Origin of the sequence: Thalassolituus pacificus, from assembly GCF_025318105.1 — a bacterium.
Classification (GTDB): domain Bacteria; phylum Pseudomonadota; class Gammaproteobacteria; order Pseudomonadales; family Oceanobacteraceae; genus Venatoribacter; species Venatoribacter pacificus.
On sequence record NZ_JAOANI010000012.1, the window covers coordinates 230,687 to 346,029 of the forward strand.

Consider the following 115,343-nt stretch of genomic DNA (forward strand, 5'->3'; position numbering starts at 1 on the left):
CTTCCTGCTTGCCTTCCAGTTTCCAGTCGTAACGATCCGGTGCACCGTTGAACATATCAAAGTTATCAGAAGTACGCAGACCGTCCGCTGCAGTGCCTGGACCGTCATAAGCAACCTGTGGCGCACGACGAACACGACGCTGACCGGCGTTATATACCCAGGCTTTACGTGGCTCTTTTACCTGGTCCAGTGTTTCGTGAACCAGCAGCACGTTACCTGCCAGACGGGCCGGAGACAGTACATCCTGCTTGAAGTAGAACAACACATTCTGATCTGAGTTAGGATCATAGTCTTTCAGCTTGTCGCGGAAGGTGAACTCATCCTGGAAACGAACCAGAGTAAAGTCACCATTCACCTGAGGAGTTACCTGACCAACCACACGGCGCACACTGCCACCGCGATAACGAACGATGTGGTTCCAGATCGCTTCCATGCCGTTCTGCGGCATAGGGAAAGGCGCACCTTCTACGTAGTTTTCCAGACCATTACCACCTTCCAGCAATTTGGTTTTGGTAGCATTTTCTTTGGTCTGGTCATAAACAGCCTGCGGGTAGGCTGATGAACGACGAGTCTGGTAAACCGGCATTTTATAAGTATCAGGATACTTCTCAAACATCGCTTTCTGACCTTCGGTCAGGTTGGCAGCGTATTGCTTGTAATTAGCACCAGTAATAACAAATTTCACCTTGTCGGCGGCATACGGATCAACCGGTTTGCCACCCGCAACGTAACCGGCCGGAGGCGTAGTAATACCACCCGTCCAGGCTGGAATCTCACCTTTGCCAGCCATTTCCGCGCCCATTGGCGTCAGTTCTTTACCAATTTTTGCCGCTTCTGCTGGAGAAACGGCGGCATTTGCTGCGCTTACCATCAGGGACAGCGCAATGGCGCCGCCCCAGGTTTTATAATGTTTTTTCAACATGGTTCATAGACCTCTGTAATTCTTGTCTGAGCCAGTAAATTAGAATGAATATTTCGCGGACAGGCTGACGTTGTCGCGATCTTTCAGTTGATTGTAGTCACCACCAGAGAAGTTGGTGTATGAAAGATCAACCGAGGTTTTATTCAGGTAAACAAAGGACACACCCAAACCCGTAGTCAGGCGGTCATCCAGGAACTGAGCACCGGGCTCAGGGCCATTACCTTTGTCATACGCAACAGAAAACGTTGGGGTTACGTTTACGCCAGCAAAAGCATTGTTATAGTCCATGGATGCACGCAGACGGATACCACCGGAAAGCTCGGTTACGTAGCCATCATCTGTACAGTTCTTGGCCTGAGCGTTGGCTGCTGTACCACCATCTAAGCAGTAGTTAGTGCTATTAATGACACCATCATTGTTACCAATGCCATATGCACCTGAGCGACCATAGCGAGCTTTGTCAGTATCTGGCAAACCATCGACATACGTCATGCCAACCTCTGAAACCAGCGCGAGGCGGTCAGCACCAAATACGCGATCAAAGAACTTGATAAACGTCATCTGTGCCTGCCACATATCGAAGTTGTCATAACCTTCTGCCAGCTCACCGTAAAGAGCATTAGCATTGCCTGCTTCAGCAGCGCGTTGCTGATACAAACGGCTAAAAGGTGCACCGTTACCCGCCAGAATCAACTCAAACGCGTTCCACTGCAGAGGCATATCAGGCTTATAGCTGATTTCACCCGAAATAGAGGCTCCACCTTCTGTACTGGTTGCGAAGCTGATACCAGAAATCTGAATATCTTCCGGATAAGCAATCTGATACTGAGGACGATAGCTATCGTAGGTTGCCGTTGGATTTACCTGAACCCCGCCATCACTTTTAGCTTTTGTATAGTTCGTCACCGAACCGTTGATGTAAGGAACACGGCTGTGAATATTCATATGGTAGAAACCAAACTCGGTATCACCCAGAGCTTCTGAATACCAACGCACCGCCAGACCATACTGACCGGAGTCTTTAGGCTGGTCATCATCCAAGCGAGGGGTAATTGGCAGTTCACGATCAGAGTTCGGAATATTGCCATCAATATCCGCCTGGTGGCCTTCGAGATAGAAAAGTTCCGACTCTGTACCGCCAAGAATGACCGGGCCACAGCCATCGGCAACAAAATCAACTGTCGAGAAGAAGGTACCGCATGGGTCTGTACGGGTTTTTTCCCACTCCAGCTGATAGAAGGCTTCCAGAGTCACATCAGCGCTCAGGCCAATCGAGGTGTACACCATATTAACTGGCAAAAGACCTTCTTTTACTTCAGCACCTGGCTTACGGAATGCAGAAGCATCCACTGGGTTAATACTGTTAATACCACCCTGAATAAAAGTACTCTCACCCCAGCTGACCACCTGACGACCTACACGCAGGTTAACCGGAGTTGATCCCAGATCCATATCTGCCCAAACATAAGCATCCATTAATTCAGCACCTTTACCGGCTGCATCTTTGGTGGCGTCGTTCAGCTGTTTAAAATCGGTATCTTCATCCATCAGAGCCGAATCGTAGTAAGCGCGAGCACGGAAAAAACCACCAAAATTCTGATAGTTAATTTCCAGATCACCGCTCCACTTAACCGCATTGGTGTAAATATCGCCCTTGCTGTAATTCAGCGTGCCATCATCGTAGTTGTACGATGAGCCCGTGCCGGTTTCACCAACAAGAGTGCCATTACCAGGCATAATCTGATCAGAATCACGCCCTTCTACACGCCAGGCAACACCGTAGCTGATTGTATTATCCAGCTGCACACCAAGGTCACCAAAATTAAATTCAACAGCGTTAGCTGAACCAACAGACAGAGCAGAAACAGCAAGCGCTAAAGGAATCTTCTTCATTGGGCGCAACCCCTTAGTTGTTATTTTCATAATATAAACTCCGCTCAGGTTCTTTTATTGTTTAACGATGGCGGTATTTGTCATAGTCAACACCTTGCCATCATTATCAAAAAACTCATTAACCTGACCAATCATTTCAGTCCCAGTAGCGTCATCCAGCTCACCGAATGAGGAATGATCACCGGCCGTAAAGCTGACTTTGCGGCGCAAATACTGAGAACCATCGCCTTCGGACTGAGTGGCCGCTGTAAAGCCAGCTGCTGATGCCAGAGGAGTTGCACCCGCTAATGGTGCCGCAGAGGTATCTGCCAGCTTGTCATTAGAGCCATCTTCACCCTGCAGGACATTATCCAAAAGCACCCGCGGAGGTGTCCCGTTATCAGCAAATGCAGCGGGAGGAACCACCAGATCTGGGGCATTAGATGCTCCGTCACCAACGATTTCAAACATCAGCACACCAGAGCCGGCAGCAGATGCATTCAGCATGCCCGCAAAATTCATAGGGTCAGCAGAGTCAATGGTTGCCTGGAAGATGTGCATAGTCAGTTCAAACAGTGAAGAACCCTGAGACAGATCCAGAGGAGTCGATGCCTGGTTACCAAGCGCTTCAAAACCGTCAACAATGGTCGGGCCGAATGCAAACGAGTTTTCAATCATCTTGGTTACGTGACCTGAACCATTTGCCAATACACCGGCTTCTACATTATTCAGGTAAATATTAGAGCTGCCATTCAAAGCGTTAGACAGTGCCAGGAAAGGCGTACCCACGATAGAACCCAGAGAATGCCCTGCGAATTTCACGGATGCATTGGTATTAATATCGGCACCCACCACAGCCGAATCACTAAAGTTCAGATACTTCAGACTGGCGTTCAGGTTGAGCAAATCCATCACCGCCTGGCGCATGTTGTCACGGGTATTCTGGAAGTTGGCAATGTTAATAAACAACGAGCCTGAACCAGAATCATCGTAGATACCATCAGCAGGACTTACATCGCCATCGGTACCTGGTGTTGCTACCAACATACTACGAGGTGTTCCTGTAGCAGACTGAGTCAGGCCGAAATGACGTTGCTGCAACAAACCATAGATCAGGTCATCAGTAGAGTTAGTTACACTGTCACCATTCATATCTGCAGGTGCAGTATATAAACCACCCAACAGGTTTTTCTCTGTAGCATCTGTAGGATCAAGACCGTGCATAGGCAGATCAATGGCAACCACAGCAGTACAGGCATCAGCTGCAACAACTTGTGCTGCAAATGGAATGGCTGCAGTACGCTTAGTGGTAATGCCATGCTGATAAATTACAGGGTCATAGCCAGAAGCACTACAGTCTTCAGTGCTGCTATAAAACACCGAAACCGGCACATCGACATAACCCAGAGGGTTGGTTTCACTAGTATGCAAACCCGTTTTTGCCAGCGGGAACAAGCGCGTTACGTTGCTCGATGGCGGAGTCACAGCTGAAGCTGGGATATTTACAGCACTTAGCAGCGCTGATAGATCCGTACCTAAGGTGTCATCGGCCTGCCAGAAACCAGCGAAAGAACGCAATGCCGTAGTAGACAGCGTTGCAAGAGAGGTTGTATCCGGTGCTGACAGATAATATGGCAGCTTAATAGAACCGTTGGAAATATTCAGGTTAGTCCCTGTAATACCCAGAGCAGTCAGAGGAACTTCTTTCACAGTGAAATCGGCAACTCGCGGCGCTGGTTGTGGCAGGGCCGCAGCCAATGCAACCGCAGCGCCAGCATTGGCCTGCCAGGCTTCTGCACCACCAAGCGCTGTAATAATTCCAGTCTTATTCTGCTCTGGCAGCGCATTGACATAACCGATAAATCCAGCAGCTGCAGCCGTAACATCGCCATTACTGCTTACCAGATTGCTTTCGATAACGTAGCGAAGATCTGCTGGCATTGTCTGATTAACAGCCGCATTGACAAGCCCCGGAGCTGCCATACCAGAAAGGACCTCAGTACCGCCGCCGGTCGTGAATGTTGTGGTATAAGCAATGTCACTGGTTTCCAGTTGCTGACCCAGGCCGCCAGTAATGCCTTTAGCCAATCCGACCCATGAGCGGATTGCACCCTGCAGTTTTGCCGCAGTAGGATCCTGTGCATCAGCGGTTGCTACTGCAAGTAAACTGAACGTGGTACTTGAGCGAACACCAACCCCTTCAGCATCTTTCAGACCATCTGTGACTACAACCAGATAACGGGTTTTAGACTTCAGAGGCTCTTTCGGCATAATGCGCAGAACATTATTTGCGTCGTCAGCTGAATCTGAATAGGTAACAACACTTGCTTCAATGGATACAGGAGCTCCAAAAGGATTAGCCGCATTGAGCGCTGGCGCGTCATTATTCAGCGGCTTACCGCCGGCAATCGGATCATTGGTGTAATTCAGCGGCACCAGAAGTACGTTGGTTAACGCCCCCGGCGTTGTCACAATAGATGTAGCGTCTAAAGCACCATCAAAGGCGACATCAATCGCTGAGACCGTAGAGAAACCATCGAGGTCACCCACGGCAGAGAAAATCGGGTTATAACCTGCACCACCAAGAGCAATATCGCCACCCGGGAACGGAATGGTACCGTCCAAACAGGTAGCCGTGTCTTCCGAGGCGCAATCGCTGTCAGCACCGGCCAGCCCCTGAATAAGCAAATCGGTGATCAGAGGGATATTGGGAAGTCCAGCTGCATTGGTAGAACTCGGGTTATAAATAACGCGGGTAATTTCTGTAGCCTGACCACCGTTACCAACCGTACCGGATGTCACCGGCGTGGTATCGACATTGTCATTGTGTGTTTCAACGCTACTGATATTACAGCCGGCGAGGCCTGCGGTCGTGGCTGCGATGGCCAGACTGAGAAGGGTCTTCTTCACCATATTGCTACCTGTCTGTTTTTTTATGGTTATTGGTGCACTTTCAGGGTTTGAGTGTGTCCATACCCCCAAAGAGATGCCCATGACTATAATCTGGCCGCCACGCACCCTCATCACTCAAAAGTATGATTCCTTGCTAATCACCCTCTCATTTTGTATCCGTACGTAACACTACCTTCGTAGCAGGCACCTGGTTGCCCCTACTTTGTCGCGATCAGCTCCCCGGATGCAGTCAGGCGGTCGCTGAATTGTTAAAAAGCGCCCCATTCCTCTAGAATGGCGGCCAATTTCAAGATATCTGACTCAGGAGCAGCACATGTCAAATCAAGATTCCGTGGTTATCGTAGCCGGCGCACGCACGCCAATGGGTGGATTCCAGGGCAGCCTGGCCAGCGTCAGCGCAACCGATCTGGGCGCACTGGCGATTGCCGAAGCCGTAAAACGTGCCGGCATTGATACCGCCGACGTGCAGGAAGTGATTATGGGTAACGTGCTGCCAGCTGGCCTGAAGCAAGGCCCGGCCCGCCAGGCAATGCGCAAAGCCGGCCTGCCGGATGCCACGGGCGCAACCACCATCAACAAGCTGTGTGGTTCAGGCATGAAAGCCACCATGATGGCGCACGATGCCATCAAAGCCGGGTCGGTAGAGATTGCCGTTGCCGGTGGTATGGAGTCCATGTCCAACGCGCCTTACGTACTCGAAGGTGTACGTACCGGTCTGCGCATGGGGGCTGGCAGCGCACCGCAGGATCATATGTTCCTGGATGGCTTACAGGATGCCGAAACCGGCCGCCTGATGGGTTCTTTTGCTCAGGATGTGGCCAATCAGAAAGGCTATACCCGCGAGCAGATGGATAACTACGCCATTATGTCTCTGACCCGCGCCAAAGATGCGATTGAAAAAGGCCTGAACAGCGCCGAAATCGTGCCGGTTACTGTAACCAGTCGTAAAGGCGAAACCGTAGTTGAGCAGGATGAGCAGCCATTCAATGCCAACATCGAAAAAATCCCGAGCCTGCGTCCGGCGTTCGCCAAAGACGGCACCATTACTGCCGCTAATGCTTCCTCTATCTCCGATGGCGCATCCGCACTGGTACTGATGAGTGAATCGGCTGCTGCCGCGAAAGGCGTGACCCCGATCGCCCGTATCGTGGCACACGCTACTCAGTCTCAGCATCCGTCTGAATTCACCATTGCTCCGGTTGGTGCCATTGAGAAGGTTCTGGCCAAAGCCGGCTGGAACAAAGACGACGTGGACCTGTTCGAGATCAACGAAGCTTTCGCCATGGTTGCGATGATGCCGGTTGATGAACTGGAACTGGATATCAACAAAGTAAACATTTATGGCGGTGCCTGCGCCCAGGGTCACCCGGTTGGTTCAACCGGCTCCCGTCTGATCGTTACTCTGATGAACGCGCTGAAAAATACCGGCGGTAAGAAAGGTGTTGCGGCACTGTGTATTGGTGGTGGTGAGGCGACAGCGGTTGCAATCGAACTGATCTGATCTCAGACCAGTAACAACCCATAAAAAAACGGGAGGCGCTGAAAAACGTCTCCCGTTTTTTTATGTCTGCAACCCGCCTAACCCTGAAGCTTTATCGAGGATGGCCGGTTTGTAACGACACAATGCCGACACAGATAGCTTCAGAAGACGATGGTTTTGTTGCCGTGCAACAACACCCGGTCTTCCAGATGGCTGCGTACACCGCGCGCCAATACCATTTTCTCCACATCTTTACCCAGACGCACCATATCTTCTACGGTGTCGTTATGGCTGATGCGGATTACGTCCTGATCAATGATCGGGCCTGCATCCAGTTCTGAAGTGACATAGTGACAGGTCGCACCAATCAGTTTTACCCCACGCTCAGCAGCCTGATGATAAGGCTTGGCGCCAACAAAAGACGGCAAAAAACTGTGATGAATATTGATCACCTGGCCGTGGTAACGCTCACACAGTTCCGGCGGAATAATTTGCATATAGCGCGCCAGCACAATGGTATCGGCTTTATGTTCTTCAACAATGGCGTTAACCCGCGCAAAGTGCTCAGCTTTATTGCCAGGCTCCACCGGTACATGGAAGAACGGAATACCATGCCACTCCACCATTGAACGCAGCGTGTCATGATTGGAAATTACACAGGGAATATCGCAGCTCAGCTCTTTGCTGTGCCAGCGGTGCAGCAAATCCACCAGGCAGTGGCTTTCTTTGCTGGCCATCAGAACGACCTTTTTCGGCACGCCGGAATCATTCACCTGCCAGTCCATATCGAACTCTTCTGCAATCGGAGCAAACTCCGCCTTGAGCACATCCAGATCAAAAGACAGCGAATCGGCACGGATACAGTGACGCATAAAAAAGCGTCCGGTAACCGGATCAGAATAATGGTTTGCCTCAACAATCCAGCCACCATGGGCGGAAAAGAACTGGCCAACTTTAGCCACAATGCCCACCCGGTCAGGGCAGGAAATCGTTAAACGGTATACTCGTTCCATAGAAATCCACTACAGACTTATAAGGTTGTCACTCTGGCCCGAAAGGCTATTGCACCTGCGCGGGGGAAGTGATCAACTGAAGCCATTAAAAACAATAATAAGTATCGGAGAGACGCCTATGTTACTCCTTAGATCCCTGATTCTCACCCTGTTTGTCGGCTTTTCAGCCCAGGCGAGCAGCAATTCTCTGGAACAGAATGTTTTCGATCTCAGTGTCGGTGTTAAAACGCTGCTGCTGCAGTACTACCATGTACAGGCAGATGAGGGGAATCAGCAACTGCTCAAAGAACTCAACAGCAACCTGAGCAGAATCGATGAGCAGCAGCAGAATGTCAGCCAACAACTGCTGAGCATCCAACTGACCGGCGATAACACTCACCCGCAGATGATCGACAGCCACTGGCAGCGCTTCCGTACCCTGATGCAGCAGAATATTCACGAAATTGAAGTGAACGACTTCCCCGAATTACAGGTCGTCGCCATGATGCGTGATGCATCCAGTGCCATGATCGGCGAACTGGAAAAGATTGGCGATGAACTGCGCGCCAGCGGAGAGTTTTCGGTATCAGGTATTGAGCGCTGGACGCGCAATCAGAAGCGCTTATTGTTGGGAATTACCGAACGGTATCTGGAACGTGCCGCTTCATCCATGGGAGCACCACTCAGCAATGGTCAGGACATCAACCTGCTCTGCCAGGAGTTCGCCCACGGTCTCGACGCTCTGGATGCTGCCACACTCAGCGTACCGGCACAGGCTTCAATGCGACGCATACGCAGCCAATGGTTATTTGTCGAAAAATCCGCAACCAATGCCGAAGCCCGGTTAGTCCCTTTTCTGGTGATGCGTTACACCAACAGTATGATTGATCAGCTGAGCCGCATCGCAGCCAGCTGATTATTTCAGCGCCAGATCAGCTCTCACTGCCGTTGAATATAAGCCGCGCTAAGGCCGCAGCTACTTTTCCAGCAACTGCCTTGGATCTGTTGCCGGGTTCTGGTTTATCTCGTTTGCAGTGCGGATACTCAGGCTTAAAATTCGGTCAGCATCCACCGGCCCCAGACACTCACATACGCCGATATAAATAAAGTTAAGTAAGCGCTTCAAATCGCTCAGCGGAGCACTGGCCACAACCAATGCATGCTTGCCATCCCCCCAAAGATTAAATGCGTACGCCAACTCCTGAGAAATGTTATGCCGCAAAGACTGCTCCATCGCGTAACGTTTTACCACCCGGACCGTATCTGAACGCAACTGGCCGAAAAGCGTTGTTAATACCGACGAATAAACATCGCTCCAATCTGGCTGCTGAAATAATTCCATCTCATCCAGACTGCCACTTTCTGCCTGAGCAGACTGATATCTCAGCATGTCATTCATCGGGTCAGGCTGCAGTTGTGCACTGCTGTCCATCAGAATGCCGATTAGCTGGCGATACAAATGGGAGCGATTCTGCGCCACCTCGGGAATATCTTTGCAATCCGACAAAAAACCGTTCAGTTCAAATTGTGATTTCTGCGCATAATGATTCTGCCAACGCCACATGGCCCGCCATAAACCATCCCCTTGCAGGGTTTCCTGAAGAACCGTAAATACTGCCCGTCTTTTTACTTCAATCGTCATTGTCATTAGCGGCTACTCATAATTCACGATGATAAGTAACGTTCTGATGAAACTCCGGGTAACCCACTTCATCATGCTCGGTAAAATCCAGCCCCTGCTGCTCATGCTGAGTGCTTGCACGTAAACCGATCAAACGATCAATCAGAAAAAACAGAATAAGCGATAACGGAAACGCCCAGAAAAACGCCGAGAAAATCCCTACCAACTGCACGGCAATCTGCGACGGATCAAACATATTATCTTTCAGGAAAAGCCCGGCCGCTAATGTTCCCCAGGCACCGGCGAAGCCATGAACAGGAATAGCACCCACTACATCATCCAGCCGACGGCGTTCCAGCCAGCCCGCACCGTAAACCGATATTGCTCCGGCAATCAGACCGGTCAGGGCAGCAAATTCCGGCGTCATCGACGCACAACCTGCGGTGATACCCACCAGGCCAGCAATACTGCCGTTAATCGTGGAGGTCAGCAGCACCGGACGTTTACTCATACGGCTGAACAGCAATGCTCCGGTTGCTCCGGCAGCCGCAGCTAATTGTGTATTCAGTACAATCAAGCCGATTTCTGCATTCGCCGCCAGCGTGCTGCCGCCATTAAAACCAAACCAGCCGAGCCATAAAATAAAACCGCCCAGCGCCACAAGGGAAAGGTTATGGCCCGGAATACTGCGCGCAGCACCACTGGTTCGGTCAAAACGCCCGGTTCGCGCGCCTAACACGATAATGCCTGCCAGTGCGCACCAGGCACCGACAGAGTGAACAACGGTCGAACCGGCAAAATCGATAAAACCTAACTTGGCCAACCAACCCGTGCCACCGTACATACCGCCCCAAACCCAACTGCCAAATACCGGATAAATAAACGCCGTAATCACGCAGGTCGCGATCAAGTACGCATCGTATTTTGTCCGCTCAGCCATCGCACCACTGCAAATAGTGACCGCCGTCGCCGCGAACATCGTTTGAAACAGCAGCACGGTGTAATCCCAGGATTCAGCTTCGACCGACGTTGTTGACGAAAGGGCAAAGTGGCTGGCACCGAAAAACCCAGTGAAATTTTCTCCGAACATCAGGCCATAACCCACCAGCCAGAAAATAAGACTGCCAAGACATACGTCCATGTAGTTTTTCATCATTACGTTGACGGCATTTTTTGCCCGCGACATACCGCTTTCCAGCAAAGCAAAACCCGCCTGCATAAAAAACACCAACGCTGCTGCCATGACCACCCATAAAGTATTGATATTCAATTCTGCGGCCGACGTAGCTGCCATCGCAGGAACACTGACACTGCTTAATGCGATCCACACAATCCATTTCATAACATTACCTGTTTGGCTGTTCAGACAAAGAGCAAACGTGCTGCCGTGTTTTTCATCCAGACTATGCGTCTGGGATATTTATCAACGCTACTTATCAACGCTATTTATCAACAGCGAGCAAAGCCTGTGCCAGAACAATGAGCGGAAAAATATACCGGCGTGAGCGCAGGGCAGAGAAAAAACCGTGACTGTGAAAATATTCCAGCACCAGAAAAGTGCAGCACAAAACCAGCACGCACCAGCTTCAGGCTGACAGAACGTTCGCTGCACTGCTATATTGCAGTTAAAGCACCTCGGAATAATTCATAGGCGCTTTAAAGGAACTCACTCTGCAACGGCCAGGAATCATGTCATTAATCGTGTTCGATATGGGTATACGGGTTGAGACGCCTCTGCGGCCGGATAAAAACCGGATAAAAGCAACCGCAGCGACCTCGGCTATTCAGCCGGTAAGAACCGGTGACTCTCAGTCTCCTGCCGAAAGACAGGCACAGCAGGTTCTGGAACACTATGCGCATCAGCAAAAGACACCCGACTCCATCGCTTTTGCCGCCGACATTATGCATACACCGGTCATGACGCTAACGCCGGATCACAGCGTACAGGATGCCTGGAATAAACTGGCGGAAAGTGGCTACCACCACCTGCCGGTGGTTGATGACGAGAATAAAGTGAATGCCATTATTTCTGACCGCGATTTAATGCACGCCCTGATGCAACAAAACAGCCGATCAACCGGCCTGCCGGATATCTGGGAAAATAACATTATGAACTATGCTGTTCACCCAGTGATCTGTGCCCTGAAAACGACTGATATACGCCAGACCAGCAACATCCTTTTTGAATACAACATCGGCGCACTGCCCGTTATCGATGATAACCACAGACTGTGCGGAATAATTACCCGCACCGATATTCTGAAATTACTCCGGCATTACGGCCCAATGGAACTCTGGGCATAATTTTTACTCCGGGGACAGGAGAAACCATGACAAAACACTATGAACTGATTCACCCTAAAACCCACCTGCGTGTTCTTTCCCGCTATGAAATACAACAACTGCGCGAAGTGGGCAGTGACGTCCACGAACTGGTAAGACGCTGCTGTTACGCCGTTCTCAGTGCTGGCAGTCAGTCGGATAATTATCTGGAACTGAAAGAAGAATTCCGTAATTTTAATATTCAGGTACAACAGGAAGACCGCGGTATTGTACTCAGCCTGAAAAATCCACCGCAGAGTGCGTTTGTCGATGGCGAAATCATTCGCGGCGTACGTGAGCAACTATTCTCCGTACTGCGCGATGTTCTCTATGCACAGGAGTCCATCCTCGAAGCACACCGCTTTGATCTGAATAACGGCGACGACATCACCAACGCCGTTTTTCACCTGCTGCGTAACGCTAACGTGCTGAAGCCAGATCGCTGGCCAAACCTGGCGATCTGCTGGGGTGGTCATTCCATTCCACGTAATGAATACCAGTACACCAAAGATGTTGGTTACCAATTAGGGTTACGCGGTCTGGATGTTGGTACCGGTTGCGGCCCCGGTGCCATGAAAGGGCCGATGAAAGGTTGCGCCATTGGTCATGCCAAGCAACACAACCGCGATGGCCGCTATATCGGCATCACCGAACCAGGCATTATCGCCACCGAAGCACCGAACCCGATTGTCAATGAACTGGTAATTCTGCCAGACATTGAAAAGCGCCTGGAAGCATTTATCCGTCTTGCCCATGGCATCGTGATTTTTCCCGGTGGGCCAGGAACAGCCGAAGAACTGCTGTATTTACTCGGCGTCCTGTCACACCCTGACAATCAGCAAATTCCGTTTCCGATTGTGATTACCGGCCCGACCGAGACTGAAGATTATCTGCGAGCCATTGACCGTTTTATCGGCACGGCTCTGGGAGCCACTGCCCAACAACGTTATCAGATTATTATTCAGGATGCAGAAGCGGTTGCACGCGCGATGAAAGCTGGGATTGCAGAAGTTGAGCAGTACCGTCAGTCAAGCAACGATGCCTACTTTTTTAACTGGGCTTTAACCATCGTGGAAGATTTTCAGCTGCCGTTTGATCCAACCCATGAAGCAATGAGCAATCTTTGCCTGAGCAAATCGCTGCCTGGCCATGAACTGGCTGCTAATCTGCGCCGCGCCTTTTCCGGTATTGTTGCCGGTAATGTGAAGGAGGTGGGAATCACCCGCGTACAGGAGCACGGTCCGTATCAGATACAGGGCGATAAAAGCATTCTGCAAGGGATGGACGTGTTGTTAACTGCCATGGTGAAACACGGGCGCATGAAGATCAGCGGCGACTATACGCCATGCTATGAAATCGTAGCCCGCTGACGATATGAAAATAAAGAAACAAAAAAGCGGCTGAACAGCAGCCGCTTTTTTTATCAGTAATAACTGAGAATATCTTTAATGCCGGTTTCTTGTTCCGATTCGACCGCTTCATGCACGGTTGTCACCGGTTTTATCACTGCATCACGTCCCAGTCTGTAGCTTTGCTCTTTTACCACAATCTGATATGCCTTATTCAGCATCAGAGCGCGCTCTGCGCCTGGCAGCAATAAATGACTGATATCCTGAGATAGCTTTGAGAACTCCTCAACTTTAGGGCTGCGGTCGGCATTGAAGAACTTGTTCAGAACTTCGTTGTTATCACGGAACTCATTACCGGTTGGATTATGTTCAAGATAATAAGCGTACTCACCATGACCATCCTCGCGCGCAGGATCGGCAACGCCCTCTAAACCTTTTTCCAGCCAGTGATACCATCCATCACGGAAGCTGCCATGATCAAACTTGCGTGCAAACGAAATAGTAGTGTCATTGGAGGAGCCAATATAACCGTGGCAACCGGTACAAAAATACGTTTCTTCGTAGGTTTGCGGCCGCAACTGCCCGGCATCATCTTCAATAAACCCCTGATACGTCCATCCCTGCGCAACCGTCAAGCCGGATTCCATATCACCTAAGGCTAACTTTGTACGGGATGGAAAATCATGACGTTCTTTAATTTCATCATCAACGATACCGCGCAACTGATAATAGTTTCTCCAGGAATTCTTTTTCGAATAGCGCACTTCTTTCATACGTCTGGCCATTTTCACTTTGCCATCCGCAACATCAAGATAGCGTACGGTATGCAGGAACTCGGTACCTTCTGGATACAAACGCGCCGCCAGGTGTACAGCACCTTGTTCCTGCAACGTTTTGGCCTGGCCCACGTAACTCATCAGACGATTTTCTTTTGGCAGCCAATCGTACGTTATGCGTTGAGCAACCGACAGAACGCCGTTTTTATCCAGATCGACGCCGTACTTATTTTCATCGACGGCAGCAATGGGAATGTCTTTTTCTTTAATAAGTGCTTCGACAATGGCGAGGTTAACAGCGTAAGTCACCGGATCGAAGATACCCTCATTGTTCTTACGGAATGCGTCAGGCAGACGAATCATGACATCATCCGTCGAGCCATTGGTCGGCATAAAGGTTCCCAGAAAAGGATAATACGCAAACACCCGCCAGCCGGTATATTCACCCGCCGGTGAAATATCAAATCCCTGCTCATTAAAAGCAAAATAGGCATCCGGAATATAGCCATCCCACTGGCCATTTTTGTTGCGATCCCACTCAGCAGGTGGGTTTGCTAATTTAGCTGACAGAATGATTCCGCCATTATCGGAGAAATAGTTATCCTCTCTGACGTAAGAAAGTATCTCCTGATCTGACACCTTACCAATGGCTTCTGTACGGTCCTTAAACAGGTTATCCCAATTATTTTTAAGGCCACTTTCCGGGAAAGCATAGGCTACCTGAACATCAATATCGTTAAGAAAATTAGGACGCTTGCTCTCCGTGTGGCAGGCATAACAAGGATTCTGGACACCCTGATCGGTTACCGGGTCGGTATAACACTGAGGTGGAATATAAGGCACAGGATTAATGGTGGCGTCACTCGTGATATCAACCAGTGTTCCGAATGAATAGCTGGACGCAACCGGATTCACTTTATTCTCTGCCGGAATATTTTCCCCACTATCTGCCTGAGGCTGTTTGGACTGATCACTTTCAGACGCGGTGAAACACCCGGACAATACCGAGGACAGCATGGCAACAATAAACAAAGGATACGTTTTCATAAATCTACCAAAAACAAAAAAGGGGCAGCCGTAGCTGCCCCTAATCTTAAGCGTCAAATATTACTGTACGTTTACAGCCGGGAAAGGCCCAACGTAACCGGTGTAAGCACGCGCTTCACCTGCGCCAGTATTTTGATTGCTATCCGATTCACCATAAGGGTGCTGAACAACAGTGGTCAGGTAAGACCAGCCATTGATGTTCGGGTACCAGTAAGGTGAAGTCGTTTCTGAACCGTAAGGCGTGGTCAGGATGCGGGTCAGCTTTTCAGTAGCAAAGTCATACGCCCAGATCGCATCGTTCTGATGGCCTGAACCGGTATCTTCACCAATAATCAGCATGTCGTAACCTGAAACATAGGTAACGTTATCCGGCTCGGAGATACCGTCGATATGACAGCTGTTCTTCGCTTCAAAACCAGCAACCTGCGGGTCAGATGCACTGACCGGACGACCAGCAACCAGACCGTACATGTTGTGTGCAACGTAGTTGGAACCGATTACTGAATCAGGGCCCAGGTCCATCTGATAAACCGCACCACACTTGTTCTGATCATCCAGCTGCATGTGGTCAGGACCACCGACATCACCAGAGGTACCAGCCAGCATAGACTTGGCAACGTTAGACATGCCTACGTACATTTTATGACGCTTGCTGTCGTAGGTAATACCTTCTTCTTTGCGGAATTCAGTCGTCGCACCCAGCATCGCCGCATAACGACGGGTTTCCAGACGTGAAGCAACTTTCTCCATGCCGGCTTTAACTTTCAGACATTCCTGACCAACACCATTGGCGCTGATGGAGGTAAAGCCTGCACTACAGGCATCTGCAACCGGCGCTTCAGATTCAAAGATATCGTTGAAGGTTACTTTCGTTTTACCGTTAGTGCCGTGAACGTAATCGCTGATTTCTGCATCGGTAGCATGACCCAGGCTGATCCAGGTCAGATCTGCTGCGCCAACACCGGTAGAATCGGTCTGATTCCACTTAGCGGCGTAGGTAGTACCTGCACTCAGGTCACCAGCGGTATCAGCAACAAACATATACAGGCCAACGTTGGTACCATCGTCGGTCATATAGGTTGTTTTGGAATCTGGCATAACGTAAGACAGCTCGAACGCCAGGCGGCCCATTGCATAGTGTTTTGCTGTGGTCACAGACGCATTTTCTGCAACAGCCACTTCAATGTTCCAACCGTAGAAGTACGGGTTCCATTCTGCTGCATCAGCAAAGTAGTCGAGCATCGGAGCTGAATAGCCGTTAGCCGCCGCTTCAACATTGGTCGGTTGCGATTTAGCATCCGGCTCATATTCTTCGGATGCCAGATGAGTGGTCCACGGAGTCACAGAACCGGCACAGTGTACCCAACCACCGTCAACACCAGACTGATCAATCTGAGTCAGATTAGTAACACTCAGCTTACCGTTGTCTTTATTCTGATCCAGTTCCAGCAGGAACATTGCACCCGGACGGTCTTCAAACTGAGAAACAGAATACAGTTTGTTGCCGATTGGCAGCAGAGAAGTAAATTCATTGGAATCGGAAATACGCGCAGAGCCGTCATCTTCTTTCAGAACCGTACCGGCTTTATCAACCAGCTGACCGAAAGCCACACCGCTGATAACATCACCGGAGCGTGCGAATACATTATATTCACCGCCATAGATTTTGCCGTTTACGATCGCCTGAGAAACGGATACTTCACGTTTTTCAGCGTCAGTGGCCGGCGCATTAACACCGACAAATTTCATAAATGCCGGGCTGCCGTTATTGCCGTCCTGACCGTTGTTGCCGTCCTGGCCGTTACATACCTGCTGAGTGCTGTCTACTTCAGCATCATCCAGCACGCCATTGCGGTTATCATCGATACCGCTTTCAACCGTAATACCACCGTTGGCACAAGTCGTGTTCGCCGCAAAAACGGTGGAACGGGTCACTGAAGATGAAGATTTTGGAGTGTCATTATTGTTATTATTGCCACCACCACACGCCGCCAGAGTGGCTGCGGAAGCAACGATCATCGCCTGAAACAGGCGCTTCTTTTGAAAAAGTTCCATAGTCATCTCTCTCTAAGACTATCCGATTAGGAGTTATTTCCTGAGGCGCTAGGCTAGTAGAGAAAAATGACAATAAGCGTGCAGTTTTATGACATATAAAAGACAGTTATATTACAGATATCAATAGCGTCGGACCTGAACCACCACCCGCCGATTAGCGGCTCGCTGCTGCTCGATGGATTGAGCAGAATCTGTTTCTTTCGGCCGGCTATCAGCAAAGCCGGATGCTTTCAGGCGCTCCTTGGCAACGCCCTGACTCATCAGGTATTTGACAACGTGGGTCGCACGGGCTGCCGACAATTCCCAGTTCGAGGGAAATTGTTCATTGGCAATCGGAATATCATCGGTATGACCTTCCACCTCAATCATGTGGGTTTCATGACTGGTATCGCGGATAATTGCAGACACTTTTTCCAGCAAGGGCATGGCGTTGGCTTTTAAATCGGCCGAACCGGAATCGTAAAGTGCCACGTTAGCGAACTCTACTTTGACTCCACGCTGATCAAGCACCACCGATAGCTGATCCTGCAGGCCATTCTGGGCAATATAATCATCCAACGCTTTTTTGATATCGGTAAAAGGGGTTGTCTGCTGACGGTCTGTCATTACCGTCGACAAACCTTCCTGTAATGCTTCAACTTTGCCCTGATCAATATCCGAAACAGACAGTATTATGACGAAAAAAGCCAGCAACAGAGTGATCGCATCAGAATAGGTCACCAGCCATGAACTGGACGAGTCATCGAAGTTTGGCCGACGACGACGCAGACCCCGGCGCTTTACAGCTTCATCCACGACAGATCTCCGGAGTTATCAGATCAGAGTGTTTCATCAGCAAACTGCAAACGGACAGAAGGTTTAAGAAAGGCATTCAGACGATCCTGAATAAACAACGCATCACGTTTCTCGGCCAATAGCACAAAGCCTTCGGTGATTAACTGGTGACGGTAATAAAGCGCCTCTTGTTTTTCCGTCACCTGATTGGCAGCCGGTTTAAAAAACAGATTGGCCAATACCACACCGTACAGTGTGGTAATCAACGCCAGCGCTAACCCCTGCCCCAATCCGGCCATATCGCCATTAAGATTATCCAGCATGATAATCAAACCGATGATCGTACCGACCATGCCAAAACCAGGCGCATAGGTTGCCATGGTATTCAGCACTTTCGATTCCAGCGTATGCCGTTGCCAGGTAGCATCCATCGCATCACTGAGCATGATGCGGATTTCATGGCTTTTATAACCGGAGCCAATCAGCTCCATCGCGTGGCCGAGAAATTCATCCTTAGCTTCTTCTTTACTCAGGCTTTGCTCCAGCGCACTGATGCCCCCCTGGCGATACAGATTTGTCCAGTCGACAAAGCGGCTGACCAGGTTGCGTAAATGTTTTTGCGACGTTGGCGTATGAAAAAAAGTGGCCATCATGCTGCGCACAGCAATCAGCACATCACCGGTGCTGTAACTGATTAATGAAGCCGCCAGGGTGCTGCCCAGAACCAGCGCCAGGCTGGAAAGACTCATAAAAATCTGATGGTGGTCGGTACTGCTGACAATCGCAAAAGCAAATAAGCCAATACCGGCACAAAAGCCAATCAGGGTACTGAATGAAAACATCATGTATTCCTTACCCCTGATGGTTCTGGGCGATAGGTGTCAGTTCTTCCATTGAAAACCGACCGGCTTTTAATACATCCCGCATTTTTTGTACAACCTGTTGTCGCCCGCTTTCTACCGTTTCCTGTGCGATGTCGGCTTCGGCTGTTTTCAGTTCAGCAATCACCGCAGCACGTAATTTGGCTGGTAATGCTGCCAGGATATGGCGTTTGAATTCTGTCGAGGTATGACACAGCGCAGCAGCCAGCACCGTCCGGTCAATATCACGCAGCTCATTGGCCAGCACCCGTTCCGGTGCACGGGCCATATCCGCAAAGGTAAAATACACCTGGCGCAGACGATAATAGGTTTCCGGTTTTTCACCTTTCAACGTTTTAAGCAAGCGGGTTTCTTCGGCACTGTTCATATTATCGAGCATACGAATCAGCACCGATAAACCATCGGCGCTGATGTTTTCAAAGGTTGGCACCGACAATGATGCATGTGCCAGACGATCAGCCACGTCGCGGAAAGCGGATACCGGCAGGGTATCAAATTGCCCGAGTTCATAGGCAACCGAGGCCTGATCCTTTTCTTTCATACGCTGAATAATATCGGCGGCCCGTTCAGCCGGAAGCTGTGACATAACCAGTGCTTTGATGCGTGTATCTTCATCTTTAATCAGATACAGCACCTGTGAGTCATTGAGCTTTTCCAGAAATGAAAACGGCGAACTGCCACCGGCATTATCCGCCAGCCCCTGTTGCAGACGCTGCTGAAACGCACTGAGCGATTGCAACAGGCTGTCGCTGTTCCAGTCGGCTTCACTGCGCTGTTGCTCCAGCTCTTGCCATTGACTGCTGCTCAGGGCCGGTATCAAACTGCGCAGCAGAGGTTTCCCCATAGACTCCAGCATGGCGGCTACTTCTGAATACTGCTGACGCTGAAAGCTCTGCTGTACCAGCTGCTGAAATAATTGTGGCTGCGATAAACCGGTGGATACCAGTTCCTGCCGGATTTCGTTTACCTGGCGCTTCAATTCGATCTGTTGATCATTTTCCTGCGGAAAAGCCAGATTTCGCGGCTCACCTGACACTGCAGACACCGCACTTACAGACGGCGCAGCAGGCACCATCCGGCGACTCAAAGCCCGCATACCTAAGGCCATCAGCAATAAAATAAGCAACAGAGAAGCCAGCCAGAACCAAAGAGCATATTCATCCCAGATACTCGCCGGGCTCGGTTTATCTGTGTCGAGACGTTTAAATTCTGTGCGTACGATATTCAGTGTATCGCCGCGCAATTCATCAAGCTGGGATTTACGCGTGATCAGATTGCGTAAAAATTCGACCTGTTCATCATTCAGCGTTCGTTCAACCACCAGAGTGATGGTCATCTTTTTAATGCTGTTACGAAATCCCAGGGTCTTTTCACGGATGGTCTGAATCTTGGTTTCTGCTTCTTGCTTGAGCTGGTCAGCATAATTCAGCACATCGGTACGCTCACGCTCGAGCTGTTGTACTTTATTTTGCAGCGCCTGAATTTCCTGCTGATTTTCCTGCAGCAAGGGCAATTCATTAACCGGCAATCCTGGCAGGACTTCCAACTCATTAGCATCAAAGGTTTTCACTGACCGTGGACGAATTTCGGTAATGGGCTGGCGAACCGGAGGCTTAGGCAACGCAGGATTCGGGGATACCGGATCACTGTCTTTTACCATGGTGCGGGTTTTTTGCAGCGTAGCCTCGACCTGAATAATAAAGCGGTTATCGCCAAGATACGATTTAATATCCCGTGCCAGCCGCGCTTCCATTTCATTTTTAAAGCGTGCTTCTTCCAGATCATCTTTTTTTACCAGCACTTCATACGACTGCTCTTCGGCAAAAACAGCGCTGGTCAGCAGACAGAATATGGCAATAAGAGTTTTCATCATCATCTCCTATTGCTGCAGCCGGTCAAGGCTGGCCTTAACCTGATCAAGACTTGGATCTAACAACAGGGCCTGCTCCCAACTGGCACGCGCTTCGGGTATCAGGCCCATTTTGTAATAGATACTGCCTTTCAGCGCATGGGCCTGAGCAGAATCTGGCAGGCTGTCCAATGCGGCATTGGTTTCGTCCAGCGCTTGCCAATATTGTTTTTTATAAAACAGTGATTGGGCATTAAGAATGTGTTTGGTGGTATTCTCTACCTGCTGATTCTTGTCTTTTTCCCGCTGCTGCGCTTCCTGATTTAATTGCGCGTGCGCAGCCTCAGCTTCTGAGTCATTAAGTGTTTCGGTAATATCTTCATTCGTTTCCGGCACAGCGTCATCTTCAGTTGTTGCCGGTTTCCCTGGTAAGTCCATGACGAACTTCACATCACTGTCACCGGCATCCAGCGTTAACAACACGTCATACCCTTCACCATAGCGGTGAATATGCATCAGACCATGTTGTTTTTTTGCCTGCTCTGCAATGTCGGATTTTGTCATCAGCTCTTCCGTGACCGCCTCAGTTTCGGATACCCAACCGGAATTTCCGTAGCCTTTAACAACCTCATTACTGCGCTGGTAACTGCACGCCGCCGGTAACAGCAGAATGGTCAGAAACAGGAGTTTCATTGATGCATTAAATTTCATCATCAGAATCGTACTCCCAGCGTCAGGTCATAGCTTGATCCACCGAATTTACCCGTTTCCTCATAACCGGATTTTTTCTCCCATTGCACATCGCTTTCCGGCAGATACGTCACACCAAAATCCATAAAGCCATCACTGAAGAATGGAAATTCGAAACCAAAGCGGAATACCAGCGAGTTCGCATCGTTAAAGAATGCCTGCCCTATACCCAAGTAAACCTTGGTATCGATTAATTTATCCATACTTGGAATGTCAGCAATAATCCGGCCTTCCAGATTAATACCGGAAACATTAAATAAGTCTTTATTGGAGAAATTGCGGAAGTATTCCACCGCCAGGGTATATTCGAGACTGTCATCCAAACTGGTGGTTTCACGCCGGCGCAAACCAAACACTGTCACGCCATTCACTTCTTCAGAATTATTGGTTACAGAATTTTTGCGGCTGCCATCAATGCCCCAGGCACCCACTGTAAATTCATAATTTGCTGAATCAAATCCTTGTTCCTCCTGCTCACGGGTGGTTTTTTTCGAATATTCCTTCAGCCACAACAGTTGGTTATTACGGCCATCCACCATGCGCAGGTTGATTGTGAACTTGTCGTCATGAACCGATGCATTCCAGAAAATAAACGCATCCGCACGAACATGCTTGGCCAGCGCGCGCAGCGCCTGGTTCGATTCTGCTGCATGGGATATTTCCAGCTTATCGGCGCGCATCGCTACCTGAGTAGTCCGGCACTCAATACACTGAATAACCTCAAAGCGTCCGCTTTCCATAATCCGGTGCATCAACTTATTTTCAATCATCAGATGCACCTGCTTAGGAATCTGACGATGCAGACGATCACCATTGTGATATAGGGCAACGCGGCGAATATTGGCATCCAGGTCGATTAACTCTTCCATCACCAGAGTTTTATCGTCGTCCAGCAGCTGCTCAAAGCCGGTATATAAAGAAGGCGCCTGAGAAGCCAGTGGCAACTCTGCTTTATTGTCGGCGCAAGCGATAGTGCTCAACAGCCATGTGCTGAGCACCATCAGCAGGGGTCTTAACAGGGTCGGGAATTTCATGCATTTTCCTTGTATCAGGAATCCTGATTTTTCTCCCCCCAGCTTAGTTCATATTTCAGAAACCGATGTTTTGACCGATACTTATACCAATTACTTAACAATAGTTAATCATAAATCCGCTATAACCAATGCCGTTATGCGCCAATTTTTTTACGATAAATACGCAAGACCCATTCAAGAATTTAACGGTTGTCGTTGTATATCAACTGAGCAATGAAGAAAGAGCGTCTTTTGACTTTTTTACGGCGGGAAACAAGCATAATTGCGGCAGAAAACCATCAAAACGTTTTCGTTCGTACAGTCGCCGTAAAGACGTCGCTGAGCGGAAATGTGCCCGTCAGCGCTGTTGAAATGCAAAGCCATCTCAGCACCTGGCTGCGATAGCTCTGCGGCAGGTTATATCGGATTACGGCGCTGAGTTTCAGTCACTTCGCGGTCGGTCTGTATTGCCAGGCGCAGATCGCGGGCTGAAATCCCCTGCACATCATGGCTCCACCACAACACCTCCAGCTTCCCCCAACTTAACGTCAGCTGTGGGTGGTGATCCTGTTGCTCGGCATGAACGGCAATACTGTTGGCCAAGTGTAACGCTGCACTGAAATCGTTCAGTTTGATACTGCGCTGCAATGCCGGAACGCCGGCTACCAGGGTTTGTGCCCAATGCGGATGCTCTGCCAGCCAGCGCTGCAGTTGCGGCTCATCAATACGGTCATCACTCATCGCCAATCTCCCTGAAGCGGAATCATCACATTAGCGGGAAAATCCGGATTTGCAGAGTCTTTTCTGCGCCAATGTCATTCACACGATGGGTTTACGACAGGCACAAAAAAAGGAGCCGAAGCTCCTTTTTTATTCATCGCGGTTTAACGCTTACCCGTCTTTGGTCAGACTTCGGTTGCGTTAATTTTGGCATACCAGGTTTGCGGACCGGTTTTGTGTACCGACTCGCCTTTGGTGTCCACCGCCACGGTTACCGGCATATCTTCTACTTCAAATTCGTAGATGGCTTCCATTCCCAGATCATCAAAGCCAACAACCTTAGCGCCTTTGATCGCCTGAGACACCAGATACGCCGCACCACCAACCGCCATCAGATACACCGCTTCGTTATCTTTAATGGCTTCAATGGCGATGTCACCACGCTCAGATTTACCAATCATGCCCAGCAGACCGGTTTTTTCCAGCACGGTACGGGTGAACTTATCCATGCGGGTGGCGGTAGTCGGGCCAGCCGGTCCAACCACTTCTTCGCGTACCGGATCAACCGGGCCCACGTAATAGATAAAGCGGCCTTTCAGATCGACCGGCAGCTCTTCACCTTTAGCGATCATATCGACCATACGCTTATGCGCCGCATCACGGCCGGTCAGCATCTTGCCGGACAGCAGGACGGTTTCACCGGTTTTCCAGTCTTTTACGTCTTCCGGAGTGATGGTATCCAGATTCACACGGCGTACGGAATCACCCACTTCCCAGGTGATCTGTGGCCAGTCTTCCACTTTCGGCGCTTTAAGAACCGCCGGGCCGGAGCCATCCAGTACAAAGTGAGTGTGACGGGTTGCTGCACAGTTCGGAATAATCGCCACCGGCTTGTTTGCCGCATGGGTTGGATAATCCATCACTTTGATGTCCAGCACGGTGGTCAGACCACCCAGACCCTGCGCACCAATGCCCAGCTTGTTCACTTTTTCGAACAGTTCCAGACGCAGTTCTTCAGCGCGGTTCTGCGCGCCACGAGCCTGCAGTTCCTGAATGTTGATTGGCTCCAGCAGCGCTTCTTTGGCCAGCAGCATGGCTTTTTCCGCCGTACCACCAATACCAATACCCAGCATACCCGGCGGACACCAGCCAGCACCCATTTTAGGCACCTGCTCCAGTACCCAATCAACGATGGAGTCAGACGGATTCAGCATAGCGAATTTGGATTTGGCTTCAGAACCGCCGCCTTTGGCTGCCACATGCACGTCCACGGTGTTACCCGGAACCAGTTTCATGTGAATAATGGCTGGCGTGTTGTCTTTGGTGTTGGCGCGTTTGCCATCCGGATCAGCCAGAACAGAGGCGCGCAGCACGTTGTCCGGATGGGTGTAAGCGCGGCGTACGCCTTCGTTACACATATCTTCAACGCTCATGTCGCCTTCGAACTTCACGTCCATACCAATGGTCAGGAACACGGTAACAATACCGGTGTCCTGACAGATCGGACGGTGGCCCATGGCACACATACGGGAGTTGATCAGAATCTGCGCCATGGCGTCTTTCGCAGCCTTGGACTCTTCGCGCTCATAAGCCGCATGCACGGCATCAATGAAGTCTTTCGGGTGATAGTACGAGATGTACTGCAGTGCATCAGCGACGCTCTGGATCAGGTCTTCTTGCTTGATCACAGTCATGACGGGTTCTCTCTCATAGGCTCGCGGGTGTAAAAACGCCCACGTCGGTGGGCGTTACAGTCGGCCTATTGTACCCCAACTACTGCCGGTCTAGAACGGCCACCACTCCTCGGCTTTAGTTCTAGGCTTGGCCTTGGCGCCGGACTCATCGGTTGTGCTGTCATCGGCAGCGCCCGGATTACCATCAAACACATGTTCCAGCATTTCATCTTCTGCCGGCGGACGAGGTTTCAGACGATCGCGGCCATGATGAATCATTTTGGTTACCGGCAATTCCGACAAGGCGATGCTGGGTGCAACCAGCTGCAAAGGGCCATCTCCCAGCGGGATTTCTTCAAGATCCGGCTGAATCGATGGCGGATCGATTTCGGAATAGCGCAGGTAATACACTTTGCCTGGCTTCACCTCTAACCTGAGCTGCGCCACGCGTTTAATGACGAATTCACCAACACCTTCCAACCCGAGCAGACCGCGGCGGATAACCACATCGTACTCACCGGGCTCCATTTCATACCAGGTGTAACCGCCCCCCTTGATATTGAACAGGCGCTCACCATCAACATTGAAGCTAGGGGTTTCCAGCTCATCCATCGACCATTGAGTCGCAGGACGGTAGACGTAGATTAATGCAGCATTTTCATAATCCCAGCGGTAACCGACGGGTTTGAAGTTCTGGCCGTCCGGCTCGGAGACATACGAGCCGAAACTGTCCCCGACAGACTGATGAATGGTACATCCGCCCAGCAGCAGTGAGAGCAGCACAGAAGAAAGACCAAGCGACACGATTCTTATCATTATTATTTTCCTGCCCGTGTTGGGTAAAAGCAGTACCTGACGACATAAGGCGCCCGCTCTGCAACGTTGTCTGCCAGAGCCTTGTGCCCGACAAAATTTACAACGCAAAACCGGCTGGCCAGTGTACATAAAAAACTCAGCTTGCTATGATGACATAATTACAAAAAATAACAAAAACAAAAGGGGTCAACACATGGAAAGATCCTGTTACATCACTGCCTGTATTCTGCTGACACTGACTGCCGCCTCCACACAGGCTGCACCGGTGAATGAATCCTATTATTCCGCTGATCTGGAAGACGCGGTTGCAGATGCCAAGCGCAATCCGGTCAACGACGAGTACGTCGGCCGCTCCTGGTATAACCGCACCACATCGAAAAGCTTCCCTCTGCCTAAACTGCTCAACACCGAAATGGATGCTGAGGTCATTGAAGGCGCAATGGGCCCGACCGCTGCCGGTGAAGCCGCCGCTCTTGAAGCTCAGCAACCCGTGCGCGATGTCGCTCAGGGTCGTAAGAGCAAGCAGGAAACGCTGGCCGAAGCCAAGAAAAAGCAGGATAAACCCGACGACGAGACCGTGGTTGAGCGATCAAAAGAAATCTATGTTCGCGAAGCCCGCTCAGAAAACAGCCGGGTCACGGATATCCGTGCAACCGTGACCATCAAGGCCAGCTACAAGCCCTGACTGTACCGGAGGTTGCCATGAAAAAAATCGTTATCGGTCTGCTGGGCATATCTGCTGCTTCCGCGCTGAGTCTGAGTGCGGTGGCAGCCAATCCACACGACGAGTATTACTCGAACGATATTTTTACTGCCATCGAAGAAGCCAGGCAGCGCACGCATCATTACGATTACAGCCATGCTCAGCGCTACAACCGCTCAACCTCACAAAGCATCCCGCTTTCACGTCTGCTGAACAAAGAAATGGCGCAGACCATTGTCGAAACACCTGACAGCATCGACGTCGACCCGCAAGCCCAGAACACAGAAAACCTGGACAGCGAAACCCTCAGCGCGCGCGACAACGAAAAACTTCCGACCATTGAAGCAGCACCACTGAGTCTGCCAACCAACGTCAGTATCGGCGCCACGACCGTTACCGTGACAGCACGCTGACAGCCAGAACTCTCTCTTCGGGCATGATCGCTTTTTGGGGTATTGCCGCTCACCAGACACAGCAAAAAACACGCACAGAAACGCATCACCCTGTAAGGCTGGTGCGGATTTTTGCGCGCAAAGGTGTCGCCAATTGCAACAAAATACGGTCGCGCTGCCAAAGCGTGCGGGCACCTGCGGTCAGCAGCGGCAGCATTGCATCCTGACACGCCAACAACGCTTCCAGAGCATCCAGCGCTGTCAGTGAATATTGCTGTGGCTGCGCAGCAAAACACTGCGCCAGCTTTTCTGCAACAGCGATCAAATTCTGCGTACCGGCGGTGGTGTTGGCATTAGCGCTGGTGTTGCTGCTTGTGTTGCCGTTGATGTCGTCATTGATGTTGAGTTCAGAAACGTCCTTCTCAGCAGAAATATTGGCCAGCAACCAGCCACTGAACGCCAGTGCCACGTGCACATCTTCCCAGTAACGGAAGGGTTTATTCAAACGCTGGTGAGCATTCTCGCAGCGATAGCCGGAAGTAATCTGTACGTCGTTAAAACGCACCGGCGTATGCGGCACATCCGGCAGAAATGGCTGCGCTTTACGAGCCGTTAATGCCTCAACACCATTCGCCCTGGCAGCAACCTGCACGCACAGCAGACCATCGTCACCGGCGGCAACCACATAGAGTAAATCAAGCCCGTTTTCTGCCAGCATGACATGGGATTTCTCACCGTTCAGGCAGCTTGTTGCAGCACTAAAACGGGTTTGCATCTGACTCAGAGAGCGCAACCCGGCTTCAGAAATACAGAACGCCGCCCAGGCATCAGCAGCAAGCGCCGGATCCAGCTGACGCATGGCGGCCTGATAGCCACAGAAAAACGCCGTCCCCGGTGTATCCGCCCGCAAACCGAGCTGCCAGGCCGTTGCAACAGACGTATGGGTAAGAAAAGACGTTGCCAGTTCGCGGCGCAACCGCACCGCGTCCCGGCTGAGCGACAGACGCGGAGCGCAAGCCCCGGTCTGCCATTGAGCACACAGCGACATTATTGCGCGCTGCCACCCAGAGCATTCTGGATACGGTCCAGACGAATCTGAATATCTTCAATCTCCAGCTTCATATCCGCCAGATTGCCACCGGCTCCGCTCTGACGCATCTTGGTCATCGCGGCTTCCAGCGACTGAATACTCTCGGTATTTTGCGCAACACGCAGTTCAGTTTCAGCCGGCATCGCCAGGACCTGCGCTTCTACTTTGGCAATTTTCTTCTTCATGTCAGCGAGGCTGGCATCCAGTTTTTTCTGCGTGGCGGCATCGCCAGCAGCGATCGCTTTCTGCTGTTTATCGGTATTGGCTTTCAGCTCTTTATCCAGACCGGCCAGCGATCCTTTTAAAGCCCCAATGGCTTTTTCATTGCTGGCGATATCCGCTTTATTGCGCTTATTCGCCACATCCCACAGCTTACGGATTTCGGTATCGTGCTCTTTGATAATAACCTTCAGAGCATCCAGCGACAGGTTGGCATTTTCACCGGTAACCGACAGCTTTTCATTCAGCACATTAATGTTGGCGGCCTGACTCTTCAGCACCGCTTCGGCATTGGCAAACTGACCCTGCAAAGTTTGCAGCTGCATAAACAAGAACGCAGCCAGCCCCCCCATACCTAAAGCAATCACCAGCGCGGCAACCGCCAGAGTTTGTTTCGGAGCCGGAGCGGTAACAGACGCTGTCGGGCCTGTTTTTGCTGCGGCAGCCCGCTGGGCTGCAATCCGGCGCGCCTGCAGTTGTTTCTGGCGCAGTGCAATATCTTCCTGTGACGGTTTCATATCCGGCATCAGCGGTTCTTTTTCTTTATCCATTTTTTGTCCCCACGAAAATATCATCATTATTATTGCGCCCAGTATAACGGCATCTGCCGTCAGTATAAATTCTGAGCGCTGTTATTATTTTCCACCGTCTTCCGCACGCATTCCGCCGGTTGCGTAACGATTGCGACACAGAAGACAGCAATCGGACAGAGACAGTCTGTTCAATACCCTTACAAACCGCATGAATAGCACCCTAAATACAGGGGTGCTATGATTCGGGCTCTAAAGAAGCTCTGTCCGGTTGAGCATTGCCATGCCCGATACTTGCAGAGCTTTGATAATCCAGCAAGACATATGCAACCCGACTCAGTAACGAATGGAGAGACACCATGGCATTTGAATTACCTGCCCTGCCGTACGCAAAAGACGCACTGGAACCGCACATTTCTGCCGAAACCCTGGATTTCCACCACGGTAAGCACCACAACACCTACGTTGTTAAGCTGAACGGCCTGATCGGCGGTACTGAGTTTGAAGGCAAAACTCTGGAAGACATCATCAAGACGTCTTCCGGTGGCGTATTCAACAACGCAGCGCAGATCTGGAACCACACGTTCTACTGGAACAGCCTGAGCCCTAACGGCGGTGGCGAACCTACTGGCGCGGTAGCAGACGCTATCAACGCAGCATTCGGTTCTTTTGCTGATTTCCAGGCCAAGTTCAACGATATGGCTGTTAACAACTTCGGTTCCAGCTGGACCTGGCTGGTGAAAAAAGCTGACGGCACTCTGGACATTGTTAACACCTCCAACGCTGCAACTCCGATCACTGAAGGCCTGACCCCACTGATCACTGTTGACCTGTGGGAACACGCTTACTACATCGACTACCGCAACGTACGTCCGGATTACCTGAAAGGTTTCTGGGCTCTGGTTAACTGGGAATTCGCTAACGCGAACTTCGCTGCTTAATCAGCCTTTGTGGTAAAAAGAAAACCGGGTTTTTACCCGGTTTTTTTATGTCTGTGACTCTGAGAAAACGGAAACACTATGAAGCTACTGCTCGCCTCCGGCTCGCCGTACCGCCGTGAATTACTGGCCCGGTTACGCATTCCCTTTGATTGCGCCAGCCCGGATATTGACGAGACACCATCGGCAGACGAATCACCACAGGATTACGTCACCCGTCTGGCACACGAAAAAGCCCGTGCATTAACCGCACAATATCCGCAACACTGGATTATCGGCAGCGATCAGACCTGTGTCTTAAACAACCAGATCTGCGGCAAGCCCGGCAACCACGACAACGCCGTAGCGCAACTGCAACGCGCCAATGGCCAGCGGGTCAGCTTTTATACCGGCCTGTGTTTGCTGAACAGCGCGAGCGGTGAATATTATTCACTGACCGAACCTTTCCATGTGCATTTCCGCAATCTGAGTCACGCGGAAATTGAGCATTACGTAGCACTGGAGCAACCATACGACTGCGCCGGCAGCTTTAAAGTAGAAGGGCTGGGGATTAATTTATTCGAAAAACTGGAAGGGCGTGATGGCAACAGTCTGATCGGTCTGCCATTGATCGGCCTGATCGATTTAATGCGCAAGGCCGGATTAAACCCACTGGAACTGGCGCAGTAATTTAAAGGGCGAAAAGTAAAAAGCCCCGAAAATCGGGGCTTTTTACCAGCAGTAACCGCAGGTGCTGTTAATCTTTCTTACGATTACCCGGTAATCCCTGGAACAGTTTTTCCAGTTCGGCGTCCACATCTTCGCGGCCTAATTTATCGGACAGGCTGAACTCCCAGATGCCGTTGTATTTATCTTCCGTCAGCTTACGGGCCACGCCGGTATTGTTAACAATGGTCGGACGCAGAAATACCATCAGGTTGCTCTTCACCTGTGTTACCGATTTCGATTTAAATAACCAGCCCAGCAGCGGAATATCACCCAGTAACGGCACTTTGCTTTCCACTTCACGGATATCATCACGAATCAGACCACCCAGTACGATGGTTTCTTCGTTCTCTGACAGAATCATGGTTTTAATCGAACGTTTGTTGGTGATCAAATCAGCACTGCCGTCGATGGTGGTTTGCGATACCGACTCGGCTGTTGCTTCCACTTCCAGACGAATCGCTTCGCCATTATGAATGTGCGGCTTAACCTTAAGCGAAATACCCACGTCTTTACGATCAATGGTGGTAAACGGATTGGTGTTGCTGCTGGAAGCGGTAGAGCCGGTACGGAACGGAACGGTCTGACCAACAATGATTTCTGCTTCCTGGTTATCCAGCGTCATGATGCTTGGCGTCGACAGCAGGTTGGTCAGGCTGTTGCTCGCCAGCGCCTGCAGAATCACACCAAAATCCACTTCGCCGTTCACTTCATGATAACCACCAATGGTCAGGCCGCTGCCCAGTGCAGATGCCGGATTACCGGTGGCAATGCCGGTGGCAATCGTACTCAGTGACGGGCCGGAATTAGAGAAGTTGGTGCCAGCGACCGGTGCATCCAGATTACCGGTTGCCCACTGCACGCCCAGCGCATCGGTGATATCGCCGGTGACTTCGACAATAGCCGATTCAATCAGGACCTGCGCACGACGGACATCCAGCGCCGCCACCAGTTCTTCCACTTCTTTCATTAATGATGGTTCAGCGCGAATAACCAGCGCATTGAGTTCTTCGTCGGCATGAATACCGGCTTTGCCTTTGGCCTGCGAGGCGTCTTTATCGGCGGCAGAAGAGGCGTCGGCGAGTAAATTTTTCAGCAGTTCGGCCAGTTTTTTCGCATCGGCATATTGCAGACGGATAACCTTGGCACTGCCGGAGAAATACGATGGCTGATCGAGTTCTTCAATTAATTTACGGACACGTTCACGCGCGCTTTTTTCGCCTTTAATAATCAGGCGATTACTGCGCTCATCGGCCACCACACGGATCGATCCGGCGGTATTTTCGTTGGCATTGGCGGCCGTACCCTGCGACACCTTAGCCGGATCGAGGCTCTGCAGCATGGTTACCACGTTGCCCACCCAGGCTTCTTTCAGCTGAATCACTTCCAGCTCTTCGCTGCCGGATTTATCCAGACGATCGATAATCTGTTCAATACGCTGAATATTGGCGGCGTGATCAGAGATAATCAGCGCATTCGCCGATTTAACCCCAGCCAGGTGACCGTATTTAGCCACCAGCGGACGCAGAATCGGTACCAGATCCAGCGCCGGAGTATTTTTAATCATGATGACTTTGGTCAGCATCTCCTGGCTGTCGACGGCAACACGCTCATCCAGATCACGGCCCTGCTGTTTCACATCATTCTGTTGCACAATCAGAATGACATCGCCGGCTGGTACAGCAACGTAACCCTGTACCTGCAATACTGATAAAAACAGTTCGTAAACGCCTTCTTGATTCATGGCTTCGCTGGAAAGCACGTTTACTTTGCCTTTTACCCGCGGATCAACCACAAAGCTCTTGCCGGTAATATCAGCGACCTGACTGATGAAGGCACCAATATCTGCTTCCTTCAGATTAATCTGCCAACTGTCCTGCGCGGCCTGTGCTCCGGCGCTGACCAACAGCATGATGACGAATGCCCACTGCTTTAACACACTAAATATCCTTTAATTAAGCTTGTGATTAACAACAAAGCGACTGTTGCCACGCTGCACTTCAATGCGCGCGTTGCCTTCACTGCTGACCTGTTGCAATAACTGTTGATCGCTTTGCGGATCACCCAGCGCCTGACCATTAACCGATAACACAATATCTCCGGGCTGCATCTGCAACGCCGTCAGCATAGAGCCCGGCTGCACACGATAGCCCTGACCGGAGCCAATCGCCTCCAGACCCATTTCACGCATCGCGCCTTCGGCATCGTTGGCAACTTCGTCGGTCACCACACTCATAAAATCACCGGGGTTACGCACCTGCTTAAAACGCTCACGCAGGGAACCGGAACGGCGGGTATCGGCACGCGGAGCCGCCACGGCTCTGGCGCTGATGCCAGCGTTGGATTCTTCATCAAATTTCAGGGTTTCCAGCTTGCCGTTGGTGTCGAGGATGACTTTGTCGTCATAGACACCGGCCAGACGCGTCCGTCCCTGCACCGCATCTCCGATGCGGTAAAATTCTCCCTGGCCGCCTTTCGGCGCAATGATGGCACTGGATGCTTCATTGCTGGTGCTGCGGGTTACACCCAGTAACTGCAGGCGCAGGCGGGTATCGGGGGCATCCACTTCTTTTGCCACCGCCTCCAGCGGTTCGGCACTGACATCACCAAACAGATGATATTGGCCCGTTCCGGCTAATGCGCCGCCCTGTGACTCGCCCCTGGCCTGCGATGGTGCCTTCAGCAGCAGCGGCTCCGGGGCAACAATCAGCCAGGTCAGATGCGCAAGCTGCCAGGATAACAGGACCGTAAGGGCTGTCTTACCCAGCACCAGCGTCCAGCGCTGCCAGCTCATTAACTCAGCCACGTTATCTGCCAAAACGTTCGTACTCCGTAAACGAAGCGCCCAAGGTTACAGAACCTTATGGGACACTTCAAAAATTACTGTTTCTTCCGTGGCTTCGGCGGGCCACTTCTGTCCTAACACATCCAGAAAGCGCCGACGGATAGCGATACCACCCCAACCATCCTGCTGCATAAAGCCCTGAATCAGCGCCTGGCCTTCGGTGGTTTCGACGTTTAATACGGCTTTTTCCGGCTCCATACCCAGCGTGCCAATCAGCATCGGCATGGTCGCACGGATGGGCTTGTTATCCACCGGGAAGCTGACCTCGCCGCCACTGTACACCAGACGGCCAGAGACATCTGCAAACTGACGGGTCTGCAGATTAACGCTGGCTAATAAGCGGTTCAGCTCAAACTCACCGGCAACCGACACCCGGTTGCGATTCAGCAGTGGCTGGATCTTATCGGCATTGAGATAGCCATCGGCACCCAGTATCTGCACTTGCTGATCAAGGCCAACGCGGACGGCGCTTTTTAAACGCACGCCATCGCCCATAACCCGCACATTGAGATCGGCATGGCCGGTCAGCAACGCCAGAGGGCTAAGCTGCCAACGGGCATCGAGACTGCCCAGATCCCGCAGTTGCGGAACAGCGAAACGCAGACGCCCATCCCACAACGTACCGGACACCTGTTCAATTTTTAACGGCAAGCGCCCGGCCTGCGGCTCAACATAGCGCCAGACAAAGTGCAGCGGGGTATTGATGACGAGAACAAAAATGAAGGTTAAAACGCCCAGCACTACAAACCAGCGGGCCGCCCAAGTGGCTTTGAACATGGTATTTGTCGTTATCCCTGAAAATATCAGCGGGTCATTCTACTCAACGGGGGCGCTAAATCTAAAGGAGCAATATGACATTACTGTAAAAAAGCCGGAGATTCTTACAGAACCTCCGGCATCGGACGTCAATTCCGGCGCTGCGACGGGGTTATTCCACCAACACGCAGCGCACCTGAACTCTTATTGCGCTAAGGCGACACCTGCGCTGCCGCTGCCATAGGTAAAGCTGGCCGACGTCATCCGCGGCTGATTATCCCGCGCTTCGATCACAAAACGGTATTCGCCCCCTGCTACCGGGTTATACCAGCGGCTTTCGTATTCCGCCATGCCGTTGTCGCTGTCATCGAGATAGCGTACTTCGATATCGTAGCCATCATCGTGCACCGGTTCGCCATTAATAATCAGCTGCTGCCACTGGTCACCGACTTTATGCTCGACACGCACCAGGCGCTGATCAAAGGCAATCTGATCCGGCCCGATGTCCTGCCACTGTACTGCGACGTAGCTTTCTTCATTTGGTTCTTCGGCACTTACCTCATGCGGAAGCTGCAGCCACTCGCGCTTGCCATTGCTGACAACAGCCTCCGGCAGGAAGTGGTTAACCTTCAGCTCATAACGCCATTCCGGTGTTAATTCCTGCACGCGGCCATCCTGCAGAAAATCCTGTGCCAGCGTACCCAGCTGCGCTGCCAGATAAGGCGTGGTGTACTGGCCATATAAGGTATGACCGCCTTCGTAATTCTGACGCGAGTATTCTTCCGGCGTGGTGGTGTAGCCAAAGTAACCGTTGGCGTTGCTGGCCACCCAGACGTATTTCACCCCCTGCCCGACCGCAGTAAAAGCGTCACTGACGGCGGTTGAAATCCGGCGACCGGATTCAGTCGTGGTTTCAAATGGCAGCGGCAGAATCACCATGTCGTTAATGCGCAGCAGCTGGAACATGACGGTATTCGGGAAGCTGTCTTTGGGCTCCAGCAGCGGCTGCAGGAAAGAGAACCCCAGATGGCGTTTGTTACCCTGACAGCCATCTTTAAAGAACCACCAGCGACGCGCCATCACATTGCCACCGTGGAAAAACGGAATCGCGCTCAGCCACGGTGTACGGCGCTCATAAGCACCCGCCGCGACGGTGTTGCCTACCGCTGCGTCATGGCAGATTTCTACGTCACCGGCTTTGGTGTGCTCACGGATATTCAGCTCGCGCGCGGCACTGGCCAGCTGAATATCGCTGCTCAGCTCTGAGCCCAGTGCTTCAAACAGACTGATGGCTTCGCCACCGATACCCTGCCCCAGTTTTTTCGCGGCCTTCCAGTCGACATCAAAATGGCTGAAGTAGTTATCACCATGTTCTTCCAGTGCCGGTGCCATATCACCCTGAGTACCGGTACTCAGCGCATGCACAACCGGCCATGAGGTTTTGTAGCGGTCGCGGATTTTCCACTCAAGATCCTTCTGCGCATAGGCAAACAGGTCAGCGTTATACACTTCAACCGGTACGCTCAGCGCCGTGGCATGTACTGAGAAACTGGAGAAGGCACCCAGCGGTTTATATTTTCCGTCATCGTCGCGCACATCCACCCGCACCATATACAGCGATGGGTTTACCGCCTCAAATTTAGCCTGTGGATCATCAAGCTCCACACCCTGTACATCGTTATTCAGCACATAAGAATCCAGGGAGCGGTTACGGTTGTAGCCGTAAATGTCTTTTTTGCCGGTGGCGATTTTAGCCGGACGACGCGATTCATAAGCCTGAATAATGCCGGCACTGATCCGGCTTGCGGCAAATTCAAGAAAGTCGGGTTCGAGCCACTGGCCGCTGGACATGTGCTTGTTATAAAAATCGTTATCAAAGAAATTCACCGGCGCCGAATGGCTGTGGGAAGCCGTAATGGCAATATCGCCTGGCTTAAGCCCGGTTTTTTCCGCTACCCGCGCCGCAACTTCGTGCTGCAATAATAACGATGCGGCGGTCAGGTCGGTCTGCACCAGCGCCACGGACTGCCCTTTACCATCATTGATGTACACCACCCGCGCTTTGATGCGGGTACGGAAGCCCTGGCCACGGTTGGCCATCACCGAATAGCCACCCATCGGCATACCTGGCGGCGGCGTAATATCGACCGATACCGCACCTGCCGTCGGCACTTTTTCTGCCGCGATGTTATGAGCGGAAGGTTGCTGAACAAAAATTTCCTGAGTAGCTGCGCAGCCCGTCAGCGAGACGAACACCAACAGCGAGAGAAGAACACGCATGAGAACGACCTTTATTGTTATTGTCTTGCAATTGTGTACTTTTGTACCACACCACTATTCAGTGGTCACTATCCAAATCCGCCAGAGTGCTGCCAATCCGCGAACAGCCTGACAGACAACACGACGAAGCGGTTGCCGCTCAGATTACTTGTTTCGTCAGCGGAACAGTGAAATCGATACATTTCTGATTTCTGTATCAATTTGTATCTATTATCATTCCGCCTTTGCGAACAGGACGTCCGGAGCCTTTATGCGTTTTACCCCTTTTATCCCCGCCCTGCTGGCTTTTACCTCGGCACTCAGCGTTGCCGCGCCGCGTGATATCTATGACAGCGACCACAACGGTCTGATTGAAATCGAAGATCTGCAGGATCTGAACGAGATCCGCAATAACACATCGGACGAGCACCCAAGTGAAATTCACGGCACCCATCTGTACGGCGCCAATGGTGGTTGCGCGGCCAGCGGCTGTAATGGCTACGAGCTGACCCGCGACCTGAATTTCGACACCAACGGCAATGGCCGCTTCGATGAAGGGGATCAGTTCTGGAATGACGGCAAAGGCTTTGAGCCGATTGGTAACTTCAACCTGAAGTTCGCCACAGAATTTCATGGCCAGGGCCACGCGTTACTCAATCTCACGATCAATCGTCCCGGCGAGTACTTCACCGGACTGTTCGGCTATCTGGAACTCGCCAGCATTCATGACCTGAAACTGACCGCTGATATTAAAGGTGGTGGTAACTCCGGGGCATTGGCAGGCTATGCCTGGAGCAGCCTGTTCCAGAAAATTCAGGCCGAAACAAAAGTAACAGCCACCGCCAGCGAAGTACAAAACTGCCAGCCATTCTGCGATGCCCGTGACAACGGCGGCCTGATCGGTTCAGGTGTAGAGCTGACCATTAACCGTATTCTGTTGAAAACCACCGTCAGCGGCGAAGAAAACAGCGGCGGACTGGTTGGATACCTCAGCGACAGCAATGTTGATGAAGCAGGCGTACAGAGCAACGTCAGCGGTGATCAAAATATCGGTGGCCTGGCTGGCAGAATGACAGCGACCTCGTCCACCAGCCCGAGCATCAGCAGTACGGTTAAACGCAGCTTTGTCGCCACCATTGCCAGCGGCCGGACCCAAATCGGTGCTCTTGCAGGCGCCATGAACAAAACTGACATCAGTGACTCCCTGGCCAGTGGTACGGTCAATCTCGACGAACAGATTTATGCCCGTGCAGGTGGCATTACAGGCTCTATGGAAGACAGCTCGCTGTTACGGATTATCAGCACCGTGCGCTTACCAGAGGACAGCGACACCACCCGCTTTATCGGCGCTCTGACTGGTGAAAGCGGTGGAATGACGCTGACTGATGTAACAGACACCCACGCCGCCCGTGATCTGGCCAAGCGTGCCGAAGGTAAAGGATACGGTTCCCTGATTCCTAACCAGAACTTCGATCTGGCTCATATCCAGTGCGCCAGCGCCGCTGATGCCTGTGATGGCCTGCGGTTCAGCGATTGGGATAAGAGTAAAAACAGTAAGAATGAAACACTGTGGGTGTTTGGCACTCAGGAACAGGCACCGGGGCTAAAACTCCCGCAAGCCATGTTAATGGATGGCAATGCTGATGGCATTATCGATCCTGCCCCTGCCGATCCTGATCCAACAGAACCAGGCAAAAAATCCGGTTCCTCCGGAGGTGCCCTGATCTGGTTACTGGCGCTGGCTGCGGTTGTCCGTCGCCGTCGCTGACAACCCACCCGACAGCACAACCCCCTTGCCCTGATAACATTCAGGGCAAGGAACGCTCTCCCCGCACCAGCTTCTCTTTTTCTGTTTTAGGCAGTTTCTTTACCCGCATTTCCGCACGCAACGCATCGCCATGTGCGCCCACCGCAGTTTGATAAACCAGGGTCAGAGGCCCGCGACCACGCAGGGCTCGGGCGGTTTTAGCGCCATTAGCACAGTGCTCGGCAAAGCGCCGTTCAACATCGGTGCTGATTCCGCAATACAACTGACCACTGGCCATACGGACCAGATACAGGTTCCAGTTAGAATCAGAATCCAGGGGCGACAGAGACACAATAATTCCTCACGGTGGCAGGCTGAATGCAGACAGGTTCAGAGCCTGAACAGACTAATTTAACAGGCCCGGATAAAAAGCCGTATCATACCGGTGCATCTGTGAATATTTCAGAGATGCTCCGACTCTCACCAAACCATCAATAAGTTGTAACACTATGCATGCTGTTTTCCGTGATCCCATCAGTGGCCTGACGCATCTGGCTGGTGCTGTTTTTGCTATTGTTGCCCTTTGCATTCTCGCCGCTCAGGCTGCCATGTACGGCGGCGTCTGGCACATGGTGTCTTTTATGATTTTTGGCGCCACACTGTTGCTGATGTTTGCCAGCAGTACGGTGTACCACCTGATACACGCCTCAGAAGACGTGATTCAGTGGCTGAAGCGTATCGACCATATGGCGATTTTTCTGCTCATTGCCGGTACCTATACGCCGATTTGTCTGGTACCACTGCACGGCAGCAGCGGCTGGTGGCTGTTTGGCGTGGTCTGGGCGCTGGCGCTGACCGGTGTGATTCTTAAACTGGTATGGATCAGCGCGCCGCGCTGGTTCTCGACGGTGATTTATGTACTGATGGGCTGGCTGGTGGTGTTTGTTTACCCGCTGCTGGATCAGATTCCTGCCGACGCACTGAAATGGATAACCTACGGTGGTCTCAGCTACACCATCGGCGCAGTGGTCTATACCACCAAATGGCCAAATCCCTGGCCAAAATGGTTTGGCTTTCACGAAATCTGGCATTTATTCGTGATCGGCGGTGGTTTCTGTCATTTCTGGGCCATCGCCTTTCATCTGGCCAAAGTACCGGTCTGACAGCATTTTTACAGCAGCGCTGCGAGACAATGAGCACCATCACCAACATTAGTAAGGCGACCCCCAAGTAACGCATGAACGATATTACCGACCCGCTGTTTATCAGCCACAGCGTCAGCATTCCCTGGTCTGACATCGACATGACCGCGATACGCGCCCAGGGCGCCGGCGGTCAGAACGTGAATAAAGTGTCCAGCGCTATTCATCTGCGTTTTAACGTTCAGGCATCCAACCTGCCGGAATTTTATAAAGAGAAACTGCTCGCCCTGAGTGATCAGCGTATGACCCAGGACGGCGTTATTATTATCAAAGCGCAGCAATACCGCACCCAGGAACAGAACCGACTGGATGCTCTGACCCGCTTACAGCAATTAATTCAGAGCGTAACCAAAGTTCAGGCCAAACGCATCGCCACCCGTCCGACGCGCTCTGCGAAAAAGAAACGGGTCGACAGTAAAACCAAACGCGGTGCGATTAAAAATATGCGCGGCAAGGTGAAGGATTTCTGAGAATTACGGATGCCTATCTGGAACTGCTCCGGCTCGGACGCTGGCTGGATAAAAAAGCCAGCGAACGCTTCACCAGCCCAGGCCGCTAGCAGGCATAAAGTTTAAGCCCGCGCTTTGCGCACCAGGTCGTAAGCGGTCTGGATTTCCTGGGTTTTTTCTTTCGCCAGCTTCATCATTTCTTCCGGTAAACCTTTGGCCACCAGTTTGTCGGGATGATGCTGATTCATCAGCCGGCGATAGGCTTTTTTCAGCTCTTCATCGGAGGCTTCCGTCTTTACGCCAAGCACGGTATAAGCATCGCGCAACTGGCTTTGTGGCTGCGCGCCCGGCCGCGACTGCTGCTGGCGCTGACCGGCACCGCGCATCGCCGCCTGTACCCGACCATTAATCCATTCAAACTGAAAAGCCCCGATATCCAGCGCGCGACAGATGCGGTCAAACAGACGCCGTTCCTCGATCGACAGGCGGCCATCGGCATAAGCTACGCTGAGCTGAATTTCGAGAAACATCTGCGCCAGTCCGGCACGCTGAGCGAACAGCTCACGCAGGCGGTTCAGGTCGGGCATTAAATCGACATCCGGGTCTTTGCCTTCGGTAAAAAACTGGATGGCATTGGTGCGTTGCGGTCCGCTTAATCCCATCTGATCCATGATATGGCTGGCGGCATCAATTTCCTGCTCGCTGACCCGGCCATCGGCCTTGGCCAGCCGTCCCATCACACGGAAAGTCGCGCGGAAGAATACCTGCTGCACCTGCGCCCTTTCGCTGCGCGGCCCGGTCGATTCAACCGCACTCTGACCCAGCAACATTTTACCCAGCGTCTGATCAAACAGATGCCCGGCAAAGGCACCCACCAGCAAACCAAAAGGGCCGCCGCTGAAAAGACCAATCACCGCACCCATTGCTTTACCAAACCAGAAATTCATAAAGCCGTCGTCCGCAGATAATCATCCAGTTCTGTCAGCCGCTGTGGCGTACCGACATCCACCCAGCGTTGACGCAGGTGAGTGCCACCCACTCGGCCGGCGTCCATCGCCCTTCGCAGTAAGGGTGCCAGTGGAAATGCCCCCGCTTCCTGAGCGTCAAACAATTGTGGCCGCAACACACTGAGACCACTGAACGTCAGACGATCATGGTGAATATTCCCGCCACTCAAAACCCTGCCATCACGCAGGGTAAAATCACCTGCGGGATTATGTTCCGGGTTATCCACCAGCCACACATGCGCCAAATCATTCGCCAGTGAAACCTGCAACGCCTGCTGGTAATCCCAGTCGGTCCAGACATCACCATTCACCAGCAAAAACGGCTCCTGCCCTGCTGCGGTTAACAGCGGCAGTGCATGTAAAATACCGCCGCCGGTTTCCAGTGCTCTGGCCTCCGGCGAATACTGAATCTGCGCACCCAAAGCCGAACCATCGCCCAGCTGTTGCTCCAGCATATGACCGAGCCAGGCGTGATTAATTACCAGTTCAGTAATACCGGCGGCCACCAGTTTTTCAATGTGGTGAACAATCAGCGGTTTACCCGCCAGCGGCAGCAGAGGCTTGGGGCAGTTATCGGTCAGCGGCGCCATCCGGGTGCCGCGACCGGCGGCGAGAATCATGGCTTTCATTCGGCGCTGCTGTCTCGACGCTGATCAGCACCTGCGCTCGGCAAAGTATCCAGCTGCGGGATAAATACATCGGCCAGCCACTGATGGAAGGCCGTGCATTCTTCATAACGGCCGCTGATATCCAGCAGGTACTTACAGGTATTGGGAATATCCGCCAGATAACCACTTTTACCGTCTCGCAGATTGAGTCGTGCAAAAATTCCGGCAGCCTTTAAGTGACGCTGCATCCCCATGAAATCAAAATCGCGCTGGAACTGATTCCATTCACCCAGATAAATCCCCTGCGGTCGTGCCTGCTCCCAGTAATACGCAGCCAGTTCATCGACCAGCGAGGTCGGCCAGCGTACATAGCAATCACGCAGCAGCGATACCAGATCGTAGGTAACAGGCCCGGCGACGGCATCCTGAAAATCAATCACACCGAGCGAACCATCCGCACGCAGCATCAGATTACGCGAGTGATAATCGCGATGTACCGCCACCACCGGCTGTGCCAGCGCATTGGCTTTTAATAAGGCAAAGGTGTCGGCCAGCAGCTGTTCTTCTGCACTGCTCAGTGTCATGCCCAGTTGCTGCACACAGAGCCAATCGCGGAACAGCGCCATTTCCTGATCCAGCAACGCTGCATCGTAAACGGGCAGATCGGTTGTCGGTAATTCCTGAATATGCAGCAACTGGTCGATGGCCTGCTGATACAGGTGCTGTACCGCTGTCGCACTGACGCCATCGGCGTGCAGGGCGGGCCACAGCATCTGGTCACCAAAGTCTTCCAGCAGCATAAAACCCTGATCAAAGTCGTGGGCCAGCACTTTGGGAACAGCAACATCATGCTTATGCCAGGCTTGCGCTATGCGCACAAAACGTGGGTTATCTTCCTTATCGGCTGGCGCATCGACAGCGATCCAGCTGTGGTTAAAACAACGCAGACGGAAGTAACGCCGGAAGCTGGCGTCGCCGGATACCATGTCCATTTCTGCGGTCACATTAAATTCAGAATGCTGGCGAATCATCGCCACCGCCCATTGAGCGAGATTGTCCCGCCGCTGATCCATGCTGGCCTCTCAGGGTTAGTCGTTCTAGAATTGGGCGCCTTGCGCGGCACCCCGGTTAATAAGTTACTGTGCGCGTTAAGATAACATACTCAATATGGATAGGCGCTACAGCCGCACATGACTCAGATTTGTCCTTACATTCAGCGCCTGGTTCCCGCATTCCTGCGCCGTACTGCCACCCTGCAGCTGCCTGGCACCCTGTTTGGCGGCGCGCTGGTCAGTGCGGTAGTGCTGCTTCCGGCCAGAGCAGAAGAGCCGTTCAGTGCAGCACCCAGCATCAATACCAGCACGCACCCACTGAGCTGGTACGACCGCACCGAGCTGAACGAAGAAGAGCAACAGGCGCTGCCAGAATTCTGCAGCGGTAATTATCGTATTCCGGCCATTACCGCGCTGGATTCTGACCGCATAGAAGCAGAAGCGGATAATTCCACGTTAAATAAAAACGGCGACACCGAAATGAGTGGTGACGTGTTGCTGCAGCAACAGGACCGCGTATTGCGTGCCGACCGTGCCAGCTGGTATCAAAGCCGCGGCTACGGTGAGTTTCATGGCAATGTGTCACTGCAGGCACCTCAGGTTGTGCTGCAGGGTGAATCGGCGAGCATCAGCCAGAACGATGGAGAAGTGCATTTTTACGATGCGGAGTATTCCGTACCGGAACGTCATTTCCGGGGTTCCGCTGGCCATATCGAAACCCTTGAAGCCGGCCAGATTAATTTAACCGACGCCACCTTTACCTTCTGTGAGCCCGGCCAGAACGACTGGGACCTGGCCGCCAGCGAGCTGCACCTCGACCAGAATAAAGGCATCGGCAGCGCCTGGCATACCCGTGTGCGCGTGGCCGAAGTACCGGTGCTGTATATTCCTTATTACCGCTTTCCCATCGGCGACCAGCGTATGACCGGTTTCCTCGATCCGAAATTCACCCTGAATGAATTCGGTCAGGCGGAAGATATTCAACTGCCGTTTTACTGGAACATCGCCGCCAACGCCGATGCCACCATTGTGCCGCATCATATTCTCGACCGCGGCATGCTGTGGGAAACCCAGCTGCGTCATAAAACCCGCTGGCTGGGTGACGGTGAGCTGAATTATGGCTATCTGAATAAGGACGCCACCGAAGGTGAAGAACGCTGGCTGGTGAATTATCAGCAGTCTGGACAGCTGGGAGCTGGCTGGCAGCACCGCTGGGTGTACAACAACATCAGCGACAAAGACTACCTCAGCGATATGAGCCCGACCGCGGCCGTCGACCGCACCACTCACCTGCCACGCCGCGGTCAAATTCTCTGGGATCAGGACAGCTGGCATTTTGATATTACTGCCGAAAGCTTTCAGACCATCGACGAAACCATCGCCCTCGGCAACCGGCCTTACCGCCGTCTGCCGCAGCTGAACCTGAGTTATCAGCCGCTGGTGATCAACGCCCTGCAGATTCAGCAACGCCTGCAGACCACGCGTTTTACCCGCGAAGACGAAGCCATTATCAACGACAGCGAACAAACCCTCAGCGGCTTTGCTGCCCTGAATGGCGACCGTCTGCTGTCCGACACCAGCATCGCTTATCCGCTGGAATGGCCATTCGGCTTTCTCCGCCCCAAAGCGGAATACCGCCAGCGTACCTATAACCTCACCAACGCCGACGACACGCTTACCGACACCGAGCTGGACGTCAGCCAGGGAACCGGCCGCTACAGCGTCGATGCCGGTCTGTTTTTTGAGCGCGAATTCAACTGGTTTGGCAGCGACTATCAGCAGACACTGGAGCCACGTCTGTTCTGGGTGAAAAGCCCGTATCTGGCCGGGCAGGATCAGATTCCTAATTTTGACAGCACCAAAACCACCGTCACCTACGCCAGCCTGTTCAACGGCGACCGTTTTACCGGTGGCGACCGTCTGGCCGACCTTGATCAGATCAGTGCGGGTCTGACCACGCGCTTTATCCGCGATGACGGTCTGGAACAATTCCGCGCCAGTGCCGGTCGTATCTGGTACAACAAAGACCGTCTGGTGCAACTGAGCGGTAGCGCCATCCCCGACGCAGATACTCAGGCCACATCCAGTACGCTGGGTGAAGTGGAGTGGAACCCGGATGAAAAGTGGTCGCTGTACCACACGCTGGAATGGGATACCTATGAAGACTTCGCCCGTCAGCGCCGTTATGGTGTGCGCTTTGAAGGGTTGAATAACCGCTTCCTGAACGTTGCCACCAATACCGTGCAAAGTTACAACAACACAACCGACAAAGTGCTGACCAGTACCAAGCAGCTGGATGCAGGCTTTTTCTGGTCGCTGACCGACCGCTGGGCACTGGTGGGACGCCAGCTGCGCGATTTGCGCACTTATGACAGTAACAGCAGTGAAAAACGCCCCGTCAGCCCGGTACTCGAGTCCCTGGCCGGCTTCGAATACCAGAACTGCTGCTGGCGGGTACAGATGCTGTACCGCGAAAGTTCACCCAAAGATACCGATGCTGATGCCGAATTCAGCACCGACAAACGCTACGGCTTTATGCTCAGCATTCAGCTCAAAGGTCTCGGCAGCTTCGGCAGTGGCACCGACGACATTATCAGTGAAGGCATAACCGGATACTCAAGACGACAATACCATGACTATTAAAACCCTCCTGCTCAGCAGCATTTTTGCTCTCGCCAGTCAGCACGCACTGGCCGCTCCGGTCCCCATTGATCAAGTGGTGGCGGTTGTCGATGACGACATTCTGATGGCCAGTGAACTGGCCGAACGCATCGATAGTGTCACCCGCCAGAATGCCGGTGGCGCACTGCCACCAGCCGATGTGCTGCGTGCTCAGGTGCTGGAGCGCATGATTCTGGAAAGCGTTCAGTTGCAGATGGCTGATCGTGGCGGTATCCGCATCAGCGACGCCCAACTGAACGAAGCGCTGGGCCGCATCGCCGCACAGAATAATATGACCCTGCCGCAATTCCAGAAAGCGATGGAAAAAGAAGGCGTGTCCTTTGCCAGCGCGCGCCAGCAAATTCTGAATGAAATGCGCATTTCCCGCGTACAGCGTTTTCAGGTGGGCGAACGCATTCAGATTACCGATCAGGACGTCGATTATTTCCTCGCCTCCGATCTGGGTAAGATGGCCTCCGCCGCGGAGTACAACCTCGGCCATATCCTGATTGCCGTCCCCTCTGAAGCCTCACCGGCCGATTTGCAGGCCGCCGAGAAAAAAGCTCAGGCACTGGTTAAGAAACTGCGCAACGGTGCCGATTTTCACCAGATGGCGATTGCCGAATCCAGCGGTCGCACGGCGCTTGATGGTGGCGATCTCGGCTGGCGTAAAGAAGCTCAGCTGCCGGGCATTTTCGCCCCGGTTGCCCCTAAGCTGCAGGTTGGCGGCATTTCTGATCCGATCAAAAGCGCCAGCGGTTATCACATCGTTAAACTGAAAGATAAGCGCGGCGGTAATACCCAACTGATTACCCAGACCAAGGCCCGTCATATTCTGATCCGCACCAACGAAGTACGCGATCAGCAACAGGCTGAAGAACTGATCAACCAGCTGTATCAGCGCCTGCAGGCCGGTGAAGATTTTGCCACTCTGGCACAGGAATTCAGCGACGATCCGGGCAGCGGTGCCAGCGGTGGTGATCTGGGTTGGGTGAATCCGGGTGATATGGTGCCGGAATTTGATACCACCATGCAGGAAACCGCGGCCGGTAAAATCAGCGCTCCATTCGAGAGCCAGTTCGGCTGGCATATCCTGCAGGTTGAAGACCGTCGTCAGACCGATGTCGGCGCCGAAAACCAGCGCAATCAGGTACGCCAGATGCTCTACAGCCGCCGTTTTGAAGAAGAACTGCCCATCTGGCTGCGTAAAATCCGCTCCGAAGCTTACGTTGATATTAAGGAGCGTCCATGACGCTGCGTCTGGCCATCACCGCCGGCGAACCCGCCGGTATCGGCCCGGATCTGTGCATTCAGATTGCGCAACAACCACACAGCTGCGAACGGGTGGTGATTGCCGATCCGGGTCTGCTGGAAGAACGGGCAAAACTGCTCGGTCTGCCACTGCGCCTGCGTGAATTTGATCCGGCCAGCCCCCCGGTTGCCAGTGGCGCCGGTGAGCTGACCGTCTGTCCGGTCAGCCTACACGCCCCGGTGCGTGCCGGACAGCTCGACAAAGCCAACAGCGCCTATGTGCTGGAAACCCTGCGCGTTGCCGTTCAGGGCGCACTGGATAAGCACTGGGCCGGAATCGTCACCGCCCCGGTGCACAAAGGCATTATCAATGACGCCGGTATCGCCTTCAGTGGTCATACCGAATACTTCCGCGATTACTGCGGTGTCGAAGAAGTGGTGATGATGCTGGCCACCAGCGATCTGCGTGTTGCATTGGTAACCACTCACTTACCGCTGCGCGCCGTCGCCGATGCCATCACCCCGGATCGCATCAAACGCGTCACCCGTATTCTGCATCACGACCTGCAAACCTTCTTTGGTGTCGCCAAACCGCGCATTCTGGTTGCCGGTCTGAATCCGCATGCCGGAGAGGATGGCCATCTTGGCCGTGAAGAGCTGGGTATTATTATTCCGACCCTCGACCAGCTGCGCGACGAAGGCATGGATCTGATTGGCCCACTGCCCGCCGATACCCTCTATACTCCCAAGCATCTGCAACAGGCGGACGCAACCCTGGCCATGTATCACGATCAGGGCCTGCCGGTGCTCAAGTTTCATGGCTTCGGCCGCGCCGCCAATATCACTCTGGGACTTCCCGTAATCCGGACTTCGGTCGATCATGGTACGGCGCTCGATCTTGCCGCTACCGGGCAAGCCGACAGCGGCAGCCTGCTGACCGCCATCGAAGTCGCACTGCAAATGGCAAACTGATATGACAAGACACAACTCCAAAGCTCAGGGTCATGCCCACAAGGCTCAGGGGCATACCCCGAAAGCCCAGGGGCATAAAGCCCGCAAACGCTTTGGCCAGAACTTTCTGCACGATAACCATGTTATCGACAAGATTGTGCGCGCAATTCATCCGCAGCATTCCGACTGCCTGGTCGAAATCGGCCCTGGTATGGGCGCCCTGACCGAACCACTGTTAGACGCCTGCGGTAAGCTCGATGTGGTTGAACTCGACCGCGATCTGATCCCGATTCTGCGTACCAAGTTTTTTAACTTTCCGGAATTCCGTATCCACGAAGGCGATGCGCTGAAGTTCGATTTCCGCCAGCTGCTGCAGCCGGGCCAGCAACTGCGGATTGTCGGTAACCTGCCGTACAACATTTCCACACCGCTGATTTTTCACTTTCTGGCGCATCACACCATCGTGCATGACATGCACTTTATGTTGCAGAAAGAAGTGGTTGATCGCCTGGCGTCCGGCCCCGGTACTTCCGACTATGGCCGCCTGGGCATCATGGCGCAGTACTACTGCAAGGTGGAGCCGCTGTTTATCGTTGGCCCGGGCTCGTTTAATCCGCCACCCAAGGTCGATTCCGCCATCGTGCGTATGAGCCCCTACGATGTACTGCCTTTCCCGGCAAAAGACACCAAAACACTGGAACGCGTGGTGCGCGAAGCCTTCAGCATGCGCCGCAAAACCCTGCGCAATACCCTGAAAAACCTGATCAGCGCCGAACAGCTGGAAGCCATTGGTATTGATACCACGCTGCGCCCGGAGCGTCTGACGCTGGAAGAATACGTGCGCATCGCCGATGCCGTTTACGAACTGCAGCAGGCTGCGCCTGATGCAAACGCTGACGACAGCGGAGAACAGGCATGAGCCTCGACGACAGCATTGTGGTCAGCGTGCAGTGCGAATATCTCGACCAGCAATCCGTGCCGGACGAGAAGCGCTTTGTCTTCGCCTACCATATCGATATTCATAACCGTGGCGAGCAGGCGGCGACGCTGCGCTCGCGCCACTGGTTTATTGCCGATGGCAACAACGATGTGCAGGAAGTCAAAGGCGAAGGTGTGGTCGGCGAACAACCGACCATCGAGCCACTGGAAAGCTACCGCTATTCTTCCGGTGCAGTGCTCGCTACCCGGGTTGGCAGCATGCGCGGTTACTATGTGATGGAAGCGAATGACGGCACTCTGTTTCATGCCACCATTCCGGTGTTTACCCTGGCGACGCCCAACGCTCTGAACTGACATTTGCCCACAACGCCTCGACGAGAAGATTGCTAGATGTCAATATACGCAATTGGTGATATTCAAGGTTGTTACGAACCTCTGCAGCGCTTGCTGGCACTGGTGCAGTTTGATCCACAACAAGATCAACTGTGGCTGGCTGGCGACCTGGTTAACCGCGGGCCGCAATCACTGGAAGTCCTGCGCTTTGCCAAAAGCCTCGGCCACCGCGCGCGCTGCGTACTGGGTAATCATGATCTGCACCTTCTGGCCATGCACTACGGTGGCCAGAGCAGTCGCAACAACGACACGCTGACACCGGTGCTCAATGCGCCTGACCGCGACGAGCTGCTCGACTGGCTGCGTTTCCAGCCTCTGGTCGTGTTGGATGAAGCGCGCAACTGGTGCATGAGCCACGCCGGGATTCCGCCCGCCTGGAGTGCACGCAAGGCACGCAAACGGGCACAGGAAGTCGAAGCGGTGCTGCAGAGTAATGACTGCAGCGCATTCTTCAGCCAGATGTATGGCAACCTGCCCGACCAGTGGCAGAAAGGACTGCAAGGGATGGAGCGTCTGCGCCTGATCGTCAATTATCTGACCCGCATGCGCTTTATCAGCCCTGAAGGGCAGCTGGATTTACTCAGCAAAGAAGGACTTGACCAGGCACCGCCGGGTTACCAGCCCTGGTTTGAAGCGGAAAACCGCGCCGCAGCAACCACCCGCCTGCTGTTTGGCCATTGGGCCGCACTGGAAGGCAAAGCGAATGGCACCAATGTTTATGCTCTGGATACCGGTTGTGTCTGGGGCGGTGAATTATCTGCCCTGCGCCTCGACGACCAGCAATGGTTCCGGGTGCCGGCACAGCCCGTATAACCACTCCCGCTGCCGGGGGCCAACTGAGGTAATACTATGAGTGCGTTTAAACACATCAACGCAGGCGACGCCAAAGCCCTGTTTGAACAAGGCAATGTCGCCATTGCCGATATCCGTGATGCGATGAGCTTCGATGCTGGCCACATCCGGGCGGCAACCCGTGTAGACAACCAAAGCCTGACACAATTTATCGCTGCCACCGACAAAGACCAGCCATTGGTCGTGTGCTGCTACCATGGCAACTCCAGCCAGGGCGCTGCACAGTTCTTCGGCGAGCAGGGCTACACCAATGTCTACAGCCTGGATGGCGGTTACGAAATGTGGAAGCTGGCATTCCCTGAATGGTGCGAACACAACGGATGACAACGGGCCACAGCACAGCTGTGGCTTCGCTCTGCACCTCCTTCTGTGTCAGCTCCGGTGCCGGTTCACTATCAACATCCTCTCGCTACAACTCCCTGCGTTTATACCCTTCCTGCAACGACAATCTCCTGTTAACTGAATTACCAATAATTTCATTTTTATTACCTTCTGCGATAAGCGGCACGCTCAATGCATAATTAAATACAGACAGATTAAGGCGTCGAAAAACAGTCACACCTTAATTCTGAACACCAGACAAAAACCTTGGCCAAAAAAATTATTTACTGGCACGGGTCAACCAAACTGAACCATACTGGTCTGAGAGAAACAGGCATTAATCAACGGAATTTTATGTAACCGAAAAATATTACAAGACTGCACAATAGCTACCGGAGAGGTGAACTATGAGCGTATTCAGCCGATACAAAGACAGGTACTCCGCCACGCAGGAAGAAGTTATGAGCCTGCAGGAGTACCTTGAATTGTGCAAACAGGACAAAAGTGTCTACGCCACCGCCGCCGAGCGAATGCTGATGGCTATCGGCGAGCCGGAATTAATCGACACAGCCAAAGACCAGCGCTTAAGCCGCATATTTTCCAACAAAGTTCTCAAACGCTACCCCGCCTTCTCTGAGTTTTATGGCATGGAGGAAGCCGTTGAAAATATTGTTTCATACTTCCGTCATGCTGCTCAGGGGCTGGAAGAACGCAAACAAATCCTCTATTTATTAGGCCCTGTTGGTGGTGGTAAATCGTCACTGGCTGAACGTCTTAAACACCTGATTGAACACATTCCGTTTTATGCCATTAAAGGCTCTCCGGTGTTTGAATCGCCTCTGGGATTATTTGACCCGGAAGAAGACGCGCAGATTCTGCAGGAAGATTACGGAATTCCCCGTCATTATCTTGGCCATGTAATGTCTCCCTGGGCTGTTAAACGCCTGCATGAGATGGGCGGAGATATCAGTAAATTCGAAGTGGTTAAACTCTACCCGTCAATCCTCGACCAGATTGGTGTTGCCAAAACGGAACCTGGCGATGAGAACAATCAGGATATTTCTGCATTGGTGGGTAAAGTGGATATCCGCAAACTGGAAGACTATTCACAGGATGACCCGGATGCTTACGCCTACTCAGGTGCACTGAACCGTGCTAACCAGGGTCTGATGGAATTTGTGGAAATGTTCAAAGCACCGATTAAAGTGCTGCATCCACTGCTGACCGCCACTCAGGAAGGTAACTACAACGGCACCGAAGGCATGGGCGCCATTCCTTACCAGGGCGTTATTCTGGCTCACTCCAATGAATCGGAGTGGCAGACCTTTAAAAACAATAAAAACAATGAGGCGTTTCTTGACCGCGTTTATATCGTCAAGGTTCCTTATTGTTTGCGCGTCAATGAAGAAGTTAAAATTTACGAAAAATTGCTATCAGGAAGCTCATTATCCAGCGCACATTGCGCACCCGATACATTAAAAATGCTTGCGCAATTTACAGTTCTTTCACGCCTTAAAGTGCCGGAGAACTCCAGCATTTATTCAAAAATGCGGATTTATAACGGCGAAAACCTGAAAGATACCGACCCAAAAGCAAAATCGCTGCAGGAATACCGCGATTCAGCCGGGGTTGATGAAGGCATGAATGGCATCTCGACGCGCTTTGCTTTCAAGATTCTGTCCAAGGTATTTAACTTTGATTCAACCGAAGTGGCCGCCAACCCGGTTCATTTACTGTATGTCATCGAACAAGCTATTGAACAGGAGCAGTTCCCGGAAGAAACCCACAACCGCTACCTGAATTTTATTAAAGAATATCTGGCGACCGAATACGTTGGTTTTATCGGCAAAGAGATTCAGACCGCTTACCTCGAATCTTATGCAGAGTACGGCCAGAATATTTTTGATCGCTACGTGACTTACGCTGACTTCTGGATACAGGATCAGGAGTACCGTGATCCGGAAACCGGCGAAATGCTTGATCGGGTTTCTATTAATGAAGAACTCGAAAAAATAGAGAAAGCAGCGGGCATCAGCAATCCGAAAGACTTCCGCAACGAGATCGTTAATTTTGTATTACGCGCACGCGCCAACAACAATGGCAACAACCCGTCCTGGCAGTCTTACGAGAAAATGCGCGCCGTGATCGAGAAAAAAATGTTCTCCAACACCGAAGATCTGTTGCCGGTTATTTCATTCTCTGCCAAATCGTCTTCTGACGATCAGAAAAAACACGATGACTTTGTTGCCCGAATGACCGAGAGAGGGTACACCGAGAAACAAGTGAGGCTGTTGTCTGAATGGTACCTGCGTGTGCGTAAGTCGCAGTAACGACCGCAACAGAAATCCTGTCGGCAGATAAGGAGTAAACCATGTCTTACATTATTGACCGTCGCCTGAACGGTAAAAACAAAAGCATGGTCAACCGGGAGCGGTTTTTACGCCGCTACCGGCAACATATCAAAGAGGCGGTATCAGAATCGATCAACCGCCGCTCCATTACCGATATGGAGCGCGGTGAACAGATCAGTATTCCGACCCGTAATACCCATGAACCCAGCATCAGTCATGGTCCCGGTGGAAAACAACATCGGGTATTCCCTGGTAATAAAGAGTTCCATACCGGCGATCAACTGGACAAACCGCAGCAAGGTGGCGGAGGCAGCGGTTCAGGGCAAGCCAGTAATCAGGGCGAAGGGGAAGACGAGTTCTCTTTTTACATTACCCGCGATGAGTTTCTGAATTATCTGTTTGATGATCTGGCACTGCCAAACATGATCAAAAAAACACTGAGCCAGTCAAAGGAATTTAAAACCCGTCGCGCCGGGTTTGTCTCAGAAGGCACGCCCAACAACCTGTCGGTTGTCCGCTCGCTGCGCAATGCTCATGCGCGCCGCATCGGCATGAGTGTAGGAAAACGTAAAAAACTGAAGGAATTACAGGCCGCATTAACCGGGCTATCGGCGAGCGGACTGGATGACAGCAGCGAAGCCTTGGCGCTTAAAGAACAGATTGCCGACCTTGAGCGCCGACTGAAAACCATTCCCTTCCTCGATGATCTGGATTTACGTTACCGCAGTCAGGTTAAAGTCCCGACACCCAGCAGTAAGGCGGTTATGTTCTGCATCATGGACGTTTCAGGCTCGATGACACAGGATATTAAAGACATCGCCAAACGGTTTTATATTCTGTTGTATTTATTTCTGCAGAAGAACTATGAGCATATTGAACTGGTATTTATCCGTCACCACACCAGCGCCCGCGAGGTCAGCGAGGAGGACTTCTTCTACTCCCGTGAAACCGGCGGAACCATTGTTTCCAGTGCATTAAAGCTGATGCAACAAATTGTTGAGGAACGTTACCAGAACAGCGACTGGAATATTTATGCAGCCCAGGCTTCAGATGGTGATAACTGGGATGATGACTCACCACTGTGCGCAAAAATTCTGGGGGATTCGCTGTTATCCATGGTGCAGTACTTTGCCTATATTGAAATCACTCCCAACCAGCATCAGGCTCTGTGGGAAGCATACACCGGCCTCAGCCGACAATTTTCCTCACGCTTTGCGATGGCCCAGATCCGTAATCCCGGCGATCTGTATCCGGTATTCCGCGAACTGTTTGCCAAGGATCGTTATCAGGAGGCTGTATGAGCGAAAAAGTCAGAGAATATCTGTCTACCGACTCCGACTGGACCTTCGAGCTGCTTGAAGTTTATGACCGTGAGATTGGTCGCATTGCCAAGCTGTATAAGCTGGATACCTATCCGAATCAGATAGAAATCATCAGTGCTGAGCAAATGATGGATGCTTATTCATCGGTGGGTATGCCCATCGGCTATAACCACTGGTCTTATGGCAAACAGTTTCTTGCCACGCAAAAAGGCTATAAGCGTGGGCAAATGGGCCTGGCTTACGAGATCGTTATCAACTCCGATCCTTGTATTGCCTATCTGATGGAAGAAAACACCATGCCGATGCAGGCTTTGGTCATTGCTCATGCCTGCTACGGCCATAACTCCTTTTTTAAAGGCAATTATTTATTCCGCACCTGGACGGATGCCAGCTCCATTATTGACTACCTGTTGTTTGCCAAAAATTATGTGCGCCATTGTGAAGAGCGTTATGGTCAGGAAGAAGTGGAACAGGTTCTGGATGCGTGCCATGCCTTACAAAACTATGGCGTCGATCGTTATCGCAGGCCCAAGCCCATTTCAGCAGCAGAAGAAAAAACGCGGCAGAAAGAACGGGAGAACATTCTGCAGCAGCAGGTTAATGATTTGTGGCGCACTCTACCCACATCGTTAAAGGCCGAAAAGAACAACCAGAAACGTCAATTCCCCAGCGAACCACAGGAGAACATTCTGTATTTTCTGGAAAAGAATGCTCCTTTACTGGCCCCCTGGCAGCGCGAGCTGATTCGTATAGTACGCAAGATATCCCAGTACTTTTATCCGCAGCGCCAGACTCAGGTCATGAATGAGGGTTGGGCAACTTTCTGGCACTACACCCTGCTCAATCATCTTTACGATGAGGGCAAAGTCACCGATGGTTTTATGATGGAGTTTCTGACATCACACACCAACGTAGTTATGCAGCCCGGTTTTGATTCACCTTACTTCAGCGGTATTAATCCCTACGCATTGGGATTCAATATGTTTCAGGATATTAAACGTATCTGTGAGAACCCAAAAGCTGAAGACCGTGAATGGTTTCCGGATATTGCCGGTTCCGATTGGCTGGAAACACTGCACTTTGCCATGAACAACTTTAAAGACGAGAGTTTTATTCAGCAGTTTCTGTCACCCAGAATGATGCGCGAATTTCATCTGTTCAGCATTTACGACGACGATGAAAAAAACAAATACCTGATCGACGCCATTCATGATGAACGCGGCTATCGGAAACTGCGGGAAATGCTGGCGCGTCAGTATGATCTTTCAGTGCGCGAACCGAATATTCAGATCTGGTCGGTTGATCTTGAAGGTGATCGCTCACTGACTCTGCGTCACACCATGCAAAACGGCACACCGCTTTCAAACGATACCCATGAAGTACTTAAACACCTGCATTTTCTTTGGGGATTTGATATTCATCTGGAAACGTATAAAGAAGAACGCATGATCAAACGCCAAAGCTGCCCCTCTACATTCATTGAGGAGTAAAAGTCCCAGTCAACCCGGCGTAAATGAGTAAGAATTCAGTTGCGCCGGTATTCCGCCCGCAGGTTCAGAAGATTACCGCTGAACATCAACACGGCACCGGCCAGCACAAACAGATCAATACTTTCCTGATAAAACAAGTAGCCCACCAGCGCAATCAGCGGTAAACGCAGAAAATCCATTGGCACCACCACGGTTGCATCCGCCAAACGAAACGCATGCGCCATGCAGAAATGCGCACTCATCGCAGTAATACCCACCAGTAAAATCCAGGGCAGAGTCTCAGGCGCAGGCGTTGTCCAGTTAAGCAGTGACGGCACCAAACCAAAGGGGAGCTGCATAAGCGTCATATAAAACAGAATGCACAGAGGTGTATCGGTTCGGGTCAGCGATTTGGTTTGGATATAAGAAAAGGCATAGCCAAGAGCACCGCCCAACACCGCAAACGCTGCGGGCTGAAGCACGCCCGCACCGGGGCGCAAAATCAGCAAAAGCCCGGCAATACCCAATACCAAAGCCTGCAAACGTGGTCCGGTCAGGCGCTCTTTTAACAGAAAAAATGCCAGCAACGCTGTCCATACCGGCGTCGTGAATTCAATCGCAATCACTTCTGCTAAGGGGATAAAAGCCAGACCATAAAACCAGCCATATTGCCCTGCGTAATGAGCAATATTCCGTAACCAGTGGGTTTTAAGCCGTTGCGTCTTTATTTGTCCCCAGCCACTGCGGCTGAGCAGAGCAGCGATCACCACAACACCGATCACGCTGCGGAAAAACAGAATCTGATAGGTAGTGAGCGAATGTGACAATTCCCGTCCGGAAATCGCCATCAACATAAATGACAGCAGCGCCCCTGACATCCACAGTGCCGCGACGAAAGCAGGATGACGATTTTGCAGCATGGATACGATCCACAGAGAACAAGGGCAGGCAGGGTAGCACGACTGACAGAAATATAAATAAGCGCAAAGGCGAAGGCTATTCGCCTTGCGCCATTAAAGCATTACCAGGCAATCACCATATCGTCGCGCTGAATCGCCAGATGCTCGGCGGTCAGTTTCATTTCTGCAACAACAAACTGCGGCTGTACCTGCTTAATGACAATCTCGGTCGCCATATCACTGAGTTCGGTACGAGGCTCAAGGTCGAGGTTATAAAAAGTACCGGTACGGTAAACCTGAAATTTATCCCCCGGGCGAATACCAGCTCCGGCGCTGGCTTCAATGTGCAGGCGGTTGCCTTTGGCTTTTACGATGCGCGCCATAAACGGCTGACAACGTAACACCTCATCGACATCATCCACCACGCCACTGAGTAATTCACGCACCTCGGCCCCATAAGGTGTTTGCCAGAAATGAGGAGAAGCAAAGGGCACCCGTTCGCGCGCCGGACGATCCCAGGCACCATGAGCCGAATAGCTGCGCTGAAACAACATGGCGCCACTGAGGCCATCATGAACAAAAACATCCATCACGAACTGGCGGTCGCGGTTGTTGCTTTCAAGACCCAATAAATCCAGCCAGCTGTCGGAGCCACGGTTGCGGCCGGAATCATTACCCGCCTCCCCCATCATCGCCAGGTCCCGCACAACGCCCGACACCACATACTGCGCCCCCAACTGGGTCGCCAGTGCGACCGATGTGGTTAAGCGCTGCTGCGCTGTTTCCATCGATGGAGCGCGCCTTGGGTCCTGATAAAGACTGGTACGGGTGGCATCCAACGCATGGATTGCACCGCGATTGTTAAGGGTATTAACCAACACTCGGGGTAAGTCCTGCTCAATGTTCTGCAGCTGTCCGAGTGTGGCCTGCTGCGGACGCGCCAGTCCGAATCCGGCCACGGCCACCGCTTTTCGGTAACGCTGGGTACTGGCCGGGCACATCGCCTGCGGGCTGACATCGGCACGGATAGCTACCTGATATAAACCGCCGGACTGATCCTCCCACAGCACTTCGATATTTTTCAGCTGCGCATGCGAACGCACCTGTACATCATCCTGTTTGACCACCCCATCGCTCATCAGCTGCGTACTGCTGACCTGAGCACCGGCGCGCAGACTGGCCTGACGCATGGCATCCTGCAATGCCTGCTCACGGGCATAAGAAACAGCACCGGTCAGCGGTGCCTCACCGGTAACTTCGACCGTCAGAGCGGCAACAGGCAGTGAACATAAAGCAATGAACATCACGCTCAGGATACGCATAAAGCCTCCTCGCCAGATTGGCTATCACTCAATAAAGTAAAAGCCGGTTTCCGGTACGCTGGCTTCACCCTGAACACGCTGACGCTGGCTGGAAGCAAAGTTACTGCTGCCGGACGGACTGCCTAATGATGCACGGCAATCAACATTGAAACGCTGGCTGTCTGACGTCTGTAAACAATTGCGGAATCCCTGGTCAATCACCATTTCCAGCAGCGTTTCAACACTGCCATCCGGCATCACATCCGACGATACAACCCGCGCACCATGCATATAGGTTTCCACATAGCTGCGGAAGCGGTCATTCTGCACAACCATATCGCGTACCGTGGTGCTGCCCTGAATAGACGTGCCATACACCCGCTCAGCCATTGAGCGGTAGGCATCCATTTTGGATGCGCGAATGGCCATCAGGCGTCGCTGGACTTCACTTTTTTTCTTGTCCGTATCCATTGCGCCATAACCGACAACCCGTAACACCATCGGCGCAATCGGGTCTATTTCCTGTTCCACCGGCTGAAAATACGCCTCAGGGTCTTCACTAAGATTACTGTCTTCAATCAGAGCGCTTGAGCACCCCTGCAACATCATGGATGCGATGGCACTGCCTGCCAGCATGAAAGGCCACTTCATAACAATCTCCCGAACAACTGAGGCGCAGGAATCTGTCCTTATTCATCGCCATAACAGCCGTCATGGTTTGCGGACAGAGATTCCCCTGTTAGGTCATCTATCGGCCGCGACGGCAAAAATTTAAACTTTTTTTATTCTGCGCGAGAAAAACCACAGGTCACGCAACTTGCGATCCGGCCAGGCATGCCACTGATACAGCGCCAAACCGGCCAGCAGCAATGCGGCACCCAATACCGAACTGGCGGCCAGGCGCTCGTCTTTCAGCCAGAAGCCCCAGAAAACGGCCAGCACCGGCGCAATCAGAGTAATCAGGGTCACGCGGGATGCAGGCAGATGCTGCAGCACCAGGTAATACAACATAAACCCCAGCAGAGAACCGAACACCACCAGATAGCCAAGCCCCAGCTGACTGGCCAAAGGCCACTCATCCGGCAGATGCAGTCCAAATAATGGCAGTGTCAGCAGGTAGACAAATGATGACAACCACAACGTACCACTGGTCTGCACCATCGGATGCAGACCCGCATTGACCTGCTTTACCCATACCGCGCTGGCGGCAAAACAAAAAACAGACATCAGCGTGCCCAAAATGCCACGCCAGGCACCGTCATCCAGTGCCAGTCGCCCGGCAACCACAAACGTCAGTCCTAACAGCGCCAGCAACAACGCCAACACCCGAACGGGCGTCAGTTCGCGTTCATTCAGCCAGAACCAGGCAAGCGCACCGGACAACATAGGGCTGAGACCATAGAGCACCGAAATCAAACCCGATGGAATATAAAGAGAGCCCCAGTAGACTGACATCATTGCACCATAGACGCCCAGACTACCGGCCAGATAACTCATTAATGCAGCACGATTCAGACGCAAAGGCTGACGCAGCAGCAAAAGAATGGGCAAAGATAACAGAGCGCTGAGCCACATTCTCAGCGTCAGAGCGGTAAAAAAATCCAATCCGTCCTGACTGAACTGGATAGCAATGGGCGTGGTGGACCAGATAAAAACCACCAGCAGATAAGCAACAACAACAGGCATAACACAGACCCCGGAGAAACCAGAACACCACCTGCAGCCCACAAAAAAGGCCGCGAAAGCGGCCTTTTAAACAGAACAGAGCGAACTGACTAAAACGACCGCCGGAAACGGGCATGCACAACCATGGCGCGGCGAATTCGCAGCGGCGCAGCCATAGTGGCAAAAGCTTGTTTCGGACAGATGACGTTTAACATTCAGATCTACTTATTCTGTTAACGAATTAACACAGATTCGGCAGGATAGACTTGCCATATTCGTTATGCAAGGGTGGCGAATACTGACTACTATAGTTGTACGATTGACGGCATTATGTGCAAAACGGACTAAGACAATAACTGACTGGGAATAATTCCCGGAAGATCGTTTTTTTTCGCACATAGCCAACCAGCATCATTCGTTTAACGATAAACAAGGAACTCGGATCATGATCAAACGTTCACTATTGGCAGTCGCCATCGCAACACTCAGCATTCAATCTGTCCAGGCTGCACCTTTCCTGCCAATGGATGCCCGTGGTCTGGCTATGGGAAGCACCGGTGTTGCCAGCGCCCAACGCGCCCACGCCCCGGCTTATAACCCTTCGCTGCTGTCACAAGCATCCGAAGACGATGATTTCGCTCTGCTGTTTCCTCAAATAGGCGTCAACCTGGCGGATGAAGGGGAACTGATCGATGAAGCAGAATTAATTTCTGACGAAATTTTCCCTGCTTTTGAAAATGCCATTGAAGGCAGCGGCTTATCCAGTGGCCTTGATGCCAACCTTGATACCCTGACGACCCGGATCTCTCAACTGGAAACCGCCATTGGAACCGGTGATGCAGCCCAGATCGCTACCGCCAACACCAACCTTAAATCCGCACTTGGTGACGTCGATGATGACCTTGTAGTCACTCAGTCATCGATTTCTGATCTGACAAAATCCCTGGACAATATCTCTGGCAGCCCACTCAGTGCGCGCCTTGGCGTAGGTGGTGCGCTGGCCATTCCAAGCAAAAAATTTGCCGCAGCCATCAGTTTTTCCGGAACAGCAAACGTATCTGCCCGGGTCAACTTTACCGACAGTGATCTGGGTTTACTGAACAGTTACGTTCCGGCGGCACAAGGCTATATTGATGCAGCCGATGATGTCTCTACAGGAATTGACGACGCCACTGCTGATAATACAATCACCCCGACAGAAGCACTGAATCTGCAAAGTGCCGTTGATAACCTGCAAACCTATGAATACACCAGCCCGAATGGCACGAGTATATTCAGCAATGGTGCACTGACCGACGACGCCAGTGATGCCAACCTGACATCAACCGCCGAAGTTGTTGCGGTCGCCATTGTCGACCTGGGCGTATCACTCTCCCGCGAATTTGATTTCTCCGGTGAAAAAGTAGCCATTGGCCTGACGCCAAAACTGCAGAAAATCACGACCTATCACTATGCCGATGAGGTGGATGGTTTTGATGAAGTCGACGAAGATGATCTGGAAGACTCCAAAGAAGACTACAGCAAAGTAAACCTGGATATCGGCGCGTCATACCGCTTCGGCTCTGAGGGCAATTGGGTAGCTGGCCTGGTAGGTAAAAACTTACTGGGTGGCGAGTTCGACTACGCCGATGTACTGGTTACACCAAAAGACTCCAATGGCAATCCGGATCCGTTGCAGCCGGCTTATACCATTGATGGAGGCTCGGTAAAACTGAACCCTCAGTTCCGCGCCGGCCTCTCCTACCAGAGCAGCTGGGTTAATGTCGCGGTGGATTTAGACCTGACCGAGAACGATCCGATTGCCTTCGAAAATCCAACCCAATACGCCGCAATCGGTGCCGAGTTTGATCTGTTCAGTACTCTGCAACTGCGTGCCGGTTATCGTACCAATATGAGCGCAAGCAATTCCGACATGGTGTCCGTTGGTTTTGGTCTGTCGCCGTTTGGCGTACACCTGGATATCGCCGCGATGGCAAACCCGAGCGATCCTGAAAAAGAAGCCGGTGTTGCGCTGGAAACCGGTTTCTATTTCTGATTCCGGCCAGACAGAACCGGCAAAGGTTCTGCTCTGATGCCTGAAAGGCTAAACTTAAAAGCCGTCACAATATTGTGGCGGCTTTTTTATTGACGGAATTTTAGTTATGCAGATTTACCTTGTCGGCGGCGCGGTACGCGACCAGCTACTGAATATTCCCTTAAAAGACCGTGATTGGGTGATGGTAGGCAGCACACCGGACGAGTTGCTGGCTCAGGGATTTCAGCAGGTCGGCGCCGACTTTCCGGTTTTTCTGCATCCGCAAAGCCACGAAGAATACGCTTTGGCCCGCACCGAGCGGAAAAGCGGCCAGGGTTATCAGGGGTTTGATTGTCGCTTCAGTCCTGACATTACCCTGGAAGAAGATTTATTACGCCGCGACCTGACCATTAATGCCATGGCACAGGATGATCAGGGCAATATTATTGACCCCTACAATGGCAAAGCCGATCTTGACCGACGTTTACTGCGCCATGTATCGCCCGCCTTTGCCGAAGATCCATTACGGGTTCTGCGCGTTGCACGCTTTGCTGCACGCTTTGCACCCTTAGGTTTCCACGTTGCCGACGAAACCATGACACTGATGCGCAATATGGTTAATGCCGGAGAACTGGATCACCTGGTTGCCGAACGGGTGTGGAATGAAACCCAGCGCGCACTGGGCGAGCAACAACCCAGCGTTTACTTCCAGGTACTGCGTGATTGCGGCGCGTTGAAAGTCTGGTTCGGTGAAATTGATGCCCTGTTTGGCATTCCACAACCGGAACAACATCACCCGGAAATTGATTGCGGTATTCACGCATTATTATCACTGATGGCTGCCGGAAAGCTCAGCCAGAGCATTGCTGTCCGCTGGGCCGCACTCACGCATGACCTGGGCAAAGCATTAACGCCACAAACCGAATGGCCACGCCATATTGCGCACGAAGCCCGTGGCAAAAAACCCTTAAAAGCGTTACATCAACGTCTGAAGGCTCCGCGCGATGCCGCCGACCTGGCGCTGCTGAGCAGCGAATTTCATACCCATATTCATCGCGCCTTCGAATTAAAAGGCAGCACGCTTAACAAGGTATTTAACCAACTCGATGCCTGGCGTAAACCTGAACGTTTTGAACAATTTTTATGGGTGTGTGAAGCCGATGCCAAAGGCCGTACCGGACTGGAAAACACACCATATCCGCAAGCCAACTATGTGCGCGCCGCATTAAAAGAAGCATTAACAATCCGAGTGCAAGACATCATAGCGCAGGGACACCAGGGTGCCGCCATAAGAGCCGCATTGGACGAAGCGCGCGACCATCATTTACAACATTGGAAAGAAACTGAAGGCCCTAAATTCCAGGCGATAACCGGAAAGAACAGTAATAGCCCGGATTAACCGCGGGCAATCGAATGCTGGCTGGCGCGTACCGGATACAACGGTTGATCGGCCAGCGCTGGCCAGTAATGCGCCAGTGGTGTGCCATCAGCTGGATCAACACCGTCGGGGAAAATATCCAGCAACGGCCGCAATACAAAAGCGAACTGCTGAATATCGGTACGCGGTAATTGCAATCCGGAAAAATCACCAGCCAGATCATCAAATAATAAGATGTCGATATCCAGTGCGCGGGATGAATATTTCACCGCATCCGGCGTGCGGCCAAAATCAAATTCCAGCTGTTTTAATGTACCAGCCAGCTCGGTCAGAGAGCAGTTGCTGTCAATTTCGACCACCAGATTAATAAAATCCGGACCATCAAAACCCAGTGCGGGTGAACGATACCAGGGCGATACGCGCAACAAAGAATAGTGTTCACTCAGGCGGGCGATTCCAGCCGCCAGATTCTGCTCGGCATTAATATTGGAACCTAAGCCAAGAAAAATCCGCGACATCAGCGATTATCTCCCGCCAGCTCATCACCGCGTTCAATATACAAACCAACCGCACGCGCCTGTGGCACCACCGCCGGTTTTTCCACCTGAATACCCAGCCAGGGCATGCCAAATTCTTTGCGCAATGCTTCAGCCAGGCGCTCCAGCAAGGACTCCAACAACTGAAAATGCTGCTCACGAACAAAGCGCTCAATAAACTCGGTAACCGCCTGATAATTTAATGCATGCATCAGATCATCGGTGGCAGCCGCCAGGCGAATATCCCAGGCCATTTCCAGATCAAAAACCAAAGGCTGACGCACTTGCTTTTCCCAGTCATAAACACCGATAACAGCATCGACTTTCAGGCCGCGAATAAAAACTCTATCCATGCTCTGCACCACGCTCTGCATTCACGTTAACAGCAACACAATCAACCGGCGTCAGACTGGTCATCGGCCAGCGTGGCACAACCGAGACCGCCAGATCAGAATGCTCTCCGGCCAGTAAGCGCTGGGTACCGGCATAAGCGATCATCGCGCCGTTATCAGTGCACAACTCCGGACGTGGATAAAAGACGGCACCACCCAAGGCCTCGGCAGTAGTACGCAATTTTTCGCGCAGGCGCTTATTAGCCCCCACACCACCGGCGATAATCAGCCGGTTAATACCCGTTTGCTGCATCGCCCGTTTGCATTTAATCGCCAGCGTATCGACCACGGCCGCTTGAAAACAGGCAGAGATATCGGCTTTATCCTGCTCCGCCAACACACCATCCACCGCACATTCAAGAATCGTCGTGCGCACGCGGGTTTTTAAACCACTGAAGCTGAAATCCAGACCAGGACGGTCGGTCATCGGACGCGGAAATTTAAAGCGTTTTTCATCACCCAGGGTCGCCAGCGCGCTGAGAGCAGGGCCACCGGGATACGGCAATCCCATCATTTTTGCGGCTTTATCGAAGGCTTCACCGGCGGCATCGTCGAGAGACTCGCCTAATAATGTGTAACGACCGATGCCATCAACCTGAACCAGCTGGGTATGACCACCGGAAACCAATAAGGCAATAAAAGGGAAAGCAGGCGGATTATCTTCCAGCATCGGCGCCAGCAGGTGGCCTTCCATGTGGTGAACACCAATGGCTGGCAGATCAAGCGCCCAGGCCAGGCTGCGGCCTAAACAAGCCCCCACCAATAAAGCACCGACCAATCCCGGCCCTGAGGTGTAAGCCACACCATCCAGTTCAGCCAGCGTCAGGCCCGCTTCGTGCAACACTTCGCGAATCAGTGGCAGCGCTTTGCGCACATGATCACGGGAAGCGAGTTCCGGCACGACACCGCCGTATTCTGCATGCAGTGCAATCTGCGAGTAAACCCGGTGTGCCAGCAAACCCTGCTTACTGTCATACAGGGCGATGCCGGTCTCATCGCAGGATGTTTCCAGACCTAAAACCCGCATAAATAATCTCTTCTCACACGATCTAACGAAGGGGCGCATGATACTGCCGCACCAGAGCTGGCGCTACCCGCAATTCCCGAACAGCCCAACAGACACTTAAAGCGCGCAGGAATGACAGGATAAACCCCACGGGTATTTAGCAAGAACCCAGCAACCACGCGCCCTGCACATTGCCTGTGGCCAATACTCAAACTACTCTTTGCAATCCGCGGACAAAGGATTTAGAATGCCCGCCCTCTAACTGGGGCCTGTGGTTTCCCCATAAACAGACTGATTTAAAACGTAGGTGATTGGATGCCAGCTGTAAAAGTTAAAGAAAACGAACCGTTTGACGTCGCACTCCGTCGCTTCAAGCGTTCTTGCGAAAAAGCAGGCGTACTGTCTGAAGTACGTCGTCGTGAGCATTACGAGAAGCCAACCTGGATCCGTAAGCGTAAAGCGGCAGCCGCTGTTAAGCGTCACTTGAAAAAAGTGCAGCGCGAACAGCGTAAAATGGTCCGTCTCTACTAAGAGCCGGATTACGGGAATAAAGGAGACCGCATGAGTACTCTGGTTGCCAGTTTTAAAGACGCTGTCAAAGCGGCAATGCGCGCCAAAGAAAAAGAGCGGCTGAATGCTCTGCGCTTAGCGCAGGCAGAATTCAAACGTGTTGAAGTCGATGAACGCATTGAAATCGACAACGAACGTGCTCTGGCCATTCTCGATAAAATGACCAAACAACGTCGTGACTCCATCGCGCAGTACGCTGCCGCCGGACGCGACGACCTGGTAGCCGTCGAACAGTATGAAATTGATGTACTGTCCGAGTTTCTGCCAGAAGCCTTGAGCGAAGAAGAGTTGGCCAAACTGGTGGCTGATGCGATTGCACAGTCCGGTGCTGCTTCAATGCAGGACATGGGCAAAGTCATGGGCATCCTGAAACCACAAGTGCAAGGTCGTGCCGATATGGCACAGATCAGTCAACTGGTGAAGTCTCAACTGGGCTGATTCTGCTCTGCAGGCAATAGAAGCGCTACCCATCCCGGTGTGTAGCGCTTTTGTCGTTTATACGGCTTAATCAAATATACGCTCAGCACAACAGGCACCGCATTTATGGCAGGCCGCATACCCCAGTCTTTTATAGATGACCTACTCGCCCGCGTCGATGTAATCGATGTGGTAGACAGCCGCGTCAAACTGAAAAAGACCGGCAAAAACTATTCTGCCTGCTGCCCTTTCCATAACGAAAAGTCGCCCTCCTTTACCGTCAGTCCCGACAAACAGTTTTATTACTGCTTTGGCTGTGGCGCATCCGGCAGTGCACTTAAATTCGTCATGGAGTTCGACGGCCTCAGCTTCCCCGACGCCGTGGAAAAGCTGGCGACACAAGCCGGCATGGAAGTACCGAAAGAACAGGTCAGCTTCGAAGCCCGCCAGGAACAGCAACACCAGCCACTGTTCGATTTAATGCAAAAAGCCGGCAGCTATTTCGAAAAAATGCTGCGCAGTCATGAGCAGCGTGGCAAAGCCGTCGACTACTTAAAAAATCGCGGTCTGTCCGGTAAAGCCGCCAAGTTTTTCGGCATCGGCTACGCCCCACCAGGCTGGGACAACCTGCAGAATTATCTTGCCGCCAATGGCGAACGCGAGCTGATAAAACAACTCATCAGCTGCGGCATGCTGATCGAAAAAGAAGACGGCCGCACCTATGACCGCTTCCGCGACCGCATTATGTTTCCCATTCGCGATGCCCGTGGCCGTTACATCGCCTTCGGTGGCCGCGTACTGAATGATGAAAAACCCAAATACCTGAACTCGCCGGAAACGCCGATTTTTCAGAAAGGCCGCGAACTTTATGGTCTGTACGAAGCGCGTAAAATCCGCCAGAAGCTGACCCGCATCGTCATTGTCGAAGGCTATATGGATGTCGTCGCGCTGGCCGAATTCGGCATTCATTACGCCGTCGCCACCCTCGGCACCGCCACCAGCGAGCACCACCTGCGACGGTTATTCAAAGTCGTACCGGAAGTCATCTTTTGTTTCGACGGCGATCAGGCCGGGCGCACCGCCGCTGCGCGGGCCATGGAAACCGTATTACCGGTACTCGAAGATGGCGTACAGGCACGCTTCCTGTTTCTTCCCGATGGCGAAGACCCTGATACCCTGGTGCGCCAGGAAGGCAAAGACGCCTTCGAGCAACGCCTGAATCAGGCCGTACATCTGCCGGAATTTCTGTTCGACCACCTGAAAGAACAGGTCGACTTCGACACCCTGGATGGCAAAGCGCGCCTGGATCAACTGGCCGCCCCGTTAATTAATAAACTGCCGAAAGGCATGTTACGCAGCCTGATGCGTAACAAACTGCGCGATGAACTCGGTGCCGACAGCGTCGCCCTCGACCGTCTTGAATCGGCGCCCTCCGCGCCCGCTGCCAGCGCGGAATTGCCCGACCACGAAGAGCCTTTGCCGGCTTATCTGGATGACGACCGCCACGAGCCGCAGCCGCCGCAACAGGATCACAGCGCCGACACGCTTGCTCCGCTGGTGCACAAAGCACTGACCGCCCTGGTCAAACAGCCATCGCTGGCGAGCGAACTGGAGTTACCCGATACCGAGCCGGAAAGTGAGTACGAGCGCCTGTTAATAGAGGTGCTGCGCAAACTGAAGCAAACACCGCAACAGAGCAGCGTGGGCTTACTGATTCAATGGATCGGCTCGCCCTATCAGGCAGAGCTGCAGCAACTGGCCGACCGACCCGACCGCCAGATGAAACCCACAGCCGCCGATATCGCCGTGGTTCTGAAACAAATGAACGCGCGCAAACTCAGTGCCGAACTGCGCACTCTGACCAGTAAATTTGAGCGCGGCGAAAAACTCAGCAGTGAAGAACAGGCGCGCAAGCGCGAGCTGCACAAACAATTGCACAGCATTAATAAAAAACGGGCGCGTATTTACGCCCGCCATTAAAAAAATCATAAACAGCCAGACCATGCGTTAAAGAAAACCGTGGCCAGGCCTTGAGATCGGGCAAACTGCCCCTATATACAAAGAACTTCTGAATCCGGCACGCCGTCGGCGTAACAACCGGTGCCCGATTCAATACATGACTGCAGCAGCGCAGCAACCAACGTGACAGAGCCAAGAGGCCAGCATCGGCACATCCGGGCATATTTTCGCCAGGCCGATTTCCCACGTTAACTGACTTTGCTGAAGATGATGAAGCAAGCAACCGCCTCCTTCGGGCACAGGCGCCGGCATCCGCAAAAACAGTGGAACCTAACGTCGCGCCTATGGCCTAAAGATCGGTTAAAAGTTATACTTCGGCGTTTTTCTTCCGCCTTAAAAAACGGAACACAGGGCTTCTATGTCAGCGAACACGCAACAATCCCGTCTTAAAGAACTTATCGCCAAAGGCAAAGAGCAGGGCTACCTGACTTATGCCCAGGTAAACGACCACCTGCCGGACGATATTGCCAATCCGGATCAGGTCGAAGACATCATCCGCATGATTAACGATATCGGTATTCCGGTATCTGAAGTTGCGCCCGATGGTGACTCGCTGTTTATGTCTGATGCCGCCGACGACGCCGCCGCTGAAGAAGCCGCCGCCGCCCTGGCCCTGGTTGAATCCGACGTAGGCCGTACCACTGACCCGGTGCGTATGTACATGCGCGAAATGGGTACCGTAGAACTGCTGACCCGCGAAGGCGAAATTGTTATCGCCAAGCGTATTGAAGAAGGCATCCGCGAAGTGATGTCGGCTCTGGCTTATTATCCCGGTGCCGCAGAAACCATTCTGAACGCCTTCCGTGAAGCCGAAGAAGATCCAAACCGCGTTGGCGATATTTTCTCCGGTTTTATCGATCCGTCCGATGTCGATCCTGAGCCAGGCCCACAGGCCGGCCCTGAAGCAGCCGCAGCTGCCGCCGAAGAAAGCGACGACAACAGCGATGACTCCGACGATGACGATGACAGCGAAGACAGCGGCATCGACATGACCGAAGTCACGCGTCGCTTCGATGAAATCCGCGATGCGCACGACGCCATGACGAAATCCCTGGCAAAAAATGGCCGAGCACACAAGAAAACCGAAGAAGCGCTGGCAAAACTGGCCGAATTATTCGCGCCGATTAAACTGACGCCAAAATACTTCGACTCTCTGGTGACCAACGCCCGCAGCTCACTCGATCTGATCCGTACTCAGGAACGCCAGATCATGGTGATGATGACGCGTAAATGCGGCATGGACCGCAAAGACTTCATCAAAGGATTCCAGGGCAACGAAATCAGCAACGACTGGATTGACAGCCTCATCGCCGCCGGTCACAGCTACTCGAAAAAACTGGACACTTACCGTCTGGAAATTTTCCGTTCGCAGAAAAAAATCCGCGCCGTTGAAGATCGCGTGGGTCTGAGCATTCCGGAAATTAAAGAAGTTAACCGTCGCGTATCCATCGGTGAAGCCCGCGCCCGTCGCGCCAAGAAAGAAATGGTTGAGGCTAACCTGCGTCTGGTAATCTCCATCGCGAAAAAGTACACCAACCGTGGTCTGCAGTTCCTCGATCTGATTCAGGAAGGCAACATCGGCCTGATGAAAGCGGTAGATAAATTCGAATACCGTCGTGGTTATAAGTTTTCCACTTACGCCACCTGGTGGATCCGTCAGGCGATTACCCGTTCGATTGCCGACCAGGCGCGCACCATCCGTATTCCGGTGCACATGATCGAAACCATCAACAAACTGAACCGCATCTCCCGTCAGATGCTGCAGGAGATGGGTCGTGAGCCAACGCCGGAAGAACTGGCCGAGCGCATGGAAATGCCGGAAGACAAAATCCGCAAAGTACTGAAAATCGCCAAAGAACCTATCTCCATGGAAACCCCAATCGGTGACGATGAAGATTCACATCTGGGCGACTTTATCGAAGATACTCACTCCGAGTCTCCACTCGATGTGGCCACCTCTGACGGCCTGACCGAAGCCACCCGCTCTGTGCTGGCCGGCCTGACCGCAAGAGAAGCCAAAGTACTGCGCATGCGTTTCGGTATCGACATGAATACCGACCACACACTGGAAGAAGTCGGCAAACAGTTCGACGTAACCCGTGAGCGTATCCGTCAGATCGAAGCCAAGGCTCTGCGCAAACTGCGTCACCCTTCACGCTCCGATCACCTGCGCAGCTTTATCGACGAGTAATCGTCCGCTGCCATAGAAAAACCCGCCACGTGCGGGTTTTTTTATGCGCCTTTTCCATGTTTTCTTACTCGCGAAGCGAAAATAACGCGGCGGAATCTGCCGGCTCTTTACTGTCCTGCCAACGCCTCCACGCCTTATCAAAGCCCCAGTTATAGAGCACGGTATAAGGCAGAATAAAGACAAAGAATGCCAGTTCCATAAAGAACGCCTGCAACAGTGTCAGATCCAGCATCCAGACCGCCAGCGGCAGACAGATCACCACCAACCCGGCCTCAAAGGCGACACCGTGCAGCAGGCGCACGCGGAAACGCCAGTGCTGCCGCTCCGTTGTCCGGTAACGGTCAATCAGGCCGTTGTAAACCATATTCCACAGCATCGCCAGCAACGACATCATCACCGTCAGAGCGCCAGTCGTAGCCACCTCAGTCTTCAGTGTCCAGGCCATTAATGGGGTAAACAGCAGAATGGCAATCGCCTCGAAACCGGTGGCGTGAATAATGCGTTCTTTGCTCAGGATGGTCTTCATGCTCTGTCGTCTGGTGAATGAACCGGATTGCTATGATCTTTCATAAAACAGATACTTAAAACATAGCTTCCATCGGTTTTATCAATACATGCGTTACTCTCCGGAATCCCTTAAAGCCTTTGTTGAGGCGGCCGCCAGCGGCTCCTTTTCCGCCGCGGCACGGCGTCTGGGCAAAAGCCAGTCAACCATCAGCATCGCCATTGCCAATCTGGAAACGGATATCGGCTTCCCACTGTTCGACCGCAGCGGCCGCCAGCCACAACTGAACGAAGCCGGGCGTCAGGTATTGGCGCAGGTGGAAGCCATTCTCGCCGCCAGTGAACAACTCGATGCCCTGGCACAGCGGCTGGCGGCCAATATTGAACCCTTGCTGTCACTGGTGATGACCGATATCTACAGCGTCGTCTTTCATGGCGAAGTGATGACCAGCTTTGCCGAACGCTTTCCCCACACCGAGCTGCGCTGTGGCCCGGCGGAAGATGCCGACGTGATCGATATGATTCAGAAGGGTCAGGTGCATATGGGCATTCTTGCCGCACAAAGTCAGTACCCCGCCGACGTTGCCACCGCCCGCCTGCCGGAAAAAGCTGAATTCGGCCTGTATGTGCACGGAGATCATCCATTAGCCCGGCTGAGCAACCCTCGTCGGCAAGATCTGGAAAATGAGCGCCAGCTGCTGATCCGCACTTACGCACCCGGCCATCAGCACAGTAGAGGTCTGGCCTGGTCAGCACCGGATTATCTGACCTTGCTGGAATTTGCCGAACGTGGTTTCGGCTGGGCAGAACTCCCCTGCACCGTCGTCAAACGCTTTGGTCAGAATCTGGTGGAGCTACCGATGAGTGGTTATCCACGCGGGGTAGAAATCGATGTTGCCTGGTCACGGCGCACGCCTCTTGGGCCTGCCGGACAATGGTTGCTGGAACAGCTACAGATTCGCCGCACTCCGCAGCGGAAGGCTGCGCGGAAAATCTGATCGCATGTAGATCAGCACGATAAAGCAACTCCGAGCACAGCACGACTACGACTAAATCCAGATTGTGACGTTGCAGCCACCCCACTATGCTGACAGCGTACTCAATGCAGTAGCACAACAATGTCTTTTATTCTCAATACTCTGACGCCCATTTTTGGCCTGATCCTGCTCGGTTTTATTCTGCGCAAAACTCACCGTCTGGGCGAAAACGCCGCTTCCGAACTGAACCGTCTGGTGGTCTGGCTGTGTCTGCCAGCGCTGCTGTTTAACCTGACGGCCAAAGCCGAACTGACCGACATCTGGCATACCGGCTTTGTACTGACCTTTACTCTGGCCACCCTCGGCACGTTTATCCTTACCCTGCTGTGGCGCTCCCACCGGGGTGCGCCACTGACGACCGCCAGCCTGGATGCACTCGGCGCTTCCTATGCGAATACCGGCTACGTTGGCATTCCGCTGTGCCTGTTTGTACTTGGCGACAACGGCCTCGCACCAGCCCTGATCGCCACTCTGATTGTCGTCAGCCTGCTATTTGCCATCGCTGTGATCTGCGTTGAAGTCAGCCTGCAGAAAGGCCAGGGCATCAGCCGGGCTATCGCTAAAGTCGGCAGCGCCCTGCTGAAAAACCCACTGGTAATTTCGCCGCTGATTGGTATTGCCTGGAACCTGCTGAATCTGGATGTGCCAGCGGTGGCCGGCGCACTGCTGACCTTACTCGGCGATGCCACCGTCCCCTGCGCCTTGATTTCCCTCGGCGCTTTCCTGGCCCATAAACAACCCGGCAGAGCGCAGGGAGCACCAGCGCTGGTCAGCATCAAACTGCTTGCCCAGCCACTGCTCGCCTGGCTTCTCGCCACTTATGTATTTGCATTGCCGCCGCTGTGGGCCAGCGCGGCGGTACTGCTCAGCGCCCTGCCGACCGGTACCGGGCCTTATATGCTGGCCGAGTTTTATCAGCAAAACGCCGCCGTGGTGTCACGCACCATTCTGCTCAGTACCCTCGGTTCGGTATTCAGTCTGTCAGTACTGCTTATCTGGCTGTAAGCCAGACGCACCACAGCCATCCGCATGCACCGGCTGCTGCCGCGACACTTTTCTTATGCAAATCAAAGCAGTGGAACTCACAGTGAGAGCTGCTTATAATGCCCTTCGCTGTTTCCGCAGCGACTTTTCTCAGTGGTTGTTTTTTATACAAAACAGCCACTGCAGCAAAAGGGCCCATAGCTCAGTTGGTTAGAGCATCCGACTCATAATCGGCAGGTCCCCAGTTCAAGTCTGGGTGGGCCCACCATTTTTCTTCCTGTCCAGATTCTGTTTTTGTGCATAAACACTCTTATTCCCGACAATAAGAGCTGTTTCCTGCTGCGTTCCACGGTTCGTCTCAAACCTCATCCGTGCGGAATTTTTACAGCCTCCGACCGGACAATAGCGTTGTTGTGTGCCGCTGGTATTGCTGGAACGTTATAGCGCTCCAGCGTTTAAAGGCTTCATGGAAACTGAGTAACTCTTTGGCTGACTCTTATTTCAAATGATCAGTAACACGCTGGGACAAGGCAACTAATGCAGCCTCCAAATCCTTATCTACCGCACCCTCTACATACTGCGGTTTGACCAGCTGCGAGGATCTAAATAAATCATGCTGGCGTAACAGCTCCCACATTTTCTCGAACAGTGCTTGGTCGGGCAATCTGTCCTTTCTAAACCAGCCTCGATAAGTCTCTGCTTTTGACTCATCTTCGTGGCCAGGCTCCGCCAGCTCCTCCGCCAGATACTCACAGAAAGGTCGGACACCCAGGCCACAGGACTGCACAACTGCTTTTAACTCATCCATTTCTGCTCTGGTTGCGCCCAGGGATATATCCGACTTTACCTGCATAATGCATCAGCCTCTTTCATCGATTCGAACAGCCATTTCTGGTGGCGTTCTTCAGATATCAGATCCCATGTTAAATCAATATCTTCCACAGCCTTAGTCACGATACAGCCGCATGTTTCCTCTTTAACTAAGTATCCGCTTCGCTCAAGAACCCGTGAGTCACCATTAATGCATAAGTTCATTAGCCGGTATTCTGCTAACGCTGGTAAACGAGCTTCATTAACAATCTCACTTGCAGCATAGCCCCCCAGCATACTGCTTAATGCCACCAATCCAGCGGATAAATATTTAATCTGCTTGTACTTCTTTCCGTAGAAACTCGTACTGCACTTAGCACAACGACTGGTTATATGCTCACCTTGAACAAAGTTGTTTTCTTCTGCGCATGATGGGCAAACGATCGTTAAGCTTTTCTTTTTCTGATCCGACATCAACTTCCCCTGTTTATATTCTGATTGTCCCAAGTTGTCCCCAGCGGTTGCCACATGATCAAAACGCGCAACTGGCACTGCCTTATTCTGGAGAGAACTGTATGACACTGAATGTTTGCACCAGCAAAAATACCGGCAACCCGCTAAAAACGTATACCTGTTATGGCAATGCTCAACAGGCTGCTGATTATGCAATGAAAACCTATAAAAACGCCATGATCCCCTACCAGTGCGATCGCTGCCATTACTGGCATCTGTGCCCTGAAGAACGTCATACCCCCAGCGAAACCTGCAGCTACTGCACCGGCAGTGACGGGAAGCCCAAGCAGCTTTATCGCACACATGAAAGTGCAAAGAAGCGTGCCGAGTGCTTCTTACGCGAGAACCAACTCAAGCTTTATGTCTATGAATGCCCTCACCAGCATGGCTGGCACCTGACCAAATCCAACGGCTTGTGAGGTGGGATATGAATAAGCACATCATATTTGTATCCGCCGACTGGGAACGTCCACAAGATGGCCGCTCTAACTTGGGTGCAGCCTCAATCGTGGCGTCATTAAAAAACGCAGGGCTTTCCTACACCCTGATCGAAGATGCCGTTAACGCAGCCGACTTTGACTACGCACAGCTGGAAGCGAGGGTGCTTACCACCATTCACGCTCTGGAAATACAGGGCATCAGCTGCCTGATTGGTATCGGTGCCTATATCTGGAACGAACCGGTCACCCAGCAACTGACAGAAGTTATTCACAACTCAACATCCGCACCAATCGTATTGGGTGGCCCACAAATATCCTATGCCGACGCAGGAACGCTCGAGGGCTTGTACCCATATGCCAATATTTTTGTCCGTGGATATGGCGAGCAGGCAATGGTTGCTCTGGCCAGAGGCGACACACCGCAAGAGCTGGGCATTCACATTGCCGGTGAGGCAGACTCTGGCAAAAAGTCTGAAACCGCGCTTGATGAGCTACCTTCTCCCTGGCTTACCGGCGTAATGACCATCGGTAAATCCATCCGCTGGGAAACCATGCGCGGTTGCCCGTTCCGTTGCAGCTTCTGTCAGCATCGGGAATCGGGGAACCGCTTCAAACTGACAGAGCAGACTCTCGATTATGAGCGCATCCGTAAAGAAGCCAGACTGTTCGCACAAGCCGGTGTTGAGCGAATCTCCATTCTCGACCCCATCTTTCACCTGGATACAAAGCGCACTGTCGACCTGCTGACCCTGTTCAAAGAAGTCGGTTTAACGGCACAACTTGCCCTGCAGTGCAGGTTTGAATCCGTAAAGGACGAATTTCTTGATGCCCTCGAAGGCCTGAACGTTGTGCTCGAATTCGGTCTGCAAACCGCTATTACCGAAGAAGGCAAAGCCATTGGCCGGCCAAACAACCTGATCATGGCCGAACGGGTAATTACCAAACTCAAAGCCCGCAATATCCCGTTTGAAGTATCCCTGATCTACGGCCTGCCAAAGCAAACTCTGGCCAGCTTCCGTGAATCCCTGAGCTGGTGCTGGAGTCAGCAGGTACGCGTCATCCGCGCCTGGCCTCTGATGATCTTGCGTGGTACACCACTGGATAAACAACGAGAAGAATTCGGACTGATCGAATCTGAAGATCAGACCATTCCCCATGTGATCGCCAGTAACAGCTTCAGCCATAGCGATTACCGTCAGATGGAAGCGCTTGCACAAGCGTCAAATCAATCGGACATCCCACCACAGAAGGAGAACAACGATGCCGTTTTTTATCGTACTTGAAGGACTGGATGGCGTAGGCAAAAGCACCATCGCCCGGCGCTATGCGCAACAATATGGATACCAGCTGATGACCACTCCGGGCAAAGAACTGCTGCCTATTCGGACAGACATTATTAACGGTCTTGGTAGCAGCGAAACAGCCAAGGCTTTGTTCTACGCGGCCACCGTACAGGCTGAGGGTGAAAAGGCATACAAGCTGACTGAGAGCGGAGAAAACATTCTGATGGACCGCTACCGTGCTTCAACCATTGCCTATGCCCAGCAGCGCGGAGTCACTCTCGATCTTTCGGCGGTGCTGAGTCAGGCACCCAGACCTCATCTGAGTATTTTACTGGTGCTCGACGAGCAGCAGCGACAGTACAGGCTGCAGCAACGCGGAACTACGGCAGAAGACCTTGAAACCCTGAGCCCTGATTTCAGAGCAGGAGTACTGACCCGGTTACAGGCTGAATGTGATGCAACACTGGACCTTACCGGTGCTACGGAAGAAGAGGCCGTCGGCTTGCTCCACGACTGCATCAACCATCAGTTGCGTATCGGTTCTGCGAGCCGCCCATAAATACACAGGTACAGAAAACTACTTTCTGCACCTGCCAGCATTAAAGTGCATAGAAAACCCCACTTTCTATGCACTTAACAACAACCTGTATAACATCCGCCAATATTCATCAGCCGCTAGGCAGAAAAAACGACACTGTCAAGAGCCTACAATTTTCCGGGAAATTAAGAGAGAGTCCCAAAGCTCCCTCTATACCGAAAAAATCTGAAAAAAATCGCATTAAAAGGACGAAATATACAGGATAAAAAGGCATAAAAAACGCTATATATTGCACTTTTTATCCTTTAACCTGTCTCCTTTTTTATACACAGAATAAGCCACTGTGCACGGTGGCCAGACTCAGGGATGATCAGAATTTTATGAACGCTTTTGCAGCAAAATCCACTCTGGCATTCATGCTTGCACTGTTGTTAAACGGCTGTGCAATGCTGTCCTCGCTTAAACCCATGCCCAGAACCGATGGTTTGTATGTTAAGAATACCGCCACTGTTATGGGGTTGCAGCGTGATGTCTATCAGTTCAGTTCGGATATTACACTTTACAAAACAACCGGCCACGACATGAGCGACGCTGAGATCCTGGCATGGACTCAACAGAGCAAGCGCAGGCCGTTTATGTACTTCAGAAATGGAAATAAATTGCATATTTATTTCCACTTTGAATCCGGCAAAGGATATTCAGAAGAAGACCTGACAGACAGCGGCGCTATTGCCGGGTCTTACTTTTATAGCATCCCGGCACAAGCAGAAAACGCAACATACAACAGTGATCAGAACAGCCTGACACTGGTTTCCAAAGCAGAGAATCCTCCGCTCAAATCTAAAATCAACGTCTTATCGGCTGTGGCGGAACCTTTATTCTCAGCCAATGTTCGAAACAAAACCCTGCTCAGCCACGGCATGATGATTCTGCGCTATGCAGATTATTACAGCCTTTACGATGCCGAAAAAAACAGCGAAGTATTAACCGCCAGCTGGATACAAAATCCGGCTGACAGCGACACTCTGATGGTGTATACCCAAACCGGGTTTGGCGTAACCGATATAAAAGGCCAGGTACTGTTGCCTTTTCAATATCGCAATATGATGTACCTTGGCAATAATCTGTACGCGGTTGAACAGGACGGTCTGTGGTCGGTTATCCGTCCGGACGGCACCATCGTTACTGCGCTGGAACCCGGCGTTACCATCGCAGGATCATTACTGGCGGGAACACTGCTTCCGCTGCGAAAACAGGGAAAAAGCCTTTATTACTCTCTCAGTGAAAAGCGTTATCTGGATATTCCACCCATCCAGACGGATAAAGTGCTGAGCTCAGACAAGTTCTTTAAGCTGCGCCTTCCCAAAGGCACACTGATAATACGCAGCAACGGCGAAAGGGCGCTGCCACTCTATGTGAAGTCGGCTTACCATGCACACGGCCTGCTGATTGCATCAGACAAAGCCGGAAAATCCGCCATTTTCGATGAACAGGGCCAAATGCTGGCAGGCCCGATTAACGGAGTCATTTCCCCGCTGTTCAGTAATGATTACAGCATCAGACCTAACCGCTCACCGCTGCTAGTGCTTGAGGTAAATCACCGTAAGGGACTTATCGATACCCGTGGCAATATTCTGATCCCTCCGGACTACAGCAGCATCCTCTACCTGGGTAACGATCATTTTCTGCTGAAATCCAGCTCTGCTACAGGCACCCGGATTTACCGGCAAGACGCCGGCATTGTTCCTCAGGATATTAGCGATGCCAATTATCTGGATGGCCGGCTTATTATCGTGAATAGCGCACTGACTGATAAATATGGTCTGTGGGATACAGAAGCAGTCTCCTGGGTTGTTAAGCCTGATCGTTTTGATCTTTTGTCAGCCGGATTAAACAGCCGCTATCTGACAACTCTGGTCAGTCAGGGTGCAAAGCAAAACTACGGCGTTATCGACCGTAACGGTAAAGAACTCCATCCCCCAGAGCTGAGCGGTTACACAGCCATCAGCGGTGATTATTTATACAACAGACAGGGTAGTCGACTTGTTTTATACACCCTGCCCGGTATGACCAAGATCGCGGAAGTGGATGGCAGCTCGGTCAGCCTTCTGGATGATGGCCGCTATTTTGTGGTGACAGATTCACTCTGATATGCAGCTATATGATGTAGCAGATTACGCCAGGAAAATACTGAAAACTATTAATGACGCCTGGTTTAAACATCAACACCCGGAAATTTTAACTGTACGGACCTTGTAAAAGAACGCCTTTATAATTCCACACAGGCCAATATTAATTGCTACATTTAACTGGCCCCAGCCACTATTAATAAAACTGTAAGTTTTCTGTAACTTATCGTTAATGCCTGAGACACATATCCTGATTAATGTTCCGCCACCCTTTGCAGAGAAGCCCTCTGCAGAGAAACCAGATCAGGAGAAAACAGTGATTCATTCTCGCAGTATTTTCATGGCTTTTACCCTGTTGGCAGTGTTGCTGACCGGTTGTGGCGCAGACGACAATTCAGACAAAAACCCATCCCCGGATGTACCGGACACCGAAGATCCTGGCAAGCCAACGGATCCAACAGACCCATCACCCGGACTGCCGGATGTCGCGGCTCCGGTCTCAGCGACAGCCCCCGATTTTATTGTGCGCCCTTATCTGCAGTCTCCGGGTACCGACACGATGTCGGTCATGTTTGAGACACAAGACTCTGCTCCTCAGGTGTGGGCTCGTCCGTTTGGCACAAAAAGTGAGTTTTTAAAAGTCACCGCCACTGCGGTATCTGCAGATGGGCTGGTTTATCGTGCACCATTAACCGGATTAACCTCCAATACTCTGTATGAATATTATGTGCTGTCCGCCAATGATGCTGACACCCAGAATGTAACTCAGGCTTTTGCTTTTAAAACCTGGCCGGCCACGACTGATAACGTCAGCGAAGCGCGTTTTATTGCCCTGAGTGACACTCAGCTGGATACCGCAAGTAACGAAGAAGTGCTGCGTAATGTGGTAAAAGACGGCTTTATGACCATCGAGTGTAATGCGGCGCAGCCAGAAACCTGTGCAGAAAATATTGCCGGTATTACCGTTTCTGGTGACGTTGTTCAGACCGGTGGCAACCGTGATAACTGGCGCAGCCAGTTCTTCGGACGCATGGCAGACATTACGCCATACGTGCCGTTAATTACCGTACCAGGCAACCATGATTACTACAGCAATGCTGAGCTGGAACTGTACCGCACCTATATGTCACCACCGGATACCGGTTCCGTTGGTTATGACAAACGTTGGTATTATCTGGACTATCTGAATTTACGTTTAATCGGACTCGACAGTTATCCGATTTCTGGTGCGCACGGCAGCTTTAATATTGAAACCCTGGCTGTCCAACGCCAATGGCTGCGTGAAACCCTGAAAGATGCCGAGCTGAATTCAAGCCAGTTTGTAATGGGTATGTTCCATCATGGTTGTCTTTCAGAAATGTGGAACGTGGGCGAAAGTATCGGCTCCTGTGAACTGGTCACTGAGCTGGAACAATTCAGTCAGCATACGGGCGCGGTTACCGGACATTTATTTGGTCATACCCATGCTTATTCCCGTGGACAATCGATGAACGTGCCGCATTTGTGGCTCAACGCGGCCAGCGCGTCGGGCTATATCGAACCGTTAAACGATGAAGAGCATCAGAAAAATCAGCTGCGCGATTACGACACGTTTGAAATCAGCCGCAGTGAGTTTGGCTACAGTGTGCTGACCTATCAGTTTGGTAGTGAACCCACGCTGACACTGGTGCGCAGAAAAGGCGGTTTTGATGGCGATACCGGCTTTGCCATCATTGATCAGGTGGTTTTCCAGCCCGGCGTTGAGAGCAATGTTCCTCACGCGGTCAGCGGAACCGGTGATGCCGACCGTAGCGCAATCACATTGGGTATTCAGGTTGCTCTGCCCGAGAATGTGCATGAAGTGCAGTGGCAGCTGTCTGAATCTGCCGACTTCTCCGCTACCGTGTTTGATGTCTGGGGTAACCATACCCGTCACACCAACCTTTATTACGCTGAAGCCGCCGCCGTTACCGGCGATAAATCCTTCGGTTTTGACGCCATTAATACCCAGCAGGATGCTGATATTTTCCAGCTGGATCTGATTGCACTCATGGAAGAACAGACTGTACGTCCCGGTGCCGATCAGTATTTCCGCTGGCATAAACGTTTCTCGTCTCAGAACACTCACACATCATCCTACGATGACTACGCCGGTCAGCCATGGCCATCGCTCAGCCTGAAACCCGGTTCAACTTACTACTGGCGCGCACGGGTAAGGAATAACGAGATGAACTGGTCGGAGTGGAGCGATAACAATCAGTTTCGTCTGAACGGTACCCGCACCGATAACCTGTTGGTGAATGGTGATGCTGAAACCGGAGATACCAGAAGCTGGATGCTCGACGCCGGTCTGATCAGCGCCATCACCGCCAGCGACAACGGTGGCTTTGCCGCCGCAGACGGCAACTATTATTTCGCTGGCCGCGGCTTTGGTCACAGCACTTCCGCTGCGTGCTGTACCGACCGTCAGTCACAGGTCGTCGACCTCAGCACTTACCATTCCGAAATAGATGCAGGCAGTGTATTTGTCGAATTTTCTGTAATGGCGACCACCTGGTCGGGTGCCGACCAACCGGAAATTCTGCTGGAGTTTCTGGATGATAGCGGCCAGGTTATTAACTGGTCAGGCGATGAGCCGCGCAGTGTATCCAGTGCCAAATCCTGGCAGCAAGTGAAGATTGAAGGGGCGGTTCCGGCCGGAACCCGCTCGGCTCGCGTTTCAATCGGCGGAGAACGCAAAGCCGGCTCCGACAATGATGTCTACTTCGATAATCTGTCGCTGAATCTGCTTTACTGAAACAGACTCCGCAATCGACGAAGTAAGTAAGCTTTTTCGTCAGGCGCTATCTACGTCAGAATCCCCGGCATAAACCGGGGATTTTGCGTTTTAAGTGCTTTATTTAAGGCACCTCAGCAATGTACTGACTCTGCACATCCACACAACACAGAAAGGCATGGCAGCCCCGGCAGTGATACCGCTGCATTTCACCTGCATCTCATCTGTAAAACCCTTACGGAATTTTTACGGCAACCCGCGCTTTGCTGTCTCGAATTTTTACAGCCTCCGGCCGGACAATAGCGTCATTGCCTGTCCGGTGAGGAGATGTGCAGCGTGTTAAGGCTTTTTCGTCCGGTTTTGTTTGTCTGTGGTCTGCTGGCCTTTGTGATAGCCGCCCTGCTGCTGGTACCGGCCCTCTATTCTTTATTCTGCGGTGACGGTGAGTACCGTGCGTTTTTTCTTGCCGCCTGTATCGTTACGTTAATTGGCTGCACGCTGGTTGTGCCGGGCCTGAACCGGCCGTTTGCCTTAAACGCGCGCCAGTTATATCTGCTGACCAGTCTGAGCTGGCTGATGCTGTCGTTTTACAGCGCCCTGCCGCTGATTCTGGCTAACCATCCGTTAAATCTGTCCGATGCGGTGTTCGAGGCGGTGTCGGGCATTACCACCACCGGTTCTACGGTGTTGTCGCAGCTTAATACACTGCCACCCTCCATTCTGCTTTGGCGTTCAATGCTGCAGTGGATCGGTGGCTTTGGTGTGATCGGTATGGCGGTGTCTATTCTGCCGTTCCTGCGCGTCGGTGGTATGCGTCTGTTCCAGACCGAATCATCCGACTGGTCGGATAAATCGCTGCCGCGTTTCCACGATCTCGCCCGCGCCCTGCTGTCCATGTACTGCGGTTTTACCCTGATGTGTGCGTTCTGTTATTGGTTGGCCGGGATGACAGCGTTTGATGCCATTAACCACGCCATGACCACGGTTTCGACCGGCGGCTATGCCACCGATGACAGTTCAATGGGGCGCTTTAACAACAGCATTCTGTGGATTTCGGTGGTATTTATGCTGCTTGGCGGCATGCCATTTACGTTGTTTATCCGCTTTATGGCGCAAAAACGTCTGGCGGCACTGCGTGATCAGCAGGTGTACGGTTTTTTACTGCTGGTATTTGCACTGGTCGGTCTGCTGACGCTGCAACTCTTGCTGACTCAGGAGCGTGATTTTTTCACCACCCTTACCCATGTGGCGTTTAATATTGTGTCGGTGATTACCACGACCGGTTATGCCTCACAGGATTACACCATGTGGGGGGTGTTCAGCGTTGGTCTGTTTTTCTTTGTTACCTTTATTGGTGGCTGCTCCGGTTCGACCAGTGGTGGCATGAAGATTTTTCGTTTTCAGTTGTCGTGGCTGTTTCTGCGCGATCAGATGAATAAACTGGTGCATCCGCGTGGCACCTTTTCTATCCGTTATAACGGTAAAACCGTCTCCGACGATATTATGGTGTCGGCGGTGGCATTCTCATTTTTATTTTTTCTGACCCTGACCATCACCAGCCTTGCCCTGGCCGCAACCGGGCTGGATTTTGTAACCTCACTGACCGGTGCAGCAACAGCCCTGACCAATGTCGGCCCCGGTTTAGGTGATATGATTGGCCCAGCGGGTAACTTTGCCCAGGTGACGGAGAGCGCAAAATGGATTCTCAGTTTTGCCATGATTCTTGGCCGCCTGGAGCTGCTTACCGTTATGGTGCTGCTGAGCCCGGTATTCTGGAGAGGTTGAAGGTATGTTGCTGAACGATAATAGCAGGTGGCGCTGGTCACACTGGTTGCTGGCTTTATTGGCACCGCTACTGGCCACGCTGGTGTGCTGGTTTTTGGCCGATTATTTACCGGCCGCCAGCCTCGCTTTATTTTATCTGGCGGCGGTACTGCTGACGGCAGTGTCTACGGCGATTCGCCCGGCCTTACTGAGTGCGGTTTTATCCTTTTTATCTTACAACTTCTTTTTTACCGCCCCGCACTTCACCCTGTTTATTCTGCACCGCGAAGACATTCTCACCGCCTCTTTGCTAATCTTAGTGGCGCTGGTTACCGGCCAACTGGCCGCGGGCTTGCGCGAAAAAGTCGATGCATTGCAGAGCAGTGAACGCTGGACCAAGCAGCAGATGATGTTGGCACAGTCCCTGGCGTCCTGTATGCAGGCTGATGAACTGATCCGTATTTTTTTACAGGAAGTGCAGGCCCTGTTCAGACCTGATTTAATTGAGAACGCCAGTGTTATTCACCTGAACACCACACCAGTAAAAGAGCGCAATCAGGTAAAAAAAGGCAGCCTGAATACCCGCTGGGAAAATGACTGCTTTCATATTGTATTGTGTGACAACAGCTACCAGCAGCACGAAATTAAACTGCCACTGAAAGCCCCGGTCACCCCCTGGCTGAAAACCCGCCTAGAAGCCATTACCGAAATCTTCCACCTCGCCTGGAGCCGGGTATTACTGGTCGAAAATCTGCAGCAGGAAACAGTGATTAAAGAGCGCGAACAATTACGCTCGGCCCTGTTGTCATCCATTTCCCACGATTTACGCACACCACTGGCCACCATGATCGGATCGGTCAGCAGCCTGTGTGATTTGCGTCCCAGCCTGAGCGAAGAGCAGCAGGACGAACTGCTGCGCAACACGCTGTCGGAAGCGCGACGACTGGACCGCTATATTCAGAAGTTACTGGATATGACCAAAATCGGTCAGGGGGAATTAAAGCTGGAGCGTGACTGGGCCGGTATCGACGATATTCTCAGCGTTTCTCTTAAACGCCTGCAACCATTACTCAACGGTCAGAATATTGTTATTCAGGTTGAACCGGAATTACCACTGCTCTACGTCCATGCCGCGCTGCTGGAACAGGCCACCTTTAATGTGCTGGAAAATGCCGTACGCTACACGCCGGCCGGTAAAAATATTCAGATTAATGCTCATGCCAGCGGCAACCGCCTGCTGATTGATATTGCCGACTCGGGGCCGGGGATTCCGCCGGAACACTGGCCGCATATTTTTGATATGTTTTTTACCCTCGCCAAGGGCGATCAGCAAACCGGCGGCACCGGCCTCGGCCTGACCATCTGCCAGGGAATTCTCGCCGCCCATGGTGGCAGCGCCGCAATTCTTTACAGCTCCGCAGAACAGGGCACCTGCTTCCGTCTGAGCTTGCCTATGGATAATGCAGTGCCTGTAAATAATACCGTGCCTGGAAATAATGCTGAGCCTATGGATAACACCAACCGGGGAACGCTATGACGCGCATTCTGATCATTGATGATGAACCTCAGATCCGCCGCTTTTTAACCATCAGTCTGGAATCACAGGGTTATCAGCTGTGCGAAGCCGATAATGGTCGCCACGGTCTGGAGCAGATTGCGCTGGAACAACCCGATCTGATTATTCTTGATCTCGGCTTGCCCGATATCGATGGCCAGCAGGTATTGCGCGAATTACGCACCTTCTGCGAAACACCGGTAATCGTATTATCGGTGCGCAACAGCGAACGGGAAAAAGTCGAAGCGCTGGATAACGGCTGCAACGACTACGTAGAAAAACCCTTTGGTGTAAAAGAATTACTGGCGCGTATCCGCGCTGTTTTGCGCAGTGCCAGCGGTAAAGAGCAGGCACCACTGGGCTATGACGATGGGCATTTAAAAGTCGATTTACCCTCGCGCACCATTACCGTGAAGGGCGAACGCATTCGCTTTTCACCACGGGAGTATGAATTACTGCTGGAATTAATTCAGCACCCCGGGCAAATACTGACGCAGCAATATCTGCTGCGCAAATACTGGGGCGAAAGCCATCTGGAAGACAGCCACTACCTGCGCATATTTATTCGCCAGATCCGCAACAAACTGGGCGATGACCCAACCAAACCGGCCTATATAGAAACCGATGCAGGGGTTGGCTATCGTTTTATTGGCGAATTAAAAAGTCTCTGAATAGCGGCACGCTGAACCTGCCGTATCAGCGCCGCCGGTACTCTTGCGGCGTCATACCGCTCCAGCGTTTAAAGGCTTCGCGGAAACTGAGTAAATCTTTAAAGCCACAAGCTACGGCAACAGAGCTTACTTTCTGTTGCTGATCATCCAGCAGCAGCATCGATTTTTTCAGTAATTCTTCATCGCTGATCTGGCGGAAGGTCAGCCCCGCTTCCTGTAATTTCCGTCTTAATGTGCGCGGCGAAAGATTTAAACCGGCGGCGACGTCATCTAATGCCAGACGTTGTTCGCTGCCCTGAATCAAGGCCCGCACCTGCCAGCCGATATCGCCCTTCTGTACCTGCAGCACCCGTTTCAGCTCTGCTTCGGCCACCAGCATCGCCTGTTGCTTAGCCGCCGGATTCGCAAGTGGCAGGGGTTGATGCATGGTATCGCGTTCAATGCGGAAGCCACTGACCGGCGCATTAAACAGCACCTTGCAGGAAAAATAGCGGCTGTATTCGGCGGTATGAGACGGTGGCGGATAATTCAGCCGCACCTCGCTGAAGCGAAAATCCGCCCCCAATAACTGAGCAATCTGCACCTGCAGACTGGCAAACAACATTTCATGGGCAAATACCGAATTGAGCGGATATTCCATACCCTCGCGTTTGCGCACCTCAATATCGTAACCACCCTCACGCATCGCGGCACTCAGGGTAAAACGGCTGCGTAACAGCACGCGCAGCTGGTTGGCCGTGGCCAGTGCATCGCCCAGAGTTTTGCTGCTGAACAACGCTGCCGACAATAATCCCCAGCGCGACAGATTCAGCGCCTGCCCCAGTGCCAGACCAAAATCCGCGCGTGCTGCAAGGCGGTACAGATTGCGGTAAATCCGGTCGAACTGCTCCGACGATACCAGCGAATCAGCCCGGCTCAGCTGTGCTTCATCCAGCCCGGTACCAAGCAGCGCCTGCGCCGGAGCAATGCCTTCACGGCGCATAAACTGCTTCAGCAGAAAAAGCTCGGCGGCCGGATAAATAGCCTGTTGTTGTAGCTGGCTCATCGTCTTTCCTGAGTGATGTGTGGGCCATAAACGGGGTCTTTCGGACAAGAACCATAGGGTTTTAGGCCATTTAACGCTTTTAAGGTAGCCTTAACAACAGGATTAGCGGCTAATGCATTCTGAACCGGCGGCCATTTGCACTGTTTTACCGCAGCCGCCGGAGTGACAGGATTATCCGCAACAGGAAACAGGTTATGAGCATAATAAAAAAATATATCCCGGACTCACCGGCATCCGGAAAAAATACGCTACAGCAGTCCGATGCGCAGCGTATTGAAACCATCCGCAGCGTTATCCGCAGCGCCGGTGACGACGCCCGCCGCCGCTACCCGATTCTGGCCAATCAGAATCTGATTGGTATGAGCATTTTTCTGTTTGCCATCAGCGGCATTCTGCTGACGGGCTTTGCGTACTGGCAGGGCATGATCAGCGCCTGGTTGTGTATTCCGACAGTCGCTTTTTTAACCTCGCTGCTGCATGAGCTGGAGCACGATTTAATTCACTGGCAGTACTTTAAAAACAATAAACTGATTCACCATCTGATGATGGCCGGTGTGTGGATTTTCCGCCCCGGTACGATTAATCCATGGATTCGCCGCCACCTGCATTTTCTGCATCATAAAACCTCAGGTACCGAGGCCGATATTGAAGAGCGTGGCATTGGCAATGGCCGCACCTTCGGACCACTGCGCTGGCTGATTATGCTGGATACCTTTGTCGGCAATTTTACCCGCGCGCTGGTCGAAGCACCGAAAGGTAAAAAGCTGTACCACGCCGCCCGTGTGCTGGCCGCCAACTTCCCTCTGCCGTGGATCACCGCTACCGTCTGGTACAGCGTACTGGGCTACCATGCGATTAATATAATCGCGCCTTATTTTGGTGTTATTCCGGCGTGGTCGGCCGAAACTCTGGCACGCTTTGAACTACTGGATACATGGGTGGTGGTATTAATTGCGCCGTTTTATCTGCGTTCATTCAGCATTAACTTTATCAGCTCAAATATGCACTACTACGGCAACGTCAATTCTGTACTGCAACAGACACAGGTATTAACCAACCCGCTGTTCTGGCCGCTGCAGTTATTCTGTTTTAATTTCGGCAGTACCCACGGCATTCACCACTTTGTGGTTGGCGAGCCCTTTTATATCCGCCAGCTGACGGCCAAAGCTGCGCATAAAGTGATGAAAGAAAATGGAGTGCCATTTAATGATCTGGCGACCTTTAAGCGCCGTAACCGTTATCAGCCAGCGGCTGGACGTGTGGTGGGTAAGCAGGTTAATGCCGGGGTCTGAATAACGTGCAACCAGCCAGGCTACCACGCAGAGCGTGGGAGCCAGGTAATAAAGAAGCCCGCTAATGCGTAATGCTGTTCACTTTCCTCGTTCCTACGCTCTGCGTGGGAATGCAACTGTGCCAGCAAGGGCTACCACGCAGAGCGTGGGAGCCAGATAATAAAAAAGCCCGCAAATGCGGGCTTCTTTATTCGGGTTGCATTCACTGATTAAACAATCAGTTCGCCACCCACTTACCTTCCTGTGCACGGTCAGAAGCATTCAGCCACACATGGCTCATCCCACCTTTAACCGCTTTCAGCGCTTCATTGGCTTTGCTGTTGGTCGGTGCGGCAAAGTGGTAGCTGCCACCCAGTTGTGAGCAAGCCTGCGCACCATCGGTCCAGCGACCGGCCCAGGCGCTGATCGCCCAGTTGCCGTTGTTGTCTTCACAGGCGAAGTGGTAGTTGCTGTTACAGTCAGCGTCATCCCAGCGGCCATTACCCCACTGCACGGCGCAATCCTGATTGCCGTTGTAGTTATTCGGCTCACCGTTATCCCATGACCAGACACCGGCCGCCATGCGCCCGTCGTTATAGGTCAGCTTGTCGAGGTTGACGATATTCACGCCGTTTTTAAATGCCTGCACCACGTCGGCACTTTCAATACGGTTCACAGCACCACCGGTAAAGAAGGCACCAATGGCACCCACGGCGGTGCGGTCTTCCCAGGTACGGCCAATGTCACCCAGCCCGGTAAAGGCGAGGTTTTTCATACCACTGTTATCAGAGCAGCCACTGTCTTTCCACAGCACAACCTGTTTACCGGCGGCACGCACCTGAGCTTTGGTCAGGTTGGATGGGATGCTCTTACAGCCATTGCTGGCGTAGATTTTTCCGTTCAGTTTGCTGTTCAGAATGTTCAGCAGTTCCTGATGATGGCCGTCGGTGTGATCTTCAAAATACAAAATGATCACTTCCTGCGGATTGTCGTTCAGCCAGTTCGCCACTTCCTGCACGCCATCGCTGACGCGACGGTCGGTAAGGCTGCAACCCACATGCAGATCGCCCCATTCGGTGCCGATACCGGAGTGACACAGCAGCAGGTCAGTACCCCACTCCCACGGCCAGCCATGAGTATGTGCGGTCCAGTGCGCATCCAGCTCAACAAAACGCGCGCCGATACGCAGCTGATCGTAGATGGAGTGCTTCTGCTGCGGGTCGATATAACGGGTCGGATCGCTGTAGACCGAGGAGTTATAGGTATTGTGCGAACCGAGCATGCTGTTATCCGCCAGCGGCGAGTTCATATCGATACTGCGCTGATGAGCCAGGGCTTTGCCTGCCCAGCTGTTCTGAAAATCGGTAATAGGGTCGCTTGGCGGGGTTGAGCTCATGGCCAGCGCACCGGCAGAAGCCAGCATACCAAGGGAAAATACGAGGGTTGTTTTCAGGGTTGTTTTCATAGCGTCACCTGTGCAGAGAACGAGCGACCTCTGCTTGCGGGAAGTCAGAGGTTATTATTATTTTTACCAGCAATATAGAACCATAGTTCTATGTTGTTGGCCTGTTTTTACAACAGACCCTCTCTGCTGTCAGCCCTCTTTCCGCAGTGACGCCGGAACTGGCCCGGATTGATCCACCACAGACCAGCTCTGGCCCGGTTTGCCCTGATTTATGCTTTCCCGTTTTCACCGCTGCGCGCCAGCCACGACTGCACATCCGGGTACGCCAGCAGGGCTTGTTTGCCCTGCGGCGTGGCAGCAATCGCCTGTAACTGTACGGCCACAGCAATGTCGGCCAGCGTTATCTGCCCGCCCACCAGCCAGTCGCGCTCATACAACAGGGCATTCAGCATCTGCAGGTGCTGATCGAGTTCCGCCAATACCTGCGCCAATGATTTACGCCCCATGCCCTGCGCTTTCAGCTGCTTCATCATAGTGGCCGGCACTATCGGCCGGGCAATGGCGGCAAACCAGGCCGGGTCGGCGGCACAGACACGTCCGGCCCAGTAGTCACGGTTTTCTTTTACGGCAAAACGCAGATACACCTCGAGGAAATACAGGCTCTCATCGGCCCAGTCTTCCCACAGATGCACCTGTGCACGCTGCTGTTCATCATCTGGTATCAGTGGCGCAACCGCCGGAAAGCGCCGCTCCAGTTCACGCACAATCAGGCTCGAATCCGCCAGACGCTCACCGCCAATATCCAGTACCGGCAACTTACCCTGCGGACTCAGGCGTTTAACCTCGCCCAGCTGTGTTCCCAGTGCGCCGATATTACGCACCTCATAATCCAGCCCTTTGAGCTGCAGCACGCGCCGGACTTTGGCGCAGAATGGGGATATTTCGTACTGGTACAGCACGGTATTGTTCATGGCTTAACCCTGGATTTTTATTGTTAGGCACTGCTTATCAGCAGTGACGGCAAAGTGCCAGCGTATGGCCGCGAATAACCAGAATTCTGCGTTTTAAAAGCAACACTGCGTTCAGGCTATTTACTGATATTAATTCGGTGGTAACCTTGGGTCACTTAGAAATTTTATAACACCTAACACAAGCAACAGGCAGGCAACCATGATCAGGCTGACCGTAAATGGTGTGGAGCACACACTGGACGTTGAGGGCGATACCCCGCTGTTATGGGTGGTACGCGATGTTCTGGGCTTAAAAGGCAGTAAGTTCGGCTGCGGCGCGGGCCTGTGTGGCGCCTGCACCATGCATCTGAATGGTCAGCCAATCCGCACCTGCATTATGCCGCTGTCGGCGGTTGCCGGGCAGAATATCACCACCATCGAAGGGCTGAGCCCGGCCAACGCCACGCCACAGCAGCTGACTCCGGTGCAGCAGGCCTGGCTGGAGCTGAACGTGCCGCAATGTGGCTACTGCCAGTCCGGACAGATCATGGCCGCCACTGCCCTGCTGGCCAGCAACCCACAGCCAACCGATGCCGATATCGACAACGCTATGAGCGGCAATATCTGCCGCTGTGGTACTTATCCGCGCATCCGCTCTGCCATCCATAAAGCAGCGGGCATGATGAGCGCTTCGGTAAACAATCCACAAGCTGCGCGCAACGGCGAACTGTTCAGCGAAGTGACGCTGCCGCAAGCGACCAATACAGAGGAGCTGAGCCATGGATAAGTCATTAAACAGTGGCCTCAGCCGCCGTTCCTTCTTAAAAGCCAGTGCCCTGTCATCCGGTGGTCTGCTGCTCAGTGTTGCCCTGCCCGGCTGTACCGCCATCGGCATGAAAAATCAGGGCATGGTCAGCGCCGGCGAATGGCAGAGCAATGCCTGGCTGCGCATCGATACCGATAACCGCATTACCTTTATCCTCGACCGCGTTGAGATGGGTCAGGGCACCTATACCGGTCTGGTCACCCTGCTGGCCGAAGAGCTGGAAGTCGACCCGGCGCTGGTACAGGTCGAGTTTGCCGGCGTCGGCAGCGCCTACGATAACCCGCTGTACAAACTGCAGATCACCGGTGGCTCCACCAGTGTGGCCAGCAGCTTTAAACGCATCCGTCTGGCCGGTGCCAGCGCGCGTGAAATGCTGAAGCAGGCCGCCGCTCAGGTCTGGGCGCTGGACAACACCAGCAGCCTGCACTGCGACAACGGTCAGGTGATTCACAGCAGCGGTAAAACCCTCAGCTACGGTGAGCTGGCGAGCATTGCCGCTACCTTCTCCGTACCGGAAGACACCGCGCTGAAATCGCCGGATGAATATCGCTATATCGGTAAATACAACAAGCGTCTGGATGCCCAGCAAAAAGTAACGGGTCAGGCCGTGTATGGTATCGACGTTGAATTGCCGGGCATGCTCTATGCCGTAATCAGCCGCGCTCCGGCCTTTGGTGGCACGGTCAAAACCCTCGACAGCAGCGCGGCCAAAGCCGCCAGCGGTGTGGTTGATGTGTTCCAACTGCAAGCCGCCGGTCGTTCCGGTGTAGCCGTTGTGGCCCGCTCTTACTGGCAGGCGCGTAAAGCGCAGCAGTTACTGCAGATCGAATGGCAGACGCCGGAGGTCGCGCCCAGCAGCGACGCTATTTTTGCTCAGTACGCCCGCGATCTGGATAACGAAGACGGCGAACAGGTACGCGACGATGGCGACTACAACGCTGCCGCCGAACAGGCCGCCAGCACCTTAAGCGCCGAGTATCAGCTGCCCTATCTGGCCCATGCCACGCTGGAGCCACAGAACTGCGTGGTTAAGGCCGATGCCGATGGCATGGAAGTCTGGGCTCCAACCCAGTCCGCCAGCATGGCGCGGGTCGCGGCCGGTAAACACAGCCGCTACAGCCTGGACGATATTGTGATTCACACCACCTGGATTGGCGGCGGTTTTGGCCGCCGTATCCTGCAGGATTACGTCGCCGAATGCGCAGTCATTGCCGACCGCCTGCAGCAGCCGGTGAAGCTGATCTGGAACCGTGAAGAAGACACCGCCCACGACTGGTATCGCCCGGCCAGCCTGCATCGTCTGCAGGCGACGATGAATGCCGACGGCAAAGCCAGTGGCTGGCAGCACCGCATTGCTCACCCGAAAGTGTTCGAGTGGTTTGTCGGCGATGCCGCCCCGGCGCAGTATCCCTTTATGCCGAAGTTTATGTTCCCGATGCTGGCCGGTGCCGGCAAGCTGGGCGAAGGCATTCTGGCGCCGAAAGACAGCTCCGGCTACGAAGGTGCCAACGATGTGCCTTACGCGCTGGACAATATCGACGTGCGCTTTATCCACAGCGAACCCGGCGTACCCGTTGGTTACTGGCGTTCGGTGGGCTTCTCGCACAATGGCTTTGTAACCGAGAGCTTTATCGACGAGCTGGCCCACCAGCAGAAGCAGGACCCGCTGAACTTCCGCCTTGAGCTGCTGGCCCGGCATCCGCGCGCGCAAAGCCTGCTGCGCCGGGTGGCGCAACTGGCCGACTGGGGCCGGCCGCTGCCGGGCTGCCATCAGGGCGTGGCGATTCATAAAAGCTTTAACACCTGGGTCGCACAGATTGCCGATGTACAGGTTGAGGGCAAAACCTTCAGCGTTAAGCGTGTGGTCTGCGCCGTCGACTGCGGTCAGGCGGTTAACCCGGATATGATCCGCGCGCAAATGGAAGGCGGCATTAACTTTGCCCTCACCGCCGCGCTGTACGGCAATATCACGCTGAAAGACGGCGCGGTACAACAGAGCAACTTCCACGATTACAGCATGCTGCGGATGCCGGAAGCGCCGCAGATTGTGGTCGACATTGCCGACAACCAGTACGATCCGACCGGTGTCGGTGAACCGGGCGTGCCGCCACTGGCACCGGCGGTGGCCAATGCGCTGTTTGCCGCCACCGGCCAGCGTCTGCGCCGTCTGCCGTTGCAGCTGACGTAAGGCTCAGGGCACTTTATGCACCCGTCTACTCCAGGCAGTACCGATCAGCATGTACTGCACTCAGCCGCGCAATGGCTGAGTGCTGGCAGCCCGGTCTGGCTCGCCACTGTGGTTGCCACCTACGGCAGCAGCCCGCGTCCGGTGGGCTCGCTGCTGGCCTGGTCGGCCGACTTCGGTATGGCCGGTTCGCTGTCCGGTGGCTGCGTGGAAGAAGATCTGATTGCCCGGCTGCGCGCCGGTCAGGTGGATGGCGGCCAGCCACAGCTGCTGCTGTTTGGTGATAATGCCGCCGAACAGGCGCGTTATCGTCTGCCCTGCGGTGGTCATCTGCAGATATTGCTGCAGCGGCTTGGTAAAGATGATCTGGCCGGTATTCAGCAGATGCTGGCCTGGCTGAGTTCACGCACGCCCTTTGTGCGCGAGGTGAGTTTGCATGCGTCAGGGCAACGCCTGACACTGTTGCAGCATGATTCTCCGCAAACCTGTCGGTTAACCTCTGAATACTTTATTCAACCGTTTCAACCGGCGTATCAGCTGTTGATTGTCGGTGCCGGCGAAGTTGCCCGGCATCTGGCGGCACTGGCACAACCGGCCGGTTTTGCCGTGACCATCTGCGATCACCGCGAGGAATTCCTGCAGGGCTTCGACGCCCCCGGCGCCGAGCTGCGGTGCGCCATGCCCGATACCCTGATCAGCCAGCGCTTTGCCGATTCGCACAGCGCCATTGTCGCGCTGGCCCACGACCCGCGCCTCGACGATATGGCCATGCTCGATGCCTTCGACACCCGCGCTTTTTATATCGGCGCTATGGGTTCGCTTGCTACCTCCGCCAAACGCCGTGAGCGCTTAACCGGGCTGGGTGTCAGCAGCACACAGCTGCAGCGCCTGCATGCGCCTATCGGGCTGGATATCGGCAGTAAAACGCCATACGAAATTGCCCTGTCCGTGCTTGCCCACCTGCTGGCGGAACGTCCGCAGCGCAGCTAATACGGCGTATTCCCTTTGGGCCTGCTGTGGTACTGTCATCAGCCTTCGATTGTGCGGAGCACTGTCTGAATATGAGCAACACCGATGCCCCGATTGGCGTGATTCTGCTGGCCGCCGGTAAGAGCGAACGCTTTGGCGGCGACAAGCGTCTGGCCGAAATCCGCCAGCCACAGGGTACACAGCAGCCGATGCTGCTCACCACGCTGCAGCAGATCCGCGCCAGCGGTTTACCGCTGTTTGTGGTGCTGCGCCCCGGTGACCAGCAATGGGGCGATGCTCTGGATAAGCTCAGTATCGACTGGGGCATCTGCCCGGAAGCGGCACAGGGAATGGGACATAGTCTGGCCTTTGGCGTACACGCCACCCAGCACTGGAATGGCTGGCTGATTGCACTGGCCGATATGCCCTTTATCCAGCCAGCCACCTATCAGCGCGTGGCCGCAGCCCTGCACCAGCACAAAATTGTGCGCCCGGTACTGCAACGCGCAGCTCCAGGCACAGGCACAGGCACAGGCACAGGCACAGGCACAGGCACAGACTCAGGCAAAACCTTAAACGGCCACCCGGTCGGCTTCAGCCGCAACTATGCCTGTGCACTGATTCAGTGCCAGGGTGACGAAGGTGCCCGCCGTCTGCTGGCCGACAACCCGCAGGATGTTTACCTGCTGCCATTAGAAGATGAAGGCATAGTGCAGGATATAGACCGGCCGCAGGATTGCTGATCAGCTATCTCTATCCCATAACTCCTAGCCCACGACCTCTGGCCCCCGATCTCAATCCCGCCTCCGCCTCCCACCCGCAAAACCAGCACTTTATACCTAGTCAGCAATGCTGATTTTTCTGTTATTAATACGATCTGCCTATCGGGCCGGTGAAGGCAGCGGTGAAGGTAAAGGGTGAAGGCGAACGGCGAGCTCTGTTGTCTGAACCCTCAGAGGTAAAGAGGTACTGAGCACCCAAAGCGTAGATTTTTCAGTTCAGACGAAATCAGGCACGCTGTGTATTCGTACGTGCGCGTTTTGCCAGCCCAGACGAAGAAAAACCCGTTAATAGTCAACGAACTGGAAATCGGGATGACAGGTTTACAGGCGCAGAAAAGCCGAATTAACCGTGTGCGTGTTTTTCTGGAAGGGATTTTTGAATTTTGGGAAATTTCTCGGCCTGGAAAATGAGTTATGCGGGGGTTCTCGAATGATCCACCCGGAATTAATGCGCATGCACACTAACAAACTGTTATGCCCAATCGTGAATGTAATGGATTTCTATGAAAACATCTGAATTATTTGATCTATTTGGAAAGCTCATTGACTCTGATGAAGCAAATGATTTTTTCGAGGCTAATCCTTCATTCAAGATTGAAAGGCCAGATTATGGGTCTCAATATGTAATCTCTAATAACAATGGAGTGGATTTATTTTTTTAACCTGATGATGGAGCGCAAGGTGGTAAAACTAAACACCTTCGGAAATGCCAAAGTATTTTCCTGTATTCTGAAGGGAAAGATGGCCATGAAGAATACAAGGGAGAGATCCCGCTAGGGTTTAAGTTTAGTGATACTAGAAAAGACCTGATCAAAAAGAGTATTCCACAAAGAACGTGGAAAATAGGTCAAGGAGAAGTTGACGTGGATTTTCCTAACCCTAATCACGATAGGTGGGAGCTCGAAAAATTTTTTATTTCAGCTCACTACTCTAAAGAAACAGGCCAAACCATGTACTTTATTGTAACTAGAAAATAGGCATAACAAACGCCATTTTTTGCGGCGGCTGAGCCAGGCGTTATGTTTTGAGGAGGAATTCGACAATGCACTTACCCGAAGAAGCTGAGGAAGTACTGAGAAGTAACGTCAAACTCTGCTTTGATAGCAAGTTTTTAGTCACAGAAAAAGACGCAAAGTGGTTCCAAAAAAATCTCGGATTAGGCGATCCAAATTCGGCATTCGTTGCTTTCTATACCATTACTGCCTTTCCTCCTGCCGGAAATGGGGCCGAGCTACTGACATTAGAGTCGATCCTCGAGAACTCAGCAGAAGATGTTAAAGAGTTACCGCAAGGGGTCGGAACACGGTTCGTTCGACTAACCTCGTTCGAAGGTGAGGGTGCGTACTATTTCGATGTTGAAACAGATAAAGTATATGACGTTGCATGGGGAGAAGAGTCCGAACTAGTCAATGGTCGACTCAGCCCTTTGGCGGAATGCTTTTTCGACTTTCTAGCAAAATACTACAAAAAAACATAACAATCGGCTGCACGGCGACCTGATCTTCCCCCGCTTTAACGGACACCGAAGTCAAACTAACGAGGTATCCAGCGCTCCAATTTAAATAGCCGGGCACAATCCGACAGTATTTAAATACGTTTAAAGCTCATCCATCCGAATCTGCCAGAATATCTCCGGCACCTTCTCTGGCAGATCACCAGGCACTTCCCCTGACACCTTTCTTGACCCAGCTCTAGGGCCGGTGCTGCTTCTGCCACGCCCGTGGCGATATTCCCGTCCAGCAGCGGAATGCCGGCTGAATACCGCTACCTTGGCATACCCCAGCTGCAGCGCCAGTTCAGTGATGGCTGGATGCCGTAACGGCGCGCTGGAATACATTAATGACTACAACGATGGCCGCAGTTCCGTAATGAGCCGCGGCCGGTTTTTACGCGTCTGATTAAGCGTCTGGGGGGCTACCGGCCATCCCAGGCTCGTGGTCATAATCCAGCGATATGCCCTGTTTTCCGCCACGCTTAACCTGATACATGGCCTCATCGGCACAGCGCAGTAATGTGCTCATGGTCTGGCCCTCCAGACGGCGCATGCAAATACCAATACAGGCTCCGACACGAATTTCCGCACCATTTTTCAGTTTAAAAGGAGCGCTGACAGACGACAGTATCCGGTTGGCATAATCATAAACGTCCTGTGAGCTTTTCACCGCCCGGCCAATAACCACGAATTCATCGCCACCCATCCGGCCAACGGTGTCATTATCGTTAACCGTTGCCTGTAAACGTGCAGAAATTTCCTGCAGTAGTTCATCGCCGGCACCATGACCATAGCGGTCGTTCACCGGTTTAAAATCATCCAGATCAATCAGCATAATGGCAACGGTTTCATTTTCCGGCCCATGTTTTTTCATGCGTGAGAAAAACTGGCGCAATCCATTACGGTTATTGATTCCGGTCAGGGCATCTTCAGTAGCCTGACGTTGCAGCTGGTCTTTGGCTTTTTCCAGTTCCGCTGTCCGTTCGGAAACGCGGCATTCCAGAACCCGTTCCTGCTCCAGCAAAGTATCCAGTAATGTTTGCTGGGCTTTTTCTTTCTGGCGTTTTAAATCGTTAAAGCGCGCCGCCAGTGCAAACGACAGCAACAGCATTTCGGCGGCGGAACCCAGTTGCATGCCATACACAGTCAGAAAGTTGGATGGAATTAATCCCGCATTGCGGATGGACAGCAACGATGTGCCAATCAGTAATAACGTCCAGGCCGCGACAAAAATATGTGCGGCGGGGACATTGCGGCGCACCGCTGCAATACCGGTAGCCAGCAGGGTGAGCGTGGTCATAATGCCCATCACCGACATAATCTGTAACGCTAACTGCACACCGGAAATTAACGTTAACAGGGCTCCTCCCCACCAAAGCGGAATGGCCATCGCCAGAAAACGATCCCAGCGCGGAGCGAGTTGTTGCATATTGAGGAAGCTGCGGGCAAACATCATGGCCAGCGCCGTGGCGACGCTAAAGCCGGTTGGCACAATACGATCGGCACCTCCGGCCAGTGCCATTTCCGGCCACAGTAATAAAGGCCCGACACCATTCATGCTGGAAGCCGCAAAGCCAAAGGTAAATACAAAAGCGGAATACAACAGAAAGGTATTCTGACGCAGAGCGAGAAACAGCAGAAAATTATAACTGCCTAACGCGATCAACATGCCGAAATACAACGCCAGCACAATCAGCGTCTGATTATTATTCAGCGAATATTCACTCACCGACAGCAAGCGCGTGTTTAACGCCATGGCCGCATGATTGACCACGCGGAGGTACAGCACCAGAGGCTCATGCGGATTTAACATCAACGGAAAAGCCGGTTTACGCCCGGCAATGGGCCATTGTACAACGGGAATATAGCGCCCGGCGCGCAGCTGCCCGACCGATGCCGGGCGGACAACATACAGCGTTACATCATCCAGATAGGCATACTCAAATTCGAGTATGTGCTGTTGCTGATGCGTGATTTCCGGCTGCAACTCAATTCGTAACCAATAAGCATCGCGGGTATAGCCAAAATTCAGCTGGCGACGATCATCAATTGCGGCAAACTCTGCATCACGGCTACGGATTTCTGCCAGTGTGGCCCGCCCTCCCACATCGACCAGATAACGGCTGTGTAAATCCAGCACAATTTCCTGATCGTCAGCGTTTACCACAACGGCTGCGGCCGGGAATGCCAGACATGTCAGCAGCCAACACATCAGTGGCAACATGAGCAGCGGGTATTTCTTGTTCAAGCGTGTTCCTCATTCTGCAACAACGGTACATAAAGTGCTGCCGGGACACATTAAAAAGTCGGGGGAGCGAGAACGTACAGGGAATAAAAAGACGGCCAATAAATTTCAGACAGTATAGCCGTTGCAGAGGCAAAAACCGGGTAAATAAGACCAAAGCGAACCTGCGCCGGTGGCTGGCTATGCGGGCAGATGTTACTCCGCCAGACGTTCGCCTTCGGCCAAGCAGACCAGAGCATCGCCGACATGAATTTTTCCGGCGCGCAGAATCCGGGCACACAAACCGCCGTGCCCAAGCATCGCCGCATGACCGCCCAGACCCAGCACTTCATCCATGCGCGAACAGGGGTGGCACAACGCGGTGGCAAGAAACACAGCATCACCAATGCGAAACTGCTGATAACGCAACGCCTGCAGGTTTACACCGCTGATCACCAGATTACGGCGCAGCAAAGCCGGGTCAATGACCTCGCGCCGCAACAGTTTTGCCACCGCCTCAATATGCTCGGCATTAATCAGTGTGACCTGCCGCGCCGAACCGGGCGTGCCCTGACAACGACGATCACCTTCCAGTCCAAGGTCAGCAATCGCGTAGGTCTGCTCCACACTGATCACCGCTTCGCGTCGTGCCGGGCGCAGGCCAATCCAGTCCAGCCGGCCGCTGGGCAAATCAGCGCTGAAACGGCCAAACAGCGTTTGCTGACGGTCCATACTTGTCGCTCCGCTCATGGGAAAAGAAACACAACCTGAATATTACTATGGCTGCATTACGATGGCTGCAGGAGTCCGTGCGCCAGCCTGTGCAATCCGCCACGATAACGGATAGCGATTTAACGGAACCCACATGGCCGGAGTGAGTCATACCAACTAGACTGAAAGCATCTTCTCAGTCAGGTCACCGGAGACTGCTCCCTGATGTTGCGTACGCTACTCTGTTGTTTATTGCTGTTAAGCCCAGACTCCAGTCCGCTGGCCGGGGCTTCTTCTGCAACAGAAAGCGGCACACAGGATACCGTGCAGGCCAACGATTTTTCCGGCCCGCAGGCCGTTGCCGATAACAGCAGCGGTGATGATCCGGAACAGGCCTGGATCGACCTCCCCACCTTATTTCTCTCTGATGGTTACAGCCCGGTTATTACCTGGCCGTCATTCAATGATCAGTACCTGCCTTTATCCCCCATCCGTGCCCCGCCGGCAGCCTGAATAAACGCCCCGTTTTCAGGTTTTATCCGTTTGCCGCCAGCTGATGGCACCCTTGAATGATCAGGAGATTATTATGCCTAAATTAACGCTTTACCCGGTTGTGAGTGTGGATGAACTGGTTCATCCGGAACAATCTCCACGCTATACCCTAGACAGCCGCGCCATGCAGTTTTTTACCGACTTCTATACCACAGAACCGCTGGTTATCGACTCGACGGTATCGGCCCTTGATGCCCGTAACACGATGATTAAAACCCACGTACGGATGAAATTAGTGGTGGATGAAAATGAGCACTTCGTTGGTGTTATCAGTTCACAGGAATTAGCCGAACAGAATATTATGGCGCGTGCCGCACAGCTGCATCACAGCCGTGAAGATATTCAGGTGACCGATCTGATGATCCGTAAAAAAGATTTACTGGCGCTGAATATTGATGAGGTAAACCGTGCCAGCATCAGTGATGTTGTTAACTTTCTGAAAGACAACCACCAACAGCATTGTCTGGTCGTGGATGAGCAGATGCACCAGATTCGCGGCATTTTTTCAGCCAGCGATATCTCACGCAAGCTGCAACTGCCGATTGATATCAATGCACAATCCAGCTTCAGCAGGGTGTTTGACGCGGTATCCTGAAGTGCTCTGAGCGTGTTAAAAAATCCCGCTTCAGGACTTCTTACCGGAAGCGGGATTTTAATCTTCAAGAATGCTCAGCTAAGAATTTCTTCGATGGTAATGTAGTCACCAACACGGCCAGTCATTTGCTCTGCATCGGTATTAACAGGCAGTGTTTTCTTACCTGGTCTCCAGCCTGCAGGACATACTTCACCGGTTTTAGTGGCATATTGCCAGGCTTCAACCTGACGTAAAAACTCATTGACGTTACGCCCAACGGAATCCGCCTGAACTTCCTGCGCCACACAAATGCCATCCGGGTTAAACAGGAAGCGACCACGTAATGCCACCCCCTCTTCTTCAATCAAAACTCCGAAATCACGGCTGACATCCTGAGTGGTGTCGGCCCCGATGGTAAGCTGAAGACCAGCCAGCAGTGGCTCTGTCTCTACAAAACGTTTATGTGAAAATTTAGAGTCGACCGATACGGCCAGAATATCGACGCCCATCGCCTGAAACTCATCATACTTCGCATTCATTGCAGCAATTTCTGTGGGACAAACAAAGGTAAAATCTGCCGGGTAAAAGCACACAACGGCCCATTTTCCTTTGTAATCGTCATTTGTAACGGTAATGAAGTGGCCGGTTTTAGCATCATAAGCTTCCATGGAAAATACGGGCATTTCACGGCGAACCATTGTTGAACTCATAGTTTTCTTCTCCTCAATATTCGATTGTGAAACCTGGGCGCCAGATTCCGGGGCTTTTTTGCGTGGTTTGATTTTGGTATCACAGCTCATGGGTAGCTCCTTACAGCATGTCCGTTTCCAGCCACTGTGCCGGAAAGCATTCATTCAGTGACCTTATATCACTCAATATATACCTAAATAACCATTCAGTAATATTTAATTTCCAATCAGACTTATTAAGAAAAGCTATCCCAGGCAGTCGGGCTAAATCGCCTGGAGGTCCGTACTGGCTGCTATCTGACATGAACAAAAAGCCCCGCATGATGCGGGGCTTTTTATTGATGCTTTAATCGCTTCAGCCTCAGGCCTCGGCGGTTGTCAGCAAATGGTTTTCGTATTCCTTGCGCAGATTCACTTTAAGTAGCTTACCGGTCGCAGTATGCGGCAGAGAATCCACAAAGATAATCGCATCCGGCATCCACCATTTAGCGATCTTATCGCTGAGGTAATCCATAATATCCTGCTCTGTGAGGTTGCTGCCTTCCTTACGGATAGCCAACAGTAACGGACGCTCATCCCATTTAGGGTGACGCGCTCCGATCACACAGCACTCAACCAGTTCCGGATGCCCGACAGCGGCATTTTCCAGATCAATCGAGCTGATCCATTCACCACCGGATTTAATAACGTCTTTAGAACGGTCAACAATGGTGAGGTAATTATCCGGGCTGATGGTTGCCACATCACCGGTATCAAACCAGCCATCAATAAAATTACTGCGGTCATCATTTTTATAATAACCACTGATAATCCACGGACCACGAACCAATAAACGACCAAAGGTTTCGCCATCACGTGGCAGTTCTTCGTTCTGGTCGTTGACGATTTTCATCTCAACACCGTACACCGGACGCCCTTGCTTGGCCTGCAGCAGGTAGCGTTCTTCCAGCGGCAGCTGTTCCATGTGGTTATTGTGCGCGTTGACGGTACCGATCGGGCTCATCTCGGTCATGCCCCAGGCGTGAATCAGGAACGCATCGTGTTTTTCCTGGAACGCGCGGATCATGGACAGCGGTGCCGCAGAACCACCAACAACAACGTTTTTAACGGATTCGAGTTTTTTACCGATGCTGTCCATATGATTCAGCAGCATCAGCCACACGGTTGGTACGCCGAGTAATAAATCGGGTTTTTCTGCTTCAATCAGTTCCCAAAGCGATGCGCCATCCATGCCCGGTCCGGGGAATACCTGTTTAGCACCGGTAATGGCGGCAGAATACGGCGTTCCCCAGGCGTTAACGTGGAACATAGGAACAACCGGCAGGAAGCAGGAAGTTGAGGCCAGACCCAGCGCTTCTTCGCCAATGGAGGCCATGGCGTGAATGACGGTAGAACGGTGACTGTACACCACACCTTTCGGATTACCGGTGGTACCGGAGGTGTAACACATGCTGGCCGCATTACGCTCATCAAATTCCGGCCAGATAAATACGTCGGATTCTTTGGCCAGCAGCGTTTCATAGCAGTGCGCATTCGGCAGCGATGTCTGTGGCATTTTATCTTCGTCGCACAGCACGACAAAACCTTCGACGCTGGTGATCTGGTCTTTAATGCTTTCCAGCAGAGGTACAAAGGTTAAATCAACAAAAATCCAGCGGTCTTCTGCGTGATTAATAATAAACGACAATTGCTCAGCGAATAACCGTGGGTTGATGGTGTGCAGTACGGCGCCTGAGCCCGACACACCAAAATACAGTTCAAAATGGCGATAACCGTTCCATGCCAGCGTAGCGACACGATCACCTTGTTGAATTCCCATGCGGGCTAATACATTAGCCACCTTACGCGCTCGTTGTGCAGCATCACGCATGGTGTAACGGTGAATATCGCCTTCACAGCGACGGCTGACAATCTCGCTGCCGGGATGGGTTTGTTCAGCGTGTTCCAGCAAACCGGAAATTAACAGCGGACGATCCATAATCAGGCCAAGCATAACTTCTCCTTATCTTTATTTTTATCAGATACCGACACAGTAAAAGGATTAGAGTAATGACTCAAGGTGCTTTCGTGTTACGAATTGTCAGGAAAATAACGATAAAACAGATGTTCATCTTTTTTCGGGCCATCAATATGCCAGGTCAGCTCAAAGCCGTTAGCACTTTCGCGCAACTCTCCGGAATATAAGTCATTAATACAAACGTGATCTTGCGCGCTTTTCCATAATCCATCAGCCGTTGGGATGAGTTCAAACAGAAATACCGGCTCACCACGACGACCATGGGATAAGGCAATACCCGCGGTCGTCTTACGCCAGATGAAGCGGTTATGCATTTCAATATTCTGCCCACCGAACAACTGAAAATGCCCCTGCTCGATGAAATGCAACTCACCGGCAATGGTTTCATCGACCTGCACACGCCCATACCCTTCCCCTTGCCAACCGGTCAATGAACGTGGCCCGGGACGGGATTCGTATGTAAAACCACCAATGGTTACCAACCGGCTCCACAGGTGCTGGATTCGCTCCGGTGTTTGCTGCATGCTGCCGCCTTTACTGCATTGTTTATGGATATTCGGGTATGCCAATTCTGTGGGCCGTTACCCTGCTGTGGGCTTTTTCTTTCTCGCTGATCGGCGTCTATCTGGCCGGTCAGGTCGACAGCTATTTTGCCGTATTAACCCGGATTGTGCTCGCTTCGCTGATGTTTCTGCCGCTGCTGCTGCGCAATCCGATCGCTCCGGCACTGGCGCTGCGCTTAATGGCGATTGGTGCCATACAGCTGGGCATGATGTATCTGTTTTATTATCAGTCTTTTCTGCTGCTGACGGTGCCGGAAGTCCTGGTATTTACCATTTTTACGCCGGTCTACGTCACCCTTATTTATGATCTGCTGGCGCGGCGCTTCCGCGCCGCTTATCTGTTCAGTGCCGTGGTTGCCATTCTCGGCGCTGCGATCATGCGCTACAACCAGCTCAGCCCGGATTTCTGGCTTGGCTTCTTTGTTGTGCAGGGGGCGAACCTTTGTTTTGCCAGCGGGCAGGTGTTGTATAAACGTCTACTGGAAACCTGGCCATCGTCCAAGCCTGTGGTGCAGCACCAGATCTTCGGCTGGTTTTATCTGGGCGCATTGCTGGTTGTATTACCGGCCTGGTTAATGCTGGGCACAGAGCAGTACCCAAGCAGTCCGTTGCACTGGGGTATTTTATTATGGCTGGGAATTGTGGCTTCCGGATTGGGGTATTTCTTCTGGAATCTGGGAGCAACCCGTGTCAGCAGCGGTCAACTGGCCATTATGAATAATGCGCTGATTCCGGCGGGATTAATTGTCAATCTGCTGATCTGGAACCGCGATACCGATCTGTTGCGTCTGGCAGCAGGGGCGGCGGTAATGATGCTGGCGCTGTGGCTTGTCAGCCGCTATCAGAAGGATAACGGCGGACAGTAAAGTAACGCTGGATTATTCGTCCGCGGCGAGCATAATCTCGGTTAAAGCTTTGACATAGCTTTCCGGCGGCTGCGCACCGGAAACCAGATATTTCTGGTTCAGAATAACCGCAGGTACCGAGCGGATTCCCATTTCCTGCCATTGCTGCTCAGTCGCACGGATAATATTGGCGTAAGGCCCGTCAGCCAATACCGTCGCGGCAGCTGCGCCGTCCAGTCCAACCTCTGACGCTATCGCGCATAATTCATCGGCCTTGCTGACGTCACGTCCATCACGGAAATAAGCGCTGAACAATGCCAGCTTCAGTTCGGTTTGCTTGCCCTCTTCTGCCGCCCAGTGCAGCAGCTGATGAGCCGCAAAGGTATTGAGAATGCGCTGGTCATCGCGGAAGTTAAAGGTAAAACCCAGGTTGGCACCCATCTGCGTAATGCGTTCACGGTTGGCACGGCTTTCTTCATCACTGCTACCGTATTTTTCTGCGAGGTGCTCGCGCAGGTGCTGGCCTTCAGCCGGCATGTCCGGATTCAGCTCAAACGGTTGCCAATGAATATCGGCCACAATTTTGTCTTCCATGGCGGTTAACGCCTGACGCAGGCTGGCATAACCGATGGCACACCAGGGGCACATCACATCGGAGACAATATCGATTCGGAGAGTGGTTTTCATGGCGGATCTCAGCGGGCAACAAGATCGCGAAGTATCGCGCGATTACCGCCGGGCAGCAATTATCACCCGGCGCTATCGCTAAAACGGTCTGTGCCTATGGTAGAACAGAGCCGAAGGAAAGCAGCATCTGTCCTTTGCCAGGCTCTGTTAACACGAATTAAACACGCCCTGAATGGACTTGGTTTGTACCGGGCCAGGACTGGCCGTGGCGATCTTCCCAACTCCGCTCAGACAGCTTCACTGTCTTTGCGTAACTCGTTCTGCCATTTATCGATCAGGTCACGGTTGTCGTGATCCCAGGGGTGAAAATCTTCTTTAAAGAAATCGCGGTATGGCTGGCGGATATTGGTAAGCAGGCCCTTATCACCGTACATAAACCGGCGAAAGCCTTTGATATCGCTCCATGATGGGAATTTACGCGCCCACCACAGCAAGGCCACCATGTATAACGCGATACGCACATTAAACATAAAGGTCGCCAGTTTCAGTACACGGCGCAGATATTTGCGGTCGCCTTCCATCTGCATATACACATCAAAAGCCACGGCTTTATGTTCGATTTCTTCCACTGCATGCCAGTACAGCAAGTCTTTGACAGACTCTTCCAGCGGCGCCAGAACCTGCGGATTTTTTAATACAAACTCCGCCATAATCGCCGTCATATGTTCCATACCGACGGTCATCGCCAGACGGAATTTTGGGGTCGCGTACTTGCGTTTGGTAAAACGCTGCAGATCACGTTCAAGGTGTTTTTCCAGTTTGATGGCGTCAATGCCAAGATCGCGCAGCGCCTCATTAATAAGCTTGTGCTGATGACTGTGATGGCCTTCCTGACCAATAAAGCCCCGGATCTGTTCCTTTAACAAAGGATCGCTAATGCGTTCACGGTACTGCCGCACCGAGGCAATAAATTCGGCCTCACCCGGTGGAAAAGTCGATGACAGGGCGCCAAAAAATACCGACAACAGTGAGTTTCCGGCAAAAAAGAAACGATCTTTAATATTGCTGAAAGGAAAATTCATGCGGCGCGGTTTGATTTCGACATCCGCCGGCGTGTGGGTGGTAACCGAGGTATTCATGAGCAGGTCCTCATTAAAATGTGAGAGCGTGATTGTTATTATTACTGGCAGCTCCGGAGTGTTTTTTACATCCTGCTGTCACGCTAAGCCTTCCCCTGATGAACGCACAGGTGATTAAATGCCAAACTGGCCTGATAGCACACAGATTGGCACAATAACCCCGCAACACTGGCCCAACCGGAGTCATCAGGTATACCTGTTCTCCCTTTATTCCGAGGATAACCCCATGCCCATCATCTGGGTTGATGCCGATGCGACGCCACGCCCGGTTCGCGATGTCATCTGTAAAGCCGCGGTACGCACAGAAATGACGGCGTATTTTGTTGCCAACCATTTATTGCCGCTGCCGCCCTCACCTTTTCTGAAAGCGGTGCAGGTAGAAGCGGGATTCGATGTGGCTGATAACGTCATTGTGCAGCGCTGTAACGCCGGTGATCTGGTGATTACCCAGGACATTCCTCTGGCTGCTGAAGTCATTGAAAAGCAGGCCATTGCACTGAATAACCGTGGCGAGACTTACAGCCCGGAAACCATACGCCAGCGTCTGAATATGCGCGATTTTATGGAAACCCTGCGCTCCAGCGGCATACAGAGCGGCGGCCCGGCAGCATTCACCGACCGTGACAAAGCACAGTTTGCCAACGCCCTTGACCGCTGGCTGGTAAAACAGAGAAAACCCTGAAAAGTGAGAACTGATTCTCACATTTCTCACTTGTTAGACAGCAGTAAAGCAACGCACACTGCGATTCCATCTGGTGAAGAGATCCGTTTATGCACATTGTTGTTTATGGTGCCGGTTCCATTGGCTGCTATCTCGGCGCAGCCCTGCATCTTGAAGGAATATCCGTTACCCTGCTCGGCCGCCCCCGTATTCAGGACGAAATAAAGCAGGCCGGTGGCATTCATATCAGCGACTACATCGGCGGCGATCAACTGGTCACCGATGTTCCTTTTGAACACAAAGAAGCGGCTCTGGCGCAGGCCGATATTGTGCTGGTGACCCTGAAGTGCCTGGCCATGGAACAAGCGGCGGCGGCTCTTGCGCATTATTGCCGTCCGGGAACCCGTGTTATCTGTCTGCAGAATGGCCTTGGCAGTGACCGCGTGGTGCGCGAACAGTGTCCACAGCTGGTTGTGTCTCAGGGGATTGTTGGCTTCAACGTACTGCATCAGGATAATGGCCACTTCCACCGGGGGACAGACGGTGCAGTTCATCTGAGCGACGACGATGCCTTTATGCCGATCCGCGACGCCCTCCTCGAACAACAGATTCCCTGTCTGCTGGAACGCGATTTTCAGTCGGTTGCCTGGGGCAAACTGCAGCTTAATTTAAACAATGCCATTAATGCGCTGGCCGATATTCCGCTGAAGCAGGAATTGGAACAGCGTGGTTACCGCCGCGTGCTGAGTGGCGCCATGAAAGAGCTGGCTGCGGTTGCCAAGAAAAAAGGCATCAGCCTGGCACGGATGACTGCACTGCCACCGGCATTATTGCCCAGCCTGATTAACAGCCCGGATTTCCTGTTTCACCGGTTGGCGAAAAAGATGCTGGAAATTGACCCGCAGGCGCGCTCATCCATGTGGGAAGATTTACAACAAAAACGCCTGACCGAGATCCACTTTCTTAATGGCGCCGTGGCCGCCGAAGGTGAAAAACTGGGCGTCCCCACCCCGGTAAACCGCACGCTGTGCCGTCTGATTCACGAAGTGGAAAACGGCAAACGCCAGCAGGAGTTAAGTGCCCGCGAGCTGGAACTGGAAATTCAGCGCGGAGGATAAAAAAAGGCCTGCACTGCAGGCCTCTGATTTTTGTCAGGCTGATACCGGCTCTGATTTTTTCTCTTTACCGACACTTTTCTCCGCTTTATCGGCCACTTCGGTTTTCTGATCCGCAATGCTGATCCAGTCAAAATGCGGCGCGAACACTTTTTTCGTGCGTGCGCGGTATTCCAGTGTGGATGACGGCCAGATAGTAAAGTTTTTACCATTATCCTGCTGATACCAGCTTTTACAGCCAGACGTCCAGACGGTATTTTTCATGCGCCCCTGAATTTCGGCATTGTATTTATTCTGCTCTTCAATTTTCACATTAAAGTAATCAACGCCTTTTTCCTGAACCTTACGAATACACTGAATAATGTAATTAACCTGCGCTTCAATCATAAAAATAATCGAGTTATGACCCAGTGCGGTGTTCGGCCCAACCAGCTGAAACAGATTAGGAAAACCGGATACAACCGTCCCCAAATAGCCTTCTGCACCATCGGCCCAGTCTTTCATAATGCTGTGGCCCGGCAGCCCATCCAGCGTAAAGTGTTTCATAAAACCACGTGGATCAACAATAAACCCGGTGCCCAGAATAATGGCATCGCAGGGGCGTTCCACACCATTACGGTCAACAATGCTTTGCTCACGGATTTCCTGAATACCATCGGTAATCAAATTCACATTGCTGAGGTTAAAGGTTGGGTAGTATTTATTGGAAATTAAAATACGCTTACAGCCAATGGTGTAATCCGGCGTCAGTTTCTTCCACACAACCGGGTCTTTGACTTTCATGCGGATAAACAGCTTCGCCAGACTCTGCAACGCGGTTGCTAGGCGTGGATGAAAAATCGGCCAGACCCGCATTTCATTGGTAATGTACAAGCGTGCACGGTGCAATTTTCGCAGTGATGGAAACGTGCGAAACAGCGCTTTACGGATTTCACCATAACGGCGTTCGTCACGCGGGATAACCCAGGCCGGAGAGCGCTGATAGACATCCAGCTGCTGCACCTGCGGCGCAATTTCCGGTAAATACTGCACCGCACTGCCACCGGTACCAATCGACGCGACGCGTTTGCCGTTGAGATCGTAGCCATGATCCCAGCGTGCAGAATGCATGACCTTACCTTTAAAACTGTCCAGACCGGGAATATCCGGAATCGCCGGGTGATGCAGCGGACCGGATGCCAGCACAAAATAACGCGCGCGGATTTCTGCACCGCCTTTGGTGCCAATGGTCCACAGCCCGGTTTTACTGTCAAACTGGCTGCGGTTTACTTCATGACCGAAACGGATGAACGGACGCATCTGATAATCATCGGTGGTTTTTAAAATGTAATCCTGAATTTCATGCCAGGATGCATAACGTTTGCTCCACTCCGGGTTACCGGCAAAGGAATACGAGTACAGATGCGACTGCACATCACAGGCACAACCCGGATAGGTATTGTCACGCCAGGTGCCGCCAACCTCATCGGCTTTTTCCAGAATAATAAAATCGTTGATGCCCGCTTCTTTCAGCTGAATGCCCATACACAAACCGCCAAAACCGGCACCGACAATCACCACCTCGGTATGTGCGGGCAACGTCTGGCTATTCCCGGCTGTATTTTTTTGTTCCGTCATCGTATTCACCTTTTTTGTTATTCGTTCAGGCCGCCGGGCAGGGTTTATTCCGCAAAGCTGCTCCGGCCATGATCTGAATCTACGTTTCCGGCGGCTGCTCTGGCTATGCTGGAAAAAACAATAAATTGATAAAAACGGCCATCATGACTCTGCGCTCAATTCTTGCCCTGACATTTACCGTTGAACAGCTGCACCAGCATTATCAGCTGGACACCGAAGCCATACTCGCTCGCCATGGGCTGCAACAGGCCCATCTGGATGCCAACGCCACCATCAGTCAGGCCGATGAGCTGGCCATATTGGCGGAATTTGCGGATCAGATTCAGCACGATCCGTTAGCCGCTATAACCATTGGCTCCACTTTTGGTCTGTCGAGTTATGGCGCGTTCGCCATGATGCTGATGAGCTGCAGTTCGGTGTATGAGGCTTTTGCGCTGGGGATTAAATATCAGCAACTGAGTTATCTGTTCAGCGAACTCGATTATCAGCTGAACGGAGACACCGTTTTGCTCAGGCTGAAACCCTATCGCCTGCCCGATCATTTGCTGCGCTTTATTGTTGATCGCGATGTAGCCGGAACCTGGCACTTCCTGAATATGATGCAAACCATGCTCGGCCAACAGCTGAAACCATTGGCTGTGTATATGCCTTATCCACAGCCTGAAGAAGCTCTGGCATACCGCGATAAATTTCAGTGTCCGGTTGAATTTGGCCGCGACGAAGCTGCTTTTGTGCTGCCCGCCGAGGTATTGCGCCTGCCGTTTCCCGGCGGCAACAGTACGGCGCTGGCGCTGTATCGCAGTCAGTGTGATGAGATATTAAAACGACGCAGCCAGGTAAGAACCGAAGCATTAAGTGAACGCTTGCAGCAGTATCTGTCGATGTTCAGCCAGCGCTTTCCGGCGATTAAAGAATGCGCCGCCACCTTTGCTTTAAGCGAACGCCAGTTTCGCCGTTTATTAAGCGATGAAGGTCAGAGTTTTCAACTGATTCTGGATCGCGTGCGCTCAGAGAAGGCTTGCCACCTACTGCTTAATTCGTCCACCAGTGTGGAACAGATCGGATTATTGCTTGGTTATTCAGAAGCCGCAGGTTTTATTCATGCTTTTAAAAAGTGGCAGGGAATGACACCGGCAAAATTCAGAAAAAGCAGCACACAATAGCTGCGGATAAATACAGATAGGAAAAACGCTAATATAAAAAGCAGAGAATTAAAGCAGGTGAACGTTATTCTTCCGGCCAGGTACCGTCGTCATCCGCCATAAACTCTTCGCCATCGCCAATAAAATCATCGGCATCGTCGGCGCTGTCCACGCCACCGAATAAATCATGCAGCAGGCTTTTTTCATCGCCACTGACCGACGTTTCAGCCATATCCGGATGTTCAAAGCAGACCTGATTACGCCCCTGACGTTTGGCCTGATAAAGATAATGATCAGCCCGGCCAATCAAACTGCTGGCACTGTGCGGCTCCTGCGCACTGTGTAATGCCAGGCCGATGCTGGCGGTAATCTGTAATTCACCACCGTCTATCTGCACCCGGGTAGAGGCAATATTTTCCCGCAGCCGCTCAGCCACCTGCACGGCCAGCATCAGCTCGGTGGAAGGCAGAATAATGACGAATTCCTCACCACCATAACGGCACTGCACATCCAGTTTGCGGGTGCTTTCGCGGATCAGTCGTGCGGTTTGTTTCAGCACTTCGTCACCGGCGGGATGACCCCAGGTATCGTTGATGGATTTGAAATGATCCAGATCGACCATCATCAGTGCGGTAGACATCAGGGTTCGCTGGGTTCGTTCCAGCTCCTGTTCCAACGCCTCGCGGAAATAACGCAGATTGTACAGGCCCGTCAGCGGATCGGTCGCCACCTGCTCGCGCAGCAACTGCACTTCATCAATAACGGGGCAGCTCAGCTCCCCGACCGGACATGCGGGGATTGTCTGGTTACTGCTTTTAGGTTGTCCGGATGACGCGACGTCGTTCATCTGTCCACTTAAGTGTGTTGTTGTGAACCGCTGCTGAGCGCGGTGACTCGGAGGCAAGAGCCAATTAACGCTCAAAGTTTAGCCGAAGATCAGCCGCTTGCCGGAGATTTCAGTGACAAATCTGTCAGAAATCATCCGGCGCACGTAAACCGGCGCCCAGCTCATCCACATCCGGTTCCAGCCCCGCAGCACCAACCCCGTCGAGCCTGCCGTTCAGGGTTGGTAAGCGCACACTGAACTGCACGCCACGAATATCCAGCGGCATAAAACTGAGCTGGTCGGCTTTGCGTCCGCCAAGGCTGATCAGCCATTGCGGCTGCGCCGGATTGTGTGGATCAAACCACTGACTTGTACTTTCTTCCATCGTCAGGCGGGCGACCTGTGGTTGGCTGGTGCTGCTTATTTCAATACTGTGCAGACGCTTGCCCGGGCTCAGCTGCCACTGCTTTGCGGCCTCTTCGTTGCTGTCAGCCAGGCGTACCAGCGGTTCACCCGCGCTATTCAACTCGACGTCCAGATTCAGGTTCTGCACCTCGCCACCAGCAAGTTCCAGTCGCAGGTGATAGCGTTCGTGGTGGTTGTGAATATTGTCGAAGCCGATATCACCATCAAAACCCTGCACAATTTGTTGGGCAAAATACAGCCCCAGCCCTTTGCCGTTGTGTTCACGCGCGCGACGGGTGGAAAAACCCAGTTGGAAAATCTGCTCGCGCGCTTCGTCACTGATATGCGGGCCACGGTTGTACACGCTCACACATAAACATTGCTGCGCTTCCCACAAGCGAATAGCGATGGGGGCAAAACGACTTTTATACTGACGTTTAGTGGCAAAAAACTGGGCATTGCGCAGCAGGTTTTCCAGCAACAAAACAACATGGTTGGCATTGCCCAGCAAATCATCGCAGGCATGCAGTTCAATACGGTACAGACCCTCACTGTCAGTCAGCAATAACGGCAGCGGTTGTTTTGCCAGCGCCTGAGAATCGTATAAAAACGCCGGCTCCGGATTGCCCTGTGCATCACACAGGGTAACGCCCAGATGCAGCGTCAGCGTATCCACTAACGCCCGCTGCGGATCGAACGTTGGCAGCATTGGCAATTCATCCAATGACGTGCCTTGTAACTCCGCCTGAAACAGTAATTCTTCACAGCGGCTGACGTTGGCACCGATGTGCAGCGCCATATTGTCGGTGGTGGATAAATCGAGCAAATCCCACAAATAACGCATGCCCACCAGCGCCTGCTGATACAGCAGCGCATTATTACCCTGCTCATCCGGCAGACTGTGGCTGGCGGCGTAGGTTAAAGCTGACTGTACCTTATCGAACGAAATAACACCGTTATGGCGAACCTCGGACGCGATGCTTTTAAAGTGCAGGTATTTTTCGTCGTACTCCATATATTCCAGCAGTTTATCGCTGATAAAGAGTTTCAGTTTGTCGGTATGACTGGCCGAGGTCTGCGCCCGCTGCTGCAGCTGACGTTTGCTGTTCCATAATTGTTGCAGACTGGCTTTGACCTTTTGCTGCTGGCGGGAAAAGTGTTTGAAATCCAGCCAGGCAAGTATTAAAAAACCGCCAAATGCGGCGATAAAATACTGGGCATTGAAGACAACCGCCGGAATTTTCAGACTGTCCACCAGCCCCGGCGATAGCAACAGCAAGGCGTAAAAAAGCAGTAATTTAGCGGCTAATAAGGTGCGCCACGGATAACGGATACGGAAGATAAATTTATCGCCGCGGTCTTCCTTCTGCAGAGTCTCTTCCGCTCTGTTGCTGTCTTTCATCGCTGCTCCGTTTATCAGTCTTTAGCGGCTGGCCTGAACCTGTTTATTTCAGACCGGCGCTTTCCATAAATACGCACCTTCAGCACCAAAGGTTGCGATGCCCTGCCCGGATTTACACAGATTCATAAATTCGTCTTCGTTACCGTGGGCCAGTGCCAGCGATTTACGCAGTGTTTTAATATGCTGACGGTAATTGGCGTAGGAAAACTTTTCCAGATCGGCATCCAGCCATTCCGCCATTTGCAGCGTGGTGACCGGGCGTGGCGATGCTTCGACTAAAAAGCGCAGAATTTTGCGCGGCGTCGGTGCCAGAGGCCGGGTCTGATTGGCCGGATTCATTAATTTCTGACCTTTCCACCACACTTCCCAGCTGACCAGATCAATGCGTAATTCACCGCTGACTAACTGTGATTTTTTATTCGCCGCCGGGGTCAGACTCTGGCGCAGCAGGGCTTTCATGCGCCACAGCAAAACACCGTCGATGTTGCGCTGATGCTTGGCGATAAAATCCTGGGTAACGCCCTGTTCAAAGGCTTTCTGTTCGATACCGGTGCCGGAATGTTCCGATAAAAACACGATCGGCAACGCCGGCCATTTTTTTAACAATGCCCGCGACACACTGAAGCCACCGTCATCATTACCGTTCAGGCTGGCGTCGAGAATAGCGATATGTGGCGCATCGGCATCATCGGTCTGACTGATACGCGCCAGCGCGGCTTCCGAGAACTTAAACACCTCAAGCTTATTGTGTTCAGCGTCCGGCAGGTCGGCTTCCGCGCCCGGTGCAAAATCGGTGCGTTCCAGCAAAGCCCGGAACTTGTCGATCCAGTGGCTCTGATCTTCAACCCAGAAAATTTTGATCATTTTTCCCTCCCAGCTATGCCGAGCATATCACCAGCCGCCGTCCGTGAAGACGCCAGGACACAACCGACGCGACAGAAATCACATTCTTCTCACCGATTTTTCACCGGCATCACGCAATCTGTATTCATCGGCTCTCCGCAGCCACTATTTTCTGAGCAACACGAGGACAGAATCATGAATGACCTACTCACTCTCTGGTCCGCCAATACCGCTGTATCCGCTGCGATCTGGCTGGTGCTGGCGATGACCCTGCTGTATTTCGGCCGCAATCCGGCACACCGCATTCTGCTGACCGGCGGTCACGGCCTGCGCCATGTACTGCGCATGGCCAGCCGCGCATTGAGCCAACTGGAACGCCACCTGACCAAGCGTAACCGCGAAGTGTTACTGGCCGCCGCGCGCAACGATGCCGAACGCCGTATCGAACGCGAGTTTGCCCGTATCCAGACCCTGGTTGCACGCGATTTATCCGGCTACCCGGCACTGCACCGCCAGATCAGCACCGCCATCGACAGTGTCGAGAACAGCTATCGGGAATCCGGCGACAGCGCGCCGCTGCCTCCGGCCTGGGGTGAAGTGGTGAATACCATTGCCGCACTGCCCAGCCATGGCGATCCGGCGGTTGCGAAGATTCTGAGCAATATTAAAGACGCGGTGCACGACACCCATAAAGAAACCCTGAAAACCTGGCAGACCAGTGCCGACCAGCGCCATAAATTGCTGGCCAAAATGCAGCCCGAATGGCGCACGCTGAACGGCAAAATGGACGAAGTGGCACGCACTATCGATAATCTCGATAACCGCACCCACCAGCTCGACAAGCAAATGCAGCAGTATGAAGAAGTGCGTCGTGGTGAAGATGCCGCCGTGCGCAGCCTGACATCCAGCTCGCTGACCCAGTTTTTTATCGCCGGTCTGGTACTGGCCATCGCCCTGCTCGGCGGCCTGATCAACTTCCAGCTGATTGCCATGCCGATGTCAGAAATGGTGGGTGGCACCAGTTATATCGGCAGCGTGAAAACGTCGGACATTGCCGCGCTGGTGATTATTCTGATTGAAATTGCGATGGGTCTGTTTTTGCTGGAATCACTGCGCATTACCCGCCTGTTTCCGATCATCAGCAGCATGGATGATCAGATGCGCCGCCGCATGATGATTATCAGCCTCAGCATCCTGTGCATTCTGGCGGGTATCGAAGCCTCACTGGCCTATATGCGTGACCTGCTGGCACTGGATAAAGAAGCCCTGCAGCAATCACTGAGCATGGCAGCGAATGCCTCCGGCGTAGCGGCCAGCAATGCGGAATTCCGCTGGATTCCATCCATCGGGCAAATGGTGATGGGCTTTATCCTGCCGTTTGCGCTGGCCTTTATCGCCATCCCGCTGGAGTCCTTTATTCACTCGCTGCGCACCGTGCTGGGTCTGGCATTGGTCGCGGTGATCCGTCTGGTCGCCATTGCCGCCCGTCTGCTCGGCAATCTGGCCGGTCACAGCGCCACCCTGCTGACCCACGCCTACGACCTGCTGATCATGCTGCCGTTAAGCATCGAGCGTCTGTTCAGCCGTAAGCGCGAAGCGGCAACTGCGGTGCAGTTTGCTGACAGCCAAACCACCGACGAGCTGGCCGATGCCATCCCGGATGTGGCTGCCGAAGAAAAACGCAGCCGTAAAAGCCGCAGCAAAAACAACAGCAACAACAGCAACAACAGCAACAACAGCGGCGACGCGGCTGTAGCCGCCGCCTGAATCAGAGGAGTGACAATTATGAATAGCTTCAAACGTCTGGTTGCCACCGCCGCCCTGCCCCTGAGCTTACTGCTCAGTGGCTGCGACGAACCAGCCCCACAGAATAAAGCGGTCTACCTGCTGATCGACACCTCGGGCACCTACACCCAGGAGCTGAACAAAGCACAGGCCATTCTCAACTATCTGCTGGCCAACCTCGACAGTGGCGACTCCATTGCCGTGGCCCGTATCGACAGTGGCAGTTTCAGCGAGAAAGACATCATCGCCAAAACCACTTTCGATATGCGCCCCAGCACCGCCAATGATCAGAAACGCCAGTTCAAGCTGGCCATGGATGAGTTCGCCGCCAACCTGAAAAAGGGCAGCGCCAATACCGACATCACCGGCGGTGTGCTGCAGGCCACGCAATATCTGAACGAAACCGGTGCCGGTAATAAATACGTCTTTATTTTTTCCGATTTAGAAGAGGATTTACCCCATGATCACATTAG

At 52.5% G+C, this 115,343-nt stretch carries 100 protein-coding genes, 1 tRNA gene and 1 pseudogene (2 of these 102 running past the window's edge); 52 read left to right on the top strand and 50 right to left on the bottom strand.

Translation table 11 applies throughout. From position 1 onward, the window contains the following. The 3 genes in view from NYR02_RS04050 to NYR02_RS04060 are tightly spaced (at most 39 nt apart) and all read right to left on the bottom strand, a layout consistent with a single transcriptional unit that may run on beyond the window. Positions 1 to 922, bottom strand: partial view of a DUF1329 domain-containing protein gene (locus NYR02_RS04050; RefSeq protein ID WP_260975113.1) — the 5' portion only. 440 nt of this gene lie to the left of the window's left edge; the window shows 922 of its 1,362 coding nt (coding positions 1–922); the start codon lies at positions 920 to 922; its stop codon lies off the left edge, out of view. A gap of 39 nt (positions 923 to 961) precedes the next feature. Then, the gene (locus NYR02_RS04055) at positions 962 to 2,845 is read right to left on the bottom strand and encodes a DUF1302 domain-containing protein (RefSeq protein WP_260975114.1); all 1,884 of its coding nucleotides are present in this window, start codon (positions 2,843 to 2,845) and stop codon (positions 962 to 964) included. 24 nt (positions 2,846 to 2,869) lie between these two features. Continuing rightward, positions 2,870 to 5,788, bottom strand: coding sequence for a hypothetical protein (locus NYR02_RS04060; protein ID WP_260975115.1), 2,919 nt, complete (start codon positions 5,786 to 5,788; stop codon positions 2,870 to 2,872). 232 nt (positions 5,789 to 6,020) lie between these two features. Here NYR02_RS04060 and NYR02_RS04065 point away from each other — a divergent pair, with 232 nt between their 5' ends. Beyond that, positions 6,021 to 7,208 (top strand): thiolase family protein, encoded by a 1,188-nt coding sequence (locus NYR02_RS04065; protein WP_260975116.1) that lies wholly within the window; start codon positions 6,021 to 6,023, stop codon positions 7,206 to 7,208. A 140-nt stretch (positions 7,209 to 7,348) separates the two neighbouring features. Here NYR02_RS04065 and purU read toward each other — a convergent pair whose 3' ends face one another. Continuing rightward, positions 7,349 to 8,200, bottom strand: coding sequence for a formyltetrahydrofolate deformylase (gene purU, locus NYR02_RS04070; protein WP_260975117.1), 852 nt, complete (start codon positions 8,198 to 8,200; stop codon positions 7,349 to 7,351). 118 nt (positions 8,201 to 8,318) lie between these two features. On the opposite strand from purU, the gene NYR02_RS04075 reads away from it, so the two are divergent. Next, positions 8,319 to 9,095: a hypothetical protein gene (locus NYR02_RS04075; RefSeq protein ID WP_260975118.1), complete on the top strand. Its 777-nt coding sequence runs from the start codon at positions 8,319 to 8,321 to the stop codon at positions 9,093 to 9,095. Between the two features lie 60 nt (positions 9,096 to 9,155). Here the strand turns inward: NYR02_RS04075 and NYR02_RS04080 are convergent, their stop codons facing one another. Together NYR02_RS04080 and NYR02_RS04085 are read right to left on the bottom strand one after the other, a co-directional pair. Further along, positions 9,156 to 9,827, bottom strand: coding sequence for a hypothetical protein (locus NYR02_RS04080; protein ID WP_260975119.1), 672 nt, complete (start codon positions 9,825 to 9,827; stop codon positions 9,156 to 9,158). A 10-nt stretch (positions 9,828 to 9,837) separates the two neighbouring features. After that, on the bottom strand, positions 9,838 to 11,142 hold the full coding sequence (locus NYR02_RS04085; RefSeq protein ID WP_260975120.1) for an ammonium transporter: 1,305 nt from the start codon (positions 11,140 to 11,142) through the stop codon (positions 9,838 to 9,840). A gap of 347 nt (positions 11,143 to 11,489) precedes the next feature. Here NYR02_RS04085 and NYR02_RS04090 point away from each other — a divergent pair, with 347 nt between their 5' ends. Beyond that, the gene (locus NYR02_RS04090; protein WP_260975121.1) at positions 11,490 to 12,104 is read left to right on the top strand and encodes a CBS domain-containing protein; all 615 of its coding nucleotides are present in this window, start codon (positions 11,490 to 11,492) and stop codon (positions 12,102 to 12,104) included. 26 nt (positions 12,105 to 12,130) lie between these two features. Further along, positions 12,131 to 13,492: a nucleotide 5'-monophosphate nucleosidase PpnN gene (gene ppnN, locus NYR02_RS04095; protein WP_260975122.1), complete on the top strand. Its 1,362-nt coding sequence runs from the start codon at positions 12,131 to 12,133 to the stop codon at positions 13,490 to 13,492. 53 nt (positions 13,493 to 13,545) lie between these two features. Here the strand turns inward: ppnN and NYR02_RS04100 are convergent, their stop codons facing one another. The 10 genes from NYR02_RS04100 to NYR02_RS04145 form a co-directional block, all read right to left on the bottom strand. Beyond that, entirely contained in the window at positions 13,546 to 15,294 is a 1,749-nt protein-coding gene (locus tag NYR02_RS04100; protein ID WP_260975123.1) for a hypothetical protein, read from the bottom strand. 60 nt (positions 15,295 to 15,354) lie between these two features. Further along, complete coding sequence (locus tag NYR02_RS04105; protein WP_260975124.1) at positions 15,355 to 17,349, bottom strand: PhoX family protein; 1,995 nt, start codon at positions 17,347 to 17,349, stop codon at positions 15,355 to 15,357. A 120-nt stretch (positions 17,350 to 17,469) separates the two neighbouring features. After that, entirely contained in the window at positions 17,470 to 18,144 is a 675-nt protein-coding gene (locus NYR02_RS04110) for an OmpA/MotB family protein (RefSeq protein WP_260975125.1), read from the bottom strand. Positions 18,145 to 18,167: 23 nt separating this feature from the next. After that, a complete protein-coding gene (locus tag NYR02_RS04115; RefSeq protein ID WP_260975126.1) occupies positions 18,168 to 18,968 on the bottom strand; it encodes a motility protein A in 801 nt (266 codons plus the stop codon). Positions 18,969 to 18,975: 7 nt separating this feature from the next. Further along, a complete protein-coding gene (locus tag NYR02_RS04120; protein ID WP_260975127.1) occupies positions 18,976 to 20,874 on the bottom strand; it encodes a FliG C-terminal domain-containing protein in 1,899 nt (632 codons plus the stop codon). 9 nt (positions 20,875 to 20,883) lie between these two features. Next, entirely contained in the window at positions 20,884 to 21,567 is a 684-nt protein-coding gene (locus NYR02_RS04125; RefSeq protein ID WP_260975128.1) for a tetratricopeptide repeat protein, read from the bottom strand. Continuing rightward, the gene (locus NYR02_RS04130) at positions 21,567 to 22,637 is read right to left on the bottom strand and encodes a hypothetical protein (RefSeq protein WP_260975129.1); all 1,071 of its coding nucleotides are present in this window, start codon (positions 22,635 to 22,637) and stop codon (positions 21,567 to 21,569) included. Before NYR02_RS04130 ends, NYR02_RS04125 begins: the two co-directional genes overlap by 1 nt. 396 nt (positions 22,638 to 23,033) lie before the next feature. Continuing rightward, positions 23,034 to 23,357 (bottom strand): 4a-hydroxytetrahydrobiopterin dehydratase, encoded by a 324-nt coding sequence (locus NYR02_RS04135; RefSeq protein ID WP_260975130.1) that lies wholly within the window; start codon positions 23,355 to 23,357, stop codon positions 23,034 to 23,036. Between the two features lie 164 nt (positions 23,358 to 23,521). After that, positions 23,522 to 25,030, bottom strand: a complete 1,509-nt coding sequence (locus tag NYR02_RS04140; protein WP_260975131.1) for a fumarate hydratase — start codon at positions 25,028 to 25,030, stop codon at positions 23,522 to 23,524. A 90-nt stretch (positions 25,031 to 25,120) separates the two neighbouring features. After that, on the bottom strand, positions 25,121 to 25,825 hold the full coding sequence (locus NYR02_RS04145; RefSeq protein ID WP_260975132.1) for a DUF2846 domain-containing protein: 705 nt from the start codon (positions 25,823 to 25,825) through the stop codon (positions 25,121 to 25,123). A 193-nt stretch (positions 25,826 to 26,018) separates the two neighbouring features. Here NYR02_RS04145 and NYR02_RS04150 point away from each other — a divergent pair, with 193 nt between their 5' ends. Together NYR02_RS04150 and NYR02_RS04155 are read left to right on the top strand one after the other, a co-directional pair. Continuing rightward, the gene (locus NYR02_RS04150; RefSeq protein ID WP_260975133.1) at positions 26,019 to 26,510 is read left to right on the top strand and encodes a hypothetical protein; all 492 of its coding nucleotides are present in this window, start codon (positions 26,019 to 26,021) and stop codon (positions 26,508 to 26,510) included. Between the two features lie 17 nt (positions 26,511 to 26,527). Further along, positions 26,528 to 26,941 carry a hypothetical protein gene (locus NYR02_RS04155; RefSeq protein ID WP_260975134.1) on the top strand — a complete coding sequence of 138 codons (414 nt, stop codon included), beginning with the start codon at positions 26,528 to 26,530 and terminating at the stop codon, positions 26,939 to 26,941. Between the two features lie 85 nt (positions 26,942 to 27,026). On the opposite strand, the gene NYR02_RS04160 is transcribed toward NYR02_RS04155, so the two are convergent. Together NYR02_RS04160 and NYR02_RS04165 are read right to left on the bottom strand one after the other, a co-directional pair. Continuing rightward, positions 27,027 to 27,968 (bottom strand): hypothetical protein, encoded by a 942-nt coding sequence (locus NYR02_RS04160; RefSeq protein WP_260975135.1) that lies wholly within the window; start codon positions 27,966 to 27,968, stop codon positions 27,027 to 27,029. Next, on the bottom strand, positions 27,968 to 28,780 hold the full coding sequence (locus tag NYR02_RS04165; RefSeq protein ID WP_260975136.1) for a hypothetical protein: 813 nt from the start codon (positions 28,778 to 28,780) through the stop codon (positions 27,968 to 27,970). Before NYR02_RS04165 ends, NYR02_RS04160 begins: the two co-directional genes overlap by 1 nt. Positions 28,781 to 29,118: 338 nt before the next feature. On the opposite strand from NYR02_RS04165, the gene sodB reads away from it, so the two are divergent. Continuing rightward, the gene (sodB, locus tag NYR02_RS04170; RefSeq protein ID WP_260975137.1) at positions 29,119 to 29,700 is read left to right on the top strand and encodes a superoxide dismutase [Fe]; all 582 of its coding nucleotides are present in this window, start codon (positions 29,119 to 29,121) and stop codon (positions 29,698 to 29,700) included. Positions 29,701 to 29,778: 78 nt separating this feature from the next. Continuing rightward, on the top strand, positions 29,779 to 30,366 hold the full coding sequence (locus tag NYR02_RS04175; RefSeq protein ID WP_260975138.1) for a Maf family protein: 588 nt from the start codon (positions 29,779 to 29,781) through the stop codon (positions 30,364 to 30,366). A gap of 67 nt (positions 30,367 to 30,433) precedes the next feature. Here the strand turns inward: NYR02_RS04175 and gspD are convergent, their stop codons facing one another. The 4 genes from gspD to NYR02_RS04195 all read right to left on the bottom strand — a co-directional run bounded on the left by gspD (position 30,434) and on the right by NYR02_RS04195 (position 36,283). After that, positions 30,434 to 32,341: a type II secretion system secretin GspD gene (gspD, locus tag NYR02_RS04180; RefSeq protein ID WP_260975139.1), complete on the bottom strand. Its 1,908-nt coding sequence runs from the start codon at positions 32,339 to 32,341 to the stop codon at positions 30,434 to 30,436. A gap of 12 nt (positions 32,342 to 32,353) precedes the next feature. Then, entirely contained in the window at positions 32,354 to 33,220 is an 867-nt protein-coding gene (locus tag NYR02_RS04185; RefSeq protein WP_260975140.1) for a type II secretion system protein N, read from the bottom strand. 33 nt (positions 33,221 to 33,253) lie between these two features. After that, positions 33,254 to 34,024, bottom strand: coding sequence for a type II secretion system protein N (gspN, locus tag NYR02_RS04190; RefSeq protein WP_260975141.1), 771 nt, complete (start codon positions 34,022 to 34,024; stop codon positions 33,254 to 33,256). A gap of 183 nt (positions 34,025 to 34,207) precedes the next feature. After that, entirely contained in the window at positions 34,208 to 36,283 is a 2,076-nt protein-coding gene (locus tag NYR02_RS04195) for a neutral/alkaline non-lysosomal ceramidase N-terminal domain-containing protein (RefSeq protein ID WP_260975142.1), read from the bottom strand. A 250-nt stretch (positions 36,284 to 36,533) separates the two neighbouring features. Between NYR02_RS04195 and NYR02_RS04200 the strand changes: the two genes are divergently transcribed. Beyond that, entirely contained in the window at positions 36,534 to 38,030 is a 1,497-nt protein-coding gene (locus tag NYR02_RS04200) for a hypothetical protein (protein ID WP_260975143.1), read from the top strand. Positions 38,031 to 38,070: 40 nt separating this feature from the next. On the opposite strand, the gene NYR02_RS04205 is transcribed toward NYR02_RS04200, so the two are convergent. Further along, positions 38,071 to 38,361, bottom strand: a complete 291-nt coding sequence (locus tag NYR02_RS04205; RefSeq protein WP_260975144.1) for a GIY-YIG nuclease family protein — start codon at positions 38,359 to 38,361, stop codon at positions 38,071 to 38,073. A 157-nt stretch (positions 38,362 to 38,518) separates the two neighbouring features. Between NYR02_RS04205 and trhA the strand changes: the two genes are divergently transcribed. Together trhA and arfB are read left to right on the top strand one after the other, a co-directional pair. Continuing rightward, positions 38,519 to 39,172: a PAQR family membrane homeostasis protein TrhA gene (gene trhA, locus NYR02_RS04210; protein WP_260975145.1), complete on the top strand. Its 654-nt coding sequence runs from the start codon at positions 38,519 to 38,521 to the stop codon at positions 39,170 to 39,172. A 74-nt stretch (positions 39,173 to 39,246) separates the two neighbouring features. After that, complete coding sequence (arfB, locus tag NYR02_RS04215) at positions 39,247 to 39,681, top strand: alternative ribosome rescue aminoacyl-tRNA hydrolase ArfB (RefSeq protein ID WP_260975146.1); 435 nt, start codon at positions 39,247 to 39,249, stop codon at positions 39,679 to 39,681. 101 nt (positions 39,682 to 39,782) lie between these two features. Here the strand turns inward: arfB and djlA are convergent, their stop codons facing one another. Genes djlA through NYR02_RS04230 form a run of 3 tightly spaced genes read right to left on the bottom strand, consistent with a single transcriptional unit; the run spans position 39,783 to position 42,348 of the window. Next, positions 39,783 to 40,607 carry a co-chaperone DjlA gene (gene djlA / locus NYR02_RS04220; RefSeq protein ID WP_260975147.1) on the bottom strand — a complete coding sequence of 275 codons (825 nt, stop codon included), beginning with the start codon at positions 40,605 to 40,607 and terminating at the stop codon, positions 39,783 to 39,785. After that, entirely contained in the window at positions 40,604 to 41,296 is a 693-nt protein-coding gene (murU, locus tag NYR02_RS04225) for an N-acetylmuramate alpha-1-phosphate uridylyltransferase MurU (RefSeq protein ID WP_260975148.1), read from the bottom strand. Before murU ends, djlA begins: the two co-directional genes overlap by 4 nt. Continuing rightward, positions 41,293 to 42,348, bottom strand: a complete 1,056-nt coding sequence (locus tag NYR02_RS04230) for an aminoglycoside phosphotransferase family protein (protein WP_260975149.1) — start codon at positions 42,346 to 42,348, stop codon at positions 41,293 to 41,295. The genes murU and NYR02_RS04230 overlap by 4 nt, the downstream gene beginning before the upstream one ends. Before the next feature lie 117 nt (positions 42,349 to 42,465). Here NYR02_RS04230 and NYR02_RS04235 point away from each other — a divergent pair, with 117 nt between their 5' ends. From NYR02_RS04235 to NYR02_RS04280, 10 genes are all read left to right on the top strand, one after another. Next, the gene (locus tag NYR02_RS04235; RefSeq protein ID WP_260975150.1) at positions 42,466 to 44,970 is read left to right on the top strand and encodes an LPS-assembly protein LptD; all 2,505 of its coding nucleotides are present in this window, start codon (positions 42,466 to 42,468) and stop codon (positions 44,968 to 44,970) included. Continuing rightward, positions 44,960 to 46,240 (top strand): peptidylprolyl isomerase, encoded by a 1,281-nt coding sequence (locus NYR02_RS04240; protein ID WP_260975151.1) that lies wholly within the window; start codon positions 44,960 to 44,962, stop codon positions 46,238 to 46,240. The genes NYR02_RS04235 and NYR02_RS04240 overlap by 11 nt, the downstream gene beginning before the upstream one ends. Further along, entirely contained in the window at positions 46,237 to 47,211 is a 975-nt protein-coding gene (gene pdxA / locus NYR02_RS04245; protein WP_260975152.1) for a 4-hydroxythreonine-4-phosphate dehydrogenase PdxA, read from the top strand. Before NYR02_RS04240 ends, pdxA begins: the two co-directional genes overlap by 4 nt. A 1-nt stretch (position 47,212) precedes the next feature. Beyond that, positions 47,213 to 48,109 (top strand): 16S rRNA (adenine(1518)-N(6)/adenine(1519)-N(6))-dimethyltransferase RsmA, encoded by an 897-nt coding sequence (gene rsmA / locus NYR02_RS04250; RefSeq protein ID WP_260975153.1) that lies wholly within the window; start codon positions 47,213 to 47,215, stop codon positions 48,107 to 48,109. Continuing rightward, entirely contained in the window at positions 48,106 to 48,483 is a 378-nt protein-coding gene (gene apaG / locus NYR02_RS04255) for a Co2+/Mg2+ efflux protein ApaG (protein WP_260975154.1), read from the top strand. Before rsmA ends, apaG begins: the two co-directional genes overlap by 4 nt. 36 nt (positions 48,484 to 48,519) lie before the next feature. Next, complete coding sequence (locus NYR02_RS04260) at positions 48,520 to 49,335, top strand: symmetrical bis(5'-nucleosyl)-tetraphosphatase (protein ID WP_260975155.1); 816 nt, start codon at positions 48,520 to 48,522, stop codon at positions 49,333 to 49,335. A 36-nt stretch (positions 49,336 to 49,371) separates the two neighbouring features. Next, positions 49,372 to 49,698 carry a thiosulfate sulfurtransferase GlpE gene (glpE, locus tag NYR02_RS04265; RefSeq protein ID WP_260975156.1) on the top strand — a complete coding sequence of 109 codons (327 nt, stop codon included), beginning with the start codon at positions 49,372 to 49,374 and terminating at the stop codon, positions 49,696 to 49,698. A gap of 404 nt (positions 49,699 to 50,102) precedes the next feature. Further along, positions 50,103 to 52,025, top strand: a complete 1,923-nt coding sequence (locus NYR02_RS04270) for a PrkA family serine protein kinase (RefSeq protein ID WP_260975157.1) — start codon at positions 50,103 to 50,105, stop codon at positions 52,023 to 52,025. Between the two features lie 41 nt (positions 52,026 to 52,066). Beyond that, a complete protein-coding gene (locus NYR02_RS04275; protein WP_260975158.1) occupies positions 52,067 to 53,347 on the top strand; it encodes a YeaH/YhbH family protein in 1,281 nt (426 codons plus the stop codon). Then, positions 53,344 to 54,858, top strand: coding sequence for a SpoVR family protein (locus NYR02_RS04280; RefSeq protein ID WP_260975159.1), 1,515 nt, complete (start codon positions 53,344 to 53,346; stop codon positions 54,856 to 54,858). The genes NYR02_RS04275 and NYR02_RS04280 overlap by 4 nt, the downstream gene beginning before the upstream one ends. A gap of 35 nt (positions 54,859 to 54,893) precedes the next feature. Here NYR02_RS04280 and NYR02_RS04285 read toward each other — a convergent pair whose 3' ends face one another. The 4 genes from NYR02_RS04285 to NYR02_RS04300 form a co-directional block, all read right to left on the bottom strand. After that, positions 54,894 to 55,757, bottom strand: coding sequence for a DMT family transporter (locus NYR02_RS04285; protein WP_260975160.1), 864 nt, complete (start codon positions 55,755 to 55,757; stop codon positions 54,894 to 54,896). A 101-nt stretch (positions 55,758 to 55,858) separates the two neighbouring features. Further along, positions 55,859 to 57,058 (bottom strand): flagellar assembly protein FlgT, encoded by a 1,200-nt coding sequence (locus NYR02_RS04290; protein ID WP_260975161.1) that lies wholly within the window; start codon positions 57,056 to 57,058, stop codon positions 55,859 to 55,861. A 24-nt stretch (positions 57,059 to 57,082) separates the two neighbouring features. Continuing rightward, positions 57,083 to 57,688: an LPP20 family lipoprotein gene (locus tag NYR02_RS04295; protein WP_260975162.1), complete on the bottom strand. Its 606-nt coding sequence runs from the start codon at positions 57,686 to 57,688 to the stop codon at positions 57,083 to 57,085. Positions 57,689 to 57,808: 120 nt separating this feature from the next. Continuing rightward, positions 57,809 to 58,723 (bottom strand): DMT family transporter, encoded by a 915-nt coding sequence (locus NYR02_RS04300; protein WP_260975163.1) that lies wholly within the window; start codon positions 58,721 to 58,723, stop codon positions 57,809 to 57,811. A gap of 424 nt (positions 58,724 to 59,147) precedes the next feature. Here NYR02_RS04300 and traF point away from each other — a divergent pair, with 424 nt between their 5' ends. After that, positions 59,148 to 60,737 carry a conjugal transfer protein TraF gene (gene traF / locus NYR02_RS04305; protein ID WP_260975164.1) on the top strand — a complete coding sequence of 530 codons (1,590 nt, stop codon included), beginning with the start codon at positions 59,148 to 59,150 and terminating at the stop codon, positions 60,735 to 60,737. A gap of 106 nt (positions 60,738 to 60,843) precedes the next feature. Next, positions 60,844 to 62,115: a multifunctional CCA addition/repair protein gene (locus NYR02_RS04310; RefSeq protein ID WP_260975165.1), complete on the top strand. Its 1,272-nt coding sequence runs from the start codon at positions 60,844 to 60,846 to the stop codon at positions 62,113 to 62,115. On the opposite strand, the gene folK is transcribed toward NYR02_RS04310, so the two are convergent. The 3 genes from folK to tsaD are packed head-to-tail and all read right to left on the bottom strand — an operon-like array spanning position 62,112 to position 64,049. Continuing rightward, positions 62,112 to 62,612 (bottom strand): 2-amino-4-hydroxy-6-hydroxymethyldihydropteridine diphosphokinase, encoded by a 501-nt coding sequence (folK, locus tag NYR02_RS04315; protein ID WP_260975166.1) that lies wholly within the window; start codon positions 62,610 to 62,612, stop codon positions 62,112 to 62,114. The genes NYR02_RS04310 and folK overlap by 4 nt on opposite strands. Continuing rightward, positions 62,612 to 62,983, bottom strand: coding sequence for a dihydroneopterin aldolase (gene folB, locus NYR02_RS04320; RefSeq protein WP_260975167.1), 372 nt, complete (start codon positions 62,981 to 62,983; stop codon positions 62,612 to 62,614). Before folB ends, folK begins: the two co-directional genes overlap by 1 nt. Continuing rightward, positions 62,976 to 64,049 carry a tRNA (adenosine(37)-N6)-threonylcarbamoyltransferase complex transferase subunit TsaD gene (gene tsaD / locus NYR02_RS04325; RefSeq protein ID WP_260975168.1) on the bottom strand — a complete coding sequence of 358 codons (1,074 nt, stop codon included), beginning with the start codon at positions 64,047 to 64,049 and terminating at the stop codon, positions 62,976 to 62,978. Before tsaD ends, folB begins: the two co-directional genes overlap by 8 nt. A gap of 294 nt (positions 64,050 to 64,343) precedes the next feature. Between tsaD and rpsU the strand changes: the two genes are divergently transcribed. The 4 genes and pseudogenes from rpsU to rpoD form a co-directional block, all read left to right on the top strand. Further along, positions 64,344 to 64,559 (top strand): 30S ribosomal protein S21, encoded by a 216-nt coding sequence (gene rpsU / locus NYR02_RS04330; RefSeq protein ID WP_015485757.1) that lies wholly within the window; start codon positions 64,344 to 64,346, stop codon positions 64,557 to 64,559. A 30-nt stretch (positions 64,560 to 64,589) separates the two neighbouring features. Then, entirely contained in the window at positions 64,590 to 65,036 is a 447-nt protein-coding gene (locus NYR02_RS04335; RefSeq protein WP_260975169.1) for a GatB/YqeY domain-containing protein, read from the top strand. Between the two features lie 105 nt (positions 65,037 to 65,141). After that, positions 65,142 to 66,995: a DNA primase gene (gene dnaG, locus NYR02_RS04340; RefSeq protein ID WP_260975170.1), complete on the top strand. Its 1,854-nt coding sequence runs from the start codon at positions 65,142 to 65,144 to the stop codon at positions 66,993 to 66,995. A 394-nt stretch (positions 66,996 to 67,389) separates the two neighbouring features. After that, positions 67,390 to 69,225 (top strand): annotated as a pseudogene (rpoD, locus tag NYR02_RS04345) (RNA polymerase sigma factor RpoD); the annotation flags it as partial. Between the two features lie 64 nt (positions 69,226 to 69,289). Here the strand turns inward: rpoD and NYR02_RS04350 are convergent. Next, complete coding sequence (locus NYR02_RS04350) at positions 69,290 to 69,751, bottom strand: PACE efflux transporter (RefSeq protein ID WP_260975172.1); 462 nt, start codon at positions 69,749 to 69,751, stop codon at positions 69,290 to 69,292. Positions 69,752 to 69,839: 88 nt separating this feature from the next. On the opposite strand from NYR02_RS04350, the gene NYR02_RS04355 reads away from it, so the two are divergent. The 3 genes from NYR02_RS04355 to NYR02_RS04365 all read left to right on the top strand — a co-directional run bounded on the left by NYR02_RS04355 (position 69,840) and on the right by NYR02_RS04365 (position 72,018). Then, positions 69,840 to 70,727, top strand: a complete 888-nt coding sequence (locus NYR02_RS04355) for a LysR family transcriptional regulator (RefSeq protein WP_260975173.1) — start codon at positions 69,840 to 69,842, stop codon at positions 70,725 to 70,727. Positions 70,728 to 70,847: 120 nt separating this feature from the next. Then, the gene (locus tag NYR02_RS04360; protein ID WP_260975174.1) at positions 70,848 to 71,771 is read left to right on the top strand and encodes an AEC family transporter; all 924 of its coding nucleotides are present in this window, start codon (positions 70,848 to 70,850) and stop codon (positions 71,769 to 71,771) included. A 170-nt stretch (positions 71,772 to 71,941) separates the two neighbouring features. Further along, a tRNA-Ile gene (locus NYR02_RS04365) sits at positions 71,942 to 72,018 on the top strand. Positions 72,019 to 72,246: 228 nt separating this feature from the next. Here the strand turns inward: NYR02_RS04365 and NYR02_RS04370 are convergent. Further along, positions 72,247 to 72,558 (bottom strand): hypothetical protein, encoded by a 312-nt coding sequence (locus tag NYR02_RS04370; protein ID WP_260975175.1) that lies wholly within the window; start codon positions 72,556 to 72,558, stop codon positions 72,247 to 72,249. Positions 72,559 to 72,593: 35 nt separating this feature from the next. After that, on the bottom strand, positions 72,594 to 73,112 hold the full coding sequence (locus tag NYR02_RS04375) for a hypothetical protein (protein WP_260975176.1): 519 nt from the start codon (positions 73,110 to 73,112) through the stop codon (positions 72,594 to 72,596). 23 nt (positions 73,113 to 73,135) lie between these two features. Between NYR02_RS04375 and NYR02_RS04380 the strand changes: the two genes are divergently transcribed. The 8 genes from NYR02_RS04380 (at position 73,136) to NYR02_RS04415 (ending at position 84,208) form a co-directional block, all read left to right on the top strand. Further along, positions 73,136 to 73,492: a hypothetical protein gene (locus NYR02_RS04380; RefSeq protein WP_260975177.1), complete on the top strand. Its 357-nt coding sequence runs from the start codon at positions 73,136 to 73,138 to the stop codon at positions 73,490 to 73,492. A gap of 8 nt (positions 73,493 to 73,500) precedes the next feature. Further along, positions 73,501 to 74,796 (top strand): B12-binding domain-containing radical SAM protein, encoded by a 1,296-nt coding sequence (locus tag NYR02_RS04385; RefSeq protein WP_260975178.1) that lies wholly within the window; start codon positions 73,501 to 73,503, stop codon positions 74,794 to 74,796. Beyond that, on the top strand, positions 74,774 to 75,355 hold the full coding sequence (locus NYR02_RS04390) for a dTMP kinase (RefSeq protein WP_260975179.1): 582 nt from the start codon (positions 74,774 to 74,776) through the stop codon (positions 75,353 to 75,355). The genes NYR02_RS04385 and NYR02_RS04390 overlap by 23 nt, the downstream gene beginning before the upstream one ends. A gap of 359 nt (positions 75,356 to 75,714) precedes the next feature. Further along, on the top strand, positions 75,715 to 77,484 hold the full coding sequence (locus NYR02_RS04395) for a WG repeat-containing protein (RefSeq protein ID WP_260975180.1): 1,770 nt from the start codon (positions 75,715 to 75,717) through the stop codon (positions 77,482 to 77,484). A 295-nt stretch (positions 77,485 to 77,779) separates the two neighbouring features. Further along, the gene (locus tag NYR02_RS04400) at positions 77,780 to 80,239 is read left to right on the top strand and encodes a metallophosphoesterase (RefSeq protein ID WP_260975181.1); all 2,460 of its coding nucleotides are present in this window, start codon (positions 77,780 to 77,782) and stop codon (positions 80,237 to 80,239) included. Positions 80,240 to 80,554: 315 nt separating this feature from the next. Continuing rightward, positions 80,555 to 82,003 carry a TrkH family potassium uptake protein gene (locus NYR02_RS04405; protein ID WP_260975182.1) on the top strand — a complete coding sequence of 483 codons (1,449 nt, stop codon included), beginning with the start codon at positions 80,555 to 80,557 and terminating at the stop codon, positions 82,001 to 82,003. 4 nt (positions 82,004 to 82,007) lie between these two features. Then, positions 82,008 to 83,519, top strand: coding sequence for a sensor histidine kinase (locus tag NYR02_RS04410; protein ID WP_260975183.1), 1,512 nt, complete (start codon positions 82,008 to 82,010; stop codon positions 83,517 to 83,519). Then, entirely contained in the window at positions 83,516 to 84,208 is a 693-nt protein-coding gene (locus NYR02_RS04415; RefSeq protein ID WP_260975184.1) for a response regulator, read from the top strand. Before NYR02_RS04410 ends, NYR02_RS04415 begins: the two co-directional genes overlap by 4 nt. A gap of 25 nt (positions 84,209 to 84,233) precedes the next feature. Here the strand turns inward: NYR02_RS04415 and NYR02_RS04420 are convergent, their stop codons facing one another. After that, entirely contained in the window at positions 84,234 to 85,253 is a 1,020-nt protein-coding gene (locus NYR02_RS04420) for an AraC family transcriptional regulator (RefSeq protein WP_260975185.1), read from the bottom strand. Between the two features lie 194 nt (positions 85,254 to 85,447). Between NYR02_RS04420 and NYR02_RS04425 the strand changes: the two genes are divergently transcribed. Further along, positions 85,448 to 86,545 carry a fatty acid desaturase gene (locus NYR02_RS04425; protein ID WP_260975186.1) on the top strand — a complete coding sequence of 366 codons (1,098 nt, stop codon included), beginning with the start codon at positions 85,448 to 85,450 and terminating at the stop codon, positions 86,543 to 86,545. A 217-nt stretch (positions 86,546 to 86,762) separates the two neighbouring features. On the opposite strand, the gene NYR02_RS04430 is transcribed toward NYR02_RS04425, so the two are convergent. Together NYR02_RS04430 and NYR02_RS04435 are read right to left on the bottom strand one after the other, a co-directional pair. Further along, on the bottom strand, positions 86,763 to 87,989 hold the full coding sequence (locus tag NYR02_RS04430; RefSeq protein ID WP_260975187.1) for a phosphatidylinositol-specific phospholipase C domain-containing protein: 1,227 nt from the start codon (positions 87,987 to 87,989) through the stop codon (positions 86,763 to 86,765). A gap of 209 nt (positions 87,990 to 88,198) precedes the next feature. Further along, a complete protein-coding gene (locus NYR02_RS04435; protein ID WP_260975188.1) occupies positions 88,199 to 88,900 on the bottom strand; it encodes a glutathione S-transferase family protein in 702 nt (233 codons plus the stop codon). 199 nt (positions 88,901 to 89,099) lie between these two features. Between NYR02_RS04435 and NYR02_RS04440 the strand changes: the two genes are divergently transcribed. The 5 genes from NYR02_RS04440 (at position 89,100) to NYR02_RS04460 (ending at position 95,118) form a co-directional block, all read left to right on the top strand. Beyond that, positions 89,100 to 89,666, top strand: a complete 567-nt coding sequence (locus tag NYR02_RS04440) for a (2Fe-2S)-binding protein (RefSeq protein ID WP_260975189.1) — start codon at positions 89,100 to 89,102, stop codon at positions 89,664 to 89,666. After that, entirely contained in the window at positions 89,659 to 91,893 is a 2,235-nt protein-coding gene (locus tag NYR02_RS04445; protein WP_260975190.1) for a xanthine dehydrogenase family protein molybdopterin-binding subunit, read from the top strand. The genes NYR02_RS04440 and NYR02_RS04445 overlap by 8 nt, the downstream gene beginning before the upstream one ends. Before the next feature lie 15 nt (positions 91,894 to 91,908). Continuing rightward, on the top strand, positions 91,909 to 92,880 hold the full coding sequence (locus NYR02_RS04450) for an XdhC family protein (RefSeq protein WP_260975191.1): 972 nt from the start codon (positions 91,909 to 91,911) through the stop codon (positions 92,878 to 92,880). Between the two features lie 71 nt (positions 92,881 to 92,951). Further along, a complete protein-coding gene (locus NYR02_RS04455; RefSeq protein WP_260975192.1) occupies positions 92,952 to 93,602 on the top strand; it encodes a nucleotidyltransferase family protein in 651 nt (216 codons plus the stop codon). A 1,081-nt stretch (positions 93,603 to 94,683) separates the two neighbouring features. After that, positions 94,684 to 95,118, top strand: coding sequence for a hypothetical protein (locus NYR02_RS04460; RefSeq protein ID WP_260975193.1), 435 nt, complete (start codon positions 94,684 to 94,686; stop codon positions 95,116 to 95,118). 421 nt (positions 95,119 to 95,539) lie between these two features. On the opposite strand, the gene NYR02_RS04465 is transcribed toward NYR02_RS04460, so the two are convergent. Together NYR02_RS04465 and NYR02_RS04470 are read right to left on the bottom strand one after the other, a co-directional pair. Continuing rightward, positions 95,540 to 97,381, bottom strand: a complete 1,842-nt coding sequence (locus tag NYR02_RS04465) for a diguanylate cyclase (protein ID WP_260975194.1) — start codon at positions 97,379 to 97,381, stop codon at positions 95,540 to 95,542. Positions 97,382 to 97,573: 192 nt separating this feature from the next. After that, positions 97,574 to 98,089, bottom strand: a complete 516-nt coding sequence (locus NYR02_RS04470) for an MOSC domain-containing protein (protein WP_260975195.1) — start codon at positions 98,087 to 98,089, stop codon at positions 97,574 to 97,576. A gap of 204 nt (positions 98,090 to 98,293) precedes the next feature. Here NYR02_RS04470 and NYR02_RS04475 point away from each other — a divergent pair, with 204 nt between their 5' ends. Further along, on the top strand, positions 98,294 to 98,581 hold the full coding sequence (locus NYR02_RS04475) for a hypothetical protein (protein WP_260975196.1): 288 nt from the start codon (positions 98,294 to 98,296) through the stop codon (positions 98,579 to 98,581). A gap of 73 nt (positions 98,582 to 98,654) precedes the next feature. Next, positions 98,655 to 99,215 carry a CBS domain-containing protein gene (locus NYR02_RS04480; RefSeq protein WP_260975197.1) on the top strand — a complete coding sequence of 187 codons (561 nt, stop codon included), beginning with the start codon at positions 98,655 to 98,657 and terminating at the stop codon, positions 99,213 to 99,215. A gap of 74 nt (positions 99,216 to 99,289) precedes the next feature. Here the strand turns inward: NYR02_RS04480 and NYR02_RS04485 are convergent, their stop codons facing one another. The 3 genes from NYR02_RS04485 to NYR02_RS04495 form a co-directional block, all read right to left on the bottom strand. Continuing rightward, positions 99,290 to 99,994: a peroxiredoxin gene (locus NYR02_RS04485; RefSeq protein WP_260975198.1), complete on the bottom strand. Its 705-nt coding sequence runs from the start codon at positions 99,992 to 99,994 to the stop codon at positions 99,290 to 99,292. Positions 99,995 to 100,244: 250 nt separating this feature from the next. Then, positions 100,245 to 101,876: a long-chain-fatty-acid--CoA ligase gene (locus tag NYR02_RS04490; RefSeq protein WP_260975199.1), complete on the bottom strand. Its 1,632-nt coding sequence runs from the start codon at positions 101,874 to 101,876 to the stop codon at positions 100,245 to 100,247. 77 nt (positions 101,877 to 101,953) lie between these two features. Next, a complete protein-coding gene (locus NYR02_RS04495; RefSeq protein ID WP_260975200.1) occupies positions 101,954 to 102,424 on the bottom strand; it encodes a DUF6314 family protein in 471 nt (156 codons plus the stop codon). Between the two features lie 38 nt (positions 102,425 to 102,462). On the opposite strand from NYR02_RS04495, the gene NYR02_RS04500 reads away from it, so the two are divergent. Beyond that, positions 102,463 to 103,329 carry a DMT family transporter gene (locus tag NYR02_RS04500; protein WP_260975201.1) on the top strand — a complete coding sequence of 289 codons (867 nt, stop codon included), beginning with the start codon at positions 102,463 to 102,465 and terminating at the stop codon, positions 103,327 to 103,329. A 12-nt stretch (positions 103,330 to 103,341) separates the two neighbouring features. Here NYR02_RS04500 and NYR02_RS04505 read toward each other — a convergent pair whose 3' ends face one another. Both NYR02_RS04505 and NYR02_RS04510 read right to left on the bottom strand, forming a co-directional pair. After that, the gene (locus NYR02_RS04505; RefSeq protein WP_260975202.1) at positions 103,342 to 103,995 is read right to left on the bottom strand and encodes a DsbA family oxidoreductase; all 654 of its coding nucleotides are present in this window, start codon (positions 103,993 to 103,995) and stop codon (positions 103,342 to 103,344) included. 227 nt (positions 103,996 to 104,222) lie between these two features. Further along, positions 104,223 to 105,074 carry a metal-dependent hydrolase gene (locus NYR02_RS04510; protein WP_260975203.1) on the bottom strand — a complete coding sequence of 284 codons (852 nt, stop codon included), beginning with the start codon at positions 105,072 to 105,074 and terminating at the stop codon, positions 104,223 to 104,225. 226 nt (positions 105,075 to 105,300) lie between these two features. Here NYR02_RS04510 and NYR02_RS04515 point away from each other — a divergent pair, with 226 nt between their 5' ends. Then, complete coding sequence (locus NYR02_RS04515; protein ID WP_260975204.1) at positions 105,301 to 105,756, top strand: YaiI/YqxD family protein; 456 nt, start codon at positions 105,301 to 105,303, stop codon at positions 105,754 to 105,756. Between the two features lie 89 nt (positions 105,757 to 105,845). Next, on the top strand, positions 105,846 to 106,853 hold the full coding sequence (locus NYR02_RS04520; RefSeq protein ID WP_260975205.1) for a 2-dehydropantoate 2-reductase: 1,008 nt from the start codon (positions 105,846 to 105,848) through the stop codon (positions 106,851 to 106,853). A 33-nt stretch (positions 106,854 to 106,886) separates the two neighbouring features. Here the strand turns inward: NYR02_RS04520 and NYR02_RS04525 are convergent, their stop codons facing one another. Beyond that, entirely contained in the window at positions 106,887 to 108,467 is a 1,581-nt protein-coding gene (locus tag NYR02_RS04525) for a flavin-containing monooxygenase (protein ID WP_260975206.1), read from the bottom strand. A gap of 143 nt (positions 108,468 to 108,610) precedes the next feature. Here NYR02_RS04525 and NYR02_RS04530 point away from each other — a divergent pair, with 143 nt between their 5' ends. Continuing rightward, complete coding sequence (locus NYR02_RS04530) at positions 108,611 to 109,630, top strand: AraC family transcriptional regulator (RefSeq protein ID WP_260975207.1); 1,020 nt, start codon at positions 108,611 to 108,613, stop codon at positions 109,628 to 109,630. Positions 109,631 to 109,694: 64 nt separating this feature from the next. Here NYR02_RS04530 and NYR02_RS04535 read toward each other — a convergent pair whose 3' ends face one another. The 3 genes from NYR02_RS04535 to NYR02_RS04545 form a co-directional block, all read right to left on the bottom strand. Then, positions 109,695 to 110,456: a GGDEF domain-containing protein gene (locus NYR02_RS04535; protein WP_260975208.1), complete on the bottom strand. Its 762-nt coding sequence runs from the start codon at positions 110,454 to 110,456 to the stop codon at positions 109,695 to 109,697. A gap of 124 nt (positions 110,457 to 110,580) precedes the next feature. Beyond that, on the bottom strand, positions 110,581 to 112,242 hold the full coding sequence (locus tag NYR02_RS04540) for a sensor histidine kinase (protein WP_260975209.1): 1,662 nt from the start codon (positions 112,240 to 112,242) through the stop codon (positions 110,581 to 110,583). 48 nt (positions 112,243 to 112,290) lie between these two features. Next, positions 112,291 to 113,106, bottom strand: a complete 816-nt coding sequence (locus tag NYR02_RS04545) for a response regulator transcription factor (protein ID WP_260975210.1) — start codon at positions 113,104 to 113,106, stop codon at positions 112,291 to 112,293. Between the two features lie 174 nt (positions 113,107 to 113,280). Between NYR02_RS04545 and NYR02_RS04550 the strand changes: the two genes are divergently transcribed. After that, positions 113,281 to 114,852, top strand: coding sequence for a G protein-coupled receptor family protein (locus NYR02_RS04550; RefSeq protein ID WP_260975211.1), 1,572 nt, complete (start codon positions 113,281 to 113,283; stop codon positions 114,850 to 114,852). Between the two features lie 18 nt (positions 114,853 to 114,870). Then, positions 114,871 to 115,343: the 5' portion of a vWA domain-containing protein gene (locus tag NYR02_RS04555; protein WP_260975212.1), read on the top strand. It continues 193 nt past the right edge of the window; 473 of the gene's 666 nt are visible here — the first part of the coding sequence; it begins with the start codon at positions 114,871 to 114,873; the stop codon falls past the right edge of the window.

Coding starts and splice junctions, on each gene's coding strand:
- NYR02_RS04055 (WP_260975114.1), bottom strand. CDS start 2,845: ATGAAAATAACAACTAAGGGGTTGCGCCCAATGAAGAAGATTCCTTTA.
- NYR02_RS04060 (WP_260975115.1), bottom strand. CDS start 5,788: ATGGGCATCTCTTTGGGGGTATGGACACACTCAAACCCTGAAAGTGCA.
- NYR02_RS04065 (WP_260975116.1), top strand. CDS start 6,021: ATGTCAAATCAAGATTCCGTGGTTATCGTAGCCGGCGCACGCACGCCA.
- purU (WP_260975117.1), bottom strand. CDS start 8,200: ATGGAACGAGTATACCGTTTAACGATTTCCTGCCCTGACCGGGTGGGC.
- NYR02_RS04075 (WP_260975118.1), top strand. CDS start 8,319: ATGTTACTCCTTAGATCCCTGATTCTCACCCTGTTTGTCGGCTTTTCA.
- NYR02_RS04080 (WP_260975119.1), bottom strand. CDS start 9,827: ATGACAATGACGATTGAAGTAAAAAGACGGGCAGTATTTACGGTTCTT.
- NYR02_RS04085 (WP_260975120.1), bottom strand. CDS start 11,142: ATGAAATGGATTGTGTGGATCGCATTAAGCAGTGTCAGTGTTCCTGCG.
- NYR02_RS04090 (WP_260975121.1), top strand. CDS start 11,490: ATGTCATTAATCGTGTTCGATATGGGTATACGGGTTGAGACGCCTCTG.
- ppnN (WP_260975122.1), top strand. CDS start 12,131: ATGACAAAACACTATGAACTGATTCACCCTAAAACCCACCTGCGTGTT.
- NYR02_RS04100 (WP_260975123.1), bottom strand. CDS start 15,294: ATGAAAACGTATCCTTTGTTTATTGTTGCCATGCTGTCCTCGGTATTG.
- NYR02_RS04105 (WP_260975124.1), bottom strand. CDS start 17,349: ATGGAACTTTTTCAAAAGAAGCGCCTGTTTCAGGCGATGATCGTTGCT.
- NYR02_RS04115 (WP_260975126.1), bottom strand. CDS start 18,968: ATGATGTTTTCATTCAGTACCCTGATTGGCTTTTGTGCCGGTATTGGC.
- NYR02_RS04120 (WP_260975127.1), bottom strand. CDS start 20,874: ATGAAAACTCTTATTGCCATATTCTGTCTGCTGACCAGCGCTGTTTTT.
- NYR02_RS04125 (WP_260975128.1), bottom strand. CDS start 21,567: ATGATGAAATTTAATGCATCAATGAAACTCCTGTTTCTGACCATTCTG.
- NYR02_RS04130 (WP_260975129.1), bottom strand. CDS start 22,637: ATGAAATTCCCGACCCTGTTAAGACCCCTGCTGATGGTGCTCAGCACA.
- NYR02_RS04135 (WP_260975130.1), bottom strand. CDS start 23,357: ATGAGTGATGACCGTATTGATGAGCCGCAACTGCAGCGCTGGCTGGCA.
- NYR02_RS04140 (WP_260975131.1), bottom strand. CDS start 25,030: ATGACTGTGATCAAGCAAGAAGACCTGATCCAGAGCGTCGCTGATGCA.
- NYR02_RS04145 (WP_260975132.1), bottom strand. CDS start 25,825: ATGATAAGAATCGTGTCGCTTGGTCTTTCTTCTGTGCTGCTCTCACTG.
- NYR02_RS04150 (WP_260975133.1), top strand. CDS start 26,019: ATGGAAAGATCCTGTTACATCACTGCCTGTATTCTGCTGACACTGACT.
- NYR02_RS04155 (WP_260975134.1), top strand. CDS start 26,528: ATGAAAAAAATCGTTATCGGTCTGCTGGGCATATCTGCTGCTTCCGCG.
- NYR02_RS04160 (WP_260975135.1), bottom strand. CDS start 27,968: ATGTCGCTGTGTGCTCAATGGCAGACCGGGGCTTGCGCTCCGCGTCTG.
- NYR02_RS04165 (WP_260975136.1), bottom strand. CDS start 28,780: ATGGATAAAGAAAAAGAACCGCTGATGCCGGATATGAAACCGTCACAG.
- sodB (WP_260975137.1), top strand. CDS start 29,119: ATGGCATTTGAATTACCTGCCCTGCCGTACGCAAAAGACGCACTGGAA.
- NYR02_RS04175 (WP_260975138.1), top strand. CDS start 29,779: ATGAAGCTACTGCTCGCCTCCGGCTCGCCGTACCGCCGTGAATTACTG.
- gspN (WP_260975141.1), bottom strand. CDS start 34,024: ATGTTCAAAGCCACTTGGGCGGCCCGCTGGTTTGTAGTGCTGGGCGTT.
- NYR02_RS04195 (WP_260975142.1), bottom strand. CDS start 36,283: ATGCGTGTTCTTCTCTCGCTGTTGGTGTTCGTCTCGCTGACGGGCTGC.
- NYR02_RS04200 (WP_260975143.1), top strand. CDS start 36,534: ATGCGTTTTACCCCTTTTATCCCCGCCCTGCTGGCTTTTACCTCGGCA.
- trhA (WP_260975145.1), top strand. CDS start 38,519: ATGCATGCTGTTTTCCGTGATCCCATCAGTGGCCTGACGCATCTGGCT.
- arfB (WP_260975146.1), top strand. CDS start 39,247: ATGAACGATATTACCGACCCGCTGTTTATCAGCCACAGCGTCAGCATT.
- djlA (WP_260975147.1), bottom strand. CDS start 40,607: ATGAATTTCTGGTTTGGTAAAGCAATGGGTGCGGTGATTGGTCTTTTC.
- murU (WP_260975148.1), bottom strand. CDS start 41,296: ATGAAAGCCATGATTCTCGCCGCCGGTCGCGGCACCCGGATGGCGCCG.
- NYR02_RS04230 (WP_260975149.1), bottom strand. CDS start 42,348: ATGGATCAGCGGCGGGACAATCTCGCTCAATGGGCGGTGGCGATGATT.
- NYR02_RS04235 (WP_260975150.1), top strand. CDS start 42,466: ATGACTCAGATTTGTCCTTACATTCAGCGCCTGGTTCCCGCATTCCTG.
- NYR02_RS04240 (WP_260975151.1), top strand. CDS start 44,960: ATGACTATTAAAACCCTCCTGCTCAGCAGCATTTTTGCTCTCGCCAGT.
- pdxA (WP_260975152.1), top strand. CDS start 46,237: ATGACGCTGCGTCTGGCCATCACCGCCGGCGAACCCGCCGGTATCGGC.
- rsmA (WP_260975153.1), top strand. CDS start 47,213: ATGACAAGACACAACTCCAAAGCTCAGGGTCATGCCCACAAGGCTCAG.
- apaG (WP_260975154.1), top strand. CDS start 48,106: ATGAGCCTCGACGACAGCATTGTGGTCAGCGTGCAGTGCGAATATCTC.
- NYR02_RS04260 (WP_260975155.1), top strand. CDS start 48,520: ATGTCAATATACGCAATTGGTGATATTCAAGGTTGTTACGAACCTCTG.
- glpE (WP_260975156.1), top strand. CDS start 49,372: ATGAGTGCGTTTAAACACATCAACGCAGGCGACGCCAAAGCCCTGTTT.
- NYR02_RS04270 (WP_260975157.1), top strand. CDS start 50,103: ATGAGCGTATTCAGCCGATACAAAGACAGGTACTCCGCCACGCAGGAA.
- NYR02_RS04275 (WP_260975158.1), top strand. CDS start 52,067: ATGTCTTACATTATTGACCGTCGCCTGAACGGTAAAAACAAAAGCATG.
- NYR02_RS04280 (WP_260975159.1), top strand. CDS start 53,344: ATGAGCGAAAAAGTCAGAGAATATCTGTCTACCGACTCCGACTGGACC.
- NYR02_RS04285 (WP_260975160.1), bottom strand. CDS start 55,757: ATGCTGCAAAATCGTCATCCTGCTTTCGTCGCGGCACTGTGGATGTCA.
- NYR02_RS04290 (WP_260975161.1), bottom strand. CDS start 57,058: ATGCGTATCCTGAGCGTGATGTTCATTGCTTTATGTTCACTGCCTGTT.
- NYR02_RS04295 (WP_260975162.1), bottom strand. CDS start 57,688: ATGAAGTGGCCTTTCATGCTGGCAGGCAGTGCCATCGCATCCATGATG.
- NYR02_RS04300 (WP_260975163.1), bottom strand. CDS start 58,723: ATGCCTGTTGTTGTTGCTTATCTGCTGGTGGTTTTTATCTGGTCCACC.
- traF (WP_260975164.1), top strand. CDS start 59,148: ATGATCAAACGTTCACTATTGGCAGTCGCCATCGCAACACTCAGCATT.
- NYR02_RS04310 (WP_260975165.1), top strand. CDS start 60,844: ATGCAGATTTACCTTGTCGGCGGCGCGGTACGCGACCAGCTACTGAAT.
- folK (WP_260975166.1), bottom strand. CDS start 62,612: ATGTCGCGGATTTTTCTTGGCTTAGGTTCCAATATTAATGCCGAGCAG.
- folB (WP_260975167.1), bottom strand. CDS start 62,983: ATGGATAGAGTTTTTATTCGCGGCCTGAAAGTCGATGCTGTTATCGGT.
- tsaD (WP_260975168.1), bottom strand. CDS start 64,049: ATGCGGGTTTTAGGTCTGGAAACATCCTGCGATGAGACCGGCATCGCC.
- rpsU (WP_015485757.1), top strand. CDS start 64,344: ATGCCAGCTGTAAAAGTTAAAGAAAACGAACCGTTTGACGTCGCACTC.
- NYR02_RS04335 (WP_260975169.1), top strand. CDS start 64,590: ATGAGTACTCTGGTTGCCAGTTTTAAAGACGCTGTCAAAGCGGCAATG.
- dnaG (WP_260975170.1), top strand. CDS start 65,142: ATGGCAGGCCGCATACCCCAGTCTTTTATAGATGACCTACTCGCCCGC.
- NYR02_RS04350 (WP_260975172.1), bottom strand. CDS start 69,751: ATGAAGACCATCCTGAGCAAAGAACGCATTATTCACGCCACCGGTTTC.
- NYR02_RS04355 (WP_260975173.1), top strand. CDS start 69,840: ATGCGTTACTCTCCGGAATCCCTTAAAGCCTTTGTTGAGGCGGCCGCC.
- NYR02_RS04360 (WP_260975174.1), top strand. CDS start 70,848: ATGTCTTTTATTCTCAATACTCTGACGCCCATTTTTGGCCTGATCCTG.
- NYR02_RS04370 (WP_260975175.1), bottom strand. CDS start 72,558: ATGGATGAGTTAAAAGCAGTTGTGCAGTCCTGTGGCCTGGGTGTCCGA.
- NYR02_RS04380 (WP_260975177.1), top strand. CDS start 73,136: ATGACACTGAATGTTTGCACCAGCAAAAATACCGGCAACCCGCTAAAA.
- NYR02_RS04385 (WP_260975178.1), top strand. CDS start 73,501: ATGAATAAGCACATCATATTTGTATCCGCCGACTGGGAACGTCCACAA.
- NYR02_RS04390 (WP_260975179.1), top strand. CDS start 74,774: ATGCCGTTTTTTATCGTACTTGAAGGACTGGATGGCGTAGGCAAAAGC.
- NYR02_RS04395 (WP_260975180.1), top strand. CDS start 75,715: ATGAACGCTTTTGCAGCAAAATCCACTCTGGCATTCATGCTTGCACTG.
- NYR02_RS04410 (WP_260975183.1), top strand. CDS start 82,008: ATGTTGCTGAACGATAATAGCAGGTGGCGCTGGTCACACTGGTTGCTG.
- NYR02_RS04415 (WP_260975184.1), top strand. CDS start 83,516: ATGACGCGCATTCTGATCATTGATGATGAACCTCAGATCCGCCGCTTT.
- NYR02_RS04420 (WP_260975185.1), bottom strand. CDS start 85,253: ATGAGCCAGCTACAACAACAGGCTATTTATCCGGCCGCCGAGCTTTTT.
- NYR02_RS04425 (WP_260975186.1), top strand. CDS start 85,448: ATGAGCATAATAAAAAAATATATCCCGGACTCACCGGCATCCGGAAAA.
- NYR02_RS04430 (WP_260975187.1), bottom strand. CDS start 87,989: ATGAAAACAACCCTGAAAACAACCCTCGTATTTTCCCTTGGTATGCTG.
- NYR02_RS04435 (WP_260975188.1), bottom strand. CDS start 88,900: ATGAACAATACCGTGCTGTACCAGTACGAAATATCCCCATTCTGCGCC.
- NYR02_RS04440 (WP_260975189.1), top strand. CDS start 89,100: ATGATCAGGCTGACCGTAAATGGTGTGGAGCACACACTGGACGTTGAG.
- NYR02_RS04445 (WP_260975190.1), top strand. CDS start 89,659: ATGGATAAGTCATTAAACAGTGGCCTCAGCCGCCGTTCCTTCTTAAAA.
- NYR02_RS04450 (WP_260975191.1), top strand. CDS start 91,909: ATGCACCCGTCTACTCCAGGCAGTACCGATCAGCATGTACTGCACTCA.
- NYR02_RS04455 (WP_260975192.1), top strand. CDS start 92,952: ATGAGCAACACCGATGCCCCGATTGGCGTGATTCTGCTGGCCGCCGGT.
- NYR02_RS04460 (WP_260975193.1), top strand. CDS start 94,684: ATGCACTTACCCGAAGAAGCTGAGGAAGTACTGAGAAGTAACGTCAAA.
- NYR02_RS04470 (WP_260975195.1), bottom strand. CDS start 98,089: ATGGACCGTCAGCAAACGCTGTTTGGCCGTTTCAGCGCTGATTTGCCC.
- NYR02_RS04475 (WP_260975196.1), top strand. CDS start 98,294: ATGTTGCGTACGCTACTCTGTTGTTTATTGCTGTTAAGCCCAGACTCC.
- NYR02_RS04480 (WP_260975197.1), top strand. CDS start 98,655: ATGCCTAAATTAACGCTTTACCCGGTTGTGAGTGTGGATGAACTGGTT.
- NYR02_RS04485 (WP_260975198.1), bottom strand. CDS start 99,994: ATGAGCTGTGATACCAAAATCAAACCACGCAAAAAAGCCCCGGAATCT.
- NYR02_RS04490 (WP_260975199.1), bottom strand. CDS start 101,876: ATGCTTGGCCTGATTATGGATCGTCCGCTGTTAATTTCCGGTTTGCTG.
- NYR02_RS04495 (WP_260975200.1), bottom strand. CDS start 102,424: ATGCAGCAAACACCGGAGCGAATCCAGCACCTGTGGAGCCGGTTGGTA.
- NYR02_RS04500 (WP_260975201.1), top strand. CDS start 102,463: ATGCCAATTCTGTGGGCCGTTACCCTGCTGTGGGCTTTTTCTTTCTCG.
- NYR02_RS04505 (WP_260975202.1), bottom strand. CDS start 103,995: ATGAAAACCACTCTCCGAATCGATATTGTCTCCGATGTGATGTGCCCC.
- NYR02_RS04510 (WP_260975203.1), bottom strand. CDS start 105,074: ATGAATACCTCGGTTACCACCCACACGCCGGCGGATGTCGAAATCAAA.
- NYR02_RS04515 (WP_260975204.1), top strand. CDS start 105,301: ATGCCCATCATCTGGGTTGATGCCGATGCGACGCCACGCCCGGTTCGC.
- NYR02_RS04520 (WP_260975205.1), top strand. CDS start 105,846: ATGCACATTGTTGTTTATGGTGCCGGTTCCATTGGCTGCTATCTCGGC.
- NYR02_RS04525 (WP_260975206.1), bottom strand. CDS start 108,467: ATGACGGAACAAAAAAATACAGCCGGGAATAGCCAGACGTTGCCCGCA.
- NYR02_RS04530 (WP_260975207.1), top strand. CDS start 108,611: ATGACTCTGCGCTCAATTCTTGCCCTGACATTTACCGTTGAACAGCTG.
- NYR02_RS04535 (WP_260975208.1), bottom strand. CDS start 110,456: ATGAACGACGTCGCGTCATCCGGACAACCTAAAAGCAGTAACCAGACA.
- NYR02_RS04540 (WP_260975209.1), bottom strand. CDS start 112,242: ATGAAAGACAGCAACAGAGCGGAAGAGACTCTGCAGAAGGAAGACCGC.
- NYR02_RS04545 (WP_260975210.1), bottom strand. CDS start 113,106: ATGATCAAAATTTTCTGGGTTGAAGATCAGAGCCACTGGATCGACAAG.
- NYR02_RS04550 (WP_260975211.1), top strand. CDS start 113,281: ATGAATGACCTACTCACTCTCTGGTCCGCCAATACCGCTGTATCCGCT.